Annotated in this window: 106 protein-coding genes, 1 tRNA gene, 1 pseudogene and 1 riboswitch (2 of these 109 running past the window's edge); of the genes and pseudogenes, 50 read left to right on the top strand and 58 right to left on the bottom strand. The window is 69.9% G+C overall.

What is annotated here, in order from left to right:
• The 5 genes from ACFYO2_RS09800 to ACFYO2_RS09780 form a co-directional block, all read left to right on the top strand.
• Window positions 1-862, top strand: the 3' portion of a protein-coding gene (locus ACFYO2_RS09800) for an HD-GYP domain-containing protein (protein ID WP_388347550.1). The gene continues 410 nt to the left of window position 1, outside the view; 862 of the gene's 1,272 nt are visible here — the last part of the coding sequence; its start codon lies off the left edge, out of view; the stop codon is at window positions 860-862.
• A 104-nt stretch (window positions 863-966) separates the two neighbouring features.
• The gene (locus ACFYO2_RS09795) at window positions 967-1,947 is read left to right on the top strand and encodes a tetratricopeptide repeat protein (RefSeq protein WP_388346615.1); all 981 of its coding nucleotides are present in this window, start codon (window positions 967-969) and stop codon (window positions 1,945-1,947) included.
• 75 nt (window positions 1,948-2,022) lie between these two features.
• The gene (gene def, locus ACFYO2_RS09790; RefSeq protein ID WP_388346614.1) at window positions 2,023-2,673 is read left to right on the top strand and encodes a peptide deformylase; all 651 of its coding nucleotides are present in this window, start codon (window positions 2,023-2,025) and stop codon (window positions 2,671-2,673) included.
• A gap of 391 nt (window positions 2,674-3,064) precedes the next feature.
• On the top strand, window positions 3,065-4,156 hold the full coding sequence (gene cyc1 / locus ACFYO2_RS09785; protein ID WP_388346612.1) for an epi-isozizaene synthase: 1,092 nt from the start codon (window positions 3,065-3,067) through the stop codon (window positions 4,154-4,156).
• A complete protein-coding gene (locus tag ACFYO2_RS09780) occupies window positions 4,153-5,523 on the top strand; it encodes a cytochrome P450 (RefSeq protein ID WP_388346609.1) in 1,371 nt (456 codons plus the stop codon). The genes cyc1 and ACFYO2_RS09780 overlap by 4 nt, the downstream gene beginning before the upstream one ends.
• Window positions 5,524-5,527: 4 nt before the next feature.
• Here the strand turns inward: ACFYO2_RS09780 and ACFYO2_RS09775 are convergent, their stop codons facing one another.
• Complete coding sequence (locus ACFYO2_RS09775) at window positions 5,528-6,493, bottom strand: GlxA family transcriptional regulator (RefSeq protein ID WP_388346606.1); 966 nt, start codon at window positions 6,491-6,493, stop codon at window positions 5,528-5,530.
• Window positions 6,494-6,585: 92 nt separating this feature from the next.
• On the opposite strand from ACFYO2_RS09775, the gene ACFYO2_RS09770 reads away from it, so the two are divergent.
• Window positions 6,586-6,828, top strand: coding sequence for a hypothetical protein (locus tag ACFYO2_RS09770; RefSeq protein WP_388346603.1), 243 nt, complete (start codon window positions 6,586-6,588; stop codon window positions 6,826-6,828).
• Here the strand turns inward: ACFYO2_RS09770 and ACFYO2_RS09765 are convergent.
• The 6 genes from ACFYO2_RS09765 to ACFYO2_RS09740 form a co-directional block, all read right to left on the bottom strand.
• Complete coding sequence (locus tag ACFYO2_RS09765) at window positions 6,741-7,754, bottom strand: ribonucleotide-diphosphate reductase subunit beta (protein ID WP_388346600.1); 1,014 nt, start codon at window positions 7,752-7,754, stop codon at window positions 6,741-6,743. The two genes, ACFYO2_RS09770 and ACFYO2_RS09765, sit on opposite strands and share 88 nt — an antisense overlap.
• Window positions 7,754-10,123 carry a ribonucleoside-diphosphate reductase subunit alpha gene (locus ACFYO2_RS09760; RefSeq protein WP_388346597.1) on the bottom strand — a complete coding sequence of 790 codons (2,370 nt, stop codon included), beginning with the start codon at window positions 10,121-10,123 and terminating at the stop codon, window positions 7,754-7,756. The genes ACFYO2_RS09765 and ACFYO2_RS09760 overlap by 1 nt, the downstream gene beginning before the upstream one ends.
• A 146-nt stretch (window positions 10,124-10,269) precedes the next feature.
• Window positions 10,270-10,352, bottom strand: a riboswitch (cobalamin riboswitch).
• Window positions 10,353-10,429: 77 nt separating this feature from the next.
• Window positions 10,430-10,933 (bottom strand): GNAT family N-acetyltransferase, encoded by a 504-nt coding sequence (locus ACFYO2_RS09755; RefSeq protein ID WP_388346594.1) that lies wholly within the window; start codon window positions 10,931-10,933, stop codon window positions 10,430-10,432.
• A 76-nt stretch (window positions 10,934-11,009) separates the two neighbouring features.
• The gene (gene mctP / locus ACFYO2_RS09750) at window positions 11,010-12,638 is read right to left on the bottom strand and encodes a monocarboxylate uptake permease MctP (protein WP_388346591.1); all 1,629 of its coding nucleotides are present in this window, start codon (window positions 12,636-12,638) and stop codon (window positions 11,010-11,012) included.
• Window positions 12,635-12,898 (bottom strand): DUF3311 domain-containing protein, encoded by a 264-nt coding sequence (locus ACFYO2_RS09745; protein ID WP_388346588.1) that lies wholly within the window; start codon window positions 12,896-12,898, stop codon window positions 12,635-12,637. The genes mctP and ACFYO2_RS09745 overlap by 4 nt, the downstream gene beginning before the upstream one ends.
• Window positions 12,899-13,113: 215 nt before the next feature.
• Window positions 13,114-13,878, bottom strand: coding sequence for a GntR family transcriptional regulator (locus tag ACFYO2_RS09740; protein ID WP_388346586.1), 765 nt, complete (start codon window positions 13,876-13,878; stop codon window positions 13,114-13,116).
• 434 nt (window positions 13,879-14,312) lie between these two features.
• Here ACFYO2_RS09740 and ACFYO2_RS09735 point away from each other — a divergent pair, with 434 nt between their 5' ends.
• The 4 genes from ACFYO2_RS09735 (at window position 14,313) to ACFYO2_RS09720 (ending at window position 19,056) form a co-directional block, all read left to right on the top strand.
• Window positions 14,313-15,599 carry an extracellular solute-binding protein gene (locus ACFYO2_RS09735; RefSeq protein ID WP_388346583.1) on the top strand — a complete coding sequence of 429 codons (1,287 nt, stop codon included), beginning with the start codon at window positions 14,313-14,315 and terminating at the stop codon, window positions 15,597-15,599.
• Between the two features lie 108 nt (window positions 15,600-15,707).
• The gene (locus tag ACFYO2_RS09730; protein ID WP_388346581.1) at window positions 15,708-16,694 is read left to right on the top strand and encodes a carbohydrate ABC transporter permease; all 987 of its coding nucleotides are present in this window, start codon (window positions 15,708-15,710) and stop codon (window positions 16,692-16,694) included.
• Window positions 16,691-17,533 (top strand): carbohydrate ABC transporter permease, encoded by an 843-nt coding sequence (locus ACFYO2_RS09725; RefSeq protein ID WP_388346578.1) that lies wholly within the window; start codon window positions 16,691-16,693, stop codon window positions 17,531-17,533. Before ACFYO2_RS09730 ends, ACFYO2_RS09725 begins: the two co-directional genes overlap by 4 nt.
• Before the next feature lie 8 nt (window positions 17,534-17,541).
• Window positions 17,542-19,056: a glycoside hydrolase family 3 protein gene (locus ACFYO2_RS09720; protein ID WP_388346576.1), complete on the top strand. Its 1,515-nt coding sequence runs from the start codon at window positions 17,542-17,544 to the stop codon at window positions 19,054-19,056.
• Window positions 19,057-19,170: 114 nt separating this feature from the next.
• Here ACFYO2_RS09720 and nagB read toward each other — a convergent pair whose 3' ends face one another.
• A complete protein-coding gene (gene nagB / locus ACFYO2_RS09715; RefSeq protein ID WP_388346573.1) occupies window positions 19,171-19,956 on the bottom strand; it encodes a glucosamine-6-phosphate deaminase in 786 nt (261 codons plus the stop codon).
• Window positions 19,957-20,398: 442 nt separating this feature from the next.
• Here nagB and ACFYO2_RS09710 point away from each other — a divergent pair, with 442 nt between their 5' ends.
• Window positions 20,399-21,874 carry a sensor histidine kinase gene (locus ACFYO2_RS09710; protein ID WP_388346570.1) on the top strand — a complete coding sequence of 492 codons (1,476 nt, stop codon included), beginning with the start codon at window positions 20,399-20,401 and terminating at the stop codon, window positions 21,872-21,874.
• Window positions 21,875-22,046: 172 nt separating this feature from the next.
• Here ACFYO2_RS09710 and ACFYO2_RS09705 read toward each other — a convergent pair whose 3' ends face one another.
• Window positions 22,047-22,304: a WhiB family transcriptional regulator gene (locus ACFYO2_RS09705; RefSeq protein ID WP_016639615.1), complete on the bottom strand. Its 258-nt coding sequence runs from the start codon at window positions 22,302-22,304 to the stop codon at window positions 22,047-22,049.
• Between the two features lie 319 nt (window positions 22,305-22,623).
• Window positions 22,624-23,592 (bottom strand): diacylglycerol/lipid kinase family protein, encoded by a 969-nt coding sequence (locus tag ACFYO2_RS09700; RefSeq protein WP_388346567.1) that lies wholly within the window; start codon window positions 23,590-23,592, stop codon window positions 22,624-22,626.
• Window positions 23,593-23,708: 116 nt separating this feature from the next.
• Between ACFYO2_RS09700 and ACFYO2_RS09695 the strand changes: the two genes are divergently transcribed.
• Window positions 23,709-24,167, top strand: coding sequence for a hypothetical protein (locus ACFYO2_RS09695; protein ID WP_388346565.1), 459 nt, complete (start codon window positions 23,709-23,711; stop codon window positions 24,165-24,167).
• Window positions 24,168-24,177: 10 nt separating this feature from the next.
• On the opposite strand, the gene ACFYO2_RS09690 is transcribed toward ACFYO2_RS09695, so the two are convergent.
• The 3 genes from ACFYO2_RS09690 to ACFYO2_RS09680 form a co-directional block, all read right to left on the bottom strand.
• The gene (locus tag ACFYO2_RS09690) at window positions 24,178-25,275 is read right to left on the bottom strand and encodes an RNA polymerase sigma factor SigF (protein WP_388346563.1); all 1,098 of its coding nucleotides are present in this window, start codon (window positions 25,273-25,275) and stop codon (window positions 24,178-24,180) included.
• 17 nt (window positions 25,276-25,292) lie between these two features.
• A complete protein-coding gene (locus ACFYO2_RS09685; protein WP_388346560.1) occupies window positions 25,293-25,706 on the bottom strand; it encodes an anti-sigma regulatory factor in 414 nt (137 codons plus the stop codon).
• A gap of 250 nt (window positions 25,707-25,956) precedes the next feature.
• On the bottom strand, window positions 25,957-26,217 hold the full coding sequence (locus ACFYO2_RS09680; protein WP_388346557.1) for a UBP-type zinc finger domain-containing protein: 261 nt from the start codon (window positions 26,215-26,217) through the stop codon (window positions 25,957-25,959).
• 86 nt (window positions 26,218-26,303) lie between these two features.
• On the opposite strand from ACFYO2_RS09680, the gene ACFYO2_RS09675 reads away from it, so the two are divergent.
• Window positions 26,304-27,899, top strand: a complete 1,596-nt coding sequence (locus ACFYO2_RS09675; RefSeq protein ID WP_388346554.1) for a Na+/H+ antiporter — start codon at window positions 26,304-26,306, stop codon at window positions 27,897-27,899.
• A 92-nt stretch (window positions 27,900-27,991) separates the two neighbouring features.
• On the opposite strand, the gene ACFYO2_RS09670 is transcribed toward ACFYO2_RS09675, so the two are convergent.
• Together ACFYO2_RS09670 and ACFYO2_RS09665 are read right to left on the bottom strand one after the other, a co-directional pair.
• Window positions 27,992-28,903, bottom strand: coding sequence for a 1-aminocyclopropane-1-carboxylate deaminase/D-cysteine desulfhydrase (locus ACFYO2_RS09670; protein WP_388346550.1), 912 nt, complete (start codon window positions 28,901-28,903; stop codon window positions 27,992-27,994).
• 53 nt (window positions 28,904-28,956) lie between these two features.
• Entirely contained in the window at window positions 28,957-29,547 is a 591-nt protein-coding gene (locus ACFYO2_RS09665) for an N-acetylmuramoyl-L-alanine amidase (RefSeq protein ID WP_388346547.1), read from the bottom strand.
• 312 nt (window positions 29,548-29,859) lie between these two features.
• Here ACFYO2_RS09665 and ACFYO2_RS09660 point away from each other — a divergent pair, with 312 nt between their 5' ends.
• From ACFYO2_RS09660 to ACFYO2_RS09650, 3 genes are all read left to right on the top strand, one after another.
• On the top strand, window positions 29,860-31,266 hold the full coding sequence (locus tag ACFYO2_RS09660) for a family 2B encapsulin nanocompartment shell protein (RefSeq protein WP_388346544.1): 1,407 nt from the start codon (window positions 29,860-29,862) through the stop codon (window positions 31,264-31,266).
• 124 nt (window positions 31,267-31,390) lie between these two features.
• Complete coding sequence (locus ACFYO2_RS09655; protein ID WP_388347548.1) at window positions 31,391-32,503, top strand: family 2 encapsulin nanocompartment cargo protein polyprenyl transferase; 1,113 nt, start codon at window positions 31,391-31,393, stop codon at window positions 32,501-32,503.
• A gap of 310 nt (window positions 32,504-32,813) precedes the next feature.
• The gene (locus ACFYO2_RS09650; protein ID WP_388346541.1) at window positions 32,814-33,431 is read left to right on the top strand and encodes a GNAT family N-acetyltransferase; all 618 of its coding nucleotides are present in this window, start codon (window positions 32,814-32,816) and stop codon (window positions 33,429-33,431) included.
• 80 nt (window positions 33,432-33,511) lie between these two features.
• Here ACFYO2_RS09650 and ACFYO2_RS09645 read toward each other — a convergent pair whose 3' ends face one another.
• The gene (locus ACFYO2_RS09645; protein ID WP_388346539.1) at window positions 33,512-34,102 is read right to left on the bottom strand and encodes a TetR/AcrR family transcriptional regulator; all 591 of its coding nucleotides are present in this window, start codon (window positions 34,100-34,102) and stop codon (window positions 33,512-33,514) included.
• 110 nt (window positions 34,103-34,212) lie between these two features.
• On the opposite strand from ACFYO2_RS09645, the gene ACFYO2_RS09640 reads away from it, so the two are divergent.
• From ACFYO2_RS09640 to ACFYO2_RS09620, 5 genes are all read left to right on the top strand, one after another.
• Complete coding sequence (locus ACFYO2_RS09640; protein WP_388346536.1) at window positions 34,213-34,797, top strand: dihydrofolate reductase family protein; 585 nt, start codon at window positions 34,213-34,215, stop codon at window positions 34,795-34,797.
• A 26-nt stretch (window positions 34,798-34,823) separates the two neighbouring features.
• Window positions 34,824-35,033 (top strand): hypothetical protein, encoded by a 210-nt coding sequence (locus tag ACFYO2_RS09635; protein ID WP_388346533.1) that lies wholly within the window; start codon window positions 34,824-34,826, stop codon window positions 35,031-35,033.
• A gap of 124 nt (window positions 35,034-35,157) precedes the next feature.
• A complete protein-coding gene (locus ACFYO2_RS09630; protein WP_388346531.1) occupies window positions 35,158-35,574 on the top strand; it encodes a YciI family protein in 417 nt (138 codons plus the stop codon).
• 7 nt (window positions 35,575-35,581) lie between these two features.
• Entirely contained in the window at window positions 35,582-36,808 is a 1,227-nt protein-coding gene (locus ACFYO2_RS09625; protein WP_388346529.1) for an RNA polymerase sigma factor, read from the top strand.
• A 9-nt stretch (window positions 36,809-36,817) separates the two neighbouring features.
• Window positions 36,818-37,153 (top strand): DUF952 domain-containing protein, encoded by a 336-nt coding sequence (locus ACFYO2_RS09620; RefSeq protein ID WP_388346526.1) that lies wholly within the window; start codon window positions 36,818-36,820, stop codon window positions 37,151-37,153.
• Here ACFYO2_RS09620 and ACFYO2_RS09615 read toward each other — a convergent pair.
• Together ACFYO2_RS09615 and sodN are read right to left on the bottom strand one after the other, a co-directional pair.
• Window positions 37,150-37,887 carry a VOC family protein gene (locus ACFYO2_RS09615; protein WP_388346523.1) on the bottom strand — a complete coding sequence of 246 codons (738 nt, stop codon included), beginning with the start codon at window positions 37,885-37,887 and terminating at the stop codon, window positions 37,150-37,152. The two genes, ACFYO2_RS09620 and ACFYO2_RS09615, sit on opposite strands and share 4 nt — an antisense overlap.
• Before the next feature lie 202 nt (window positions 37,888-38,089).
• Window positions 38,090-38,485 carry a superoxide dismutase, Ni gene (sodN, locus tag ACFYO2_RS09610; RefSeq protein ID WP_020136639.1) on the bottom strand — a complete coding sequence of 132 codons (396 nt, stop codon included), beginning with the start codon at window positions 38,483-38,485 and terminating at the stop codon, window positions 38,090-38,092.
• Window positions 38,486-38,629: 144 nt separating this feature from the next.
• Between sodN and sodX the strand changes: the two genes are divergently transcribed.
• Entirely contained in the window at window positions 38,630-39,064 is a 435-nt protein-coding gene (gene sodX / locus ACFYO2_RS09605; protein WP_388347546.1) for a nickel-type superoxide dismutase maturation protease, read from the top strand.
• Here sodX and ACFYO2_RS09600 read toward each other — a convergent pair.
• Entirely contained in the window at window positions 38,968-39,597 is a 630-nt protein-coding gene (locus ACFYO2_RS09600) for a CGNR zinc finger domain-containing protein (protein ID WP_388346521.1), read from the bottom strand. The genes sodX and ACFYO2_RS09600 overlap by 97 nt on opposite strands.
• Window positions 39,598-39,697: 100 nt before the next feature.
• On the opposite strand from ACFYO2_RS09600, the gene ACFYO2_RS09595 reads away from it, so the two are divergent.
• Window positions 39,698-40,468: a class I SAM-dependent methyltransferase gene (locus tag ACFYO2_RS09595; RefSeq protein ID WP_388346518.1), complete on the top strand. Its 771-nt coding sequence runs from the start codon at window positions 39,698-39,700 to the stop codon at window positions 40,466-40,468.
• A gap of 60 nt (window positions 40,469-40,528) precedes the next feature.
• Here ACFYO2_RS09595 and ACFYO2_RS09590 read toward each other — a convergent pair whose 3' ends face one another.
• From ACFYO2_RS09590 to ACFYO2_RS09580, 3 genes are read right to left on the bottom strand one after another with little or no spacing between them, the layout of a single operon-like run.
• Complete coding sequence (locus ACFYO2_RS09590; protein ID WP_388346515.1) at window positions 40,529-41,329, bottom strand: amino acid ABC transporter ATP-binding protein; 801 nt, start codon at window positions 41,327-41,329, stop codon at window positions 40,529-40,531.
• Window positions 41,326-42,255 carry an amino acid ABC transporter permease gene (locus tag ACFYO2_RS09585; protein ID WP_388346512.1) on the bottom strand — a complete coding sequence of 310 codons (930 nt, stop codon included), beginning with the start codon at window positions 42,253-42,255 and terminating at the stop codon, window positions 41,326-41,328. The genes ACFYO2_RS09590 and ACFYO2_RS09585 overlap by 4 nt, the downstream gene beginning before the upstream one ends.
• A gap of 32 nt (window positions 42,256-42,287) precedes the next feature.
• On the bottom strand, window positions 42,288-43,253 hold the full coding sequence (locus tag ACFYO2_RS09580) for an ABC transporter substrate-binding protein (protein ID WP_388346510.1): 966 nt from the start codon (window positions 43,251-43,253) through the stop codon (window positions 42,288-42,290).
• A gap of 661 nt (window positions 43,254-43,914) precedes the next feature.
• Here ACFYO2_RS09580 and ACFYO2_RS09575 point away from each other — a divergent pair.
• The 4 genes from ACFYO2_RS09575 (at window position 43,915) to ACFYO2_RS09560 (ending at window position 47,438) form a co-directional block, all read left to right on the top strand.
• Window positions 43,915-45,138: an NADP-dependent malic enzyme gene (locus tag ACFYO2_RS09575; RefSeq protein ID WP_388346507.1), complete on the top strand. Its 1,224-nt coding sequence runs from the start codon at window positions 43,915-43,917 to the stop codon at window positions 45,136-45,138.
• A 459-nt stretch (window positions 45,139-45,597) separates the two neighbouring features.
• Complete coding sequence (locus ACFYO2_RS09570) at window positions 45,598-46,563, top strand: zinc-binding dehydrogenase (RefSeq protein ID WP_388346504.1); 966 nt, start codon at window positions 45,598-45,600, stop codon at window positions 46,561-46,563.
• A 102-nt stretch (window positions 46,564-46,665) separates the two neighbouring features.
• Window positions 46,666-46,875, top strand: a complete 210-nt coding sequence (locus ACFYO2_RS09565; protein WP_016437953.1) for a helix-turn-helix domain-containing protein — start codon at window positions 46,666-46,668, stop codon at window positions 46,873-46,875.
• Complete coding sequence (locus tag ACFYO2_RS09560) at window positions 46,875-47,438, top strand: Clp protease N-terminal domain-containing protein (RefSeq protein WP_388346501.1); 564 nt, start codon at window positions 46,875-46,877, stop codon at window positions 47,436-47,438. Before ACFYO2_RS09565 ends, ACFYO2_RS09560 begins: the two co-directional genes overlap by 1 nt.
• Window positions 47,439-47,559: 121 nt before the next feature.
• On the opposite strand, the gene ACFYO2_RS09555 is transcribed toward ACFYO2_RS09560, so the two are convergent.
• Together ACFYO2_RS09555 and ACFYO2_RS09550 are read right to left on the bottom strand one after the other, a co-directional pair.
• Complete coding sequence (locus tag ACFYO2_RS09555) at window positions 47,560-48,624, bottom strand: helix-turn-helix transcriptional regulator (RefSeq protein ID WP_388346499.1); 1,065 nt, start codon at window positions 48,622-48,624, stop codon at window positions 47,560-47,562.
• A gap of 1 nt (window position 48,625) precedes the next feature.
• Entirely contained in the window at window positions 48,626-49,582 is a 957-nt protein-coding gene (locus ACFYO2_RS09550) for a DUF4097 domain-containing protein (RefSeq protein WP_388346497.1), read from the bottom strand.
• A gap of 148 nt (window positions 49,583-49,730) precedes the next feature.
• On the opposite strand from ACFYO2_RS09550, the gene ACFYO2_RS09545 reads away from it, so the two are divergent.
• Window positions 49,731-50,585, top strand: coding sequence for a hypothetical protein (locus ACFYO2_RS09545; protein WP_388346494.1), 855 nt, complete (start codon window positions 49,731-49,733; stop codon window positions 50,583-50,585).
• A gap of 49 nt (window positions 50,586-50,634) precedes the next feature.
• On the opposite strand, the gene ACFYO2_RS09540 is transcribed toward ACFYO2_RS09545, so the two are convergent.
• The 5 genes from ACFYO2_RS09540 to ACFYO2_RS09520 all read right to left on the bottom strand — a co-directional run bounded on the left by ACFYO2_RS09540 (window position 50,635) and on the right by ACFYO2_RS09520 (window position 57,676).
• Window positions 50,635-50,820, bottom strand: a complete 186-nt coding sequence (locus ACFYO2_RS09540) for a DUF6104 family protein (RefSeq protein WP_362086406.1) — start codon at window positions 50,818-50,820, stop codon at window positions 50,635-50,637.
• 85 nt (window positions 50,821-50,905) lie between these two features.
• Entirely contained in the window at window positions 50,906-54,751 is a 3,846-nt protein-coding gene (locus tag ACFYO2_RS09535) for a multifunctional oxoglutarate decarboxylase/oxoglutarate dehydrogenase thiamine pyrophosphate-binding subunit/dihydrolipoyllysine-residue succinyltransferase subunit (protein ID WP_388346491.1), read from the bottom strand.
• Between the two features lie 282 nt (window positions 54,752-55,033).
• Complete coding sequence (locus tag ACFYO2_RS09530) at window positions 55,034-56,140, bottom strand: ATP-binding protein (RefSeq protein WP_388346488.1); 1,107 nt, start codon at window positions 56,138-56,140, stop codon at window positions 55,034-55,036.
• Entirely contained in the window at window positions 56,137-56,874 is a 738-nt protein-coding gene (locus ACFYO2_RS09525; RefSeq protein ID WP_217239405.1) for a response regulator transcription factor, read from the bottom strand. The genes ACFYO2_RS09530 and ACFYO2_RS09525 overlap by 4 nt, the downstream gene beginning before the upstream one ends.
• A 124-nt stretch (window positions 56,875-56,998) precedes the next feature.
• Complete coding sequence (locus ACFYO2_RS09520; RefSeq protein WP_388346485.1) at window positions 56,999-57,676, bottom strand: spermidine synthase; 678 nt, start codon at window positions 57,674-57,676, stop codon at window positions 56,999-57,001.
• Between ACFYO2_RS09520 and ACFYO2_RS09515 the strand changes: the two genes are divergently transcribed.
• The 3 genes from ACFYO2_RS09515 to ACFYO2_RS09505 all read left to right on the top strand — a co-directional run bounded on the left by ACFYO2_RS09515 (window position 57,669) and on the right by ACFYO2_RS09505 (window position 62,077).
• Window positions 57,669-58,595 carry a rhomboid-like protein gene (locus tag ACFYO2_RS09515; protein WP_388347544.1) on the top strand — a complete coding sequence of 309 codons (927 nt, stop codon included), beginning with the start codon at window positions 57,669-57,671 and terminating at the stop codon, window positions 58,593-58,595. The two genes, ACFYO2_RS09520 and ACFYO2_RS09515, sit on opposite strands and share 8 nt — an antisense overlap.
• Window positions 58,596-58,884: 289 nt before the next feature.
• On the top strand, window positions 58,885-61,299 hold the full coding sequence (gene lon / locus ACFYO2_RS09510; protein ID WP_388346482.1) for an endopeptidase La: 2,415 nt from the start codon (window positions 58,885-58,887) through the stop codon (window positions 61,297-61,299).
• 283 nt (window positions 61,300-61,582) lie between these two features.
• Window positions 61,583-62,077 carry a MarR family winged helix-turn-helix transcriptional regulator gene (locus ACFYO2_RS09505; RefSeq protein WP_388346480.1) on the top strand — a complete coding sequence of 165 codons (495 nt, stop codon included), beginning with the start codon at window positions 61,583-61,585 and terminating at the stop codon, window positions 62,075-62,077.
• Between the two features lie 321 nt (window positions 62,078-62,398).
• Here the strand turns inward: ACFYO2_RS09505 and ACFYO2_RS09500 are convergent, their stop codons facing one another.
• The gene (locus ACFYO2_RS09500) at window positions 62,399-63,187 is read right to left on the bottom strand and encodes a protein phosphatase 2C domain-containing protein (RefSeq protein ID WP_388346477.1); all 789 of its coding nucleotides are present in this window, start codon (window positions 63,185-63,187) and stop codon (window positions 62,399-62,401) included.
• 366 nt (window positions 63,188-63,553) lie between these two features.
• On the opposite strand from ACFYO2_RS09500, the gene ACFYO2_RS09495 reads away from it, so the two are divergent.
• The 5 genes from ACFYO2_RS09495 to ACFYO2_RS09475 are packed head-to-tail and all read left to right on the top strand — an operon-like array spanning window position 63,554 to window position 69,137.
• Window positions 63,554-66,298, top strand: a complete 2,745-nt coding sequence (locus ACFYO2_RS09495) for a nitrate- and nitrite sensing domain-containing protein (RefSeq protein ID WP_388346475.1) — start codon at window positions 63,554-63,556, stop codon at window positions 66,296-66,298.
• Window positions 66,295-66,804: a roadblock/LC7 domain-containing protein gene (locus ACFYO2_RS09490; RefSeq protein ID WP_388346472.1), complete on the top strand. Its 510-nt coding sequence runs from the start codon at window positions 66,295-66,297 to the stop codon at window positions 66,802-66,804. Before ACFYO2_RS09495 ends, ACFYO2_RS09490 begins: the two co-directional genes overlap by 4 nt.
• Window positions 66,801-67,220 (top strand): DUF742 domain-containing protein, encoded by a 420-nt coding sequence (locus ACFYO2_RS09485; RefSeq protein ID WP_388346469.1) that lies wholly within the window; start codon window positions 66,801-66,803, stop codon window positions 67,218-67,220. The genes ACFYO2_RS09490 and ACFYO2_RS09485 overlap by 4 nt, the downstream gene beginning before the upstream one ends.
• Window positions 67,201-67,836 (top strand): ATP/GTP-binding protein, encoded by a 636-nt coding sequence (locus ACFYO2_RS09480; RefSeq protein ID WP_388346466.1) that lies wholly within the window; start codon window positions 67,201-67,203, stop codon window positions 67,834-67,836. Before ACFYO2_RS09485 ends, ACFYO2_RS09480 begins: the two co-directional genes overlap by 20 nt.
• A 38-nt stretch (window positions 67,837-67,874) precedes the next feature.
• Window positions 67,875-69,137, top strand: coding sequence for a styrene monooxygenase/indole monooxygenase family protein (locus ACFYO2_RS09475; RefSeq protein WP_388346465.1), 1,263 nt, complete (start codon window positions 67,875-67,877; stop codon window positions 69,135-69,137).
• 64 nt (window positions 69,138-69,201) lie between these two features.
• Here ACFYO2_RS09475 and ACFYO2_RS09470 read toward each other — a convergent pair whose 3' ends face one another.
• The 5 genes from ACFYO2_RS09470 to ACFYO2_RS09450 all read right to left on the bottom strand — a co-directional run bounded on the left by ACFYO2_RS09470 (window position 69,202) and on the right by ACFYO2_RS09450 (window position 73,017).
• Entirely contained in the window at window positions 69,202-70,263 is a 1,062-nt protein-coding gene (locus ACFYO2_RS09470) for an NlpC/P60 family protein (protein WP_388346462.1), read from the bottom strand.
• Between the two features lie 105 nt (window positions 70,264-70,368).
• Window positions 70,369-70,680 carry a hypothetical protein gene (locus ACFYO2_RS09465; protein WP_388346459.1) on the bottom strand — a complete coding sequence of 104 codons (312 nt, stop codon included), beginning with the start codon at window positions 70,678-70,680 and terminating at the stop codon, window positions 70,369-70,371.
• 10 nt (window positions 70,681-70,690) lie between these two features.
• On the bottom strand, window positions 70,691-71,344 hold the full coding sequence (locus tag ACFYO2_RS09460; RefSeq protein ID WP_388346456.1) for a TetR/AcrR family transcriptional regulator: 654 nt from the start codon (window positions 71,342-71,344) through the stop codon (window positions 70,691-70,693).
• Between the two features lie 118 nt (window positions 71,345-71,462).
• A complete protein-coding gene (locus ACFYO2_RS09455) occupies window positions 71,463-72,401 on the bottom strand; it encodes a diiron oxygenase (RefSeq protein ID WP_388346454.1) in 939 nt (312 codons plus the stop codon).
• 112 nt (window positions 72,402-72,513) lie between these two features.
• The gene (locus ACFYO2_RS09450) at window positions 72,514-73,017 is read right to left on the bottom strand and encodes a DUF3291 domain-containing protein (protein WP_388346451.1); all 504 of its coding nucleotides are present in this window, start codon (window positions 73,015-73,017) and stop codon (window positions 72,514-72,516) included.
• Window positions 73,018-73,184: 167 nt separating this feature from the next.
• Here ACFYO2_RS09450 and ACFYO2_RS09445 point away from each other — a divergent pair, with 167 nt between their 5' ends.
• Window positions 73,185-75,251 (top strand): nitrate- and nitrite sensing domain-containing protein, encoded by a 2,067-nt coding sequence (locus ACFYO2_RS09445; RefSeq protein ID WP_388346448.1) that lies wholly within the window; start codon window positions 73,185-73,187, stop codon window positions 75,249-75,251.
• Between the two features lie 12 nt (window positions 75,252-75,263).
• On the opposite strand, the gene ACFYO2_RS09440 is transcribed toward ACFYO2_RS09445, so the two are convergent.
• From ACFYO2_RS09440 to ACFYO2_RS09415, 6 genes are all read right to left on the bottom strand, one after another.
• Window positions 75,264-76,739, bottom strand: a complete 1,476-nt coding sequence (locus tag ACFYO2_RS09440; RefSeq protein ID WP_388346446.1) for a penicillin-binding transpeptidase domain-containing protein — start codon at window positions 76,737-76,739, stop codon at window positions 75,264-75,266.
• Window positions 76,736-78,097 (bottom strand): FtsW/RodA/SpoVE family cell cycle protein, encoded by a 1,362-nt coding sequence (locus tag ACFYO2_RS09435; protein ID WP_388346443.1) that lies wholly within the window; start codon window positions 78,095-78,097, stop codon window positions 76,736-76,738. The genes ACFYO2_RS09440 and ACFYO2_RS09435 overlap by 4 nt, the downstream gene beginning before the upstream one ends.
• A gap of 43 nt (window positions 78,098-78,140) precedes the next feature.
• Window positions 78,141-78,608 carry an SH3 domain-containing protein gene (locus tag ACFYO2_RS09430; RefSeq protein WP_388346440.1) on the bottom strand — a complete coding sequence of 156 codons (468 nt, stop codon included), beginning with the start codon at window positions 78,606-78,608 and terminating at the stop codon, window positions 78,141-78,143.
• Window positions 78,609-78,820: 212 nt separating this feature from the next.
• On the bottom strand, window positions 78,821-80,056 hold the full coding sequence (locus ACFYO2_RS09425) for an ATP-binding protein (RefSeq protein WP_388346437.1): 1,236 nt from the start codon (window positions 80,054-80,056) through the stop codon (window positions 78,821-78,823).
• A complete protein-coding gene (locus tag ACFYO2_RS09420; protein WP_388346436.1) occupies window positions 80,053-80,832 on the bottom strand; it encodes a hypothetical protein in 780 nt (259 codons plus the stop codon). Before ACFYO2_RS09420 ends, ACFYO2_RS09425 begins: the two co-directional genes overlap by 4 nt.
• Window positions 80,833-80,941: 109 nt before the next feature.
• On the bottom strand, window positions 80,942-81,448 hold the full coding sequence (locus ACFYO2_RS09415) for a dual specificity protein phosphatase family protein (protein ID WP_388346433.1): 507 nt from the start codon (window positions 81,446-81,448) through the stop codon (window positions 80,942-80,944).
• A 135-nt stretch (window positions 81,449-81,583) separates the two neighbouring features.
• Between ACFYO2_RS09415 and ACFYO2_RS09410 the strand changes: the two genes are divergently transcribed.
• Window positions 81,584-82,387, top strand: coding sequence for a nuclease-related domain-containing protein (locus ACFYO2_RS09410; RefSeq protein ID WP_388346430.1), 804 nt, complete (start codon window positions 81,584-81,586; stop codon window positions 82,385-82,387).
• 103 nt (window positions 82,388-82,490) lie between these two features.
• On the opposite strand, the gene ligD is transcribed toward ACFYO2_RS09410, so the two are convergent.
• Window positions 82,491-83,372 carry a non-homologous end-joining DNA ligase gene (gene ligD, locus ACFYO2_RS09405; protein ID WP_388346427.1) on the bottom strand — a complete coding sequence of 294 codons (882 nt, stop codon included), beginning with the start codon at window positions 83,370-83,372 and terminating at the stop codon, window positions 82,491-82,493.
• 72 nt (window positions 83,373-83,444) lie between these two features.
• Between ligD and ACFYO2_RS09400 the strand changes: the two genes are divergently transcribed.
• Entirely contained in the window at window positions 83,445-84,488 is a 1,044-nt protein-coding gene (locus tag ACFYO2_RS09400; protein WP_388346424.1) for a Ku protein, read from the top strand.
• A 145-nt stretch (window positions 84,489-84,633) separates the two neighbouring features.
• On the opposite strand, the gene ACFYO2_RS09395 is transcribed toward ACFYO2_RS09400, so the two are convergent.
• Both ACFYO2_RS09395 and ACFYO2_RS09390 read right to left on the bottom strand, forming a co-directional pair.
• Window positions 84,634-86,001: an acyltransferase gene (locus tag ACFYO2_RS09395; protein ID WP_388346421.1), complete on the bottom strand. Its 1,368-nt coding sequence runs from the start codon at window positions 85,999-86,001 to the stop codon at window positions 84,634-84,636.
• Between the two features lie 98 nt (window positions 86,002-86,099).
• Window positions 86,100-86,600 carry a peptidylprolyl isomerase gene (locus ACFYO2_RS09390; RefSeq protein ID WP_388346420.1) on the bottom strand — a complete coding sequence of 167 codons (501 nt, stop codon included), beginning with the start codon at window positions 86,598-86,600 and terminating at the stop codon, window positions 86,100-86,102.
• Between the two features lie 132 nt (window positions 86,601-86,732).
• Between ACFYO2_RS09390 and ACFYO2_RS09385 the strand changes: the two genes are divergently transcribed.
• The gene (locus tag ACFYO2_RS09385; protein WP_388346418.1) at window positions 86,733-86,951 is read left to right on the top strand and encodes a hypothetical protein; all 219 of its coding nucleotides are present in this window, start codon (window positions 86,733-86,735) and stop codon (window positions 86,949-86,951) included.
• 20 nt (window positions 86,952-86,971) lie between these two features.
• Here the strand turns inward: ACFYO2_RS09385 and ACFYO2_RS09380 are convergent, their stop codons facing one another.
• Window positions 86,972-87,565 (bottom strand): hypothetical protein, encoded by a 594-nt coding sequence (locus ACFYO2_RS09380; RefSeq protein WP_388346416.1) that lies wholly within the window; start codon window positions 87,563-87,565, stop codon window positions 86,972-86,974.
• A gap of 341 nt (window positions 87,566-87,906) precedes the next feature.
• Between ACFYO2_RS09380 and ACFYO2_RS09375 the strand changes: the two genes are divergently transcribed.
• The 3 genes from ACFYO2_RS09375 to ACFYO2_RS09365 all read left to right on the top strand — a co-directional run bounded on the left by ACFYO2_RS09375 (window position 87,907) and on the right by ACFYO2_RS09365 (window position 96,281).
• Complete coding sequence (locus ACFYO2_RS09375) at window positions 87,907-88,110, top strand: DUF397 domain-containing protein (RefSeq protein ID WP_388346413.1); 204 nt, start codon at window positions 87,907-87,909, stop codon at window positions 88,108-88,110.
• A gap of 275 nt (window positions 88,111-88,385) precedes the next feature.
• Window positions 88,386-95,696 carry a DNRLRE domain-containing protein gene (locus tag ACFYO2_RS09370; protein ID WP_388346411.1) on the top strand — a complete coding sequence of 2,437 codons (7,311 nt, stop codon included), beginning with the start codon at window positions 88,386-88,388 and terminating at the stop codon, window positions 95,694-95,696.
• A gap of 123 nt (window positions 95,697-95,819) precedes the next feature.
• Entirely contained in the window at window positions 95,820-96,281 is a 462-nt protein-coding gene (locus ACFYO2_RS09365; RefSeq protein ID WP_388346408.1) for a DUF4240 domain-containing protein, read from the top strand.
• A gap of 288 nt (window positions 96,282-96,569) precedes the next feature.
• On the opposite strand, the gene ACFYO2_RS09360 is transcribed toward ACFYO2_RS09365, so the two are convergent.
• Window positions 96,570-97,592, bottom strand: a complete 1,023-nt coding sequence (locus ACFYO2_RS09360) for a DNA-directed RNA polymerase subunit alpha (protein ID WP_388346405.1) — start codon at window positions 97,590-97,592, stop codon at window positions 96,570-96,572.
• Between the two features lie 490 nt (window positions 97,593-98,082).
• Entirely contained in the window at window positions 98,083-98,367 is a 285-nt protein-coding gene (locus ACFYO2_RS09355) for a hypothetical protein (protein ID WP_388346403.1), read from the bottom strand.
• On the opposite strand from ACFYO2_RS09355, the gene ACFYO2_RS09350 reads away from it, so the two are divergent.
• Window positions 98,290-98,778: an NAD(P)-binding domain-containing protein gene (locus tag ACFYO2_RS09350; RefSeq protein ID WP_388346401.1), complete on the top strand. Its 489-nt coding sequence runs from the start codon at window positions 98,290-98,292 to the stop codon at window positions 98,776-98,778. The two genes, ACFYO2_RS09355 and ACFYO2_RS09350, sit on opposite strands and share 78 nt — an antisense overlap.
• Here ACFYO2_RS09350 and ACFYO2_RS09345 read toward each other — a convergent pair.
• Window positions 98,709-99,086 carry a metalloregulator ArsR/SmtB family transcription factor gene (locus tag ACFYO2_RS09345; protein WP_328785320.1) on the bottom strand — a complete coding sequence of 126 codons (378 nt, stop codon included), beginning with the start codon at window positions 99,084-99,086 and terminating at the stop codon, window positions 98,709-98,711. The two genes, ACFYO2_RS09350 and ACFYO2_RS09345, sit on opposite strands and share 70 nt — an antisense overlap.
• Before the next feature lie 4 nt (window positions 99,087-99,090).
• Window positions 99,091-99,501 (bottom strand): hypothetical protein, encoded by a 411-nt coding sequence (locus ACFYO2_RS09340; protein ID WP_388346398.1) that lies wholly within the window; start codon window positions 99,499-99,501, stop codon window positions 99,091-99,093.
• Between the two features lie 10 nt (window positions 99,502-99,511).
• Here ACFYO2_RS09340 and ACFYO2_RS09335 point away from each other — a divergent pair, with 10 nt between their 5' ends.
• From ACFYO2_RS09335 to ACFYO2_RS09315, 5 genes and pseudogenes are all read left to right on the top strand, one after another.
• A complete protein-coding gene (locus tag ACFYO2_RS09335) occupies window positions 99,512-100,039 on the top strand; it encodes a hypothetical protein (RefSeq protein WP_388346395.1) in 528 nt (175 codons plus the stop codon).
• Entirely contained in the window at window positions 100,036-100,254 is a 219-nt protein-coding gene (locus ACFYO2_RS09330) for a hypothetical protein (protein WP_388346392.1), read from the top strand. Before ACFYO2_RS09335 ends, ACFYO2_RS09330 begins: the two co-directional genes overlap by 4 nt.
• A gap of 68 nt (window positions 100,255-100,322) precedes the next feature.
• Window positions 100,323-100,544, top strand: a pseudogene (locus ACFYO2_RS09325) (ATP-binding protein); the annotation flags it as partial.
• 447 nt (window positions 100,545-100,991) lie between these two features.
• Window positions 100,992-103,781, top strand: coding sequence for a response regulator (locus ACFYO2_RS09320; protein WP_388346389.1), 2,790 nt, complete (start codon window positions 100,992-100,994; stop codon window positions 103,779-103,781).
• Between the two features lie 134 nt (window positions 103,782-103,915).
• The gene (locus tag ACFYO2_RS09315) at window positions 103,916-104,371 is read left to right on the top strand and encodes a hypothetical protein (protein WP_388346387.1); all 456 of its coding nucleotides are present in this window, start codon (window positions 103,916-103,918) and stop codon (window positions 104,369-104,371) included.
• 37 nt (window positions 104,372-104,408) lie between these two features.
• Here ACFYO2_RS09315 and ACFYO2_RS09310 read toward each other — a convergent pair whose 3' ends face one another.
• The 9 genes from ACFYO2_RS09310 to ACFYO2_RS09270 form a co-directional block, all read right to left on the bottom strand.
• Window positions 104,409-104,756 (bottom strand): hypothetical protein, encoded by a 348-nt coding sequence (locus tag ACFYO2_RS09310; protein WP_388346384.1) that lies wholly within the window; start codon window positions 104,754-104,756, stop codon window positions 104,409-104,411.
• A 355-nt stretch (window positions 104,757-105,111) separates the two neighbouring features.
• Entirely contained in the window at window positions 105,112-105,522 is a 411-nt protein-coding gene (locus tag ACFYO2_RS09305) for a nucleotidyl transferase AbiEii/AbiGii toxin family protein (RefSeq protein WP_388346381.1), read from the bottom strand.
• Window positions 105,522-105,818 carry a hypothetical protein gene (locus ACFYO2_RS09300; RefSeq protein ID WP_388346378.1) on the bottom strand — a complete coding sequence of 99 codons (297 nt, stop codon included), beginning with the start codon at window positions 105,816-105,818 and terminating at the stop codon, window positions 105,522-105,524. Before ACFYO2_RS09300 ends, ACFYO2_RS09305 begins: the two co-directional genes overlap by 1 nt.
• 494 nt (window positions 105,819-106,312) lie before the next feature.
• A tRNA-Ser gene (locus ACFYO2_RS09295) sits at window positions 106,313-106,371 on the bottom strand.
• A 426-nt stretch (window positions 106,372-106,797) separates the two neighbouring features.
• Window positions 106,798-108,114, bottom strand: coding sequence for a diaminopimelate decarboxylase (locus ACFYO2_RS09290; protein WP_388346375.1), 1,317 nt, complete (start codon window positions 108,112-108,114; stop codon window positions 106,798-106,800).
• Entirely contained in the window at window positions 108,111-108,872 is a 762-nt protein-coding gene (locus ACFYO2_RS09285) for a gamma-glutamyl-gamma-aminobutyrate hydrolase family protein (protein ID WP_388346372.1), read from the bottom strand. Before ACFYO2_RS09285 ends, ACFYO2_RS09290 begins: the two co-directional genes overlap by 4 nt.
• A gap of 72 nt (window positions 108,873-108,944) precedes the next feature.
• Window positions 108,945-109,721: an amino acid ABC transporter ATP-binding protein gene (locus tag ACFYO2_RS09280; RefSeq protein ID WP_388346369.1), complete on the bottom strand. Its 777-nt coding sequence runs from the start codon at window positions 109,719-109,721 to the stop codon at window positions 108,945-108,947.
• Window positions 109,718-110,701: an amino acid ABC transporter permease gene (locus ACFYO2_RS09275; RefSeq protein WP_388346367.1), complete on the bottom strand. Its 984-nt coding sequence runs from the start codon at window positions 110,699-110,701 to the stop codon at window positions 109,718-109,720. The genes ACFYO2_RS09280 and ACFYO2_RS09275 overlap by 4 nt, the downstream gene beginning before the upstream one ends.
• Entirely contained in the window at window positions 110,698-111,615 is a 918-nt protein-coding gene (locus ACFYO2_RS09270; protein WP_388346364.1) for a transporter substrate-binding domain-containing protein, read from the bottom strand. The genes ACFYO2_RS09275 and ACFYO2_RS09270 overlap by 4 nt, the downstream gene beginning before the upstream one ends.
• A 109-nt stretch (window positions 111,616-111,724) precedes the next feature.
• Between ACFYO2_RS09270 and ACFYO2_RS09265 the strand changes: the two genes are divergently transcribed.
• Window positions 111,725-112,777 carry the 5' portion of a PucR family transcriptional regulator gene (locus ACFYO2_RS09265; RefSeq protein ID WP_388346361.1) on the top strand. It continues 546 nt past the right edge of the window, so 1,053 of the gene's 1,599 nt are visible here — the first part of the coding sequence; it begins with the start codon at window positions 111,725-111,727; its stop codon lies beyond the right edge, outside the window.

The raw sequence follows: 112,777 nt of genomic DNA, 5'->3' as shown, positions 1-112,777 counted from the left end.
AGTCTGCTTCCAACCGTTGTACAACCAGGGCATGTCCCGCCGCTGGGACGGGCCCGCCTACGCCCTGCTGCTGCTCACGCTGCTCGCCCTCACCGCGCTCTGCGACGCCGTGCTCGCCGCCGCGCTTGCCCACTCCCGCACCCGGTGGCCCTTCGGCCCGCTGCTGCGGGACGAGCTGCGGGCGCTGCTGGGGATCGGGTCCGCCGTCTGTGCCACGGGGGCGGTGATGGCGCTCGCGGTCGCCGTGGTGGGGCTGTGGGCGCTGCCCGTGTTCTCGCTGCCCCTGCTGCTCACCCAGATGTCGTTCAGGCGGTACGCGGCCGTCCGGGCCACCTACCGGCAGACCATCGCCTCTCTGGCCCGGGCCACCGAGATCGCCGGGTACACCCCGGCCGGGCACGCCCGCCGGGTCGCCGCGCTCGGGCAGGCCGTCGGGCGGGACCTGGGGCTCACCGAGCCGGAGCTGACCGTCCTGGAGTACGCGGCCCTGATGCACGACATCGGGCAGCTCAGCCTCGTCGATCCGGTGCCGGCGGGCGCCACGGCCGGGCTGCCCGCCCAGGAACAGCGCCGGATCGCGCTGCTGGGCGGGGCCGTCGTACGGCAGACCGGGGTGAATCCGCAGGTGGCGATGGTCGTGGAGCGGCAGGCCGACCCCTGGCGGGAGCAGCCGGTCGCCGCGCGGGTGGTACGGGCCGTCAACGCGTACGAGGAGAAGACCCGGGACGCCGGGCCGGGCGGGCCCCTGACGGCGCTGGAGGAGCTGCGGCTGGCGACCGCGGAGGAGTACGCGCCCGAGGTCGTCGAAGCGCTGGCCCGCGTCCTGTCGCGGGACTGTCTGACCCTGCCCCTGGCTGGGTAACCCATGGGTAATGAGCGCCCTTCCAGCCGTACGTGGTTGGATGCGATGGAGAGGGTGTCCGGGGGCACAGCCAGCCCACTGAACGGAACTGGCAGGCGGGAATCGTGAGGATCTTCGGCAAGGGACGGAACCGGCCCTCCGCCTCCTGGCGGCAGGCCACAGATCGTGCGTTCACGCTGATCGGCGACGGCCGGTACGAGGACGCGGGGGCGCTGCTGACGCGCGCCGCCGACCTGGAGCCCTGGCTGTCCGAGTCCTGGTTCAACCTCGCCCTTCTCCACAAGTTCCGGCACGACTGGGAGCAGGCGCGGGCGGCCGGCCTGAGGGCCGTGGCCCTGCTGGACCGGGAGACCGGCGCACCTGACTGGTGGAACGTCGGCATCGCGGCCACCGCCCTGCAGGACTGGCCGCTGGCGCGCCGGTCCTGGCAGGCGTACGGACTGCGGGTGCCGGGCGGTGCCACCGCCTCCGGCGAGCCCGTCGGCATGGACCTCGGCAGTGCGGCCGTACGGCTGTCGCCCGAGGGCGAGGCCGAGGTGGTGTGGGGGCGCCGGCTGGACCCGGCGCGGATCGAGGTGCTGTCCATTCCGCTGCCGTCGTCCGGGCGGCGCTGGGGCGAGGTCGTGCTGCACGACGGCGTGCCTCACGGGGAGCGGACCACCGCCGCCGGGCACTCCTACCCGGTGTTCGACGAGATCGAGCTGTGGGCGCCCTCGCCCGTGCCCACCTGGGTGGTCCTCCTGGAGGCCGCCACCGAGGCCGACCGGGACGCCCTGGAGCAGCTGGCCGCCGACGCCGGCTTCGCCGCGGAGGACTGGTCGTCGTCCGTACGCCTGCTGTGCCGGATGTGCTCCGAGTCCCGGATGCCGTCCGACGAGGGCGACGGGGAGCATCTCGACCCGCACGACCACAGCGAGCCGGGGCATCCTGGGCCGCTCGGCCATGTGACGGACGGGCAGCTGTGGGTGCCGGAGCGGGAGTGCGGGGTGGCCGCGCCGGCCTCGCTGGTTCGGGGGTTGCTGGACGGGTGGGTCGCGGACAGCCCGGATTCCCGGGAGTGGCGGGACCTCGAAGAGGTCTGCTGAGGCTCTGCCGCCTCGGCGACCCCTTTAGGCTGTACTCGCAGATTTCCCAGGCATGCAGGAAGGCGTACGTCGGTCATGGCGCAGCAGGACACCGATCAGCAGCACGCGGGCGTGCTCCCCGTGGACGACGAGGGCTTCGTCATCGACACCGAGGACACCGAGGAGCGCGAGAACGCCTGGCGCGAGCGCGGCACCTCGCGGCCGATCACGGTGGTCGGCAACCCGGTCCTGCACAAGGAGTGCAAGGACGTCACCGAGTTCGGCCCCGAGCTGGACCAGCTGATCGCGGACATGTTCGCCTCGCAGCGCACCGCCGAGGGCGTGGGCCTGGCCGCCAACCAGATCGGCGTCGACCTCAAGGTCTTCGTGTACGACTGCATGGACGACGAGGGCAAGCGGCACGTCGGTGTCCTGTGCAACCCGAAGCTCGTCGACCTGCCCGCCGACAAGCGCCGGCTGGACGACAGCAACGAGGGCTGTCTGTCGGTGCCCACCGCGTACGCGCCGCTCGCCCGCCCGGACTACGCCGAGGTGACCGGGCAGGACGAGAAGGGCAACCCGGTCAAGGCGCGCGGCACCGGCTACTTCGCCCGGTGTTTGCAGCACGAGACCGACCACCTCTACGGCTACCTCTACATCGACCGGCTCTCCAAGCGCGAACGCAAGGACGCGCTGCGGCAGATGGCCGAGAACGAGCCCCGCTACCCCGTGGTCGCCAACGACTGAGTGCCCTGCCGCTTCACCACTCCCGTCCGTACGGCGCCTGATCAGGAGAACGTCCCTGACCAGGCGCCGTTCGCTTGTGCGTCACACCTCGAAAAACCGCCCGATGGGAGCCGGGCCCTCAGCCTGCCCCACGCCCAGAAAAGACCGCACCACACAAACACAGAGTTCCCGTCAGTGAGCTGACGGGAACTCATGAACGATCGAGGCTAGTGATCCAGAACCAGTCACGCAAGGGGAGCATCTCAGCACTGTGGGGTAGTGAATGGAGCAAATCCGTTCCCAGATCGGTCAGTTGTGGTGCTGAATGGGAAGTGCGGGGATACGCAACGGCGCACGCCCGGCACAACGGGAGAGGTGTGTGCGCCAACTGGCGGCTGGAAGGGGTTTGTTCGTGTCTGCTTTCCCACACAGCACCACATCGACATCGACACCGACGGCGATCGCGGTTCCACCATCGCTCTCTCTCCCGGTGATCGAGGCAGCGTTTCCCAGGCAACTCCATCCTTATTGGCCCAAGCTCCAGGACAAGACCCGTACCTGGCTACTGGAAAAACGGCTCATGCCGGCCGACAAGGTGGAGGAATATGCCGACGGCCTGTGCTACACCGACCTCATGGCGGGGTACTACATCGGCGCCCCCGACGAGGTACTCCAGGCGATAGCGGACTACAGCGCGTGGTTCTTCGTCTGGGACGACCGTCACGACCGTGACATCGTGCACGGCCGCCCGGCCGCCTGGCGGCGGCTCAGGTTCCACCTGCACGCGGCCCTCGACTCCCCACGGAACCATCTGCACCACGAGGACTCGCTGGTCGCCGGGTTCGCGGACAGCGTGACGCGGCTGTACTCGTTCCTGGCGCGGACCTGGAACGCCCGGTTCGCCCGGCACTTCCACGAGGTGATCGAGGCGTACGACCGGGAATTCCGCAACCGCACCGAAGGCGTCGTCCCCACCGTCGAGGAATACCTCGCGCTGCGGCGGCGCACCTTCGCGCACTGGATCTGGACCGATCTGCTGGAGTCGGCCGCGGGCTGCGAACTGCCCGACGGCGTAAGGAAACACCCGGCATATCGGCGGGCGGCGCTGCTCAGTCAGGAATTCGCCGCCTGGTACAACGACCTCTGTTCGCTTCCCAAGGAAATAGCGGGCGACGAGGTGCACAATCTCGGAATCAGCCTCATCACACACGAGGGGCTTTCTCTGGAAGCTGCGGTCGCCGAAGTGCGGCGGCGCGTCGAGGAATGCGTATCCGAATTCCTTGTCGCCGAACGCGACGCCTTACGTTTCGCTGACGCCCTCGCCGACGGAACGGTACGCGGAAAGGAACTGAGCGCCGTCGTGCGCGCCTGCGTCTGCAACATGCGGAACTGGTTCAGCACCGTCTACTGGTTCCACCACGAGTCCGGCCGATACATGGTCGACAGCTGGGACGACCGGTCCACGCCCCCGTACGTCAACAACGAAGCGGCAGGTGAGAAATGACCGTCGAATCTGTGAAGCCCGTGGCCCCGGAGGTTCGGGAGCTGCGTGAGCCGCCCCTCGCGGGCGGCGGTGTACCCCTCCTCGGCCACGGCTGGAAGCTGGTGCGCGACCCGCTCAGCTTCATGGCCCGACTGCGCGACCACGGAGACGTCGTACGCCTGAAGCTCGGCCCCAAGACGGTGTACGCCGTGACCGCCCCCGCGCTCACCGGAGCCATGGCGCTGAGCACCGACTACATCATCGCCGGCCCGCTGTGGGAGTCGCTGGAGGGACTGCTCGGCAAGGAGGGCGTGGCCACCGCCAACGGGCCCACGCACCGGCACCAGCGGCGCACCATCCAGCCCGCCTTCCGGCTCGACGCCATCCCCGCCTACGGCCCGATCATGGAGGAGGAGGCGCATGGGCTGACCGAGCGCTGGAAGCCCGGCGAGACGGTCGACTGCACCTCCGAGTCCTTCCGGATCGCGGTGCGCATCGCGGCCCGCTGTCTGCTGCGCGGCGACTTCATGGACGAGCGCGCCGAGCGGCTGTGCGTCGCCCTCGCCACCGTGTTCCGGGGCATGTACCGGAGGATGGTGATACCCGCGGGTCCGCTCTACCGGCTGCCTCTTCCGGCCAATCGTCAATTCAACCGCGCGCTGGCCGATCTGCATCTCCTCGTCAACGAGATCGTCGCCGAGCGGAGGGCATCTGGTCAAAAGCCGGACGATTTGCTGACGGCATTGCTGGAGGCGAAGGACGAGAATGGCGAGCCCATCGGGGAGCAGGAGATCCACGACCAGGTCGTCGCCATCCTCACGCCCGGCAGCGAAACCGTGGCATCCACGATCATGTGGCTGCTCCACGTTCTCGCGGAACATCCGGAACACGCGGACAGGGTGTGCGCGGAAGTCCAATCCGTCACCGGCGGACGCCCGGTGGCATTCGAGGACGTCCGTGCGCTCAGGCACACGAACAATGTCGTCGTCGAAGCCATGCGTTTGCGGCCTGCCGTATGGATATTGACGCGACGGGCGGTGCGGGACACCGAACTCGGTGGGTATCGCATTCCGGCCGGTGCCGACATCGTGTACAGCCCGTACGCGATCCAGCGCGACGGGCGGTCCTATGCGGACAACCTGGCGTTCGACCCCGACCGCTGGCTTCCCGACCGGGCCAAGGACGTGCCGAAATACGCCATGAGCCCGTTCAGCGTGGGCAACCGCAAGTGCCCCAGCGACCACTTCTCGATGGCCCAGCTGACGCTCGTCACGGCGGCACTGTCGACGAAGTACCGCTTCGAGCAGGTGTCTGGTTCGGACGACGCGACCCGGGTGGGGATCACCCTGCGCCCGCAGCGGCTGCTGCTGAAGCCGGTCCCCCGGTGAGAGGTCAGGCGGCTTCGGTGCCCCGGAAGGTGCGCCGGTAGGCGTTCGGTGTGGTCCCCACCGACCGGACGAACTGGTGGCGCAACGCGGCCGCGTTCCCGAACCCTGTTCGACCGGCGATGGCGTCCACCGTCTCGTCCGTCGCCTCCAGCAACCGCTGGGCCAGCAGCACGCGTTGGCGCAGGATCCAGCGGTAGGGAGTCGTACCCGTCTCCTGCTGGAAGCGACGGGCGAAGGTGCGCGGGGACATGTGGGCACGGTCGGCGAGCTGCTCCACGGTGACCTCCTCGTCGAGGTGCTGCTCCATCCACACCAGCACCTCGCCGACGGTGTCGCACTGCGACCGGGGCAGCGGCCGCTCGATGTACTGCGCCTGCCCGCCGTCCCGGTGCGGCGGTACGACCATCCGCCGGGCGATCTTGTTGGCGACCTCGGGCCCCTGCTCCTTGCGCACGATGTGCAGACAGGCGTCGATGCCGGCGGCGGTGCCGGCCGAGGTGATCACCGGATCCTCGTCCACGTACAGCACGTCCGGTTCGACGATCGCCTCCGGGTACCGTCGGGTGAGTTCGTCCACTTGCCGCCAGTGCACACTGCACCGCCGACCGTCCAGCAGCCCGGCGGCACCGAGCAGAAAGACGCCGGAGCAGACGCTGAGCACCCGGGCACCGCGGTCGACGGCCCGGACCAGGGAGTCCAGGAGCTCGGGCGGGTAGTCACGCGTGACGTAGTCGCTCCCGGCCGGTACGGCGATCAGGTCGGCCTCCTCCAGCCGGTCGAGGCCGTACGGCGTGGAGACGGTGAGGCCGCCGACGTGTGTGCCCAGCGAGGGGCCCTCCGCCGAGACGACCGCGAAGTCGTAGGCAGGCAGACCCTCGTCGGTGCGGTCGATGCCGAAGACCTCGCAGACCACGCCGAGTTCGAAGGGGTGCACTCCGTCGAGAAGGACAGCGGCCACGTTTTTGAGCATGCTGCCAGTGTGCCTCGAAGCTGGCAGTAAATCGAGGGTCCACGGCAGTCCTGCCACTGTTGGTAAGGAGTCTCCGGCGCGACAGTGGTGACATGACTACAGCGCAGACAGAAGGACTGATCGCCATGCTCACCGTCCTCGGAATCCTGGTCCTCCTGGTCCTCCCGTCAGTGATCGGGATCGCGCACGACCGGCGCGTCGACCGTCAGATCAGGGAGGCCCAGGAGGCCCGGAAGGCCGCGGAGGATCAGAAGTCCTCGTCCAGGTCCACGGTGCCCTCCACCGCGACCTGGTACGCCGACGGCCGCCGCTCGAAGAAGTTGGTCAGCTCCTGAACACCCTGGAGCTCCATGAAGGAGAAGGGGTTCTCCGAGCCGTACACCGGGGCGAAGCCGAGGCGCGCCAGGCGCTGGTCGGCGACGCACTCCAGGTACTGCCGCATGGAGTCGGTGTTCATGCCCGGGAGGCCGTCACCGCACAGGTCGCGCGCGAACTGCAGCTCGGCCTCGACGGCCTCCTTCAGCATGTCGACGACCTGCTGCCCGAGCGCGTCGTCGAACAGCTCCGGCTCCTCCTTGCGGACGGTGTCGACCACCTCGAAGGCGAAGCTCATGTGCATCGTCTCGTCCCGGAACACCCAGTTGGTGCCGGTGGCCAGACCGTGCAGCAGGCCCCGGCTGCGGAACCAGTAGACGTACGCGAAGGCGCCGTAGAAGAACAGGCCCTCGATGCACGCGGCGAAGCAGATCAGGTTGAGCAGGAAGCGGCGGCGGTCGGCCTTGGTCTCCAGGCGGTCCAGCTTCTCGACCTCGTTGATCCACCGGAAGCAGAACTCGGCCTTCTCGCGGATGGACGGGATGTTCTCCACGGCGTCGAAGGCGGCCGCCCTGTCCTCCGGGTCCGGGAGGTAGGTGTCGAGGAGCGTCAAGTAGAACTGGACGTGGACCGCTTCCTCGAAGAGCTGGCGCGACAGGTACAGGCGCGCCTCCGGGGAGTTGATGTGCTTGTACAGCGTCAGCACGAGGTTGTTCGCCACGATCGAGTCGCCCGTCGCGAAGAACGCGACCAGCCGGCCGATCATGTGCTGCTCACCAGGCGTGAGCTTCGCCAGGTCGGTGACGTCCGAGTGGAGGTCGACCTCCTCGACGGTCCATGTGTTCTTGATGGCGTCCCGGTAGCGCTCGTAGAAGTCCGGGTAGCGCATGGGGCGGAGAGTCAGCTCGAAGCCCGGGTCGAGCAGGTTTTTGGTTTCGCTGGACATTACTGGCAGGCCTCGCAGGACTCGGGGTTCTCCAGGGAGCAGGCGACGGCTTCGGGGTGGACGACCTGCTGTACGGGGACGGTGGCTTGTGCCGCGCGGGCGATCCGCGTCGCCGGGCGCGAGCGCAGGTAGTACGTCGTCTTCAGGCCCTGCTTCCAGGCGTACGCGTACATCGAGGAGAGCTTGCCGATGGTCGGCGTCTCCAGGAACAGGTTCAGGGACTGGGACTGGTCGAGGAACGGGGTGCGGGCCGCCGCCATGTCGATCAGGCCGCGCTGCGGGATCTCCCACGCCGTGCGGTACAGCGCCCGTACGTCCTCGGGGATCCAGGCGAAGCCCTGCACCGAGCCGTTCGCGTCGCGCAGCGCTTCACGGGTGCGGGCGTCCCAGACGCCCAGCGCCTTCAGTTCCTTCACCAGGTACGAGTTGACCTGGAGGAACTCGCCGGACAGCGTCTCCCGCTTGAACAGGTTGGACACCTGCGGCTCGATGCACTCGTACACGCCCGCGATCGACGCGATGGTGGCGGTCGGCGCGATCGCGAGCAGCAGGGAGTTGCGCATGCCGGTCGTGGCGACGCGCGCCCGCAGGGCCGCCCAGCGCTCCGGCCAGGTCAGCTCGGCGTCGTAGTGGTCGGGGTGCAGAACACCCTTGGCCGTACGGGTCTTCTCCCAGGCCGGCAGCGGGCCGCTGCGCTCGGCGAGGTCGGCGGACGCCTCGTACGCGGCGAGCATGATGCGTTCGGCGATGCGCGTGGAGAGCCGGCGGGCTTGCGGCGAGTCGAAGGGCAGCCGCAGCTGGAAGAAGACGTCCTGCAGGCCCATGACGCCGAGGCCGACCGGGCGCCACTTGGCGTTGGAGCGGCCCGCCTGCTCGGTCGGGTAGAAGTTGATGTCGACGACCCGGTCGAGGAAGGTGACGGCGGTGCGGACGGTCTCGTCCAGCCGCTCCCAGTCGATGTCGTCGCCGACCACGAACGCGCCGAGGTTGACCGAACCGAGGTTGCAGACCGCCGTCTCCCCGTCGTCCGTGACCTCCAGGATCTCCGTGCAGAGGTTGGAGGAGTGCACGACGTGGCCCGGCTCGGCCGTCTGGTTGGCGGTGCGGTTGGCCGCGTCCTTGAAGGTCATCCAGCCGTTGCCGGTCTGCGCGAGGGTGCGCATCATGCGGCCGTAGAGGTCACGGGCGGGGAGGGTCCTGCGCGCGAGCCCCTCCGCCTCCGCCCTGCGGTACGCCGCGTCGAACTCCGCGCCCCACAGGTCGACCAACTCGGGCACGTCGGCGGGGGAGAACAGCGACCACTGCGCGTCGGCGTTCACGCGGCGCATGAACTCGTCCGGGACCCAGTGCGCGAGGTTCAGGTTGTGCGTACGGCGGGCGTCCTCGCCGGTGTTGTCGCGCAGTTCCAGGAACTCCTCGATGTCGGAGTGCCAGGTCTCCAGGTAGACCGCGGCCGCGCCCTTGCGCCGACCGCCCTGGTTCACGGCGGCGACCGAGGCGTCGAGGGTCTTCAGGAACGGGACGATGCCGTTGGAGTGCCCGTTCGTGCCGCGGATCAGTGAACCCCGGGAGCGGATGCGGGAGTAGGCGATGCCGATGCCGCCGGCGTGCTTGGAGAGGCGGGCGACCTGGTGGTAGCGGTCGTAGATGGAGTCCAGCTCGTCCTTCGGGGAGTCGAGGAGGTAGCAGGACGACATCTGGGGGTGCCGGGTGCCGGAGTTGAAGAGGGTGGGGGAGGAGGGGAGGTAGTCGAGGCGGCTCATGAGCCGGTAGAGGGCGGCGACTTCGTCCAGTGCGCGGAGGCCCGATTCTGAATTGAGCACAGCGTCCTCGGCCAGGCCGCTCGCGACGCGCAGCATGAAGTGCTGGGGCGTCTCGATGACGCGCCGGGTGATCGGGTGCCGGAGCAGGTAGCGGCCGTGGAGCGTGCGCAGACCGAAGTACTCGAAGCGGTCGTCGGCGTGCGGGTCGAGCAGCGCTTCGAGGCGGTCGGCGTGGACCCGTACGAACTCGGCCGTACGGTCCGCGACGAGGCCCTCGCGGTGGCCCACCGCGACGGACTCCGTGAAGGAGGTGACGCCCTGGGAGGCGGCCTCGGCGCGGATGCTGATGGTCAGCAGGCGGGCGGCGAGCCGCGAGTAGGCGGGGTCCTCGGAGATGAGGCCGGCGGCCGCCTCGGTGGCCAGCTCGCGCAGTTCCGTCCCGTCCGCCCGTGCGGACCGGCCGCGCAGCGCGGCGGCGGCGACCCGGCCGGGGTCGGCGTCGGGGAGGTCGGCGGTCAGCTCGGTCAGGGTCCGCAGCAACGCGGTCCCGGGACCGTCGTCGGCCACCGGGGTCACTGAAGCCGGGTCTGCTGGCGCGATGGTCACGTGGGGCTCTCCCTCGCTCGGCATGGGGGCCTTGCGGAGGGCAGGCGGCAGCACACGAGCGCACGCGGCGTCGCGTCCACCGGCCCACTCCACGAGGCCCGGACGTCATCTCACCCCGGCCTGATGGCCGGGCGCGGCTGTCGACAGGTCCTCGGACTGACTCTCATACGCGCATATGCAGGCATGAGTACACCGTTGCGGGACAGTTCCGGATTCACACCGGATTCCCCTGCGGCGACAGCGAGCATGAGCATACATCTTGTGCCGTGTGAGGACAGCACCCCCATATGTTGTGTCGTACCCGCTTCAGAGCGTCAACTCATAGGTGAGAAGAGTGATGTCGACGTCCGGGATCGGGTTCCAGTCACGCTCCGGGACGCGGACGAAGCCCAGACGCTCGTAGATGCGGTGGGCGGAGTACATGGTGTGCTGGGTCGACAGGACGATGGCCGTGCAGCCGTCGGTGGCCCGGGCACGGTCGACGCACGCGCGTACGAGTGCCTCTCCGGCGCCTCGGCCGCGGGCCGCCCGATCGACGGCGAGCATCCGTATCTCCGCCTCTCCAGGGCGGGCGATGTCGGCCATGGGGCCGCCCGACGGCACGAAGGTGACTCCGCCGAGGGGTTGGTCGCCCCGGGTGGCCACGAGTACGTCCGCGGCGGCCGCCCGCTTGGCCACGTCCTTCAGCTCGCCGAGGTACCAGTCGTCCTCCCCGAAGTCGAGGAGGCCGTCCTGGAGGTAGGCCTGGGCGGTGATGTCGCCGAGGGGTTGGTAGTCGTCAGGTCGTGCCTGCCTGATCACGATGTCCATGCCGGGCAGTGTGCAACAGGGATACGACAACGGGCCGCCGGATTTCTCCGACGGCCCGTGATGATGTACGTACGACTCAGTGCGTGGTGCCCGCGGTCGCCGGCGGCAGCTCCACCTGCACCCCGGGGTCGCCCGCGTCCGCCGTGTAGTCCTCCGGGGACGTCTCGTCGATGCCCTCGGGGGCCTTCAGCGCCTTCAGGGCGAAGGTCAGGACCACCGTCACCACCACGTTCAGGACGAACGCCGTGAGGCCGATGTAGCCGATCTCCCCGATGCCGGGGATCTCCTTGGACGAGCCGCCGAAGTGCTTCTGCGTCGGCGAGGCGACGCCGTACGCGGCGAGGGTGCCGTACAGCATGCCGACCGCCCAGCCGGCGAGCAGGGCCCAGCGGTGGAACCAGCGGGTGAACAGGCCGCCGACCAGCGCGGGGAAGGTCTGCAGGATCCAGATGCCGCCCAGCAGCTGGAAGTTGATGGCGACCGTCTTGTCCATGGTCAGGACGAAGACCAGCGCGCCCACCTTCACCAGCAGGGACACCAGCTTGGAGACCTTGGTCTCCTGGGCGGGTGTCGCGTCCGGCTTGATGAAGTCCTTGTAGATGTTGCGGGTGAAGAGGTTCGCGGCCGCGATCGACATGATCGCCGCGGGGACGAGGGCGCCGATGCCGATGGCCGCGAAGGCCACGCCCGCGAACCAGTCCGGGAACATCGTCTCGAACAGCTGCGGGATCGCCAACTGCCCGTTGGTGACCTTGACTCCGGCCGCGATCGCCATGAAGCCCAGCAGGGCGAGGAGGCCCAGCATCAGCGAGTACAGCGGCAGGATGGTGGTGTTGCGGCGGATCACGTCGCGGCTCTTCGAGGACAGCGTCGCCGTGATCGAGTGCGGGTACATGAAGAGTGCGAGCGCGGAGCCCAACGCCAGCGTGGCGTACGTCCACTGCCCCGCATCGCCCGGCGCCAGCGCACCGCGCGGCGCGCCCGTGGCCGGGTTGGTCTGGCTGAACGCGTCACCCGCCTTGGCGAAGATCTCGTCGAAGCCGCCCAGCTTGATCGGGATGTAGATGATCGCCACCGCGATGACGATGTAGATCAGCGTGTCCTTCACGAACGCGATCAGCGCGGGGGCCCGCAGACCCGACGAGTAGGTGTACGCCGCCAGCACACCGAAGGCGATCAGCAGCGGCAGGTCCTTGACGAACCAGTTGGTGTCCTCGCCGCCGCCGACGCCCATCACGTCCAGCACGGCCTGGATGCCGACCAGTTGGAGCGCGATGTACGGCATGGTCGCGAGGATGCCGGTGACGGCCACCGCCAGCGACAGCCCCTTGGAGCCATGGCGGCCGCGCACGAAGTCCGAGGTCGTCACGTACCCGTGCTTGTGCGAGACCGACCACAGGCGGGGCAGGAACGTGAAGATCAGCGGGTAGACCAGGATGGTGTAGGGCACCGCGAAGAAGCCGGCCGCGCCCGCCGCGTAGATCGCCGCCGGGACCGCCACGAAGGTGTACGCCGTGTACAGGTCGCCGCCGAGCAGGAACCAGGTGATCCAGGTGCCGAACGACCGGCCGCCCAGGCCCCATTCGTCGAGGCTGTGCTCGTTGTCGGCCTTGCGCCAGCGCGCGGCCACGAAGCCCAGGATCGTGACGGCCAGGAAGAAGAAGATGAAGACGGCGAGTGCGACGCCGTTGACTCCGTCGTTCACTTCGACGCGCCCCCGTTCCGCGAAGCGCGGGCGCGCTGGTCACGCTGCCACAGCTTGTACGCGGTCATCGTCAGCGCGGTGGAGATCAGCACCCACGCCATCTGGTACCAGTAGAAGAACGGGATGCCGATGAAGGCGGGGTCCACCTTCGCGTAGGAACCCACCCACAGCATCGCCACGAAGGGCGCGAAGAGGCAGAGGGCGATGACCACGCGGACCGGTGTCAGCACCGGTGGTCTCACTTCAGGCGCATTGGACATACCGCGGCTCCGTCCCCTCGCTGATCACGTGCAACGCGCAGGCAATGTAGGCGACGGTGTCAGGAGAGCGGAAGACCTCGTCCGCATATCGGTATGTGGTGGTTTTGTGTCCGCCTTCAGCCCCGTGCCCGTCTCCTTCTCGGCAGCAGCGGAACCCCTGCCGGGGGTCGGCCTCCTGTCGGTCCGTGCGCATCCGCTCGAAACTCGTCCGGGTGCTAGTCCTGGGGCCTCTTGAGCCGGGCGACGAACTTGTAGCGGTCGCCGCGGTAGACGGACCGCACCCACTCCACCGGTTCCCCCTGCCGGTCCAGCGAGTGGCGGGACAGCATCAGCATCGGCAGGCCGACATCGGTGCCGAGCAGGCCGGCCTCGCGCGGGGTGGCCAGCGAGGTCTCGATGGTCTCCTCGGCCTCGGCGAGGTGGACGTCGTAGACCTCGGCGAGCGCGGTGTAGAGGGACGTGTACTTGACCAGGGACCTCCGCAGCGCCGGGAAGCGCTTCGCGCTCAGGTGGGTCGTCTCGATGGCCATCGGCTCGCCGTTGGCCATGCGCAGGCGCTCGATGCGCAGCACCCGCCCGCCGGCCGTGATGTCGAGCAGGCCGGCGAGGCGGTCGTCGGCGGTGATGTAGCCGATGTCGAGCAGCTGGGAGGTGGGTTCGAGGCCCTGGGCGCGCATGTCCTCGGTGTACGAGGTGAGTTGGAGGGCCTGCGAGACCTTCGGCTTGGCGACGAAGGTGCCCTTGCCCTGGATGCGCTCCAGGCGCCCCTCGACGACCAGTTCCTGAAGGGCCTGGCGCACGGTGGTGCGCGAGGTGTCGAACTCGGCGGCCAGCGTGCGCTCGGGCGGCACGGGAGTGCCGGGCGACTGCGTCTCCGTCATGTCGAGGAGGTGCTTCTTCAGGCGGTAGTACTTGGGCACGCGCGCGGTACGGACGGTAGCCCCACCCTCGTTCTCCGCACTGCTGACGTCGGTGCTCATGCTCTGCCTTCCCGGCTCCGGGTGCCGAAGCGACCGACGTCCCGTCGGCCACGGGTCACATCGTGGCACGGCAGCGTACCGGGATGTCCCCGCACGCTGTGTGATCCCCTCTGTATACCCTCGCGATTCCCGCTGGTCTAGTCCACCCCGCGCCCTCATTGGTGCGGGTGGTCCACGCGAAGTGGTCCGTCCGATCTGTCGCTTGTCTGCCACTTGCGGAATCGGTCGCGGAATGAAAGGTCCCTGCATATCTCGGTACCGCAACGGACGCCTGCGCCTGCTCGAACGCCCTTGACAGCCCTATTGGTCTGGGCCAAGCTCCCCCTACTGGTCTACACCATTGGTCCAGGTCCCGGCCCCATGGGCGGTAGGTGCATTCGACGCCGTTCACCGCAGGGAGCAGGGGGGTTTGTGGCATCCCTGAGGAGGGTGGCGTGAAGCGCAAGCTGATAGTCGCGATCGGTATCGCGGGCATGATGGTCTCCGTCGCGGCGTGCGGGGGCGACAGCGGCAGCGGAGACTCGGACAAGAGCGGCGCGGACGCCAAGGAGCTGACCGTCTGGCTCACCGTCGACGCGCAGAACAACTGGCCGCAGCTGGTGAAGGCGGCGGACGCCGCGGTCACCAAGGCGCACCCGGGTATCAAGATCAACCACGAGTACTACGGCTGGCCGGACAAGAACGCCAAGCTCGACGCGGTCCTCGCCACCGACAAGGCCCCCGACGTCGTCGAGATGGGCAACACGGAGATGCTGAGCTACATGGTCAAGGGCGCCTTCGCTCCCCTCGACCCGGCGAAGTTCGACAGTTCCTCCGCCTGGCTGGACGGCCTCAAGGCATCGGTGACGTACGAGGACAAGACGTACGGCGTCCCCTACTACGCGGGCGGTCGCGTCGCCAACTGGCGCAAGGACCTGTTCGCCTCGGTGGGCGTCAAGTCCGTCCCGAAGACGTACGACGAGCTGACCGCCGCCCTGGACAAGGTCCAGAAGAAGGAGGGCGACAAGTTCAGCGCCTGGTACCAGCCCACCCGTGACTGGTACGCGGCCATGTCCTTCGTCTACGACGCCGGCGGCTCGATCGCCGTCGAGTCGGGCGGCCAGTGGAAGGGCAACCTCTCCTCGCCCGAGTCCATCAAGGGCCTCAAGGAGTTCAAGAACGTCGTCGACAAGTACATGCACGGCGACAAGACCAAGGACGAGTCCGACCGTTACATCGTCTACGGCCAGGGCAAGTCCGGCATGATCTTCGCCCCCGCCTGGGAGGGCGCGACCGCCGCGGCCCCGGAGAACGACAAGACCGGCAAGCTCAAGGGCAACGTCGAGAACTTCGTGATGCCCGGCCCCTCCGGCAAGAACCTCCCCGTCTTCCTGGGCGGCTCCGACCTCGCCGTCCCGGTGAAGTCGGACGCGCAGGCGGTCGCCGCCGAGTGGATCAACGCGTTCACCGGTCCCTCCGGCCAGAAGGGCCTGATGGCCAAGGGCAACCTGCCCAACAACAAGACCGACCTCGCCACGCTGAAGAACGACCCGGCGACCGCGGTCCCGGCCACCGCGGCCGAGTCCAACTGGTTCGTCCCGATGGCACCGGGCTGGGGCCAGGTCGAGAAGGCCCAGGTCCTGCAGACCATGCTGCAGGGCATCGGCACCGGCAAGAAGTCGGTCGAGGACGCCGCCAAGGACGCGGACGCCGCGATCGACAAGGTCATCAACGCCGAGTGACCACGGGCGGGGCCCCGCTGAGACCGGCGGGGCCCCGCTTCTCGTACGACCTGCCTGTGCGGGGCGTCCGCTTTCGTACGACGTGAGGGACCGCTGAGGAGCGCGCGGATGAGTGCCGACACGACCACCCCTGCCAAGGTGCCGCCGCAGCGGCAGGCACCGCCACCACCGGCCGTGGCGAAGAAGCCACCCAGAGGCCGGCCTTCCGGCGGAGCGGGTACCCCCTGGCTCCTGCTCGCCCCCTGTCTGCTGATCCTGGCGCTCGTCCTCGGCTACCCGTTGGTCCGTCTGGTCACCCTCTCCTTCCAGAAGTTCGGGCAGTCCCAGCTGTGGGGCTTCCAGCCGGCCGAGTCGGTCGGGTTCGACAACTTCACCAAGGTGCTGGGCGACAGCGAGTTCTGGGCGGTCGTCGGACGGACCATCGTCTTCGCGGCCGGCTGCGTGATCTTCACCATGGTCATCGGGATGCTGATCGCGCTGCTGCTCCAGCGGGTCTCCGGCTGGGTGAAGACGCTCATCAACATCGCCCTGGTGGCCAGTTGGGGCATGCCGATCATCGTCGCCACCACGGTCTTCAAGTGGCTGTTCGACGCGGACTACGGCATCCTCAACGCGCTGCTCAGCAAGTTGCCGGGCGTGGAGATGATCGGCCACAACTGGTTCGCGAGCGGGCCGCAGGGCCTGGCCGTGATCATGCTGCTGGTGGTCTGGGGGGCGGTGCCCTTCGTGGTGATCACGCTGAGCGCCGGTCTCACCCAGGTCCCGCAGGAACTGGCAGAGGCGGCCCGGCTCGACGGCGCCGGCGCCTGGGGCGTCTTCCGTTACGTCACGCTCCCCATCCTCAAACCGATCATCGTGATGCTCACGACCCTGTCGGTCATCTGGGACATGGGCGTCTTTCCGCAGGTCTTCGTGATGCGCAACGGCCATCCCGAGGCCGAGTTCCAGATCCTCACCACGTACTCGTACGACCGCGCCTTCGTGGTCAACGACTACGCGCAGGGCTCGGCGATCGCCCTGCTCACCGTGGTGTTGCTGCTCGGCGTGGTCGCCGTCTACATGCGCCAGATGCTGAAGATCGGAGAGGTCGAATGAGCACACTGACGACTCCCGCGCACCGGAAGTCGAAGGTCGGCTGGAACGTCCTCGGTCTCCTCGTCTTCGTCACCGCCGGCTTCCCCGTCTACTGGATGCTCAACACGGCGTTCAAACCGGCCAAGGACGCCATCGACCCGGACCCGAGCGTGCTGCCCACGGGCCTCACCCTGTCCAACTTCAGCCGGGCGCTGGACATCGCCGACTTCTGGGGCCCGGTCGGCCGCAGCCTGGTCGTGTCCCTCGCGGTGGTCCTGATCGGCATGGTCGTCGGCATGCTCGCCGCGCTCGCCATCTCCCGGTTCGCCTTCCGCGGCCGGAAGATCGTGATCGTGGGCATCCTCGCGGTCCAGATGGTCCCGCTGGTCGCCATGATCATCCCGGTCTTCCTGCTCCTGAACGACCTCGGCCAGTACGACCGGCTGACCGGCCTGATCATCACGTACCTGACCTTCATCCTCCCCTTCACGGTGTGGACGCTGCGCGGCTTCATCGTCAACATCCCGAAGGAGCTTGAGGAGGCGGCGATGGTCGACGGCTGCTCCCGCACCAGCGCCTTCATCCGGGTCGTGTTCCCGCTGCTGGCCCCCGGCATGGTCGCCACCTCGGTCTACGGCTTCATCCAGGCCTGGAACGAGTACCTGTACGCCCTCATGCTGCTCAGCCAGAAGAACCAGACCGCGACCGTCTGGCTCGGCAACTTCACCACCAAGCACGGCACCGAATACGCCCCGATGATGGCCGGATCCACCATGATGGCCGTGCCGATCGTCGTCCTCTTCCTCCTCGTCCAGCGCAAGATGGCCGCGGGCCTGACCGCGGGCGCCGTGAAGGGATAACGCACCCGATGACGACATTCGCCAGCGGTACAGACACCCTCACGCGCGACGCGCTGACGGTCCTCCAGCCCGGCTTCCCCGGCACCACCGCCCCCGACTGGCTGCTGCGCCGCCTGGGCGAGGGCCTCGCCTCCGTCGGCCTGTTCGGCCGCAACATCGCCTCGCCCGAGCAACTCGCCGCGCTCACCGCCCAGTTGCGCGCCGAACGTGACGACGTACTCGTCGCGATCGACGAGGAGGGCGGAGACGTGACGCGCCTTGAGGTGCGGACGGGCTCCAGCTTCCCCGGCAACAACGCGCTCGGCGCGGTCGACGACGTCTCGCTCACGCAGGAGGTGGCCTTGGAACTCGGCCGCCGCCTCGCGGCCTGCGGGGTGAACCTCAACTGGGCCCCGTCGGCCGACGTGAACTCCAACCCGTCGAACCCGGTGATCGGCGTACGGTCCTTCGGCGCCGACCCCCACCTGGTCGCCCGCCACACGGCGGCCTACGTCACCGGCCTCCAGTCCGCCGGAGTCGCCGCCTGCACCAAGCACTTCCCCGGCCACGGCGACACAGCGGTCGACTCCCACCACGCGCTGCCCCGCATCGACGTGGACGCGCCGGCTCTGCGCGAACGCGAACTGGCCCCGTTCCGCGCGGCGATCGCCGCCGGCACCCGAGCGGTGATGACCGCCCACATCCTGGTCCCGGCCCTGGACCCGGAACGCCCGGCCACCCTGTCCCGCCGGATCCTCACCGACCTGCTCCGCCGCGAACTCGGCTACGACGGCCTCATCGTCACCGACGGCATGGAGATGCGGGCCATCGCCGGCACCTACGGCATCGAACGCGGCAGCGTCCTGGCCCTCGCCGCCGGGGCCGACGCGATCTGCGTGGGCGGCGGCCTGGCCGACGACGCCACGGTGCGCCGCCTGCGCGATGCCCTGATCACCGCCGTACACACCGGCGAACTCCCCGAGGCCCGCCTGGCCGACGCGGCGCAGCGGGTACGGGGACTGGCCGCGTGGACGGCGTCGGCGGCCCGAACGGCACAGAACGCCTCCCCGGGCTTCGTCGGCCATGACGTCGGCCTGCGCGCGGCCCGCCGCGCCCTGCGGCTCACCGGCGGGGAGACCTTCACCCCGCTCACCGAACCCCCGTATGTCGCCGCGTTCACCCCGGTGGCGAACTTCGCCGTGGGCGACGAGACCCCGTGGGGCGTGGCCGCGGAGCTGTCCCGGCTGCTCCCCGGCACTCAGACGGGCACCTTCACCGACGAGGACGCCGCGCACACGGCCCTGCGGGCGGCCGACGGGCGCCGCATCGTGGCCGTCGTCCGCGACGAACACCGCCACCCCTGGACGGCGGCGGCCCTCGACACCCTGCTGGCGGCCCGCCCCGACACGATCGTGGTCGAAATGGGCCTCCCGCAGGCCACCCCTCGAGGTGCCCTGCACATCGCCACCCACGGCGCGGCCCGCGTGTGCGGGCGGGTGGCGGCGGAGATCATCGCGGGCGCCGGGACCGCCGTGGGCGCGTAGCCGCACCACACAGCGCACGCTCCACTCGTACGACGAAGGCGCCGGGCCCCCGATCGGGGGCCCGGCGCCTTTCCACACGGGCCAGGGCCCGCTGAATCCCCGCTCGTCCCCCTGCTAGATCCCCTGCCACTCCGGCTTGTTGGCGTACGTGTACCGGAAGTAGTCCGCCAGCTTCAGCTTGGACGCGGCGGCCTCGTCGACCACGACCGTCGCGTGCGGGTGGAGCTGGAGCGCGGAGGCGGGGCACACCGCGGCGACCGGCCCCTCCACGGTCGCGGCGATCGCGTCCGCCTTGCCCTCGCCCGTCGCCAGCAGCACCAGGTGCCGCGCCTCAAGGATCGTCCCGATGCCCTGCGTGATGACGTGGTGCGGCACCTGCTTGATGTCGCCGTCGAAGAACCGGGCGTTGTCGACGCGGGTCTGCTCGGTGAGCGTCTTGATCCGCGTCCGCGAGGCCAGCGACGAGCAGGGCTCGTTGAATCCGATGTGCCCGTCGGTCCCGATCCCCAGCAACTGAAGGTCCACCCCGCCGGCCTCGGCCAGCGCCCTGTCGTACGCCTCGCACGCCCCCTGCACGTCCGCCGCCGTGCCGTCCGGCCCCATGAACGCGTCCATCCCGATCCCGAGCGGCTCCAGCACCTCGCGCCTGAGCACCGAGCGGTACGACTCCGGGTGCTCGGCAGGCAGCCCCACGTACTCGTCGAGCTGTGCGATCCAGGCCCGGGCGGTGTCCACCGCGCCGGAGCGCACCTTGGACGCCAGTGCCTCGTAGATGGGCAGCGGTGTCGACCCGGTGGCCACCCCGAGCAGGGCGTCAGGCTTGCGTCGGAGCAGCTGCGCCATGGCCTGGGCGATGAGCTCGCCGCCCGACTTGGCGTCCGGAACGATGACAACTTCCACGCTGGGCCTGCCGATCTGAAGAGGGAAACGGCCTATGTGGTGTAGACCAATCTAACAGAGGCCGGTCGCACGGCCCAGGTGCGGATTCCGCGGGCGCCCGCGGAAATTGCCATGGCCATCTGGCCCCGCACATGAACCCACACGGGTTAGGCTGCGTGAAGGATGTCAGGACGTCCTACTAGTGGGGACACCGCGGCGACACCCGCGGGAAAGCCACAAGAACGAACAGTCTCCGTCTTCCCCGCACAGGAAGGCGGTACGAGGAACCGGAGCTCTCTGCCCTGACTGCCCCGGGTCCTCATCCTTCGGCCGACTGGGACCGCACACCCCACGGTCGATATTGCTCCGGGCTGCGGTGCCGGGAGGGTTGAGGGTCCCTCCCAGGCGCCGCGGCCCGCGGGTGTTTTCGGGCCGGTCCAAATGCCCAGGTACGCTCACACACGTGCCCTCCATGAACGAACTCGTACACCAGCACACGGCCCTCGACGACTCCGACCTCGAGTGGCTGCACCTGCTGGTCTCGGAGTGGCAGCTGCTCTCCGACCTCTCCTTCGCCGACCTCGTCCTGTGGGTCCCCACCCGCGACGGCACCCGCTATGTCTCCGTCGCCCAGATGCGGCCCAACACCGGCCCCACCTCGTACCAGGACGACATGGTCGGCCACCTCGTCCCGCGCGGCCGCCGCCCCCTGCTGGACGCCGCCCACGACGAGGGCCGGATCGTGCGCGAGGGCGACCCGGAGTGGCGCGAGGAGGTCCCGGTCCGCGTCGAGTCGATCCCCGTACGACGGGAGGGACGCGTCCTCGGTGTCATCGCCCGCAACACCAACCTCCTGACCGTGCGCACCCCGAGCCGCCTGGAGCTGACGTACCTCCAGAGCGCCTCGGACCTCGCACAGATGATCGCGGCCGGCTCCTTCCCGTTCGCGAACCAGCAGGTCGACATGGACGCCTCGCCCCGCGTCGGCGACGGCCTGATCCGCCTCGACGCGGACGGCGTCGTCCAGTACGCCTCGCCGAACGCGCTGTCCGCCTACCACCGCATGGGCCTCGCCTCCGACCTGGTCGGCCACCACCTCGGCATGACCACCGCCGAACTCGCCCCGACCCACGGGCCGGTGGACGAGGCGCTCGCCAAGGTGGCCAGCGGATGGGCGCCGCGCGAGTTCGAGATCGAGGCCAGCGACGGGGTGATCCAGTTCCGGGCGATCCCGCTCAAGCCCAAGGGCACCCGGATCGGATCGCTGGTCCTGCTCCGCGATGTCACGGAACTGCGGCGCCGCGAGCGTGAGTTGATCACCAAGGACGCGACGATCAGGGAGATCCACCACCGCGTCAAGAACAACCTCCAGACCGTGGCGGCGCTGCTGAGACTCCAGGCCCGGCGCATCGACTCCGACAGCGGCCGCGAGGCGCTCGAGGAGGCGGTACGGCGGGTCGGGTCCATCGCGATCGTGCACGAGACGCTGTCCCAGAACCTCGACGAGCGGGTCGAGTTCGACGAGATCGCCGACCGCGTCCTCGCGATGGTCGCCGAGATCTCGCCGGGCAAGGTCACCGGTCGGCGCTCCGGCCGCTTCGGCATCCTGGACGCGGAGGTCGCCACGCCCCTGTCCATGGTGCTGACCGAGATCCTCCAGAACGCCCTGGAGCACGGCTTCCGCGAGGGCGACACCGGCACCGTCGAGGTCTCCGCGGTCCGCGGCGGCACCACCAAGGAGTCCCGCCTCCTCGTCACCGTCCAGGACGACGGCGTCGGCCTCCCCGAGGGCTTCGCCCCGCACACCGACGGCAACCTCGGTCTGCAGATCGTACGAACCCTCGTGGAGGGCGAGTTGGGCGGCACGTTCGACATGGTCCCGGCACCGGAGCGGGGCACTCAGGTGATCCTGGACATTCCGGTGCGGGCGCACAAGTAGGTGCGGGCGTCCCCGGACAGCAAAGAGCCCCGGACCGTTCAGGGTCCGGGGCTCATCATGCTCGTTGCCAGCATTTGCTGCGCATCGGGGGTACTGCGCGCTGCGGCTCGGGGGCGGGAGATGCGTACTCGCTGTACGCGCCGCCAAGCTCAGGCTGTTTGCGGGGCGGGTGTCAGGCGGAAGCCTGACGGGCCCGGTTGCGGGCGGCGCGGCGCTTCATGGCGCGGCGCTCGTCCTCGCTGAGACCACCCCAGACGCCGGAGTCCTGGCCGGACTCGAGCGCCCACTGCAGGCACTGCTCCATAACCGGGCAGCGACGGCAGACGGCCTTGGCTTCCTCGATCTGCAGCAGCGCAGGACCGGTGTTGCCGATGGGGAAGAAGAGCTCGGGGTCTTCCTCGCGGCAAACGGCGTTGTGACGCCAGTCCATGGCTGCTACCTCTCCTTGGTATTACATGCAAGTTGCTTGTGAATGTGAACGCTTTCACGAATCCCTCAACAAGTGAAGGGCCGACTGCCAGGTTCCCTGGTGTGGTCCTGTGATTTGAAGAGGGGTTCCGGTGATCTGCTGAGGCCGGTGTTGCGGGCCGTCCCGATCGCCACGTAGAGACTCGCAAACCTCAGCGGCGGATACAACCCCTTCTGGAAAGTTTTTTTTGATTCCTCGGTGTCGACTAGGTCACAGCCGTACTTCCATGGGGTGGATCCTGGTCTAAACGTTCGAGTGAAAGGACTTTGGCCCCTTCTGCTCACACAATCACACGCAGTGCACGGCGTACGCCTGTGAACGTCACGCTCGTACGCAGCCCTAGGTGGTCGCCGTCCATCTGGAGGGGCAGCGGGACCTTCGAATGCAAGGTGAACTGGTCCAGGTCGTGCAAGGAGACGGCGTGCTTGCCGTGCGGTCCACGCTCGGGGGACGAAGTGAGCAACTGGGTGCCATACCGGGCAACCGCGGTCGTCGTCATACGGCTGAGACCCAGTACGTCGAGGCCTTTATCGAACGAGGCCTTAGGTGACGCGTACATCGGGTGATTGCCCAGGAAGGTCCACGGAGAGGTGTTCGAGACTATGGAGAGCACCAGATCGGTGACCGGCTCCGCGTCCGGCCGCTCCAGAGTGATCGTTCCGTGCCGGCGGTGGGCCTCGCCGAAGAACTGGCGCATCGCCTGGCGCACGTAGAGCGCGTGGGTGGACCTTCGGCCGCGCTCGCGCTGCTGTTCGACCCGCCCGACGACTCCGGCGTCGAAACCGAGACCCGCGTTGAAGGTGAACCAGCGGGACGGCACAGCCTCGTCGTCCGACCCGGGGGTGCCCGAGGCCAGACCCAGGCCGACCATGCGTTCGCCGCCGTCGCGCAGGGCATCCAGGAGGGCGCCGGTTGCTTCCACGGCGTCGTTGGGGAGGCCCAGGGCGCGGGCGAAGACGTTCGTCGAGCCGCCGGGGACCACGGCGAGGCCTGGCAGGCGCTCCGGGTCGGGGCCGGCGTGCAGCAGGCCGTTGACCACCTCGTTGACCGTGCCGTCGCCGCCGAGGGCCACGACGAGGTCGACGTCCGCGCTCTCCGCCGCCTGCCGGCCCAGGTCGCGCGCGTGGCCGCGGTACTCGGTGGTGACCGCCTCGAGCTTCATCTCGCTCGCGAGCGCGTGGATCAGGACATCGCGCGTACGTGCGCTTGTGGTGGTTGCCGCCGGATTGACCACGAGAAGTGCACGCATGAGTTGCAGCGTACCTACTGGGTGGTACCGGGCACAGGCCGAGGTAGGGATCAAGTAAGACTTCCGGGCGTGAACCTCGCCACGGGGGCGTAACGGCCGAGAGCTACCCTGCTGGTGTGAGCGCTGAGAACCCCACCCCCGAAGCCGCCCGAGAGGCGGGTCCCCGTCCCGGCCGGCTGACCGCGGCGGCGGCGCTGGCCGCACTGGAGGGGCTCGCCCTGGCCGTCGGCGGCGTCTGGATGCTGGTGGAGGGCTTCGCGGGTGACCCGGACGACAGGCGGTCGGCCGTCACCGGGGGCATCACCCTGATCGTGCTCGCACTGCTGCCGCTGCTCGCGGCCCGCGGGCTGCTCGCCCGGCGCAGCTGGAGCCGGGGGCCGGCCGTCATCACACAGATCATGGCGCTGCCGGTGGCCTACAACCTGCTCCAGGCCGACAGTGTGGCGATCCCGGCGGGGATCGCGCTCGCGGTCGTGGCCCTGACCGCGCTGGTTCTGCTCGTCAACGCGGAGACGACCCGGGCCCTCGGGATCCGTGGGCCCGGCAACGCGTCGAAGCAACCGCCTCAGAGGTAAAACCGGGGCGTTACTCCTCCACCAGCAGTTTCTCCCGCAGCTGCGCCAGCGTCCGGGCCAGCAGCCGGGACACGTGCATCTGCGAGATGCCGACTTCCTGCGCGATCTGCGACTGGGTCATGTTGCCGAAGAAGCGCAGCAACAGGATCCGCTTCTCGCGCGGGGGCAGGTCCTCGAGGAGAGGCTTGAGCGATTCCCGGTACTCGACGCCCTCCAGCGCCTCGTCCTCCGCGCCCAGGGTGTCCGCGACCGCCGGGGACTCGTCGTCGGTGTCGGGGACGTCCAGGGACAGCGTGGAGTACGCGTTGGCGGACTCCAGGCCCTCCAGGACCTCCTCCTCCGAGATGGCCAGCTTCTCGGCCAGCTCGTGCACCGTCGGGGAGCGGCCGTGCTGCTGGGACAGCTCGGCCGTGGCCGTGGTCAGCGCCAGCCGCAGCTCCTGCAGCCGGCGCGGCACCCGCACCGCCCAGCCCTTGTCGCGGAAGTGCCGCTTGATCTCCCCGACGACCGTCGGCGTCGCGTACGTCGAGAACTCCACCCCGCGGTCCGGGTCGAAGCGGTCCACCGACTTGATCAGGCCGATGGTGGCGACCTGGGTGAGGTCGTCCAGCGGCTCGCCGCGGTTGCGGAAGCGGCGAGCGAGGTGCTCGACGAGCGGCAGGTGCATGCGGACCAGCCGGTTGCGCAGCTCCGCGTACTCCGGGCTGCCGTCCTTCAGGGTGCGCAGCTCCAGGAACAAGGCACGCGCCCCGCTGCGGTCCTGAGGGTCGTGCCGCGTGGCCTGCACGCGCTGCGCGGCCTTCGCCTCGTTGTCGGAGTTTCGCTCGTGCTCGCTCATCGTCCCGCCCGTAGCCCTTCCCCGAGCCCTCGCCTGCGCTCGGACAGGGGACACCCCGATCCGTCCGTCCAGAGGCGTGCTCTGCACGGCACCTTCCCGATCACCCTGCCCGTCGTCCGGGAAGCCGGTCTCCGAGGAGTCGTCCTCCGGGTGCGGGCGGGCCTGGTCGGGGATGCCGTCGATGCCGTCCGCCATGCGTCGGGATGTGCTCGGGCCGCCCGTGCCTTCGGCGGCCGGCAGCTCCCGTGTGCCGCGCTCTTCGTCCCGCACCGGCCCGTCCCCGTCCCTCACGCCGGCCCGGGTCCCGCGCCGCGCTGTTTGTAGAGGCTGATCGAAACGGTCTTGTCCTTGTCGACGGCCGACGAGACCTTGCCCGCGAGGGCCGAGAGCACGGTCCAGGCGAAGGTGTCGCGTGCCGGGGCGTGACCGTCCGTGGTCGGGGCCGAGACGGTGACCTCCAGCGAGTCGTCGATGAGGCGGAAGACGCAACTGAGTACGGAGCCGGGCACGGCCTGCTGCAGCAGGATCGCGCAGGCCTCGTCCACCGCGATGCGCAGATCCTCGATCTCGTCGAGGGTGAAGTCCAAACGGGCCGCGAGACCGGCCGTGGCCGTACGCAGCACCGACAGGTAGGCACCCGCAGCCGGCAGCCGGACTTCCACGAAGTCCTGGGTCGCGGGCTCGCCTGCGATCTGGGACACCCTCACCTCCAAGGTGGTACAAGCTTCTCGGGGCCGAGGGTCGCCCCCCGGGGTAACGCGATACATGGTTCTGCGGTGACGCTACCGCGCTCTTAACTTTCCTGTCCCCAGGACCCCAACCCCGCGCTGTCACTCATAGTAAACATGCGAACACGCTCCGTGGCTAGGGGGTTCGCGGACCCAATTGGGAAGAGCGCGCGCCGGGTTGACGTACCCAGGCGTCAGACGGTCGAACCGTCCGGATCGGGGGTCATACGAGGACGTGATCGACGAAGCACCACCGCCATGCCTCACCGGGCTCGAAAGTCCGCATGATCGGGTGTCCGGAGTCCTTGTGGTGCTCCGTCGCATGCCGATGCGGAGAGGAGTCGCAGCAGCCGACGTGGCCGCAGGTCAGGCACAGCCGAAGCTGTACCGGGTGTGTGCCGGTCGCCAGACACTCCAGGCAGGTCTCGCTCAGCGGCCCGGGTTCCGGGTGCGGCAGCGCGTCGGCGTGCGTGCACTGTTTCATGATTGCCAGGTTACGACGGGCGTGCGGATGGCCGCGCGCAAAACCGAGGGCGGGGAAACGACGATGAACAAGGGTGGGCGAGGGCCATGGACGTGATGCCCCTGCTGTTGCTGGTGGCGGGCAGCGCGATGATCGCCGCGGCCGCGAGGCGGACCCCGGTTCCGGCGCCGCTGCTGCTGGTCGCCGCCGGGCTCGTGATCTCGTACGTCCCGGGAGTCCCGGAGTACACCCTCGACCCGCACATCGTGCTGCCGCTCGTCCTGCCCCCGCTGCTTTACACGGCCGCCACCGACAGCTCGTACCTCGATCTGCGCGCACAGCTGCGACCCGTGGCACTGCTGTCGGTCGGGTACGTCCTCTTCGCGACCTTCGCCGTGGGCTGGGCCGCCTATCTGATCGTGCCGGACCTGCCGCTGACCGCGGCCCTGGTGCTGGGCGCGGTGGTGGCGCCGCCGGACGCGGTCGCGGCCACGGCGGTCGCCCGCCGGGTCGGGCTGCCCTCCCGGGTCACCACGATCCTCCAGGGCGAGTCCCTGGTGAACGACGCCACCGCGATCACCGCCTACCGGGTGGCCCTGGCCGCGGCGATCGGTGAGGGCGCCACCTGGGCCGGCGGGATCGGCGAGTTCCTGCTCGCCGCGGTCGGTGGCGTCGGCTTCGGGCTGGTGCTGATGGTGCCCATCCACTGGATGCGTACGCACCTCAAGGAGGCGCTGCTGCAGAACACACTGTCGCTGCTGATCCCGTTCGTCGCCTACGCGGCCGCCGAACAGGTCCACGCCTCCGGTGTCCTCGCGGTCGTCACCGTCGCGCTCTATCTCGGCCACCGCGCGTGGGAGGTCGACTTCGCGACCCGTCTCCAGGAGGAGGCCGTCTGGAAGATGGTCGCGTTCGTCCTGGAGTCGGCGGTCTTCGCCCTCATCGGACTGCAACTGCCCGTGATCCTCAGGGGCCTCGGGGAGTACGAGGGCGGACGCGCCGCCTGGTACGCGGTCGCCCTCTTCCTCGTCGTCGTCGCGACCCGCTTCGTGTGGGTGTACCCGGCGACCTTCCTGCCCCGCTACCTGTCGGCCCGCATCCGGGAACGCGAGGAGGACACCACCTGGAAGGGGCCCTTCGTCATCGCGTGGGCCGGCATGAGAGGCGTGGTCTCCCTGGCCATCGCCTTCTCCATCCCGATGACGATGCACGGCGGCGACCCCTTCCCCGAGCGCAACCTCATCCTCTTCCTGACCTTCACCACGGTCATCGGAACCCTGGTCGTCCAGGGCCTCACCCTGCCCACGCTGGTCCGCCTCCTGAAACTCCCCGGACGAGACCCGCAGGTCGAGACGCTCGCGGAGGCGAACGCCCAGGCGCAGGCCTCCCGGGCCGCCGAGCGCCGCCTGGACGAACTCCTCTCCGACGAGCGCAACGCCCTCCCACCGCCCCTCGCCGACCGCCTCCGCAGCGTCCTGGAACGCCGCCGCAACGCCGTCTGGGAACGCCTCGGTCAGGTCAACCCCCTCACCGGCGAAACCGTCGACGACGCCTACCGCCGTCTGTCCCGGGAGATGATCAGCGCCGAGCGCGCGGTCTTCGTCAAGCTGCGCGACGGCCGCTACATCGACGACGAGATGCTGCGGACACTGCTGCGCAGGCTGGACCTGGAGGAGGCGGCCGCCTACCGGGAGACGGCGTGAGCGTTTTCCGTGCCGAGTGCCGAGTGCCGAGTGCCGAGTGCCGAGTGCCGAGTGCCGAGTGCCGGCGCCGGTTCGGCTGCAAGGCCGGCTGGTCACCCTGCGAACGGGGCCCCGGTCACCACCGCGACCACCGCGTCCCCCTCCTCGAACGCCCTTTCCTCCACCAACGCCACAAGCCCATACAGCAACTTGGCGACATAGAGACGCTCGACCGCCACCCCGTGCCGCCCCTCGAAGTCCTCGGCGAAGGCGTCCAGGTCGGCAGTCGTACGGCCGTAACCCCCGAAATGGAACCGGTCCTCGAGGGCCCAGTCGCCGCGCCGCTCGCCGAAGGCCTGCTCCTGGATCCTTGCTATGTCGGCCGACAGGAAACCGCCCTTCAGGACGGGGATTCCCAGCGCGCGTTGCCCCGGCGCCAGCCCCGCGGCCAGCCCGGCCAGCGTGCCGCCCGTGCCGCAGGCCAGCGCGATGACGTCAGCACGTCCCCGCAGCTCCTCGCCGAGTGCCCGACACCCTCGTACGGCGAGCGCGTTGCTGCCGCCCTCCGGGACGACGTACGCACCTTCCGCGCCGGCTGCCCGCAGCAGCTCCGCCAGGATCTCCGCCTCGTCTTTACGTCGATACGTCGTCCTGTCGACGAAGCGCAGCCGCATACCGTCGGCCACGCATCGGGCCAGTGACGGATTCAGCGGCCGGTCGGCCAGTTCCTGGCCCCGCACGATGCCGATCGTGGGCAGGCCCAGGAGGCGGCCCGCCGCGGCCGTGGCGCGCAGGTGGTTGGAGTACGCGCCGCCGAAGGTGACGACCGTGCGGCCGGCCGCGGCGGTGAGGTTGGGGGCGAGTTTGCGCCACTTGTTGCCGACGAGTTCCGGGTGGATCAGGTCGTCGCGCTTGAGGAGCAGACGGACGCCCCGGCGGGTGAAGCGGTCGTCGGCGACCTCCTGCAACGGCGACGGGAGCCGGGGGCGGAGGGCGGCGAGGCCGGAGGCGTCGGGTCTGGTCACGGCACCATTGTCACCACCTGTTGACGCCGTCCGTCACGTCGGGGCAGGTCGGGTCACTTCAGGCGGTCCCGGATCCGCCCCCGCATCGAGGCCATCGTGAAGCCCCGCGGATCGACCTTCCCCGGCTGCCACTCCAGGTGGCCGACGACCGATCGCTCCGTCCAGCCGTGGTGGCGGCAGATCGCGGCGGCCGCTGCCTCGATCGCCTCGAGCTGGGCCCCCGGCCACGGGTCCTGGCCGTCGCCGAGGTTCTCGCACTCGAAGTTGTAGAAGTGGCGGTTGCCGTCGGTGTCGGCCTCGTTGTCGTGGGGGAGCGCCTTCTCGGCGATCACCGCGCGCAGGACGTCGCCGTCGCCGAGGCCGGCGTGGTTGGCGCGGCCGTAGCCGACGAGGTGGACACGGCCGTCCTTGGTGATGACGCCGTGACACAGCGGTCCCGGAAGGCCCCCGTAGCCGTCCCGGCACAGCTTCACCGTCCGCTCGCTGCCCTTGGTCACGGTGTGGTGGATCATCACGCCGTGGACGGGGCCCCACGGGCCCTTGTGGTTGCGGTTGTGGTGCTCCCAGTCGCCGACCTCGACGACGGTGAGCCCCTCTGCCCTCAGTCCGGCCAGGAAACCGCCCGCGGACATGGGTGAGGCCATGGCCGCCTCCTTCGCGCTGCGCGCCGACCGCCGTGCGCGGTCGCCTCGTATCGCTTGCCTGTACCGGAAGCGGAGGGTCCGGACTATCCGTTCGCACCACGTGCGACCCGATCCGGACAACCTCCGTCCGCTCTCCCGACAGTCGAAGCGGAGGCCGCGCTGGACCGGATCCCCGTATGTGCCCAGTCCGATGGTGATCCATTCCCGCTCGTTCGTGTAATAGCACCGGCACGGTCCGTGCTGGAAGGCTTGTGCGTGCAGATCGATGCGCGGCGCAGATCAGCGCCGGGCAGACCGGGAGGGCAATTCCTTATGTCGGTAGGCGAAGAGGTCCGCACCGAGCAGGACAGGCCGCAGCAGAGCCTCGGCACGGCTGCCGCGCGGAACCTGGCCACCACCACCAAGTCCGTACCTCAGATGCAGGAGATCAGCTCCCGCTGGCTGCTGCGCACACTGCCCTGGGTGAATGTGCAGGGCGGCACGTACCGGGTGAACCGGCGGCTGACCTACGCAGTGGGGGACGGCCGGGTGACATTCGTGAAGACCGGTGACCGCGTCGAGGTGATCCCCGCCGAACTGCGCGAACTTCCCGCCCTGCGCTCCTACGAGGACGAGGAGGTCCTCACCGAACTCGCCCGGCGCTGCGAGCAACGGGAGTTCGGCGCCCGGGACGTGATCGCCGAGTTCGGCAGCCGGACCGACGAGGTCTTCCTGCTGGCGCACGGCAGGGTGGAGAAGGTCGGCACCGGCCCGTACGGCGACGACGCGGTCCTCGGAGTCCTCGCCGACGGCGCGTGCTTCGGCGACCAGGGGCTCCTCGACCCGGACACCATCTGGGAGTACACGGCCCGCGCGGTCACCGCCTGCACGGTGCTCGTCCTGCCCCGCACGCATGTCGAGCAGGTCGCGGAGCGCTCCGAGTCCCTCAGCGGGCATCTCCAGGAGCAGCGCGCGATCCCCTCGCAACGCACCAACAAGTTCGGCGAGAAGGAGATCGACCTCGCGGCCGGCCATGACGGCGAGCCGGACATCCCGCACACCTTCGTCGACTACGAGGCCAGGCCCCGCGAGTACGAACTGAGCATCGCCCAGACCGTGCTGCGCATCCACTCCCGTGTGGCCGACCTCTACAACCAGCCGATGAACCAGACCGAGCAGCAGATCCGGCTGACGGTCGAGGCGTTGAAGGAACGCCAGGAGCACGAGCTCGTCAACAACCGCCAGTTCGGGCTGCTGCACAACTGCGAGTACGACCAGCGCCTCCAGCCGCACGACGGCGTGCCCAGCCCCGACGACCTGGACGAGCTGCTCAGCAGGCGGCGCGGCACCAAGTTGCTGCTCGCCCACCCGCGCGCGATCTCCGCGATCGGGCGTGAGCTCAACAAGCGCGGACTGGTCCCGGAGACCATCGAGGTGGCCGGCAACCGGATCCCCACCTGGCGCGGGGTGCCGATCTACCCGTGCAACAAGATCCCGGTCACCGAGGCCCGTACGACCTCGATCATTGCCATGCGTACCGGCGAGGCGGAGCAGGGCGTCATCGGTCTTCAGCAGGCCGGCATCCCGGACGAGATCGAGCCGAGCCTGTCGGTGCGCTTCATGGGCATCAATGAGCAGGCGATCATCAAGTATCTGGTGACGGCCTACTACTCGGCCGCGGTCCTCGTGCCGGACGCGCTCGGCGTCCTGGAGAACGTCGAGATCGGCCGCTGGAGGTGACGTTCCCGCACGTGGAAGCCGTGTCCCCGCCCTTCGGGGCGGGTACACCCCGCTCGTACGCGCCCAGCCACGGCGCCGGCGCCACGGACCGCGGACTCTCCGAGGGGGACCCATGGCCAAGTTCATGACGGAGACGAAGAAGAGCGGCGGCGCACACCCCACAGGACATTCCGCCAGACATTCCGCCGGACACCCCAACGGGACCCATCCGCTCGACGGGCACGAGGCGGGGGTGATCCTGGAGCGGACCCGGACCTCGGTCGACCCCGAACTGCGCTCCGCCCTCGAGTCGCTGCCCGGCTCCATGCGCCGTATCGCGCTCTACCACTTCGGCTGGGAGCACGCGGACGGCGCCCCGGCGGCGGGCAACGCGGGCAAGGCCATCCGTCCCGCGCTCGTCCTCACCGCGGCAGCCGCGCTCGGCGGACCGGGGGCGCGGACGGCGGCTGTACGGGCGGCCGCGGCGGTGGAACTGGTCCACAACTTCACGCTGTTGCACGACGACGTGATGGACCGGGACACCACCCGGCGGCACCGGCCCACCGCGTGGACCGTGTTCGGCGACGCCGACGCGATCCTCGCCGGGGACACCCTCCAGGCGCTCGCCCTGCGGCTGCTCGCGCAGGATCCGCATCCGGCGTCCGCGCGGGCCGCCGCCCGGCTCGCGGACTGTGTCGTCGAGCTGTGCGCCGGCCAGCACGCGGACACGGCCCTGGAGCTGCGCCGCCCTGGCGAGGTCACCCTCGACGAGGCGCTCGCCATGGCCGAGGCCAAGACGGGCGCGCTGCTCGGATGCGCCTGCGCGCTGGGCGCGTTGTACGCGGGGGCACCGGAGGAGGACGTCGAGGCGCTGGACGCGTTCGGCCGTGAGGCGGGGCTCGCCTTCCAGCTCATCGACGACGTGATCGGCATATGGGGCGACCCGGGCAGCACCGGCAAGCCGGCCGGCGCCGACCTCGTCGCCCGCAAGAAGTCGCTGCCGGTGGTCGCCGCGCTCACCTCCGGCACACCGGCGGCCGACGAACTGGCCGAACTGTACGGCGTTCCGTACGAGGAGGGAGACCTGGAGCGGACGGTTCTCGCCGTGGAGCGGGCGGGCGGTCGTGACTGGGCGCAGGTCCAGGCCGCCGACCGTATGGCCCGTGCCATGCAGGAGCTGGCCCGCGCGGTGTCCGACCCGGAGGCGGCGGGCGGGTTGCTGGCGCTGGCGGAGTTCGTGACGCGGCGCAGCAGCTGAGGTCATCGAGACCCCGTCGCCAAGGCCCGGTCGCGACGGCCCGATCATCGGGACCGTCATCAAGACCCCGGAGCCGCCGGGGCCGTGCGGTCCTGACCCCGCGCGGTTGCCGGCGGCTCCGGTCGGGCGGATCCCGCGCATGCCCACGGTGTGCGGGCCTCGCCGGTTCGTCCCCGCCGACGCACGCCCGGTGCACCCTTCCGAAGGGCTCCCGACGGCCCCCTATCGAAGGCGCCCCTCCGGACAGGACCCTCTGGCGATAGGCTCAACGTCCATATGATCACGGTGCGTTGACGTGAAGGGGCGGAGCATGGGCGTGGCGATCCGGACGGCGAGTGCGGGCGACCGTGAGCTGGTCGTCCGACTGCTGGACCAAGCCTTCCTGGACGATCCGGTCAGCCGCTGGGTGTTCCCCGGCGACGAGTACCGCCGTAGGACGCACCACAGGCTGATGGCCGCGTTCACCGACGTCGTGCTCGCCGAGGGCCGTATCGACGTCACCGAGGACGGCACGGCCTGCGCGCTGTGGGTGTCGGTTCCGGCGGCGGACGACCACGGTCAGGGCGCCGACCAGGACACCGGCGAGGACGACGGCCCCGCCCGGGTGCGCGCCGCCGTCGATCCCGAGAACGAGCGCGTCGAACTCATCGGCCGGCTCGCCGCCGAGATCCACCCCTCGGGCCGCGCCCATGCCTACCTGTGGATGATCGGCGTGGCGCCCGAGCACCAGGGCGAGGGCATCGGCACCGCGCTCATCGCCTCGGTCCTCGACCGCTGCGACCGTGAAGGCCTGCCCGCATACCTCGAGGCCAGCAACGCCCGCAGCCGCAAGCTCTACGAGCGCCTCGGCTTCGAACCCACCGACCGCCCCCTCGACCTCCCGGACGGCCCGCAGATGTGGCCGATGTGGCGCGAGCCCCGCAACTGAGCCAGGCCCACCGGCCTGTCCTCCGGTTGACCTGGCCCCGGTTGACCTGGCCCTCCGGCTGACCTGCCCGTCCGGCTGACCTACGCCTCCGGCACCACCGTCGCCACGATCCGCTCCACCAGCCCGTCCGGCACGCTCACCCCGGGCAGTACGCCGTCCAGGACACCCGGCAGGGTCAGGTGCTCCAGGATCAACCCGAGCATCGCGAGGTAGAGCACGGTGACGGTCTCGTCGCCGCCGGGCAGCCCGGCGTCCCGGTGGAACTCCATGCCGTACTCCAGGTCCCCGCGCACCGACTTGGTGTAGGAGGCGAGTAGTCCGGGGCGGCGGGTGGCTTCGAGGCGCATCTCCAGGAGGGCGAGGTAGCCGGTGCGGTCGCCGGTCGCGCGGGTCATCAGGTCGTGCATGAAGGCGGTGACCAGTGACCGGTCTCGCGGCCCCCTCAGCAGTTCGCCCACCACTTCGGGGTCGGGTGCGAGCCGCACGTGCAGCCGGGCGTCGATCTGCCGCAGCAGGTCGTCGCGGCCGGTGAAGTAGTTCGAGGCCGTACCCACCGGCACCCCCGCCTCGGTGTCCACCGCGCGGAACGTCAGCCCGCGCGCCCCCTCGCGCGCGAGCACCTCGACCCCGGCGTCCACGAGCGCGGCACGGCGCTCCGGATTGCTGGCCATACGGAATCCCTTCTGCCACTTGATTCCGCGCCCGGAATCCGCCTGCAACCACTACATATGAAGTACTACAACTGTAGTTGTTCAGGGTCAGCCTACGAAAAGAGACCGGCTTGCGAAAGCTCAGCTACTTCATCGCCTGCTCCATCGACGGGTTCATCGGGGACCCGGCCGGCGACGCGTCGACCATGTACCGCTTCGTCGACGAGGAGTTCTTCGAGTTCCTCAGCATCGAGTATCCGGAGACCGTGGCGACCCCCGGCCGCCGGAACGTCGGCATCGACGACCGGCCGAACAAGAAGTTCGACACGATCATCCAGGGCCGCGCCAGCTACGACATCGCGCTGAAGGAGGGCATCACCAGCCCGTACGCCCACCTGCGCGAGTACGTCGCCTCGCGCACCCTCGAGGAGTCGCCGGACCCGAACGTCGAGATCATCGCCGACGACCTGGTCGGAAAGGTGCGCGCACTCAAGGCCGAGGACAGCGAGTTCGGCATCTACCTCTGCGGCGGCTCGGTGCTCGCGGGCGAACTGCTCGACGAGATCGACGAGCTCGTCATCAAGACGTACCCGATCGTGCTGGGCGCGGGCATGCCGATGTTCGGGTCCGGCTTCGCGGTCACCGACTTCGAGCTCGACTCGGTGCGCACCTTCGGGAACGGGGCGCTCGTGAGGTGGTACAGCAGGAAGCGCTGAGGCCCCGCTCGCCCTACTCTGAAGGCATGGACAGCGACGCACATGTCTGTCCCGCCTGCGGACAGCCCGTCGATACAGTCGTCCGGCGCCACAAGACGCTGGGCGCGTGGGTCCCGGTATGGGTGCCCGGCCCGTGCCGCAATCCGAAGTGCGAGGCGTACGTCGACAAGGCCGCGGAAGAGGCCGGAGCCGACGAGAAGCACCAGCACCGCACCCACGTCACGAAGAAGCCCTGAGCCGAGCGGAAGAATATCCGAGCCGAGTTGTCGAGAATCCCCGACCGGCTCCGACGTCCCCATGAGAGCCGCCCACCACGGGTGGCCCGAGGCGAAGACGCCGAAGACGCGAAGGAGCCAACTCATGAAGTACCTGGTCATGGTGCAGGGCACACAGCTGGACTACGAGGCGATGCGCGGCAAGGCTTCCCCGGGCTCGCCGGCCTGGAGCGAGCAGGAGATCCAGGCGATGTACGCCTACATGGAAGCGATCAACAACGACCTCTCCGAGACCGGCGAGTTCGTCGACGGACAGGGCCTGGCCGAGCCCGCGAAGATCCGCACGGTCACGCTCGGCGACGACGACAAGGCGTTGATCACCGATGGCCCGTACAGCGAGACCAAGGAGCTGATGGCCGGCTACTGGGTGCTGGAGTGCGAGAGCCTGGAACGGGTCACGGAGATCGCCGACCGCATCACCCGCTGCCCCCAGCCCGAGGGCGCCCCCAACTACCCCGTGGTGATCCGGCCCATCCTGGAAGGCGCCGGGGACATCTGCTGACCCGATCGTGAGCACCGGCCGCGAGACCGAGGACCTGCTGCGCCGCCACGCGCCGCAGGTCCTCGGCGCGCTGGTCAGGCGGTACGGCCATTTCGACGCCGCCGAGGACGCCGTACAGGAGGCACTCCTCGCGGCGGCCGGGCAGTGGCCCTCGGCAGGGGTACCGGACAACCCGCGCGGTTGGCTCATCAAGGTGGCCTCGCGGCGGCTGACCGACGCGCTGCGGTCGGAAGAGGCCCGGCGGGCGCGGGAGGAGAAGGCGGCGGCACTCACCCCGCGCGACGCGTTCGTCACCGGGGGAGGCGGCCCGGACCGGGCGCCCCGCGAGGACGACACCCTCTCCCTCCTCTTCCTGTGCTGCCACCCGGATCTGCCCCCGCCCGCGCAGATCGCGCTCACCCTGCGCGCGGTCGGCGGTCTCACGACGGCGGAGATCGCCCGCGCGTACCTGGTCCCCGAGGCGACCATGGCCCAGCGGATCAGCCGCGCCAAGCAGAAGGTGCGCGGCGTGCGCTTCGGGCGGCCGGACAACTGGGCCGAACGCCTGCCGGCCGTCCTGCAGACCCTCTACCTGATCTTCAACGAGGGCCATACGGCGACCTCGGGACCCTCCCTCCAGCGGCGCGACCTCGCCGGTGAGGCGATCCGTCTGACCCGCACGGTCCACCGTCTCCTCCCCGACGACGGCGAGGTGGCCGGCCTGCTGGCCCTGATGCTGCTCACCGACGCCCGCCGCGACGCCCGCAGCGGCCCGCACGGCGAACTGATCCCCCTCGACGAGCAGGACCGCGACCGCTGGGACAAGGCCGCGATCGAGGAGGGTGTCGCCCTGGTCACCCGCGCCCTGAGCAGCGGCCCCGCCGGCCCCTACCAGGTGCGGGCCGCCATCGCCGCGGTGCACGCCGAGGCGCCGACCGCCGAGGCGACCGACTGGCAGGAGATCCTCGGCCTGTACGACGTCCTCGTACAGCTCGTCCCCGGTCCCGTCGAGCGGCTGGGCCGCGCGATCGCCGTTGCCATGGTGCGGGGCCCGCAGGCCGGGCTCGCCGAACTGGACGCCCTGGAGGGCGAGCTGCGTACGGGCCACCGTCTGGACGCGGTCCGAGGGCATCTCCTGGAACGCGCAGGCTCGTACGACGACGCCCGCGCCGCCTACGAATCGGCCGCCGCCAAGACCCTGAGTCTGCCGGAACAGCGCTATCTGCAGGCGCGGGCGGCCCGCCTGAGGCCGTAACTTGATCGCATGACCGTCTCCACGCCCATCCTCCATCTCACCGAACGCTCCCTCTGGGAGGCGGCCCGCGCGCGGGGCACGTACGAGATGTCGACCCGCGGCCGCAACCTCCAGGAGGAGGGCTTCGTCCACTGCTCGACCCGCGCCCAGCTCCCGCGCACGGCGGCGGCCTTCTACGAGGGCGTCGAAGATCTCGTGGTTCTCGTCGTGGACCCCTCCCGCCTGGACGTGCCGGTGAAGTACGAGGCGGCGAAGCGCGGCGGCGAGGAGTTCCCGCATGTGTACGGGCCCATCCCGGTGGCCGCCGTGGTGGACGTGGAGGTGTGGGAACAGGCGTCGGACTAGGCAGGCAGTCCGCCGGTCCCCGGGTCACGGCCCGTCAGGCAGTACGTGCCGCCCGCCGGGTCCCGCATCACCGTCCAGTGGCGGCCGTGGGCGACGAGCTCCGCGCCGAGCCGCCGATGCTCCGCCTCGGTGTGCCCGATGTCCGCGCAGGCCAGGTCCAGGTGGGCGGAGAGGGGCCGTTCCTCGCCGAGCCGCTGGAGGAGGATACGGATCGGCAGCCCGGCCGGCGGCTTGACCACGTGGAACTCGGGGAGCGAACCGGGCAGGGACTGCCAGTCGGGCAACAGCGCACCCCAGAAGGCGGCTTCGGCGTCGTACGCGGACGGCGGAACGTCGACACACACCTGGTCGAGCCGGCTGCCCCGCACCACCGGCGGCCGCACCGACTCCCCGTTCCACGGCCCGGCACAGAACAACTGCCCGGCGGGCGACCGCAGGACAGCCCAGCTCGCATGCTCGGCAGCCATGGACGCCCCGCACTCCACCGCCGACTTCACGAACTCCGCCACGTCCTCCACGGCGAAGTCGAGATGCGCGCCGCCGGAGCCGTCCGCCACGCCCTGGATCTTCACACAGGCGTCGGCCCCCGCCGTCGGCACGAGGGTCGCGAACTCGCCCTGTTCACCCCGGGGATCGGACAGCCGCGTGTCCGTGACGGCCGTCCAGAACTCCCGGGCCCGGGCGAGGCCCTGGGCCGGCCGGTCGATGAAGGCGTACGTCCAGCGGATGCTCATACGGTGATCGTAGGCGGGGACGGCGTCCGGGGCGGCGGCGGGAGGCTCGGCACACACGACGGGACACGTCCACACGTCCTTCAGTCATGGGAGGGCCCACACGGCGAAGGGGCCCGGCCGGAGTGTCCGGTCGAGCCCCTTCGAGGTGCCCGTTGACCTGCGATGGTGCACCGATCGCCGGTCCGGGAGGCCGATTTGGTGGTCAGGCCTTCTTGGTCTCCCAGAAGATCTTGTCGATCTGGGCGATGTAGTCCAGCGCCTTCTGGCCGGTGGCCGGGTCGGTCGACGCCTTGGCGGCCGAGAGGGCCTTCAGCGTGTCGTTCACCAGCTGGTGCAGCTCCGGGTACTTCTCGAAGTGCGGGGGCTTGAAGTAGTCGCTCCACAGCACGGAGACGTGGTGCTTCGCCAGCTCGGCGCGCTGCTCCTTGATGACGGTGGCGCGCGCCTGGAAGTGCGGGTCGTCGTTGGCGGCCATTTTTTCCTGGACAGCCTTGACCGACTCCGCCTCGATGCGGGCCTGGGCCGGGTCGTACACGCCGCAGGGCAGGTCGCAGTGGGCGCTGACCTTGACCTTGGGGGCGAACAGGCGGGAAAGCATGCGCAATCCTTCCTCGTGATCGTCTTCTCAGGTGCGACATTACTCCCCGAGGGAAGGGATTTCGCGAGTGCCCCCTTGGGCTTAGGACAAAAGTCCGGGGTCAGACTGAGACTGGTGGAGGAACGGACCGGGGAGGTGCCGGCGATGCCGGAGCTGTCGCAGGAGACCGAGCGCAGGGGGGCCGTACTGCCTTTCGGGCTGGCCGAAGTGACCGGGCCGTCCATGGTGCCCACGCTCAGTCACGGGGATCAGCTCGTCGTGCAATGGGGGGCCCGGGTCAGGCCCGGTGACGTGGTCGTCCTGCGCCATCCGTTCCAGCAGGACCTGCTCGTCGTCAAGCGGGCCGCGCAGCGGCGCGAGGGCGGCTGGTGGGTGCTCGGAGACAACGCGTACGCCGGCGGCGACAGCACCGACTACGGGACCGTGCCCGACGAACTGGTGCTCGGCAAGGTCCGCTTCCGCTACCGGCCGCGCAGGCCGGATCAGCGCTCGCCGCTCGCCGCGGTGCGCTGGGCACTGTCGGCCGCGAGGCCGGTCTTCTCCGACCGGTCGGCCTCCAGGCGCTTGCGGGCGCGGTAGGCCGCCACGTTGGCGCGGGTGGCGCAGCGGTCGGAGCAGTAGCGCCGGGAGCGGTTCGTGGACGTGTCGAGGTAGGCGTTGCGGCACGGCGCGGCCTCGCACAGGCCGAGGCGGTCGACGCCGTACTCCGTGAGGTGGAAGGCGAGGCCCATCGCCGCTATGGCCGCGTAGCCCGCGGTCGCGTTCGACGGGTGGTCCGCCAGGTGCATGTGCCACAGCGGGTGGCCTTCGTCGTCCCGGTAGTCGTGGCCGGAGATCTGCGGGCTCACCGGGAACTCCAGCAGGAGTGAGTTCAGCAGATCCACGGCCAGGGTCTCGCTGCCGGCGTCCGCCGCCTCGAAGACCGCCCGCAGCCGGGCCCGTACGCCCCGGAAGCGAGTGACGTCCGCGTCCGTGGCGCGCCGGGCCACCCCCTCGTTGCCCCCGAAGAGGTCGTGGATCGCCTCGACCGAGGTGAGCGCGTCCCTGCCCCGGGCCGGTTCCTCGCTGTTGACGAGTCGTACGGCGTAGTCCGAGTAATAGGCCAGTTCCACTTGTAGTCCTTACGGAGGCGTTCTATGGTCGTGTGGCGGACGGGGTAACAGCCGTTCTTGCATCCAGGGTATTACGTCAGGTGTGCGACGGAGGGGCTCGATGACGGACACGAACACCACCACGGCCGGTACCGACTGGCAGGCCTGGCAGCAGAGCTGGGACCGGCAGCAGGAGTGGTACATGCCCGACCGGGAGGAACGCTTCCGGATCATGCTGGACATGGTCGAGGCCCTCGTCGGCACAGCCCCGCGCGTCCTGGACCTCGCGTGCGGCACGGGAAGCATCACGGCCCGGCTCCTCGCTCGCTTCCCCGAGGCGACCAGCATCGGCGTCGACCTCGACCCGGCGCTCCTCGCCATCGCCCGGGGCACCTTCGCGGGCGACGAGCGGGTCACCTTCGTCACCGCCGACCTCAAGGACCCGGACTGGCCGTCGAGGCTGCCGCACGACTCGTACGACGCCGTCCTGACCGCCACGGCCCTGCACTGGCTGCACAGCGACCCCCTCGCGGCCCTCTACGGTCAGATCGCGGAACTCGTCCGCGACGGCGGTGTCTTCATGAACGCGGACCACATGATCGACGACACCACGCCCCGGATCAACGCGGCAGAGCGGGCGCAGCGGCACACGGCCATGGAACACGCCAAGGCCGACGGCGCCCTGGACTGGTCCCAGTGGTGGCAGCTCGCCGCCAAGGACCCGGTCCTCGCCGGTCCGACGGCCCGGCGCTTCGAGATCTACGGCGAGCACGCCGACGGCGACATGCCGTCCGTCGCCTGGCACGCGCGCGTGCTGCGTGAGAAGGGCTTCGGCGAGGCCCGTCCGGTGTGGTGCTCGCCCTCGGACACGCTGCTGCTGGCGCTGAAGTAGTGCCGGAGCATACGGAAAAGGGGCGGTACGGGAGACCCGTACCGCCCCTTCGTCCGGCTGCTACAGCACCTTCGACAGGAACGCCTGTGTCCGTTCGTGCCGGGGGTTGGTCAGCACCTCGCGCGGGTGACCGGACTCGACGACCACGCCGTCATCCATGAAGACCAGCGAATCGCCGACTTCACGCGCGAAGCCCATCTCGTGCGTGACGACGATCATCGTCATGCCGTCCTCCGCGAGGTCACGCATGACGTCCAGGACCTCGCCGACCAGCTCCGGGTCCAGGGCCGAGGTCGGCTCGTCGAAGAGCATCAGCTTCGGCTCCATCGCCAGGGCGCGGGCGATGGCGACGCGCTGCTGCTGACCGCCGGAGAGCCGGGCGGGGTAGTGGTCCTTGTGCTCGGCGAGGCCGACCCGGTCGAGGAGCCGCGCCGCCCGCTCCCGGGCGACGGCCTTGGACTCGCCCTTGACCTGGACGGGCGCCTCCACGATGTTCTCCAGCGCCGTCATGTGCGGGAAGAGGTTGAAGCGCTGGAACACCATGCCGATGTCCCGCCGCTGCGCCGCCACCTCCTTCTCCTTCAGCTCGTAGAGCTTGTCGCCGCTCTGCCGGTAGCCGACCAGCCTGCCGTCGACGGACAGCCGGCCGGCGCTGATCTTCTCCAGGTGGTTGATGCACCGCAGGAAGGTGGACTTGCCGGACCCGGACGGGCCGATCAGGCAGAACACTTCGCGCGGGTTCACCTCCAGGTCAATGCCCTTGAGGATGTGCGCGAGCCCGAAGGACTTGTGCACGCCCTCGGCCTTGACCATGGGATGGCCGCCGGTGCTCGGGACGCTGTCCTTGATGAGATTGCTCATCGGGTCACCTCCGGGCGGCGGAACGAACCGAACAGGCGGAGGTTCTTCCGCAGGCGCTGCAGCGGGGTCAGCGGCAGGGTGCGCATCGAGCCGCGGGCGTAGCGGCGCTCCAGGTAGTACTGGCCGACGCTGAACACGCTGGTCAGGATCAGGTACCAGATCGACGCCACGAAATACATCTCGACGACCGCGAGCGTGGTGCTGGAGACGTCCTGGGCCCGTTTGATGAGCTCGTTGAACTGGACCGCGTAGGCGAGCGACGAGGTCTTCAGCATGTTGATGTACTCGTTGCCGGTCGGCGGCACGATCACGCGCATGGCCTGCGGGAGGACCACGCGTCGCAGCGTCTTGCCCTGGGTCATGCCCAGCGCGTGCGAGGCCTCCGTCTGCCCTTCGTCGACCGACTGGATGCCGGCCCGGACGATCTCGGACATGTACGCGGCCTCGTTCAGGCCGAGACCGAGCAGCGCCGCCAGGAACGGCGTCATCACGTCGTTCATCTCGTCCTTGTAGAACCCCAGGTTGAGCATGGGGAACACGAGCGCGATGTTGTACCAGAGCAGGAGCTGAACCAGCACCGGCGTGCCGCGGAAGAACCAGATGTAGAGCCAGGACACCGTGCTGGTGACCGGGTTCGACGACATCCGCATCACCGCGAGGATCACACCGAGGACGAGTCCGACCACCATGGCGAGCACGGAGATGTACAGCGTGTGCCAGACGCCGGACAGGATCAGGTCGTCCGTGAGGTAGTCCGGGATGATGTCGTAGTTGATCTTCGCGTTGGAGAACGCGATTCCGATCAGCACCAGGACGGCGATGACCGCCGCAGCGGCCACATAGCGGCCGTAGTGGCGCACCGGGATGGCCTTGATCTGCTCCGGCGGCACCGACGGCGTCGGTGCCTTGTCGACAATGTCAGTCACAGTGACTGCCCTTCAGTGGTGCGTCAGGCAGGTCAGGAGCCGCCGTTGATCTTGGCCTCGGTCACGGCGCCGTCCTTGACGTTCCACTTCTCCATGATCTTGGTGTACTCGCCGTTCTTGATGATCGCGTTCATGGCCGCCTGGAGGGCGTCACGCAGCTGGGTGTTCTCCTTGCTGACGCCGATGCCGTACGGGCCGGCCTCGATCTGGTCGCCGACCACCTCGAAGTCGTTGCCGCCGCCCGAGGTCTTCGCGTTGTAGGCCGCGACCGGGAAGTCGTTCAGGTCGGCGACGGACGCGCCCTGCTTGAGGCGGAGCAGCGCCTCGGGGTCGGTGTCGAAGGTCTGCAGCTTGATGGCCTTCTTGCCGTCCTGTGTGCACTTCTTGCTCTGCGCCTTGGCGATGCCCTCGGACGTCGTGCCCTGCTGCAGCGCCACGGTCTGGCCGCAGAGGTCGTCCAGGGACTTGATGCCCTTGGGGTTGCCCTTCTGGACAAGGATCGAGGTGCCGGCAGTGAAGTAGTCGACGAAGTCGATGCCGTTGCCGACCTTCTTGCCGGTGTCCGAGTCGATGCCCTGCTGGCGGTCCTTCGTGTCGTTCATCGCCGACATGATCACGTTGAAGCGGTTGGACTGCAGACCGACGATGAGCTGCGCGAACTTGCCGTTCTGGAACTGGAACTTCACGCCGAGCTGCTTGCCGAGAGCCTCCGCGAGGTCCGGGTCGATACCGACGGCCTTGCCGCTCTCCATGTACTCGACCGGCGGGTAGGCGATGTCGGAGCCGACCTTGACGACGCCCGCGTCACGAATCTCCTTCGGCAGCTTGTCGGCCAGCGGGGCGGCGCTCGCCGAGGTGGTGTCGGTGCTGTCCGAGCCGCTGTCGTCGGTCTGGTCACCGCAGCCGGCGAGCAGCAGCGTGCCTGCGACCGCGATCGCACCGACCGCTGCTAGCCGGTGGTGCGCGGCGGTCGTACGACGGGTGGAGCTTGCGGTCATGGTGGGTTCCTCCGGCGGATGGGTGGAGTTGCCGATGGGGCGGGCAGCTGTCGATGGGTTCGGCAGGTGCCGGTGGACCTCGGCTGGCGCTTGGGTCCTGGGTCGACGAGAGCACACGTCTTCGAGTGTCGCGACCTCGTGTGATGACCGCATCTTGCCATTCGGACTGCGGCAATCAGGGGGGCGGTCATGTCAAAATCGGATAACGGGCGACCCCCGAACCACACCAGGTCGGTACATCCTGACCGCACCATCTGCGGAAATCCGCACTTCCGACCGCAAGATCTTCGGTTGATCTCGGGACGCGGGCTGCGGGTCGGCGCAGGTGGGGGCCTGTTGAGCGCCCTTCGAGCGCCCGTCAAGCCGATCTTGGGAGGTTGTGCCGGAATGTCCCATGATTCATGTCACCGGTAAGGGGATGCTTAGGTTCCGCCGTGTGACCTTGGACGTATTGGGCTCGTCCTCGGTGCGGTCCGTCCGGTAAGAAGGTTCTTTACACCCCTCATCCGGGGCTCAGGGCGCGTGTGCGGCGCGCCCGTCGCGTATGGCTCGTACGTACCCCGTGCGGTTGCAGCACCACCAGGGCTGTACGCGGTGCCCGCCCACTTCTCAACCAGGAGTGGCCACCCTCAAACCATGAAGACCTAAGGGGTAAGACAAAGTGGCAGCGGAGATCGTCAATCCTCGCAGCGACAGCAATACGGACCAGGAAGGCGGGGCCGAGCCCCTCGATTCCTTCGATCCGGCGTTCGCGCTGCATCGCGGCGGCAAGATGGCCGTGCAGGCCACCGTGCCGGTCCGTGACAAGGACGACCTGTCCCTGGCGTACACGCCCGGCGTCGCGAAAGTGTGCAGCGCGATCGCCGAGCAGCCCGACCTCGTCCACGACTACACGTGGAAGTCGTCGGTCGTCGCCGTGGTGACGGACGGTACGGCGGTGCTCGGACTCGGCGACATCGGTCCCGAGGCCTCCCTCCCAGTGATGGAGGGCAAGGCGATCCTGTTCAAGCAGTTCGGCGGCGTGGACGCGGTGCCGATCGCTCTGAACTGCACGGGCGTGGACGAGATCGTCGAGACCGTGGTCCGGCTCTCGCCGTCCTTCGGCGGGATCAACCTGGAGGACATCTCCGCGCCGCGGTGCTTCGAGATCGAGCGCAAGCTCCAGGAGCAGCTGGACATCCCGGTCTTCCACGACGACCAGCACGGTACGGCGGTCGTGACGCTGGCGGCGCTGCGGAACGCGGCGAAGCTGACCGGTCGTGGGATCGGTGAGCTGCGGGCCGTCATCTCGGGTGCCGGCGCGGCTGGTGTCGCCATCGCGAAGATGCTGGTCGAGGCCGGCATCGGGGACGTCGCGGTCGCGGACCGCAAGGGGATCGTGTCGGGTGACCGTGACGACTTGACCTCGGTCAAGCGGGAGCTGGCCTCGTTCACGAACAAGGCGGGCATCACGGGTTCGCTGGAGGCCGCCCTGGAGGGCGCCGACGTCTTCATCGGGGTGTCCGGCGGTACGGTGCCGGAGCCGGCGGTGGCCTCCATGGCCGAGGGCGCCTTCGTCTTCGCCATGGCCAACCCGAATCCCGAGGTCCACCCCGATGTCGCGCACAAGTACGCGGCCGTCGTGGCGACCGGGCGGTCGGACTTCCCGAACCAGATCAACAACGTGCTGGCGTTTCCCGGGATCTTCGCCGGGGCGCTGCAGGTGCGGGCCTCCCGGATCACCGAGGGCATGAAGCTCGCGGCCGCTGAGGCGCTGGCGTCGGTGGTCGGCGATGACCTTGCCGCGGATTACGTGATTCCGTCGCCGTTCGACGAGCGGGTTGCTCCGGCGGTGACTGCGGCGGTGGCTGCGGCCGCGCGGGCGGAGGGTGTCGCTCGGCGCTGAGGTTTGGCGTGCTGTGGCCCCAGTGGCCCCGTCCGGTTGGGCGGGGCCATTTTTTTACCTGGTTGTGCGGCTGTTCGGGTGGTTGGGGCGTGCGTGGTGCGCCTGCGGGTGCGTTGGGGGTCGGGGCCGTGTCGGGGGGTGTCCGTCCTCGGAACGGCGCGGAATCGGTTGCTCACCAACTTGACGGTGTTGACGCGCCAACCCTGCGGGCGGACACCCCCCCGACACGTCCCCTTGCCGCCGTACGCGGGTGCGGGAGCGCCCACCTTGCGGCACCAGTGGCGGCCGAGCGACGGTCACCTCTTGGCCGACCGAGTCGGGTGGTGGTGGGCATAGGTGCGGGGGTCTGGGGGCGGAGCCCCCAGGGGGCCGTAGTGGTGCCGGGCGCCTTGACAAGGGGGTGTGTGTCACAGAGGTCAACGGTTCCGCCTGCGGGCGGTCGCGCCTATCGTCAAGGCCATGTTCGCTGTCTACGCCGCCCGAATCGACCGCGACCAGCCGCTCTCCGGTCTGGAGTTGGGGGAGCGCCCGGCCCCTGAGCCCCGCCCCGGCTGGAGTGTCGTCGATGTCAGGGCCGCCTCCCTCAATCACCACGACCTCTGGTCCCTGCGGGGCGTGGGCCTCGCCGAGGACAAGCTGCCGATGATCCTCGGCTGTGACGCTGCCGGGATCGATCAGGACGGCAACGAGGTCGTCCTGCACTCCGTCATCGGTCAGACCGGGCACGGCGTCGGCCCGAAGGAGCCGCGCTCCATCCTCACCGAGCGCTACCAGGGCACCTTCGCCGAGCAGGTCGCCGTACCGACGTGGAACCTGCTGCCCAAGCCCAAGGAGCTCTCCTTCGAGGAGGCCGCCTGTCTGCCCACGGCGTGGCTGACGGCGTACCGGATGCTGTTCACGAACGCCGGGGTACGTCCCGGCGACTCCGTCCTCGTGCAGGGCGCCGGTGGCGGTGTCGCCACGGCGGCGATCGTGCTGGCGAAGGCCGCGGGGTTGCGGGTCTTTGCGACCAGCCGGGACGAGGCGAAGCGGAAACGGGCCGTCGAGCTGGGGGCCGTGGAGGCGCTGGAGCCGGGTGCGCGGCTGCCGCAGCGGGTCGATGCCGTGATCGAGACCGTCGGCGCGGCCACCTGGTCGCATTCGGTGAAGTCCCTGCGGCCCGGCGGGACGCTCGTGATCTCCGGTGCGACGAGTGGTGACCGTCCCTCACATGCCGAGCTGACCCGGATCTTCTTCCTGGAACTCAAGGTCGTCGGCTCCACGATGGGCACCAAGGACGAACTGGAGGACCTGCTCTCCTTCTGTGCCGCCACCGGCGTACGTCCCGTCATCGACGAGGCGTTCCCGCTCGACAGGGCCCGTGAGGGCTTCGAGCGGCTGGAGTCCGGAGAGCAGTTCGGAAAGGTCGTTCTTACGAACGGCTAGTGGTTCTTCCTGCTTCATGACGGCCGGTCCGGGGCTCCGGGCCGGCCGTCGGTCGTGTCAACCATGGTTGACGAGCGAGGGCTGTCAATGTAGGTTGACGCCATGACCGAAGCAACGGATCTCGCCGAGCGCGCGGGTGACCGGGACCCCCGGGTCGGCCTGCGGGCCGTCGCCGCGCTGCGCAGGCTGCTGGAGCAGTTGGAAGCGGTGCAGGTGCGCAGCGCGCGCAATCAGGGCTGGTCGTGGCAGGAGATCGCCGCGGAACTCGGTGTGAGCAGGCAGGCCGTGCACAAGAAGTACGGGAGGCATTGATGTTCGAGCGGTTCACGAAGGACGCCCGGGACGTGGTGCGCGGAGCGGTCGAGTATGCCGAGGGGGCGGGTGGACAGTCCGTGGAGGCGGAGCACATGCTGCTCGCCCTGCTGGATCGGGAGGCCTCCCGCGCCTCCTTCGGTCTGGCCGCACTCGGTCTCGCCGACCGCAAGGAGTCCGTACGGCAGGCCCTGACCGAGGCGCGGCGGCGCGCGGGTCTCTCCCAGGCCGACGCCGACGCCCTCGCGGGACTGGGCATCGACGTCTCCGAGATCGTCGCCCGGGTGGAGGAGGTGCACGGCGTCGGCGCCATGGCCGGCGACCGCAAGGACAAGGGCTGGTGGTCGGGGCGCCGCTCCTTCGGCCGGGACGCCAAGGAGGTCCTGGAGAGGTCCCTGCGCATCGCCGTCGCCCACCGCGACCGCCAGGTCGGCGACGAACACATCCTGCTGGCCCTGACCGCCCGTCCGGGCGTACCCGCGGAGGTCCTCGCCGACCACGGGGTGACCAACGAGGCGCTGACGCGGGTGCTGTACGGGGACGGGGAGGCGAAGGCGGGCTGAGCCCGGCCGGGGCGGGCGCAGGTGGTTGTGGCCGCCGGCCGGAGACCGGAGTCTCGTCGGCGGCCCGTCATCGTCATTCATCGCGGCCGGTGGGTCGGTTGTGCCGGCCGGGGCGCGTGGCTCAGACCTTCGGTGTGCGCAGCAGTGCGCCGATGTGGGCCGCCGCCGTCGAGAGGTGGCGGCGGGCGTCGCGGAGTTGGTCGGGTGTGACTCCGTGGTCCCGGGCGGTGTCGCGGATGTCGTCCCGGAAGCGGTCGAGCAGGCGGTCCAGGTCGCGGGCCGGGTCACCGGTGGGGTCCTCGTGGGCCCACGTCGGCTCGTACTCGGCCGGGAAGTCCTCCGGGGTGTGCGAGTACTCGGGGACGGGTGTCGCCTTCTCCGCGGTGCCGTTGCCCCGTCCGAAGCCGAAGTCCTTTCCGAACTCCTTGCCGTAGTCCATTCCGAGCTCGCCGAACTCCCTGGCCAGTTCGGTCAGGCCCTCCCGTACGCCCGTCGGCCAGTCGCCCCGCGTGAAGTGGTCCTGCACCTGTTCCTGGACGCGCCGGGCGATGCGCTGCACCTCCTCCTGGGCCTGCGTCCGCGCCCGCTCCTGTGCCTCCTTGGCCTGGCGGCGGGCGCGCTGGGCCTCCTCGCGTGCCCGCCGGCTCTCGTCCTTGGCGCGTCGGGCCTGTTCCTTCCACTCCTGCTTGACGCGGCGCATCTCCTCCTTGGCCGCACGCCACGCCTCCTTGTCGGTGTCCCCGAAGGCACCGCCCTGTTCACCGTCGCCTGCGTTGGTGCCGCCGGGTCCGGTGCCCCGCCGGGCCTCGGAGGCCGCCGCCCGCATCTCGCGTCGCAGGTCCCCCGCCGCGCCACGTACGTCGGCCCGGATCTCGGCGGCGAGTTCCGCGACCGACTCGCGGATCTCCAGTTCCAGGTCGGCCAGTTCACCGCTGCGGTCGGCCAGCTCGGCGCGGCCCGCGTCCGTGATGGCGTACACCTTGCGGCCGCCCTCGGTGGTGTGGGTGACCAGGCCCTCGGCCTCCAGCTTGGACAGGCGGGGGTAGACGGTGCCCGCCGAGGGGGCGTACAGGCCCTGGAAGCGCTCCTCCAGGAGGCGGATCACCTCGTAGCCGTGGCGCGGGGCCTCGTCGAGCAGCTTCAGCAGGTAGAGGCGGAGGCGGCCGTGCGCGAAGACGGGGGGCATGTCAGAGCACCTTCTTGTCGGTCGTACCGTCGGCCGGAGCGCGGGTCGAGCCGCCGCCCGGGCCGGAAACGGAATTGTCCCCCGAGCCGCTGTGCGGTCCGTTCGCCGGGTCGTCGGCGCCGGAATCCATGGCGTCGCCCCACGGCTCGTCCTCCCGGGGTGGCCTGCGCAGGAGGGCGATCGAGCCGGAGATGGTCGTGGCCCGCAGGCTGCCGTTGCCCGGGCCGAGGCGGCCGGTGATCTTGTGGGCGCCCCACTGGCCGTGCACCCGGAGACCCTCGAAGGCGTTGGAGATGGTCCCGCTCGCGGTGTTGGCCTCGACCTCGGTGTCGGCCGGCTGGGGGAGCCGGATGGCGATCTCGCCCGAGACGCTGGTCAGCCGGACGTCGGTGGGGCCGTCCGGATCGAGGTCGACGATCATGGAGCCGCTGACCGAGTCGGCCCGCACGGAGGACCCCGAGCCGTCGACGACGGTGAGGTCGCCGGAGACGGAGTTGAACCGGAGGTCGCCGGTGACGGCCTGGGCCTCCAGGTTCCCGGCGACCGTGTCGGCGCGAACCGGGCCGGAGAGGCCGACGAGTGTCGTGTCGCCGTTGACTCCCTTCACCACGGACGGCCCGCGCATCCCGGAGGCGACGGCCCCGGCGCTGATCACGCCCACCTCGACCTGCGTGTCGGCCGGCACGGCGAGGGAGACGACGGCGCTGCGGCGCCACCCCTTGCGGTCGAGCCACTTGAGGAAGCCCTTCCAGGGCAGGTCGTCGTACGCCACGGTGAGCGTGCCGCCCTGCTGGGTCACGACCAGGGGCGGGCCCTCGATCTCGGACACTTCCAGGCGGGCGGAACCTTCGTCGGTGCCCACCACGTTCACTGTTCCGTCGACGATGCGGACATGGAGGGTGGTGACGGGATCGTCGAAGGTGAGCTTCCTGGGCTCTGTGACGGACCACTCGGACATCGGTGCGGACCTCCCCGTAGCAACGCGCCATATCGCGTCTCCTGCTAGTCACGATATATCGCGGCTCGGGAAAGTCAAGGCACCCGTTCTGGGGATCTTTCGGCTATCGAAAGTGCTCAAATAGGGTGAATCGCCCTAGCGTGTGAGCATGTCGACGGAAGCCTCCCGAACCGGTCCGGCCGGTCCTGCCGGTCGCGCCCCCGGCGCCCTGCTGCTCTGCCGGGCGAAACCCGATTCCGTCGCCCCCGCGGCCCAGCTGCTGCGCGAACGCATGCTGCTCACGCGCGCGGGTGAGGACTGGAGCGTCCTCGTCCCCGAGGGCAGGCCCTGGCTGCACGGCGGCGAACCCGTCGACCGCGTCCTGACCGGCTGGGCCACCGCCCTGGCTGTCGGCGCCTCCTGGCCCGTACTGGCCCTGTGGTGGGACGCGGACCGTGCCGGCTACACCCTCGCGGTCGGCTTCCGCCGCCCCGTCGGCTACGTCTGGCTGGCCAACGGCACCCCTGTGGGCGAGGACGAGGCCATGCGCACCTTCGCCGCCCGCCTCGGCCTGGACCCGGCCGGAAGCGACATGGAGTCCCTCGAGCGGCTCACGAAGCCGGCCACCGCGACCGACGCCCGCGCCCGTCTGCGTGCCCTGCTCGCCGTCCTCACGCGCGCGGGAGTCGCCCTCCCGGCCGGTCTAGCCCCCGGCGAAAGCGTGGACCGCCTCCGCGAGGCCGCCCACGCCCAGCCGGACGCCCACCCGGTCGAGGGGCCCGGCCTGGGCGCCGCGCTCCGCACGGAGACCGACGCAGCGCCCCACCCGGGCCCCGGCCCCCGGCTGCCCTGGCCGGCGGACCCCAGAGCCCGCCTCCTGGCCCTCGCCCAGCTCACGGCAGGCCTCCCGCTCACCGCGTGGGGCGTACGGCGCCGCAGCCCCGGCTGGATCACGGCGGGAGCGCTCCTCCTGGCGCACGGCGCGCTGGGGCTGGCGTCCGACCTGGCACGCCCGCGCGACTGAGGCACGAAAAACGGGGCGCCGCACGGGCGCCCCACCTGAGCAGTCGGTCCTACTCGTCGTCCTCGTCCTCGTCGTCCAGCCGTGCCAGCCACGTCGCCAGCCGTTCCACCGGCACCTCGAAGTCCGGGTTCAGATCGACGAACGTCCGCAGCTGCTCGGCGAGCCACTCGAAGGTGACCTCTTCCTGGCCTCGTCGTTTCTCCAGCTCTTCGATGCCACGGTCGGTGAAGTACATGGCTCAAGGATAAGTGTGCGGAAACAGCCGGGCCGCACCCCCCGGAGAGGGGTGCGGCCCGGTCACGTACGGCCTGCGAGAGCGGTTACGCCTCGAACACCTCACGCACCAGCTGCTCCTGCTCGGCCTGGTGCCGCTTCGCGGACCCGACCGCCGGCGAGGAGCCGTGCGGGCGGGAGATGCGGCGCAGGCGCTCCCCGTGGGGGACGTCCGCGCCGACCGCCAGGTCGAGGTGGTCGATGAGGTTCAGGGCGATGAACGGCCAGGCGCCCTGGTTGGCCGGCTCCTCCTGGGTCCAGAGGTACTTCTCGGCGTTCGGGTACTTGGCGATCTCGGCCTGCACCTCCGCACCCGGGAGGGGGTACAGACGCTCGAGGCGGATGATCGCCGTGTCCTTGACGCCACGCTTCTGGCGCTCGGCTTCGAGGTCGTAGTAGACCTTGCCGGCGCAGAAGACGACCTTCTTGACCGCGGCCGGGTCGACCGACGCGTCGCCGATGACCGGGCGGAACTGGCCCGTCGTGAACTCCTCCGCCTTCGAGGCCGCGGCCTTCAGGCGCAGCATCGACTTCGGGGTGAAGACGACCAGCGGCTTGTGGTGCGGGTTGTGCACCTGCCACCGCAGGAGGTGGAAGTAGTTCGACGGGAGCGTGGGCATCGCGACCGTCATGTTGTTCTGCGCGCACATCTGGAGGAAGCGCTCCGGGCGGGCCGACGAGTGGTCCGGGCCCTGGCCCTCATAGCCGTGCGGCAGCAGCAGGGTGACGCCGGACGTCTGGCCCCACTTCTGCTCCGCCGACGAGATGAACTCGTCCACGACCGTCTGCGCGCCGTTGACGAAGTCGCCGAACTGCGCCTCCCACATGACGAGCGCCTCGGGGCGGGCCAGCGAGTAGCCGTACTCGAAGCCCATCGCCGCGTACTCGCTGAGCAGCGAGTTGTAGACGTTGTACCGCGCCTGGTCCTCGGAGAGGTACATCAGCGGCGTGAACTCGTCGCCCGTCGCACGGTCGATCAGCACCGCGTGGCGCTGGCCGAAGGTGCCTCGCTGCGAGTCCTGGCCGGCCAGCCGGACCGGGACGCCCTCCAGGAGGAGCGAGCCGACCGCGAGTGTCTCGCCCATGCCCCAGTCGATGGTGCCGTCCTCGACCATCGTCGCCCGGCGCTGCAGCTGCGGCAGCAGGCGCGGGTGGACGGTGATGTGGTCGGGGACGTTGAGCTGGGACTCGGCGATCCGCTTGACGAACTCGGTGGAGATCGCGGTGTTCACGGCGACCGGGAACTCCGGCTTCGGGTCCGAGGACTCCGACGACAGCGGCTGCGCGGTGGCCTCACGGACCTCGGTGAAGACCTTCTCCAGCTGGCCCTGGTAGTCCTGCAGGGCCTGCTCGGCCTCTTCCAGGGTGATGTCGCCGCGACCGATCAGGGACTCGGTGTACAGCTTGCGCACCGAGCGCTTCTTGTCGATCAGGTCGTACATCAGCGGCTGGGTGAAGGCCGGGTTGTCCGACTCGTTGTGACCGCGGCGGCGGTAGCAGATGAGGTCGATCACCACGTCCTTGTTGAACGCCTGGCGGAACTCGAAGGCCAGGCGGGCCACGCGGACCACGGCCTCCGGGTCGTCGCCGTTCACGTGGAAGATCGGCGCCTCGATCATGCGGGCCACGTCGGTGGCGTACATGGAGGAGCGGGCCGACTCCGGCGCGGCGGTGAAGCCGACCTGGTTGTTGATGACGATGTGAACCGTGCCGCCGGTGCGGTAACCGCGCAGCTGCGACATGTTCAGGGTCTCCGCGACCACGCCCTGGCCGGCGAAGGCCGCGTCACCGTGCAGGGCGACCGGCAGGACCGTGAAGTCCGTGCCGCCCTTGTTGATGATGTCCTGCTTGGCGCGGGCGATGCCCTCCAGGACCGGGTCGACCGCCTCCAGGTGGGAGGGGTTCGCGGCCAGGGAGACCTTGATCTGCTCGCCGTCGAGACCCGTGAAGGTGCCCTCGGCGCCCAGGTGGTACTTCACGTCGCCGGAGCCGTGCATCGACTTCGGGTCGAGGTTGCCCTCGAACTCGCGGAAGATCTGCGCGTACGACTTGCCGACGATGTTGGCGAGCACGTTCAGGCGGCCGCGGTGGGCCATGCCGATGACGACCTCGTCCAGGCGGGACTCGGCGGCCGAGTCCAGCACCGCGTCGAGCAGCGGGATGACGGACTCGCCGCCCTCCAGGGAGAAGCGCTTCTGGCCGACGTACTTCGTCTGCAGGAAGGTCTCGAAGGCCTCCGCCGCGTTCAGGCGGCGCAGGATGCGCAGCTGCTCCTCGCGCTCCGGCTTGCTGTGCGGGCGCTCGATGCGGTCCTGGATCCACTTGCGCTGCTTGGGGTCCTGGATGTGCATGAACTCGACGCCGGTGGTGCGGCAGTACGAGTCACGCAGCACGCCGAGGATGTCGCGCAGCTTCATCATCGACTTGCCGGAGAAGCCGCCGACCGCGAACTCGCGCTCCAGGTCCCACAGGGTGAGCCCGTGCTCGGTGATGTCCAGGTCGGGGTGCTTGCGCTGGCGGTACTCCAGCGGGTCGGTGTCGGCCATGACGTGACCGCGGACCCGGTAGGAGTGGATCAGCTCGAAGACACGGGCGGCCTTGGTGACGTCGTCGTCGTGGCTGGCGTCGATGTCCTTGAGCCAGCGGACCGGCTCGTAGGGGATGCGCAGCGACTCGAAGATCTCGTCGTAGAAGCCGTTCTCGCCGAGGAGGAGGTTCGCGACGATCCGCAGGAACTCGCCGGACGCGGCGCCCTGGATCACCCGGTGGTCGTAGGTCGACGTGAGCGTCATGACCTTCGAGATGCCGAGCTTGTTCAGGGTGTCCTGGGAGGTGCCCTGGAACTCCGCCGGGTAGTCCATCGAGCCGACGCCCATGATGACCGACTGCCCGGGCATCAGACGCGGGACGGAGTGGACGGTGCCGAGGCCGCCGGGGTTGGTCAGGGAGACCGTGACACCGGTGAAGTCGTCCATCGTCAGCTTGCCGTCGCGGGCGCGACGGACGATGTCCTCGTAGGCCTGCCAGAACTCGAAGAAGTTCAGCGTCTCGGCCTTCTTGATGCCGGCCACGACGAGCTGGCGGTCGCCGTTGGGCTTCACCAGGTCGATGGCCAGGCCGAAGTTGACGTGCGGCGGCTTGACGAGGGTGGGCTTCCCGTCCTTCTCCGCGAAGTGCCAGTTCATCGACGGCATGGCCTTGATGGCCTGCACCATCGCGAAGCCGATCAGGTGCGTGAAGGAGATCTTCCCGCCCCGGGCGCGCTTGAGGTGGTTGTTGATGACGATGCGGTTGTCGAACAGCAGCTTCACCGGGACCGCGCGCACGGACGTGGCCGTGGGCAGCTCCAGCGAGGCGTTCATGTTCTTGGCGACCGCAGCGGCCGGGCCGCGCAGCGTCACGAACTCCGGACCCTCGGGGGAGGCGGCGGCGGGCGTGGCCGCCGGCTTCGCGGCAGCGGCCGGCTTCGCGGCCGGAGCCGGAGCCTTGGCCGGTGCGGCGGCCGGTGCGGCGGCCGGTGCGGCGGCCGGTGCGGGCGCCGGAGCGGCCGCGGCGGGCTTGGGGGCCACGGGAGCCGGGGTGGCGGCGGCCGGAGCCTGTGCGGGCGCCTGGGCCTGCGCAGGCGGGGCGGCAGGCGCGGGCCGGGCCACGGTGGTGGTGTCTGCGGCCCCCGCGGCCGCAGTACCCGCCGGAGCCGGGGCGGCGGCCGCCCCCGGCTTGTAGTCGGCGAAGAAGTCCCACCAGGCTCGGTCTACGGAGTTCGGGTCCTGGAGGTACTGCTGATAGATCTCGTCGACGAGCCACTCGTTCGGACCGAAGGCCGCTGCGGGGTTCTTACCCGCTTGGTCTGAGTCGGTCGAGATGCTCGAGTTACTGGGGGACTGTGGCGACACGGCGGCAACCGCCCTCTTCCGCTTCACAAGGTGATGGACAGCGGGAATAAAGGCTACGCCCCCAAGACCGGGAAGGTCAGGCCGGGCCCGTCCATCGTCGTGTAAGTCACATCGAACAGCGCGTTTCAGGGGTGGAAATGGCGGGAAACAAGCGTGGTTCCGCTTCATCCGGGATGCGCTCAGCGGGCCCCTACGCGACAGCGGCGCGGGCCTGTGCCTGATCACACGTGTCCGTCAGCGCGGAACACTCGTGGATCTTGTGGCTCCGCTTCGAACTTTACGTCAACTTGGCAGAGAAGAAAGTCCCGGCAGGGTGACAAGAATCCGGCAGCCCCGCTCGGATTCGGCCACACCGATCCGGCCGCCGTGCAGATCCACCGCCCAGCGGGCGATCGCCAGACCGAGACCCGTGCCGCCGTCACTGCCGGGACCGTGCGGCCGGTTGACGCTGCCGCGGTTGAACCGCTCGAAGACCCGGTGCCACTCCGACCGGGGAATGCCGGGGCCCTCGTCGAGGACCTCCAGCTCGAGCGACTCGGGAGCGGTCCCGCGCCGCGCCTTGACCGTGACACGGCCGTGCGCCGGACTGTGCTTGACCGCGTTGTCGATGAGATTCGCCACGACCTGGTGGATCCGCTCCGGGTCCGCGTGCGCGGTCAGCTCCGGCGGGGACACGTCGAGGTGCAGATGGACGTCCGTCCGCGTGTGGCTGCCGGATCCGGACGCGATGCCCGCGCGCGCGGAGGCGACCATGTTGGCCTCCTTCAGCACGCCCGACAGGTACGGCCACACCTCGAAACGCCGCCTGCGCAGCGGTACGACCCCGTTGTCCAGCCTGGACAGGTCCAGGAGCGTCTCCACGAGACGCCCCAGCCGCTCCGTCTGCTTCAGCGCCGTCCGCATCGTCTCCGGGTCGGCCTCCGTGAAGCCGTCGACGATGTTCTCCAGGACGGCACGCAGGCCCGCGATCGGCGTGCGCAGCTCGTGCGAGACATTCGCCACGAGCTCCTTGCGCTCTCGCTCCTGCGCCTCCAGGTCGTCCGCCATGCGGTTGATCGTCTGGGCCAGGTCGCCCAGCTCGTCCCGGCGGTTCTCCTGCACCCGGCGGCTGTAGTCGCCGTGCGAGATCGAACGGGCCACCGCGTTCATCTCGTCCAGCGGCGAGGTGAGCGAGTGCGCCACGAACTGCGTAATCAACAGTGTGGCGATCATCGAGAAGACCGTGATGAAGCGAAGCTCCGTCTTGGTCTGCACCGCGATCATCAGCAGACCCGTGGTGATGAGCACCGAGATGACGACCAGCGCGCCCAGCTTGGTCTTGATCGAGAACGGGCGTACGCCGCCCCAGGGTTCCCCGGGGCGTCTTGGTGCGGCCGGCCCGTCGCTCATGGCGTCGGCGTCTCCAGGGCGTAGCCCACGCCGTGCACGGTGCGGATCCGCTCGGCGCCGATCTTCCGCCGCAGGGCCTTGATGTGGCTGTCGACGGTGCGGGTGCCGGAGGCGTCCGCCCAGTCCCACACCTCGGCCAGCAACTGCTCCCGGGAGAGCACCGCGCGCGGGGTGTTCGCCAGGCAGACCAGGAGGTCGAACTCCGTGGGCGTCAGGTGGACGTCCTCGGAGCGCACCCGTACCCGGCGCTGCGCGTGGTCGATCTCCAGCTCGCCGAGCCGCAGGATGCCGCTGCGCGGGGTCGACGCCGCGATCGCGGCCCGCTCCACGCGGCGCAGCAGCACGTGCACGCGGGCGGCCAGCTCCCGCATGGAGAACGGCTTGGTCATGTAGTCGTCGGCGCCGACGCCGAGTCCGACCAGCATGTCGGTCTCGTCGTCCCGCGCGGTGAGCATCATCACCGGCACCGGCCGGGATGCCTGCACCCGACGGCAGACCTCCAGACCGTCGAAGCCGGGCAGCATGATGTCGAGGATCAGCAGATCGGGCTGCCAGGCCTCGGCGGTGTCGACCGCGGACGGACCGTCGCCCGCCGTTTGCACGAGGAATCCCTCGGCGCGCAGGCGGGTCGCGATGGCGTCCACGATCGTCGGATCGTCTTCGACGACAAGCACCCGGCGCTGTGCACCCGGGGTCGTCGCCGTGCCGTTGTGGGAGGTGTGTGTCTGCTCCATCGCCCGCCCCTGAGGTGTGCAATTCCGGAACCAGTGGGGTGATCCCTTGTCTGCGCATGACTGCGCTTGACGCTTGAATGATCGGCGTCAGGGAAGCAGAGTACGGGGAGTCACCGCGGCTTTGCTATCCAGGTCGGACGGCGATGTGCACGACGTCCGGAACGCCCCGGGCAACCGGGATCTCTTCGGTACGCACCCGTTGGAACCCGGCATTCCATAGGGATCCTTCAAATTCCGGAGAGGGCTGGGCGGACCACACCGCCAGTACCCCTCCGGGCCTCAACACCCTTGCACAGCTGGCCAGTCCGGCCGCGGAGTACAGTCCGCCGTTGCCTTCCGTGACCGTCCAGTCGGGGCCGTTGTCGATGTCCAGGCACAGCACGTCGAACGTGTCGCATGTCTCATTGACGAATGCGACAAGATCCGTTTCCACAATGTCGGTGCGTGGGTCGGCGAGAGCCCGCGCCGACAGCGCGGAAAGCGGTCCGGCACGGTGCCAGTCGATGATGGCGCGTTCCCGCTCGACCACCGTGATCCGCCCCCAGCGGGGATCGGCCGCGGCGTGTGCGAGCGAGAAGCCGACACCGAGGCCGCCGATGAGGACGTGCGGTTGGGGGCGGTCGCCGAGTGCCGCGAGCGCCGCGTCCACGAGCCGGCGCTCCGAGCGGCCGTCGGAAGTGTCCATCAGGAAGCAGCCGTTGGCGATGATCTGCAGCAACTCGCCGTGCTGTCGCAGCACGACCTCGCCGTGCGGACCCTCGCGCCGGTCCAGGACCTGGGGAGTGTCGTACGAGGTGGGCATCAGCCCATGCTGTCAGGTGGGGGCGGATGAGCCGACCGGATTTCCACCGACCGAATGTCCAGCGAGCGAAATGCCACCGCCGGGCGAAATGCCTTCAGAGACGCTGAGCCCGTGGGCCGCACGGGAACACCGGGTCCTCCGTGTCGGGGACATCCGGACGGGCTGCCTTCTGCTCCCCACGCCCGCCGGGACACCGTTCACCTTCGGCTACGCCGTCATCCTCGCCGTGACCTCACTCGTCACCGAGTGCGCCGACCCCGTCCTCGTGCACGACCTCCACCAGGCATCCAGCACCGATGTGGCGCACCTCGTGCAGACGCCCGTACTGGTGCTCCTGGCCAGCGCGTTGTGGATCGCCGGCGGGATCCTCTCGCCGTACGCGATGGGTCTTCTGCTCGTGCTCACCGCGCTGGAGCGCCGGATAGGCGGGCTGCGCACGGCCGGTGTCTTCCTGCTCGGGCATGTCCTCGCCACGCTCGGGACCGAGGTCCCGGTGGGGCTCGCGGTACTGGTCGGTCATCTGCCCGACAGCTCGCTGCACCGCCTCGACTACGGCGTCAGCTTCGGCGTCGCCGCCGGGGTGGGCGCCCTGGCCGGACTCCTCACGCGGTGGCTGCGCTGGCCGCTGCTGGCCGTGTTCGGCGGGATGCTGGTGCAGGGCCTGCTCGCGTTCACCGATCCGCTGACCGACTGGGGCCACCTGATGGCGTTCGCGATCGGCATCGGCACCTGGCCGGTGGTGCGGGGCTGGTACCGGGCGCGGACCGCCTCCCGTGACCGGCGCTGCACGGTGGTGCGTTGGTCCAGGTGGGCGGGTGGCGGGTGTCCAGGAGGCCGTGGTTGTGCGTACCGGCCCCGACATGATCGAGGCGCGGGACGGAGCGCACAGCGGGGTGTTGGCGTGTGCGTGCAAAGGTGACGCCTTTTCCGCCGAGCCGGTCGAGGGTCTGGGGCGGCGCCCAGTTCGTCTCCTTCTCCCCTCACCGGTGCGGACGGGGGGGGAGAAGGAGACGGGCGCGCGACCGGCCGCCGGGGCGTACGTGTTCAGCCGGGAAGGTCGAGGACGGGTTGAGCGTTGTAGGACATGACAACCCTGGTCACGGGCCGGTCGGCGGGTGATCGCTCACAGCGAACGCGGGCCCGGGAACATTCCGGGGCTCACGTGCATTGAGTCGGCATAGCTCAACTTGACTGCCGAAGGGGAGATCATGGCTTCGACGTCCACACCGCTCACTCTGCCTGTGCTGCCGCTCGACGACGAGGTCGTGCTGCCCGGAATGGTGGTTCCGCTGGACCTCAACGACGCCGACGTGCGCGCCGCGGTGGAGGCCGCCCAGGCCGCCGCACGCTCGGAGCCCGGCAAGCCCAGGGTCCTGCTGGTGCCACGCATGGACGGGACATACGCGAGCACCGGTGTGCTCGGCACCGTGGAGCAGGTCGGCCGGCTGGCCGACGGCGACCCCGGTGCGCTGATCCGCGGCCGGGAGCGGGTGAAGATCGGTGCGGGGACCACGGGCCCGGGTGCCGCCCTCTGGGTCGAGGGCACCCGCGTCGACGAGAGTGTGCCCGAGCCGCTGCCCGGCCAGATCGCCGAACTCGTCAAGGAATACAAGGCCCTTGCCACCGCCTGGCTGCGCAAGCGCGGCGCCTGGCAGGTCGTGGACCGGGTGCAGGCCATCGACGATGTCTCCGCCCTTGCCGACAACTCCGGTTACTCGCCCTTCCTGAGCACCGATCAGAAGGTGGAGCTCCTGGAGACCGCCGACCCGGTCGCCCGCCTCAAGCTCGCCACCCAGCACCTGCGCGACCACCTCGCCGAGCAGGACGTCGCCGAGACCATCGCCAAGGACGTCCAGGAAGGCGTCGACAAGCAGCAGCGCGAGTTCCTGCTCCGCCGCCAGCTGGAAGCCGTCCGCAAGGAACTGCGCGAGCTCAACGGCGAGGCGGAGGGCGAGGAGTCCGACGACTACCGTGCCCGCGTCGAGGCCGCCGACCTGCCCGAGAAGGTCCGCGAGGCCGCCCTCAAGGAGGTCGACAAGCTGGAGCGGTCCAGCGACCAGTCGCCCGAGGGCTCGTGGATCCGGACCTGGCTCGACACCGTCCTCGAACTCCCGTGGAACGAGCGGACCGAGGACCAGTACGACATCCGGGGCGCCAAGACGATCCTGGACGCCGAGCACGCCGGCCTGGAGGACGTGAAGGAGCGGATCACCGAGTACCTGGCGGTGCGCAAGCGCCGTACCGACCGCGGGCTGGGTGTGATCGGCGGGCGCCGCGGTGGTGCCGTCCTCGCGCTGGTCGGCCCGCCCGGCGTCGGCAAGACCTCGCTCGGCGAGTCCGTCGCGCACGCGATGGGGCGGAAGTTCGTCCGGGTCGCTCTCGGTGGCGTCCGGGACGAGGCCGAGATCCGCGGTCACCGTCGTACGTACGTCGGTGCGCTGCCCGGCCGGATCGTCCGTGCCATCAAGGAGGCCGGGTCGATGAATCCGGTGGTGCTGCTCGACGAGATCGACAAGGTGGGGTCCGACTTCCGGGGCGACCCGGCGGCCGCCCTCCTGGAGGTCCTGGACCCGGCGCAGAACCACACCTTCCGGGACCACTACCTGGAGGTGGAGCTGGACCTGTCGGACGTCGTCTTCCTGGCCACGGCCAACGTGCTGGAGGCCATCCCGGAGGCGCTGCTCGACCGTATGGAGCTGGTCCGCCTCGACGGCTACACCGAGGACGAGAAGATCGTCATCGCGCGTGACCACCTGCTGCCGCGTCAGCTGGAGCGGGCGGGCCTGGAGAAGGCCGAGGTCACTCTCGAGGAGAGCGCGCTGCGCAAGCTCGCCGGCGAGTACACGCGCGAGGCGGGCGTCCGCAACCTGGAGCGGTCCATCGCACGGCTGCTGCGCAAGGTCGCGGCCCAGCAGGAACTGGGCGAGCGGAAGCTGCCGTTCACCGTCCGGGACGAGGATCTGCGCGACCTGATCGGCCGGCCGCACCACGTGCCCGAGTCCGCGCAGGACCCGGCCGAGCGGCGCACGGCGGTGCCGGGCGTGGCGACGGGTCTCGCGGTCACGGGAGCGGGCGGTGACGTCCTGTTCGTCGAGGCGTCGCTGGCCGACCCGGAGACGGGCGCGGCGGGCCTGACCCTGACCGGTCAGCTGGGCGACGTCATGAAGGAGTCGGCACAGATCGCGCTGAGCTTCCTCCGCTCGCACGGCGCCGAGCTCGAACTGCCGGTGGCCGATCTGAAGGACCGGGGCGTGCACATCCACTTCCCGGCGGGCGCGGTCCCGAAGGACGGCCCGAGTGCGGGCGTCACGATGACGACGGCGCTGGCGTCGCTGCTGTCCGGTCGTCTGGTCCGCACGGACGTGGCGATGACCGGCGAGGTCTCGCTGACGGGACGGGTCCTGCCCATCGGCGGCGTGAAGCAGAAGCTGCTGGCCGCGCATCGGGCAGGGGTGACGACCGTGATCATCCCGAAGCGCAACGAGCCCGACCTGGACGACGTCCCGGCCGAGGTCCTGGACAAGCTCGACGTCCACGCCGTCACGGACGTCCGCCAGGTTCTGGAGCTGGCGCTGTCTCCGGCGACGAACGGGGCCGCGCCGGAGGTTCCGGTGGCGGCGTGACGGAGCTCTAAGGGAAGGCCCGGGTTTTCGTGAGGGAGGCCCGGGCCTTCACGGTGTCTGCTTTCGGGGATCAGCCGCCGGTGCGGGCCTACCATCCGGTCGAGCACCCCGTTGAACCTGTCGTGGTCACCGATGCTCGGTCGGTCCACCAGCCGCCTGACGCCGCCGGGAGGAGGGCCCAGCGGCTGCCGTCGGTCCAGCCCTGCGAAATACTGGCGGAGCTGCGGCGATGCGGCGTTGGGCGGAAACTTTCCGTACCGGGAAAACCGAGGCAGGGGCTGACGTGCACGACAACGGAAACGGCGACGGACGCGGAGTCGAATCCGGCGTGTCCGCGAGCGGTGTGGATCAGCCCGCGTTCCTCGCCCTGGAGCGCGAACTGACCGTTCTCCTGCGACGCGCCCGTGCCAACCAGGGCGAGATGGCCCGCGAGGTCCACCCCGACCTGGAGTCGGCGGCGTACGGCCTCCTCATTCGCCTCGACGAGTGCGGCCGCCAGCGGGCCACCGAACTCGCCGCGTACATCGGCATCGGCAAGGCGACGATGTCCCGCCAGCTGCGCGCCCTGGAGGACCTCGGCCTGGTGGCCCGCGAGCCGGACCCGGCGGACGGCCGGGCCTGGCTGGTCGCGCTCACTCAAGAGGGCCACGACCGGGTACGGCGGGTGCGCGAGGCCCGCCGGGCGCGGTACGCCGGGCGGCTCGCGGACTGGGATCCGCGCGAGGTGTCGGAACTGGCGCGATTGCTGCACCAGTTGAACGCCGGCATGGCGAAATAGCAGAAGGGCGTCCCCCTCGGTGATCGGCCGGTCTCCCTGGCGCCCCCTGCGGGGACGGGTGCGATGGCCGGGGCGGTCGGGCGGTGCGGGCGGACGATCGGCGGAGGGCTGTTGCTCGCGGTCGTTGTACTCGCCGCGGTAGCCGCGCACACCGGTGGGTTCGGGCAGTCGATCAGGTGCGCGCGGAGCCGGCGTCCGGTTCGGACACTGCCGCCGCCGAGCAGGACGAGTGGACGGGAAGCACGCCGCGGCAGAGGAGAGGTATCGCGCGAAGGGGCATCCCGAACGGATCGGCGCCGACCCCCGCCGCCCCCCTGACCGTCACAGCTCCACGTACACCACCGTCGCATCGTCATGCGTCTTGCTCCGCCCCAGGAACTCCCGGGCCGCCGCGTCCCCCCGCTCCAGCCCCCGCACGCGTTCCACCAGCGCCCCCGCCCCCTCCTTGCGTACGAACCTGAAGCAGTCCGCCCAGTCCCCTTCCCGGAACTTCTCCACCCACCGAGTCGCCCCGTCCGTCAGCGCGGCCAGTGCACGCACGTCCGAGCGCCGGAGTACCCCCGTCACCGCCCGCCCCGCCACCGAGGGATCCGCGGCGGCCGTGAAGAAGCCGCCCTCCTTGTTGCGGATCTGTGCGTCGATCAGGGCATCCGTGGCCCGGGCGGCGCGGGGCAGGAGGGCGAGGCGGTCGTCCAGGTGGGGGGTCACCGTGCCGTCGGGGGACTCGACCAACAGGGCCGAGTCCGAGAGGACCAGGTACTCGACCGACTCCGGTGACCAGCGGGCCACAACAACCGTTGCCTGTGGGGTGCGTGGGTGAGAAAGGTCACAAGTGGCGTTGTGGGCCTCGGCTGTTCGAAGAATGGCCCGGGCGAGGATCTCCGACAGCGTCAGATCTCGGCAGGAAACGGTCAGATCGGTCAGTGCGCCGCCGAGGCGGGATACGAACCACGGGACCGGATGCAGACAGCCTGTCGCCGTCTTCGGGGGCGTCACTCCGTCCAGGACGACCAGCGCGCCGCCCGCTCCGGAAGCCGGTAGAGCGACGCCGGCGAAGTCCTCGTTGGGGCGGTCCGGATCGCCCGGCTCCGAAACAAGTTCTGTACGCATCCGGCCAGTCTGCACGCGCTCTTCGCAAGGTGCGCGAAACGCTGGCATCGGTCGCTGGATTGACGCGGTCGCGCAGGTCAGGCGCCTGGTTTGGGGTGGAATGGCTCGCTCCGGGAAGGCGTGGAGGCGAATAGTGCCACCGCCCGCGGCCGACGTCCAACCGGCCTGCCGTGTGAGGGCGTCGCACAAGCCGGAGGAACTTGCCCGCCAACTCCCGTCCGATGTTCACTCCTTCGGGTGGCGGGTCCAGTGATGCGCGACCACTGCCCACCGGCACTGGGAGGGTCGGGGACCGTACTGGGTGTACGCAGAGTCGGCACCTGGTGACAGGGTGTAACCCGCCCATGGGTACTCACGAGTTCAGGAATGCGAGCACCGGTGCAGAAGACGCGGCCTCGTCGTACAGGCAAGAAGGCGGCCTCCGAACAAGGCGTGGGCCCCACGCCAGGCACCCCGACCTCCGCCGCCCCCACCTCCGGCGCCCCCCGTACCCCCGTCGGCAAGGGCCGGCCCACCCACGTACGCACCCGGCTCATCCTCGCCGTCACCGTCGTGGCCGCCGCCATCGCCGGGGCCGGAGTGCCCTCCCTGGTCACCGCCTCGGGGGAACTCAGCGACTCGCAGGACCTGGTGACGCTCGCCGAACAGACCCAGGACGCCCTCGCACTCGCCCACTCGCTCGCCGACGAGCGCGACGAGGTGACGCCGTACATCGCCGCCGGACGCCCCAAGTCCAAGGCACCCAGCGAGCAGCGCAGCGTCCGCGTCGACCGGCAGGTGGAGGAGCTGCGCGCCGACACCGACCTGCCCGCCGGACTCCGCGGCGACCTCGACGGCATAGGGGCCGTCCGCCGGGCGGCGCTGAGCGGCAAGAGCAGTGCCCTCGAAGCGCACCAGGCGTACTCCGCCGCCATCACCGACCTGCACCGGCTCGCCGAGGACCTGGCCGAGCAGCTGCCGCCCCGCGCGGGCTCCGGCGGGTACGCCCTCGCCGAGCTGGACTCCGCCGTCCAGCAGGCCGCAGCCACCCGCGGGCTCCTCCTCGCTGCCCTCGCCGTGCCGACGACGACGCAGACCGTCGTGAACCCGATCACCGGCCTGGCGTCCACCGAGACCACCTCCTCGGACGCCGACGCCAAGCAGCGCGACGCCCTCTCCGCCGCCGCCCAGCAGGCCCGCCTGCGCTCCGACGCCGCCCTCGCCGACTTCGCGGACACCGCGCCCCAGACGGCCAAGGCGCGCTACGACTCCACGGTCACCGGCCCCGAGGTCAATTCCGCCGAGAAGTACCTCGCCACCCTCACCGACCAGGCGACCCTGTCCGACGGTGAACTCGCCACCAGCGCCACCAAGGTCGACGCCGCCCTCTCCGCCCGTATCGACGCGATGCGTGGCGCGGAGGCCGCCCTCTACGACCGCCGGGCCAAGGACCTCGCCCAGCTGCGCGACGACGACGTCACCGCGCTGGAGATCCGCATCGCCGTCCTCGGCGCGCTGATGCTGTTGGCCGTCGGCATCGCCACCGCCATGGCCCGTACGCTCACCCGGCCGCTGTCCGTCCTGCGCCGCGGCTCGGCCCGCCTCGCCGGGGCCGAGGATCCGACCGCCGAGGAACCGGTCGCCTTCACCGGCCGCAACGACGAGTTCGCCCAGGTCGTCCGCTCCGTGAACGCCCTGCACGCGCACGCCGCCGCCCTCGCCGAGCGCGTCACCACCCTGGAGGCCGACCGCAAGCACCTGGTCGGCCAGCGGCAGAAGATGGCCGACGCCCGCGAGCAGCTCAAGGCCGAACTCACCGAGTCCGCCGCGCAGCTGGGGCGGCTGCGCACCAGCATCGGCGCCACCTTCGTCAGCCTCGCGCTGCGCACCCTGGGCCTCGTCGAGCGGCAACTCGCCGTCATCGAGGGTCTGGAGGAGCGCGAGCAGGACCCGGACCGGCTCGCCACGCTCTTCAAGCTCGACCACTTCGCCACGGTCATGCGCCGACACAGCGAGAACCTCCTCGTCCTCGCCGGCACCGAACACGTCCAGCAGACCGCCGGCCCGGTCCCGATCGTCGACGTCGTGCGCGCCGCGGTCAGCGAGATCGAGCGCTACGAGCGGGTCCGCATCGCCGCCCTGCCGCCGCACGCCCACATCGCCGGGTTCGCCGCGGACGACCTCTCACACCTGCTGGCCGAACTCATGGAGAACGCCGCCTCGTTCTCCCCGCCCGACCTGCCCGTCGAGGTCTCCGCCTGGCTCCTGGAGAGCGGCGAGGTCATGCTCTCCGTCCAGGACGAGGGCATCGGCATGGCCGGCGACCGCCTCACCAAGCTCAACACCCGCCTCGCCGACTTCGACTCCGGGACGACGTACGACTCCTACGAGCAGGAGGACGAGGAGGGCCTCGGCCTCGGCCTGTACGTCGTCGCCCGCCTCGCCCACCGGCACGGCGTCCGCGTGCAGTTGCGCGAGCAGAAGCAGGGTGGCATCGCGGCCGTCGTCGTCCTGCCGAAGACCATGCTGGCGCCCGCACCGACCGCCGCCGTCCCGTCCGCGTCGTCGCCCATGGCGGGCGCCGGCACGCACACCTTCTCCCTGCCCGGCGCGGACGCCGAGGTCAACTCCAACGTCCTGTACGGTCGTTCGGAGAACGGCGACCCACTGGTCGGGCTCGCGGAGAGGGCCGTACAAAGGTCGGAGGCGGAGGCCCCCGCCGAGACCACGATGGAACTCCTGATCCCCGAACCCGCGCCCGCGCCCGAACCCGGGGCCGCCCCCGAACCAGCGCCCGCGGCCGCGGAGGGGACAGGACCCGTCGAAGGCGAAGCCGAGACGGAACACCAGCGAGTCCCCGACGAGCCCGAGGAACTCGTCACCGACAAGGGCCTCCCCAAGCGCACCCCCAAGATCACCGCGCCCGCACAGACGCCGCGCCAGCGCAGCGGCTCCGTGGACGCCGAAGCACTCCGCCGCCGCCTCGGTGGCTTCCGCCGGGGGGCGGAGGCCGGCTACCGGGACGTAGAGGCGGAGATCGCCGAACAGACGGGCTCGCACAAAGCGCCCGTCAGGGAATCCGCAGCATCCGAAGAAGCCACGGGGGGCACCGTCGAGGAGGCAAGCAGTTGACCGCGCCCAGTACCTTCGGACTGAGCCGTGAGGCCCGCAATCTTCACTTTCTGCTGACCAATCTCGTCGAGGAGGTGCCGGGCATCCGGTCGGTCGCCGTCGTCTCCTCCGACGGTCTGCTCCTGCTCTCCTCCGACGCCGACCGCAACGCACAAGCACGGGAGCCCCGTCAGGACAAGCCGTCCGGCCCGCGCGGCTCCTCCGCCGACCTCGCCACCATCGTCTCCGGCATCGGCAGCCTCACCATCGGCGCCGCCAAGCTGATGGAGTCCGGCCCGGTGAAGCACACCATGATCGCGATGGACGAGGGCAGCGTGTTCGTCATGTCGATCAGCGACGGCTCGTTGCTCGGCGTGCACGGCGCCGCCGACTGCGACATGAGCGTCGTGGCGTACCACATGGCGCTGTTCGTGGGGCGGGCCGGCCACGTGCTGACGCCCGAACTCCGCAGCGAGCTGCGGCAATCCCTGGAGAACGAGTCGACGTCGACGGGGAGCACCCGATGAGCGGTACACCGAAGGGGCTCCCCGTACGCGGTGCCGACCGCAAACCCGCCCGCGTGCGCCCCTACTCGCTCACCGGCGGCCGTACCCGCTTCGGGCACGTCCTCCTCGTGGAGACGTTCGTGGCCACGACCGCGGAAATCGAGGCGGCCGAGGAGCGCAAGGAACTGACGAACGGGTCCCTCAACACCCGCGTCATGCCGGAGATGCGGGCCATCGTCGAGCTGTGCCGCCGTATGCGCACGGTGGCGGAGATCGCCGCGCTGCTGAAGATGCCGCTCGGCGTGGTCCGGGTGCTCCTCAGCGACCTCGCGGACCAGGGAAAGATCCGGGTGTACGGAACAGGAACCGGTCACGGCACGGGTCGGCCGGACCGGGCTCTGCTGGAAAGGGTGCTGAGTGGACTCCGTCGTCTCTGACGCCGTTGGCGTCTCCCCGCTCATCGAGGACGAGGGGCCCGTACAGCCCTGGCAGACGGACCGCACCCGCGCCCCGATCGCCACGAAGATAGTCGTGGCGGGCGGCTTCGGCGTGGGCAAGACCACGCTGGTCACGGCGGTGTCGGAGATCACGCCTCTGCAGACCGAGGCGCTGATGACCGAGGCGAGCGAGGAGCACGACGACCTCACCGCCACCCCCGCCAAGCTGACCACCACCGTGGCCATGGACTTCGGCCGCCTCACGCTCGACGACGACCTGGTGCTCTACCTCTTCGGCACGCCGGGCCAGCAGCGGTTCTGGTTCATGTGGGACGACCTGGTGCGCGGCGCGATCGGCGCGGTCGTGATGGCCGACACCCGCCGGCTGAAGGACTGCTTCCCCGCTCTCGACTACTTCGAGAGCTGCGGGCTGCCGTACGTCGTGGCGGTCAACGAATTCGACGGCAGCGAGCGGTTCGAGCCTGAGGACGTGCGGGAGGCGTTGACGATCCCGGCACGCATACCTGTCATGATCATGGACGCGCGCCGGAGGATATCGGTGATCGAGACCCTCCTGTCCCTCGTCGGCCACGCGCTGGACGTCACCCCCGAGTAGCACCCCGAGCAGAACCCGAGTAGGAGAACACCCCCGGTATGCGGAAGATACTCGTCGTCGGAGCCGGCCAGTCCGGACTCCAGATCGCCCTCGGACTCCAGTCGAACGGGTACGAGGTCACCCTGATGTCCAACCGGACCGCGGACGAGATCCGTTCCGGCCGGGTCATGTCGACGCAGTGCATGTTCCACACGGCACTCCAGCACGAGCGCGATCTCCAGCTGAACTTCTGGGAGTCCCAGGCCCCGAAGATCGAAGGACTCGGCGTCTCGGTAGCCGCCCCGGGCTCCTGGGGCGAGGGACCCGCGGCCCGCGCCATCGACTGGGTGGGCAGGCTCGACGGGTACGCGCAGTCGGTCGACCAGCGGGTGAAGATGGCCGGCTGGATGGAGACGTTCGCGCAGCGCGGCGGCCAGCTGGTCATCCACGGCGCGGCCGTCGGCGACCTCGACTACTTCTCCCGCGCCTACGACCTGGTGCTGGTGTCGGCGGGCAAGGGCGAGCTGGTATCCATGTTCGCCCGGGACCCCGAGCGCTCCCCCTACAGCGAGCCGCAGCGCGCCCTCGCGGTGGCCTACGTCCACGGTCTCGGCCCGCGCCCGGAGCACCCGGACTACGACGCGGTCCGTTGCAACCTGGTCCCCGGCGTCGGCGAACTGTTCGTCATGCCGACGTTCACGATCTCCGGCCGCGCCGACATCCTCTTCTGGGAGGGCATACCCGGCGGCCCGCTCGACGTCTTCAACGGCGTCAAGGACCCGGCGGAGCACCTCTCCCTGACCCTGGAACTCATGGAGCGGTTCACGCCCTGGGAGCACGCGCGGGCCACGAACGTCGAACTGACGGATGCCGGTGGCACCTTGGCCGGGCGCTACGCACCCACCGTCCGCAATCCCATCGGCCGGCTTCCCGGCGGAGGTCTGGTGCTCGGCGTCGGAGACGTCGTCGTCGCCAACGACCCGATCACCGGGCAGGGCTCCAACACGGCGTCCAAGTGCGCGGCGGCGTATCTCGCGTCGATTCTCGAGCGCGGGGACAAGGAGTTCGACGAGGAGTGGATGCGGGCGACGTTCGACCGGTACTGGTCCACGGCCCAGCACGTCACCAAGTGGACGAACGCGATGCTGGCGCCGCCGCCGGAGCATGTGTTGAACCTGATCGGGGCGGCGGGGCAGCTTCAGCCGGCGGCTGATCGTTTCGCCAACGCGTTCAATGACCCCGCCGATTTCGAGAACTTCTTCTATGAGCCCGAGAAGACGGGGGCTTACCTCGCGGAAGTGGCCGGGACCCAGTCGCCGTAGGGGGACTGGCGGCTGCGGGTCCGTTGTGGCTTGTCGCGCCCACGCGGCGGAGCCGCATGTCGTCTCAGCCCCGCGCCCCTGAGGTTGGTTGGTCCGGACGTACGGCTCCCAGGATCGGGTATGTCGCGATCGGGGAGATCTTGATCTCCTCGCCCGGCCTCGGGGCCTCGACCACTTTGCCCTCACCCATGTAGATGGCCACGTGGGTGGCATCCGGGTGGTAGATCACCAGGTCGCCCGGTCTCAGTTCGTCGAGTGGGATTCTCGGCAGCTCGGCCCACTGCTCCTGGCTGGTGCGGGGGATCGGTGTCCCCGCGTGGCTCCAGGCCTGCGACGTCAGGCCCGAGCAGTCGTACGTCTTCGGGCCCTCGGCGCCCCATTCGTACGGCTTCCCCAGCTGCCGTACGGCGTATCGCAGCGCGCGGTCGCCCTTGGAGGTCGGCTCGCGTGTGCTGCTGAGGGCGCCGGAGGTCATGATCTTGTCCTGGGCCTTCGCGATGTCCTTCTCCTCGAACTCGGCCAGGGCGGTGAGCTGTTCGGCGGTGAGGGAGGCGAGGAGTTCCTCGACGTCCTTCAGGCGCTTGTGTACGGCGTCCCGCTCCTTCTTCTGGCGGGCGGCGAGCGTGAGCTGGCCGTCCAGGGCCTTGCGGGCCTCGCGGGCCAGGTCGTCGGCCCGCTTCTCGCTGCCGGTGAGGCGGCCCACCGTTTCGGCGCGCTCGCGTGCCAGCCGGCCGATCACATGGCCCTGGTCGAGGGCGTGCTGGGGATCGCGGGCGAGGAGCAGCCGGACGTACGGGGAGAGGTCGGTGCTGTTCTGGTACTGCTGACGGGCCAGCTGGCCGGCCGCGCCGCGGCTGTCGTGCAGGGAGAGCCGGGCGCGGGAGAGCGCGATGTCCAGGCGCTTGACCTCGGCGCGCTGCTGCTTCAGCTTCTCGTCGGTGGCGTTGTACGTCTCGGTGGCCTGCTCGGCCTCCCGGTACAGCCGCTGAAGGTCCGTCAGCAGGTCGGCGACGGACCGGCTGCCGGGCTCCGGGGGCTCGGGTACGGCCGCGGCGGGCAGGGGCGCGAGGACGGTTCCGGCCGCGATCGCCGCCGTACAGACGAGACGGAGAAGCCTTCCTGACACGTCATCACCTCCGGTGCGCGGGGCAGCCCTTCCGCTCCGCACCGCGAGCATGAGACGTGGGTGCCGGGTCCGCGCGGCGAGTGTGCGCGGTTCGGCGCAACGAGGTCACCCGTCGGTGGCGTCCGGCTTGCCGCCCGGCGTGGCGTCCGGCCTGGCGTCCGGCTTGGACCAGGGCCACTTGCGTCGGCCGGCCTGTCCGGTGGGGTCGTACGTGTACTTCCACCCCTGGTGGAGGCCGAGCCGCTTGCTGTGGCCGCGCGGGACCCTGCGGTAGACGAGCACAATGGGCGGGCCGCCTGCGGAGTCCGGGACGGGGATGCGGTACGTCTTGGGCGGGTGCCCGGTGGCGCCCAGCAGGACGGGCAGGACGCGCCCGTCCATGGGGCCGCCCTCGAAGGGGGTGTCTTCGCTCTTCACGGCACCAGTGTCAGCCATCCACCGCGAGGGCCTCGACCAGCGTGGATGTCTGCGGGTCGCGCCGTGCCGTCACCGTCAGGACCGCCACGAACTGCTCCACGAGCCAGTCCCGCAATTCCGCGGCGGGCGGCTGTTTGTCCTCGTCCAGCCAGATGAGGGAGGCCGCCTCGACGGCCGTGATCCACATGCGGACCGTCATCCGCAGCCGGGGGCCGGGCTCCGTGACCTCCAGATGCCGCATGATGTGCACGGCGGCGGCCCGGCGTACGCCGTCCACGATGGCCGTCGTACGGGACGTCTCGACGACGCTGCCGCCCTGGAGCAGCGCGCTGAAGCCGGCGTCGTGCTTGTCGACGAAGGCGAGGTAGCGGTCCAGGGCGCGGGCGAGGCGGGGGAGGAGAGGGCCCTGGCGGGGTTCGTCGAAGCACGTCTGGAGTTCCTCGGCGGCGGACCGGAGGGCGGCCTCGTACAGCTGCTGCTTGCCGCCCGGAAAGTACCGGTACACGAGCGGCCGTGACACCCCGGCCGCCTCCGCCACGTCGTCGAGCGACACGTCCTCGGGCACCCGGTGCGCGAAGAGGGACAGCGCGGCATCGAGCAGCTGGCCGCGTCGCTCCTCGACGCTGAGGCGGCGGTAGGCGGGGGTGGGGGCGGAGGGGGTCATGCTCCGCAGCGTAATCGCATGCGGCCTGCACAGCTGCGGGCAGTCGTGCCGCTGGGGCGGCTGCCGACCCGAAGGGGCGCGGCACCCGGCCGGCGCCGGCGAGCACCCCCAGCACCCCCTACGCAAGCAACCCGGACGACCGCCACAACCTCCGCCCCGCGCCCCGCAACACCCCGATGTCGTCCAGGAAGTCCGTCAGCCGTTTCGCGCCGGTCTGCATGACCTCCCGGCGGTGTCCGCAGGCCTTCACCTGGGCCATGGCCTCCCGGCGGTCCAGTCCCACGTTCGTGTAGACCTCGGGATTCACGAACGCCACCGAGAACACCCGGGCGAACTCGCCCGACGTGACCCGGGTGAACTCCTGCGACCACTTCGGCGCCGTCACCATCTGGCGCCGCAGCTCCTCCCGGGCGTACCGCACATGACGGGCCTCCTCGACCACGTGGATCCGGGTGACCCCGCGTATCAGGGTCTGCACCCGCTCGTCGGGGAAGGTCAGCCGCTGCATCCAGTCGAGGACCTCCTCGCCGAGCAGGGTGGCGGTGAAGGAACCCGGTGTGGTGGAGATGGTCTTGAACAGCCGTCCGAGGTGCTGGTGGGCCCGGCTCACCGGGTACCAGGGCGTCCCGCCGTGCGAGATCAGCCGGGCGAACATCTTGGAGTGGCGGCACTCGTCCTCGATCTCGGTGAGCGCGTACCGCACGTGGGCGCTCGTCGCCGCCTTGTCGTAGACGTGCCGGACGAGCAGCTGCATCAGGATGAGCTCGAACCAGATGCCGAGCGAGGCGAGCGCGGCGGCCTCGTGCCGGGACAGCAGGATCCGCTGTTCCTCGCTCATCCGCTTCCACATCGGCGTGTCGTACAACGACACCAGCTCCGGCGGCCAGAACCACTTGCCCTCCTCGAAGGGCGCGTCCCAGTCCAGCTCCTTGTCCGGGTCGAAGGAGTGCCTGGCGGACGAGGCGAGCAGCCGCTCGGCCACCTGCTCGCGGTCCTTGAGCAGCCCGAGCGCGTCACGCAGCCCGTCGAGCGCGTCGGCTTCGGTCAGGGTCGTCATGGCTGATCCACCTAAGTCACCCGGGGTCACGTCATCGTCCGAGTCTTATGAGACTGCTTGTCAGCAAGCTCGTCAATCCCCCTTGCGCGACTTGTTGACGGCGCGTCTACGTTCACCGCGCGCCCAGCCCGTCAGGAACCTCCCCGGCCACCGGCTCCGCCGACCCGGCCGGGTACGACGTCCGCAGGGTGAAGGCGTACGGCGTCGGCCCGTTGGCCCGCAGGTGCAGCAGACGGGTCTCCGCCTCGGCGATGGTCGGGCGGTGGCCCGTCGGGACCCACCACAGGGCTGTCATCGCCTCCGCGACGCGCTCGAACCACTCGTTGCGGCGGGACAGCAACTCGCGGTGGTGGCCCTGGTACATGAAGGCCGTCAGCGCGTTCGGGTCCCGCCACACCGTCATGTTGATGATCAGCCAGTCGTCGTCGAAGACCCGGAGTTCCGTCGCGTTGCCCGAGTCGCTCTTCAGGCGCCAGACGTAACCGTCGGCGGCCTCGGCGTCGGCGTTGACGGAGTCGAGGGCGTCGACGAAGTCCTTCAACTGCGGTGAGTCCAGCGGGGCTTTGAGTCGGGAGATGTTCACCTGGGCGAGTTCGTACGCGGCGGTTGTCGTCATGGACCGAACGATAGGTAGGGAGGGTGGGAGCGGCCCAGACCCTGTCTCATCAGATGGGCATTGTCCGTCTTTCACAACCCGCCCACCGCCCGAGTGAGTACCTGTGCACAGTCGGCTTACGGCGCAGAAACCGCCTCCTGACCGGCGCGCCCGTAGCCTCACGGGGCATGACGGGGAACGAATCGACCACCCAGCGTTCGACCACCCAGCGTTGGACCACCCAGCGTTGGACCACCCAGCGTTCGACCACTCAGCGTTCGAGCGGCCGGCCTTCGACCACCGGCCGTGCGACCGCCCGGCGTTCGCAGGGCCTGAGGCCGTCCGCCCTTCCGGGCTGGAACTCCATCCGCGGTCGCATGGCCATCGTCCTGGCCGTCCCGACCTGCCTGCTGCTCACCCTCATCGGAATCGGCGCCGCCGACCGCGCCGCCGACTGGTCCGACGCCCACGCGACCGAGGCACATGTGGGCGTCCTGCTGCGCGTGCAGGACCTGGTGCGCGAGGTGCAGCGTGAACGCGGGCTCTCCAGCGGGCTGTTGGGCGGCGCCGAGGAGTACCGGGACGACGTGGGGAAGCAGCGGCACCGTACGGACGCCTCACGCGAAGAGCTGCGGACGGCGATCGACGACGAACGCGGTGAGCTGCCCGGCGCCACCGTCGCCGCCCTCGACGCCGCCGAGGGCCCCCTCGCCGCACTCGACTCGACCCGCGCCGACGTCGACGACGGCACAGCCGGCCGTACCGCCACCCTGACCGCCTACACCAAGGCCGTCACCGCCCTGATCGACGCGGAGTCGGCCGGCGCGCCCGACGGGGACCGCCGGATCGTCCAGGGCGTGCAGGCACTTCAGTCGCTGGCCCGCGCCACCGAGGCCGTCGCCCTCGAACGCGGCTCCCTCAACGGCGTGTTCGCCGCCGGGCGCTTCCGCTCCGGCGAGTACCTCGACTTCACCGAGATCCGCGCCAGCCGGATCGCCGCGCTGGGCCAGTTCCGTGAGCTCGCCGACAGGGCCCAGGAGTCCGGGCTCGACGATGCCTTCGCGACCGCCGCCGCCCGCCGGGTCACCGGATACGAGCGGCAGGCCGAGCGGGGTGCCGACGGCTCCGCCCTCTCGGTCGCCCCGGCCCGCTGGTGGGCCGACATGACCACCCTCGTGGACGATCTGCACGGCGTGCAGAAGCGGGTCGGCGACGACGTGCGGGCCCGCGCCGAGGACACCGGGGGTGCGGCCACCCGGCAGCTCGTCGGCTACCTCGCCCTCGGCGCGCTGATCCTCGGCGTGGCCACCGTGCTCGCCCTCTTCTCCGCCCGCTCCATCACCCGCCCCCTGGGCGCCCTCGCCGACGAGGCGGACGTCGTCGCCGGGACCGGGCTGCCCGCCGCGGTGCGGCGCATCCAGGAGGCCGACCCCGACGCCCCGCTCCCGCCCGACTTCGAGAAGCCCGAACTCCCCGGCGGGGCACGGGAGATCACCCGCCTGGCGACCGCCCTGCGCAACGTCGAGCGGGCCGCCGTCGACCTCGCCGCCGAACAGGCCCTCCTGCGCCGCAACAGCACCGAGTCCCTGACCAGCCTGGGTCGCCGCAACCAGGCGCTGCTCAACCGCCAGCTCGGCCTGATCACCACCCTGGAGAGCCAGGAACTCGACCCGGAGGCCCTCGCCGAGCTATTCGAACTCGACCACCTGGCCACCCGTATGCGCCGCAACGCCGAGTCCCTGCTCGTGCTGGCCGGCGCGGAGTCCCCGGCCCGCGTCTGGCGGGGCACGGTCGCCGTCCACGAGGTCGTGCAGTCGGCCGTCTCCGAGGTGGAGCAGTACCAGCGCGTCGCCGTCGCCGACGTCCAGCCCTGCCGGGTACGCGGCCACTGTGTCGCCGAACTCTCCCACCTGCTCGCCGAGTTGGTGGAGAACGCCCTGATGTTCAGCCCGCCCGACCAGCCCGTCGAGGTCTACGGCTGGCGGGACGGCACCGAGTACTGCCTCGCCGTCGTCGACCGGGGCATCGGCATGACCGCCGCCCGCATGGCCGAGGCCAACGCCCTGCTGTCCGGCCGCGGCTCCTTCCTCACGGCCCCCACCCGCTTCCTCGGCCACCACGTCGTCGGCACCCTCGCCGCCCGTCTCGGCGCCCACGTGGAACTCCGCCCGACCCAGGGCTCGGGGGTGACGGCGTACGTGGCCCTGCCGAGCACGCTGGTCCAGGAGGTGCCGACGGCGACGGCCACCCGCTGAGTGCCCGAGGTGTCAACCCCTCTCACCACGCCCTTGCTTCAGCACCGCCTCCATCACCGCCCGAGCGATCGGCGCCGCGTCCCCGCCTCCGCTGATCTCCCCCCGGTCCGCCTCGGCGTCCTCCACCACCACCGCGACCGCCACCTTCGCCTCCATGTCACGGTCGCCCTGCGCCCAGGACACGAACCAGGCGTACGGTGTCCCGGAGTTGCCGATGCCGTGCTGGGCGGTGCCGGTCTTGCCGCCGACGGTGGCGCCGGGGATGGCGGCGTTGGTCCCGGTGCCGTCCGTGACCACCTCCGCCATCAGCTCCCGCAGCCGGATGGCGGTCGCCGGGTACATCGCCTGCCGTGCGGGACGCGGACCGGCCGTCGAGACCGTGGAACCGCCCGCCCGGGTGATGCGCTCCACCAGGTACGGCTGCCGCACCTGCCCCCCGTTGGCTACCGCCGCCGAGACCATCGCCATCTGCAAGGGCGTCGCCCGCGTGTTGTACTGCCCGATCGACGACAGCGCCAACTGCGCCCTGTCCACGGACGAGTCGAAGGTGCTCTGCGCCACGGAGAAGGGAATCCTGAGATCCGTGTCGTTGAAGCCGAAGGCCTGCGCGGTCGCCGTCATGTCGCTGACGCCCACCTTCACACCCAGCTTCGCGAACACCGTGTTGCACGACCACTTGAAGGCCTCCCGCAGCGAGAGGTCCTCGCAGCCGTCCGACGCGTTCGTCAGGCTCGTCGTCGTCCCGGGCAGCCTGTAGGGCACCGGCGAGTCGGTCGGCGCGTCCACGTCCGTGACGGCGCCGGCGTCCAGCGCCGCCGCCGCGGTCACCACCTTGAAGGTCGACCCCGGTGGATACGTCTGCCGTACCGCCCGGTTGAGCATCGGCTTGTCCGCGTCGCCGTTCAGCCGCGCCCACGACCGGCCCACCGTCGCGTCGTTCCCGGAGAGCGCCGCCGGGTTGTACGACGGCGTCGACACCAGCGCCAGGATCCGCCCGCTCGACGGCTCGATCGCGGCCACCGCGCCCTTGCGCCCCCGCAGTCCGTCGTACGCCGCCTGCTGCGCGGCCCGGTTGAGAGTGGTCACGACGTCACCGCCCGAGGACCGGGAGCGCGTGAAGTCGTTCCACAGCGGGAACCCCGACAGCATCGGGTCCGTGCCGGACAGAACGTCGTCCTCGGAGTGCTCCAGCAAGGTCGTCCCGTACTCCTGCGAGGCGAAGCCGGTGATGGGCGCGAACAACGGCCCGTCCTCGTACGTCCGTTCGTAGCGGAGCTGCTCGCCGGTGTCCCGGGAGCCGGTCACCGGCGCCCCGCCGACCAGGATGTCGCCGCGCGGCTGGCCGTAACGGGCGATCGCGCCGCGGCGGTTGGCCGGGTTGTCGTCGTAGGACGCGGCCTGGAAGACCTGGACGCGGGTGGCGTTGACGAGGAGCGCCACGAGCAGCAGGGCGCAGAAACAGGCGGCGTGCCGGATGTACCGGGTCACGGGCCCACTTCCCCGTCGTACTGGTTGCGGGCCGAGTCGCTCACCCGGATCAGCAGCGCCACGATCGCCCAGTTGGTCACGACCGAGGAGCCGCCCTGGGCGAGGAAGGGCATCGCCATGCCGGTCAGCGGGATCAGGCCCGTCACCCCGCCCGCGATCACGAACACCTGGAGCGCCACGATCGAGGAGAGCCCGACCGCGAGCAGCCTGCCGAAGGGGTCGCGCAGGGCGAGGCCCGCTCGGTAACCGCGCTCCACGAGAAGGGCGTAGAGGAGGAAGATCGCGGCGAGTCCGGCGAGGCCCAGTTCCTCGCCCGCCGTGGCCAGGATGAAGTCCGACTTGGCGGCGAAGCCGATGAGGACGGAGTGGCCGAGGCCGAGGCCGGTGCCGAGGATGCCGCCGGCCGCGAAGGAGAAGAGCGACTGCGCCAGCTGGTTGGGGCCCTGGCCCGCCTCGATCGACGCGAACGGGTGCAGCCAGTCCTCGACCCTGCTGTGCACGTGCGGCTCCAGCCGGCCCACCGCGACCGCGCCCAGCGAGGCCAGCAGCAGGCCGACGGCGATCCAGCCGGTGCGGCCGGTGGCGACGTACAACAGGACGACGAACAGGCCGAAGAACAGCAGCGAGGTCCCCAGGTCGCGTTCGAGGATCAGCACGCCCACGCTCAGCAGCCAGACGGCGACGATCGGCCCGAGGACGCGCCCGGTGGGGAGCTGGAGCCGCCACACACGGCGTCCGGCGTACGCCAGCGCGTTGCGGTTGGCCGCCAGGTACGCGGCGAAGAACACCGCGAGCAGCACCTTCGCGAACTCGCCCGGCTGGATGGAGAACCCGGCGATCCGGATCCAGATGCGGGCGCCGTTCACGGCCGGGAAGAAGATCGGCAGGATGAGCAGGGCCATCGCGCCGGCGACGCAGACGTACGCGTAGCGCGTCAGGACGCGGTGGTCGCGCAGCAGCAGCACGACCACGATGAAGAGCGAGATCCCGAGCGTCGACCACACGAGTTGGGTGGGCGCCGCCCGGTCGCCAGGCGTCTCCAGGTCGAGCCGGTAGATCAGGACCAGGCCCACGCCGTTGAGCAGGACGCCGATCGGCAGCAGCAGGGGGTCGGCGCAGGGGGCGCGCAAGCGCACCGCGATGTGCGCGACCAACGCGAGCACGCCGAGCCCGGCGCCGTAACCCGCGGCGCCGGGCGGGACGGTCCCGTTCTTGGCGAGGCCGACGCCGCAGTAGCCGTACACGGACAGCAGGACGGCGAGGACGATGAGGGCCAGTTCGATGCCACGGCGCCGGGGGAGGCGTACGGGAGGAGCGGGGGTGTCCGCCTGTACGACGGTGGTTCCGGCGTTGATCATGTCCGGAACCTACCCAGATAGGGCACCTTGTTCCCCTCCGTCATCAGCACCAGCGGGGAGTGGGCCCGATGGTGTCGATGTAGCGGGCTGCACCCCAGGCCCAGATGTCGTCCGCGATCTGGTACCAGAGGGGGTCGCCCTGAATGTTCTCGCCGCGGGTCTTGCAGAAGATCGAGAGGATCTCGCCTCTGCTGGCGTACCGGATGACCTGTGAGCCGCGGTTCGGCGCGCTGCGCAGGGCGAGCGAGCTCGCGGTGACGACGCCCTTGTAGAAGCGCTGGTTGTCGCCGTGGCCCCAGTCGCCGCCCTGGTTCTGCCCGGGGGTGTCGCTCTGGTTCTGCTGCCAGTTGCCGCTCTGGTTCTGTCCCGGGGTGCTGCTCTGGTTCTGCTCCGAGTTGTTGCTCTGGCCCTGACCCCAGTCGTCGTCCGCGACGGCGGGGGCGGCGGTGGCGGCGGTGGTGACGAGAGCGCTGACGGCGATGGCTATGGCGCAGCGGGAACGCAGGGACACGGCGGTACCTCCATGAACGGGGGCGAAGCTGACTAAGCGCCACATTAGGAGCGCTGTCCCACCGTCGCCCGTCACGCTGGTCCATAGGAGCGCGCAGCGCTCCAGGGGCGCGGGGCTGTGACATCATGCGGCTCCGTCGCGCGGGCGCGACAAGCCCCCACAACCCGCGGTCGGCAAAACACCCCAAGGCCCCGAGCTCCACGCCGAGTGCCCTAACCCAGCGTCAGTACGGCGACCGCCCCGCCGTCCTCCGCGTTCGCGAACACCAACCGAGCCCCCAGCACTTCCGCCTGCCCCACCGCGATGGTCAGCCCCAGCCCGTGCCCCTTGGAAACCCCCTCCGTACGGAACCGCTGTGGCCCGTGCTCGAGGAGGTAATCCGGATACCCGTCCCCGTGGTCCCGCACCGTCACCACGGGCCCGTCCACCGTCAGCACCACCGGCCCCCGCCCATGCCGATGCGCGTTCGCGACGAGATTCCCCAGCACCCGCTCCAGCCGCCGCCGGTCCGTCTCCACCGCCACGTCCCGTACGACGACGACCTCCGTGTCGGTCCCCGACGCCCGCACCACCCGCTCGGCCAGCGCGGCCAACGGCTCCCGGTCCGGTTCCACCCGCTCCCGGCCGGTGTCGAGGCGGGAGATCTCCAGTAGGTCCTCGGTGAGCGTGCGCAGGGCCGCGACCCGGTCCCGTACCAGTTCGGTCGGCCGGCTCGCCGGCAGCAGCTCGGCCGCCGCGTGCAGCCCGGTGAGCGGGGTGCGCAGCTCGTGCGCCACGTCCGCGGTGAACCGCTGCTCGGCGAGAAGCTTGCCCTGCAGGGACGCGGCCATGGAGTCCAGCGCGACGGAGACCGCGGCCACTTCGTCCTGGGGGCGCGTCGGATCCTTCGTACGGGGGTCGTCGACGCGGGCGTCCAGGTCGCCCGCGGTGATCCGCCGGGCGACCTGCGCCGTGGTGTGCAGCCGCCGGGTCACCCGGGTCACCGCGAACGCGCCGACGAGCAGCGTCGCCCCGATCGCCAGCGCCGACGACCATACGATCGCCCGGTCGAGGCCGTCGATGGTCCGCTCGCCCTGCGAGTAGTCGACCTCCACGGCCAGCGCCCGCCCGCCGTCGACCGGCCCCGCCGCCCACATCGTGGGGCGTCCGCGGTGCTCGCCGACCATCGTGCCGCGTTCCCCGGCCGCCGCGAGCTCGCGCAGCGGCTCGGGAAGGTCCGGGGGATCGACGTCGACGTCCCGCATCGGCGAGTCCCCGGCCTCGAACGCCGCCGTGGCCTCCTTCAGCCGGTCCAGCGCGAGCTCCCGGGCCTGGCCGACGGTCTGGTTCGTCACCGAGACGTGCACGAGGACGCCGAGCAGGGCGGCCAGCGCGCAGCACATCACGGTGATGAAGACGGCGGCCTTCACGGCGAGCGTGCCGGCCCACCGGGGGAGTGCGAGCCTCATCGGCCGCTCGCGGACGGCGAGGCAGAGGGGGAGGCGGAAGCGGAGGCAGAGGCGGAGGCGGAAGCGGAAGCGGAGGGGGAGGCGGAGGGGCGCGGCGTCTTCGTGTGCGGGCCGGTGCGCAGCATCTCGTCGTGGGTGAGGAGCATCGCCTTCTGCTGCGGGTCCCAGGTCCACTGGAGCCGGTACTCGTATCCCGCCACCTCGGACGGCGAGCGGATGATCACGGACCGTCCGGCCAGTTCGACCCCGCTCACGGCGTCCTCCCAGGCCATGATCTGCACGAGCCGGTGCTTGTCGACCGTGTAGACGCGTACGGCCGTCAGTTTCTCGGGCAGCTGCCGGAAGCCCAGCGTCAGCTCCTCGCGCCCGTCGCCGGTCAGGTCGCGGTAGTACGGCCGCAGGACGGGGCACCGGCCCTTCCCCGCGCCCTCGCCGCAGTCGGCCATCCGGCGGGACGTCTCGTGGTACGGCGAACCGGAGCCGTAGTCGCCCGGACTCGCGGTGATCTCCCTGCGCACGATCGCGACCGGGTCCACCTCGCGGATGTCGTCGCCGGGTACGGCGATGCCCTTGACGACCTCGGTGTTCACCTCGCCGATGACGAAGGCCGGACTCGACACCGGCGGCAGGCTCGGCCACAGGCGTTCCGGGCTGATGGCGGTCGAGGTCGGGCCCGCGCCGTGCAGCCCGCCCGTGTCGCCGCAGCCCGCGAGCGTCGCGGACGTCGCCAGCAGCAGGGCGGCGGTGGCGGCGGTGCGGAGCGGCGAGGGGGGCACGGCGTACACCCTATTCGTCGGGAAGTCCTTTTTGCGGGCCGGTCGGCCCTGGCCGCTCAAGGCCGAGAGGAAGCCTGGACGAAGCCGGGAAGCAGCCGGGAAGAAACGATTACTCGGCGAGCTCCTCCAGGAGCCGTGCCGTCGGCAGCCCCGCTTGCAGGTACTCGACGAACAGCTCGTTGTGCAGGGCCCAGGGCGAGCGGCGGGACCGGATCAGCCGTATCGCCTCCTCGGCGGAGTGCCCCTGGCGGATCAGGGCGTGCGCGACGACCAGGCCCGAGCGGTTGTAGCCGTGGTAACAGCGGACGAGGACCCTGCGGCCCTCGTCCAGCGCGTCGCACGCGGCCTGTGCCAGGCGTATCACGCCCGCGAGTTGCGTGCCGTCCAGCGGTCCGTCGGGAATCGGCCACACATGGTGCTCGACGCCCGGATCCGGCCCGTGCCCCGGCAGCCTCAGCAGGGTCTGCACGAGATCGAACTCGTCCCGTACGACGGCGAACTCCACCTGCCCGGAGCGGCCCCTGAACTCGTGCCCGCCCATCCACAGCCCCGGCACGACCTCGTTCCACGCATCCTCCGGAGCGGGCACGTCGGCCTGCTTCCTGCGCGTCCGCAACGGCGCCTCCCCAAGCCCCGACCAACTCACCCATTGGTACCCGGGTCAACTCCCCTTCAAAGGTAACCGGCAAAGGCAACCGGCTTCTTGCCCCTGGAGCACCCAGCCTGTTCCCATGGTCAGGGGTGATGGTGCATGAGCGGACTGCGCGTCGTACCGACCTGGCGCCACGGTCAGGAGCGGCTGTACGTCTGCCTCACGGACGGCAGGAACATCGCCTGGTACGACCGTGAGGCATCCCGGGTCAACCTGCTGAGCGAGGACCGCAGACAGGAGGTCCTCGACGTCCTCGGCCCCTTCCTGACCGGGCCGGTGGCCGTCGGCCCGCCCCCGGTGCCGACGCCCGCGGAGCTCGCCCGGCTGTCCCTCCACCCGGACGACGACCTGGCGCCCAACCGCCCCGGCGAGGCGCTCCAGATCGCCCTGGACCGGGACCCGGGCCCCGCCCGCCGGCTTCGCCCCGATCCCCGCCGCCGGGCCCTGGCGGCCGAACAGGCGGTGGGGGAGGCCCTGGACCGACTCGACGGCGCCGGCTGGCACACCCTGCACTCGGTCCCGCTGCCCGGCGGCGACCGCATCCACCACCTGGTGATCGGCCCCGGCGGGCTCTTCGCGGTCCACACGCTGTACGCCCGCAAGCAGCGGGTCACGGTCGCCGACCCCATGGTCGCGCTGGGCCGCCGCGAACCCCGCCCGCTGCTGCGCCGCGTCCGCGCCGACGCCGACCGCGCCTCCTATGCCCTGACCGCCGAGGTCCGCCCGGTCCTGGCCCTCGTCGGCCCCGCCGACGTGCAGGTCACCGTGGAGCCGCGCGAGACCCGGATCATGACGGACACGGAGGTCGAGGGCCTGGCCGGGCTCGGCGGCGTCCTCAAGCCGGCGGACGTGGAGGCGCTGCACGCGATGGCACGGGACCGGCAGACGTGGGTGCGGGTCTGAGCCGGTTCGGTCAGGCGGGGTCCCCAGGGCGGGGCGGACCGGCGCGTCACGGCCGATCGCTCAGCCGACTGAACGGGAGGGGAGCACTCCGCGGAAGGGGTGCTCAGGGCAGCGACCCCGCCGCGTCCGCGCCCAGGAGCGGGGCCAGCAGGTCGCCGTAGTCCTGCACGCGGGGTGCGATGTCCGGTGCCTGGAACGCCAGTTGCTCGGGCGCCCCGCACTCCTCGACCTCGCCCCATGTCACCGGTGCCGACACGAACGGCCGCGCCCGGGCCCGCAGGGTGTAGGGCGTGGCGGTGGTCTTGCGAGCGGCGTTCTGGCTCCAGTCGACGAACACCTTGCCGGGCCGCAGGCTCCGCGTCATCCGGTGTACGACCAGCCGGGGCATCGCCTTCTCCGCCTCGACGGCGAGCTGTTTGGCGTACTCGGAGGCGGCGTCGGAGGAGACCGGCCGCAGGGCCGCCAGCAGATGCAGCCCCTTCGATCCGGCGGTCTTCGCGTACGCGTCGATCCCGTCCGCCGCCAGCCGCTCCCGCAGCCAGAGCGCGACCTCGCAGCACTCGACGATGCTCGCCGGCGCCCCGGGATCGAGGTCGAAGACCAGCCGGTCGGCTTCGCCGGGCGCGTCGACGACCCACTGGTGGGTGTGGAACTCGGTGACCAGGTTGGCCGCCCACATCAGGCTAGCCAGGTCCTGCACCAGCACCATCCGGGCCGGCCCCTCCGACCTGGGCACCTCGGCGGTGGTGACCCAGTCGGGCGTACCCGGCGGCACGTTCTTGGTGAAGAAGACCTGCCCGTCGGGTCCGTCCGGATAGCGCAGGAAGGACACCGGCCGATCCCTCAGGTGGGGCAGCAGGACCTCGGCGGTGGTCGCGTAGTAGTGCAGCAGCTCGCCCTTGGTGAACCCGGTCGCGGGATACAGCACCTTCTCGAGATTGCTGAGCGCGAGCCTTCGCCCCTCCACCTCTGTGATCGGCGTCATAGGATGAGAATTCCAGAGAGTCCGTCGCAAATGCCAACAAGTCTCCCGAAAGCGATCGAAAGGTTGCCGCACGTGCGATCCATATGGAACGGAGCCATCTCGTTCGGCCTGGTCAGCATCCCGATCAAGCTGGTGAACGCCACCGAGAGCCACTCGATCTCCTTCCGTCAGATCCACACGGAGGACATGGGGCGCATCCGCTACCGCAAGGTCTGCGAGCTGGAGGACCGCGAGGTCAGCACGGCGGAGATCGGCAAGGGCTACGAGGACGCGGACGGCACGATCATCCCCATCACGGACGACGACCTCGCTCACCTGCCGCTCCCCACTGCCAAGACCATCGAGATCGTCGCCTTCGTCCCGGCCGACCGCATCGACCCGCTCCAGATCGACGCCGCGTACTACCTCGCGGCGGGTGGCGCCCCCGCCGCCAAGCCGTACACCCTGCTGCGCGAGGCCCTCAAGCGCAGCCAGAAGGCCGCCATCGCCAAGTTCGCGCTCCGCGGCCGCGAGCGCCTCGGCATGCTGCGCGTGGTGGGCGACGCCATCGCCCTGCACGGCCTCCTCTGGCCGGACGAGGTCCGCGCCCCCGAGGGCCTCGCCCCCGACACCAAGGTCACCGTCAACGACAAGGAACTCGATCTCGCCGACGCCCTGATGGACACCCTCGGCGAGATCGACCTCGAAGACCTCCGCGACGAGTACCGCGAGGCCCTGGAGGAGGTCGTCGCCGCGAAGGCCGTCGGCGAGGCCCCGCCAGAGGCCCCCGAAACTGCGCGGGGCGGGAGGGTCCTCGACCTGATGGCGGCGCTGGAGAAGAGCGTGAAGGCGGCGAAGGAGTCGCGGGGCGAGGCAGGGGAGCCGGAGGAGGCCGAGGTCAGACCGCTGCCGGCCCGGAAGTCGGCGCGGGCCACGCCCAAGCAGGCGGGCGGCAAGAAGTCGACGTCCACGGCGAAGAAGACGGCCGCGAAGAAGACGACGACGGCGAAGAAGTCCACGGCCAAGTCGGCGCAGGGAACGAGGAAGACGGCGACGGCGAAGAGCACGTCGACGAAGAAGACCGCGGCGAAGAAGTCGGCCGCGAAGAAGACGGCGTCACGCAAGCGCACGGCCTGAACGCGCGGCGAAGGACCGGACCGTCACTGACCCGGCTGCGGCGTCCACACCCACCATCTGGTCCGGTGGGGCCGGACACGGCGTGTGCACACCCGCGGCTGATCACCCAGGCGTTGCCGTCCCGCCCCCTTCGTCCGTGCTGGTGTCAGGCAGCTTCCTCCACGGAGCCCTGGGAGCCCTGGGCGTTTTTCGCGTCGCGGCGTTCGGGCGCCCGCCCCGGCACCGTCACCAGCGCGACGCCCACCGCAAGCCCCAGCGCGGGCAGCACGGGAAACCGCCCCTCGTACGCGAACCCCTGCGCGGCGAACCGGGTCAGCGCGGCCACACTCGCGGCGAGGCCGAGCCAGAGCGTCCAGGGACGTCCTGCCCCGCCCCGCTCGTACAGGACGCCCAGCCCACGCTCCAGCGGCCGAAGCGCCACCACAACCCCGACCAGCACGACACCGAGGACGATCAGCCAGGGCACCCGCAGCGCCCACCACCCCGCGGACCCGTAGTGGGGCTGGGGCGCGAGCCCGGTCAGGTAGAAGCCGCCGGCGATGACGAGCACGGGCAGCATGTGCCAGAGGTAGAGCGTCATGCTGACCCCGCCGAGCGGCCGTACGGCCCGCCACACCCGCTCCCGATTCAGTAGCCGCCGCAGGGCCGGAGCGAGGAGAAGAGCGAGCCCCGCTTGGGCCACGGTCCAGGCCAGCATGGCGGCGGACGGCGGATCGGTGTTGCTGGGCTGCTGCCCGGTGACGAGGATCAGGCTGACCGGAAAGGGCCCGAGGCCGACAAGGCCGGCGAAGGCACCCCCGCCACCCACGACCATGGCGACGGGCACCCACTTCTTCCCGTTCTTGCCGTTTCCGCTTCCGCTTCCGATTCCGCCGACCAGCGCGTCCCGCCAGCAGAAGCCGAGCTGGTAGGCCACGCCCCAGACGAGGACGTAGTTCAGGAGCCCGACGTACGGCAGGTGCACGGTGAGCACCAGAGCGTCGGCGGCGAGCGCGACCAGCCCCATGGCGACGGGGACGAGGAGCCCCCAGCGCACATGCGCCCCGTACAACACGGGGGTCAGGGCACTGAGCAGCAGATAGACGGGCAGGAACCAGAACTGCATGGCCATGGCCCAGCCCACCAGAGCGAGGGTCCCCGGATCCACACCGACGGTGGAGCAGATGCCTACGGCGGCCAGCACCAGCCCGCTGTAGACCCCGGCCGGCAGCAGCAGCCGCACGGCCCGCCGCCTCACCCATTCGGCGGTACCGCCTCCGGCCCGCGCCCAGGAGCCGCCGGCGGCATGCCCGCCGGCCAGGAAGAACAGCGGCATGACCTGGAAGAAAAGGGTCAGCCACTGGGTCCAGGGAACGGTCGCCAGCAGTTCAGGCGCGCTGATCTCCCCGCCGGGCCCGCGAACCAGCCCGGTGATCAGCCAGTGCCCGAACACGACGAGGACGATGGCCCAGGCACGCAGGAAATCGACGTACCGATCCCGGGAAGGCCGTGCGTTCGGGCTGCTGCGACTCATATGACGTCATGCTGCCGCGGGCACGGGCCGGTCACGGCGAAAAGCTCAGGCCGCAACCAATCCGTGCCCGGCACCACACCACCCTGACCCTGACCGGGTCAGTCCAGAACCTTGGCGCCCTCGATGATGACGGGCTGCGTGGGAACGTCTCCGTGCCCGCGGCTGCTGCCGGTCCGAACCGTCTTGATCTTGTCGACGACGTCCTGGCCCTCGGCCACCCGGCCGAAGACGGTGTAACCCCAGCCGTTCGGGGTCTTCGCCGTGTAGTTCAGGAACTCGTTGTCCGAGACGTTCACGAAGAACTGGGCGGTCGCGGAGTGCGGGTCACTGGTCCGCGCCATCGCCACGGTGTAGGCCGTGTTCTTCAGCCCGTTGTCGGCCTCGTTCGGGACCGGCGCCATGGTCGGCTTCTGCACCATGTCCGCGGTGAAGCCACCGCCCTGGACCATGAAGCCGTCGATCACACGGTGGAAGATCGTGCCGTCGTAGTGCCCGTTGCGGACGTACGTCAGGAAGTTCTCGACGGTCTTCGGAGCCTCGGCGTCGTTGAGCTCGAGGACGATACGCCCGAAGTTGGTGGTCAGCTCGACCCTTGACATGGGAATGGTCCTTTTCTGACGGGGCTTGACCGAGGAATGGTGTCACACAGCCCGGACATCCGAGGCCGACGCCCCATGGCGCCCACGGCAGCCCCTGCTGCGCGCCGACCCGGTTCCGGCGATGCTGGAGACATGGACGTACGCCCCCCTGTGGTTGTGCTTCCGCCGGAGTCGGACGGCGGACGGCGGGTCATGATCGACGACGAACGCATGGGCACCGCCTACAGCCTGTTCGACGTCCTCGACTTCATGCACCGCGCGGGCCTCCCCGCCGAGGACCGGGCCGTCGACGACCCCGAGCTGATCGAGTGGCGCGGTGGCGGACCATACGTATGGAGCAACACCCCGTAGCGATTCTCCGCGCCCGTCGATCACCCGGTCTTCCCGCCCCACCGCGTATCGAGCCGCGCCCACTCCGCGGCCCACTGCTCCCTGCGCCACCGGTCCAGCCCCGCCCGAACGGCGCGCCCGCCGCCCGCCACGGCCGCGCCGGTGACCACGCCGCACAGCACCCCCGTGAGGACCGACTGGAGTCGGGCCTCCCCGTCGGTCACGGGCTCCGTCACAACCGCACCGCGCCGGTCCGTCCACACGGTGACCCGGGCCCCGACTCTCGCGTCGTCGCCCGGCCGTACCTTGACCAGACCGGTGTGCCGCGAGCCGTCCGGGCCGGCCCAGCGCGCTTTCACCCACACGTGCCCGTCACCGGCGGCGACCGCGGGCGCCTCCTTGTCCCGCCCGTCCTCGACGAGCACCGCCGTAACGGTCCGCCGCTCCACCCGCTGTCGATCAAGATCCCGTTCCATGGCCCCCTGCGCGACCAGCCCCACGAGAACCCCGCCCACCACGGCCAGAACCCAGGCGGCAAGCAGGACCCAAGCCTCGACGACGTCACTCCCACGCCGAAGCGGACTGCGCCGCCACCGCCACAACCACGCGTTCGTACGCCGCGCCCTCGTCACCACCGGCCGACACCCCCTTGCCCGCGCCGACACTGTCTACTCCAGTGTCCGCCTTGGATCGGTTTGCGGCGCGTTCGTGTATCGCCGAAGTCGGAACGGCCCCGCTCCCGGGATCACACCCCTTGACGGAGCACGATCTCCGCACAGACGGCCTTGCCGGACGTCGGCCAGGGCTCGCTTCCCCAGCGGGTCGCGAGTACCTCGACGAGGAGCAGCCCGCGACCTGCTTCGTCTTCGTGGCTCGGCGCGGTGGCACGAGGCAGGGGCTGACGATCGCCTCTCGGATCGACCACCTCGATACGCGGCGTGTCGGGTGATTCGACGCGGAGGGAACGCACCGCGAGGTGTGGCACTCAGAAGCTGCGGAACCCGCGGCCCTCGCCTGGTTCAAGAGCGGCTACAGCGGCAACGGGGGTGGCGCCTGCCTTGAGGCCGCCGTAGAGCCCAGCACCGTCCGCATCCGCGGCTCCAAGGCCCCCCCCCGAGCCCAACTTGCCTTCCCGCCCTCGGAGTGGGCGGCGTTCGTGGACTTCGCGGCGGCTCTTTGACGCCCGACGCTCAACTCAACTTCCACAAGCCCCACATGACGACGACACAGTTGGATCACAGATCCTCCATACCGTAATGGACGTGTCGTCATTTGCCACATTTGCCTCTTGTTGTGTCTCTGTAAGTTCCAGTCGGTCATTGCGATTGATCACGGCTTGTCAGAAGGGGCATCAAGGGGATGAAGGAATCATCATCTGCGTCATGGGGGCGGCATCCGCTGCCGTCCCGGGCGCGGCTGAGACGGATAGCCCTGGCAGCGGCGATGGTGCTGTCGGTGGGCTTGATCGAGGCGGGTACGGCGGTCGCCGGGCCCACCCGGTCCACCGCGGAGGACTCGGCGCCGAAGACGCTGGGACCGGCGGAGGCTGAGGACGCGGCCTCCGCCTTGTTGATGGCACGGTTGCAGGACCGGCGGATCGAGGTCACGGGAGAGCGGACCGCGTCGACCACGACGTGGGCCAACCCGGACGGGACCACGACGGTGGAGTCGTACACCGGGCCCATCCGCGTCCAGGACGAACGCGGCACCTGGCGACCGGTGGACACCACCCTGGTGGATGCCGGCGGGATGGTGGCGCCGAAGATGGCGGCCGCCGACGTGACGCTGTCGGACGGCGGCAGCGGCGAGACCCTGGTTCAGGTCGAGCGCGGGAAACACGCCCTCGGAGTGGGCTGGGAGGGCAAGCTGCCCAAGCCCGAGCTGGACGGGCCGACAGCCACGTACCGAGGGGCTGTTGAGGGCGGCGACCTGGTCGTCACGGCTCTGAAGGAAGGTTTCACCCACAACGTGGTGCTCCGTGAGCGCCCGGACGGCCCGGTGGAGTACCGGCTTCCGGTCGATGCCACGGGACTGCGCCTGAAGGAGACCTCCGACAAGCGGCTGAGCTGGGAGGACGCCAAGGGCGAGGCGAAGGCCGGCGCCCCGGCCCCGGTGATGTGGGACGCTGCCCAGGACAAGGTGTCCGGGGAGCCCGAGCACCTGGCACCGGTCGACGTCAGCGTCGTCGACGCCGAGGACGGCAAGGGGCAGGTGCTGGTGCTCAGGCCCAGCGCCGAGTTCCTGGCCGATCCGGATGTGACGTATCCGGTGACGATCGACCCGACCGACTCGCTGATGGGTCCGGTGACCGACACCTGGGTCCAGTACAACGACTACCTGACCTCGCAGCAGGGCTCGGCCGAGCTGAAGGCGGGCACGTACGACGGCAGTGAGAAGGCCCGGTCGTACCTGAAGTTCAACGTCTCCAAGTACGCGGGCAAGCACATCCTCGACGCCAAGCTGCGGCTGTACTCGTACTACTCGTCGACGTGCAGCACCTCCGGCTCCGGTGTCGAGGCGCGCAGGATCACCGCCAACTGGGACTCGGCGGCCATCACCTGGTCCACGCAGCCCGCGACGACCACGACGGGCGCGGTGACGATCAAGGACGCCAAGGGCTACAGCACCACCAACTGCCCCGCCGGCTACAACACCTGGGACATCGACGCCATCGCCCAGGCGTGGTCGGACGGACAGGCCAACTACGGTCTGCGGCTGGCCGCGGTCGACGAGGCCGACTCACTCACCTGGCGCCGCTACCGGTCGGCGAACTACGTCAGCGGCTCCCACGACCCGGCGTCCGAGCCCTCGCTGACGGTGCAGTACAACACCAAGCCGGGCGCGGCGACGCCGCTGTCCCCGCTGACGGGTGCGGCGACCAACGACACCACGCCCACGCTGTCGGCCAAGGCGACGGACGCGGACGGCAACACCGTCCAGCTCACGTTCGAGATCTGGAAGTCGGACGGCACGGCCGCCCTCCAGTCGGGCAAGTCGGTGTACGTGGCCTCCGGCGCCGCCGCCACCTGGACTCCAGGCACCGCTCTGGCCCAGGGCTCCTACAAGTGGCGCGCCGCGGTCTACGACGGTACTGACTGGAACGGCACCTGGTCGGCCTGGCAGACCTTCACGGTCGACACCACCAAGCCCGGCGCGCCGTTCGTGTCCTCCACGGACTACCCGCAGGACGGCAAGTGGCACGGCGGCGCGGGCACATCCGGCCAGTTCACCTTCAGCCCCGCCTCCGGCACCAGTGACCTGTCCGGGTACGTGTACTCGTTGGACGGTGCCGCGGCGCAGACCGTATCCGCCACAGGGTCGGCCACGGTGACTCTCACTCCGGCCGCCGACGGTCACCGCACGCTGCGAGTGCAGGCCAAGGACAAGGCGGGCAACGTCTCAACGGCCGTCAGCTACGACTTCCTGGTCGGCCAGGGCGCCATCGTGCAACCCGCCGAGGGGGCGGTCAGCGCTCGGCGGGTCAAGCTGGAGCTGGACGCCCAGCCGAAGTACACGCGCGTCACCTTCCAGTACCGGCGCGGCCCGGGCGCATCCGTCTACGACGTTCCGCTCGCGAACCTCGCGAAGGCCGACAACACCCCGTTCACGGCGCAGAAGACGGTGCTGTCGGACATGGGCACGCACGCCAACTGGTCGGTCCTGGAGACCCTCGGCCAGATCGGCGGCGTCGCCGAGGTACGGGCGCTGCTCTACACGGACAACGACGCCGACGCCGCCTACATCAGCGAGTGGCGGGGCTTCACCGTGGACCCGAACGCCGACGGCGCCGCCTCGGAGGAGGTCGGCCCCGGCTCGGTGAACCTCCTCACCGGCGACTACTCCGTCGACGTCACCGACGCCGACGAGTTCGGCCTGTCCTCCTCCCGCACCGCCTCCTCCCGCGGCACCGACCGCGGCTGGATGCCGCAGGGCGAGCGGCTGACCGCCAACCAGCAGGACCTCTCCACCGACACCACCGGCTTCACCGCCACCACCGCCGCCCTCAGCCGGGTCACCACCCTCGGCCAGGACGGTTCCCCCGACTCGCTCAAGCTCCTGCCGACCTCCAGCACGAGCGGCGACACCTACGCCTCGGTCGGCGGCGACAGTGGAGCGCTGCGCCTGGGAATGAGGCCGGGCAAGACCTACCGGTTCTCCACCTGGGCCTACGTGCCGTCGGCGACCGGTCTGTCCCCGCAGCACGCCAACGGCCTACGCCTGTACGCCGCCTTCGCCACGCCGTCGGGCACGGTGACGAAGACGTCGCGGAAGGTGCCGTACACCGACGCGTGGGCGGAGCTGACGCTGGACTTCACCGTCCCGGCCGACGCCACCTCCGCCTACCTGCGGCTCTACAACGGCTTCGCGGCCGACTCCGGCAAGGCGGTCCACTACGACCACCTGTCGCTGCGCGAACTGGTCGCGCCGTTCGGGCCCGAGTGGGCGGGCGGCGCCACGGGTGGGGTCACCGACAACGAGTACTTCTCGCTGACCTTCCCCGGCAAGGACGTCGCGGTCCTCACGGCCTACGACGACACCATCGTCACCTTCGCCAAGAGCTCCGACGGTTCCTTCAGCCCCGAGCCCGGCGCCGAGGGGCTGCTCCTGAAGGTGTCCGGCAGCAGCTATCTGCTGACCGACGACGACGGCACCATCACCACGTTCAAGAAGCAGACCGGCTCGGACGTGTACGTGGTCGAGTCCGTCTCCGGCACCGACGAGGCGTCCACCGCCCGCTACGTCTACGACACCACCGACGGCCGCGTGCTGGTCAAACGGGTGATCGCCGAGGCCGAGCCGGGCGTGGACGACAGCGCACAGTGCACGGGCAGCTCCCCGGCACGCGGCTGCGAGGTGCTGGAGTACGTCTACGCCACCGCCACCACCGCGACAGCCACCACGCCCGGTGACGTGACCGACCGGGTCAAGGCGGTGCGGATCTGGTCGTGGGACCCGGACGCCGCCGCGGAGAGCGCCGTCGACGTGGCCACCTACCGCTACGACCCGACGGGCCGCCTGGTGGAGGCGTGGGACCCCCGCAAGGCGTCCGCCACCGACACCACCACGTTCAAGACCAAGTACACCTACGACAGCGCCGGCCGCCTCACCTCCATCGACACCACCGGCGAGCTGCCGTGGTATCTCGACTACGGCAAGGCCGGTGCCGACCAGGACCCTGGCCGTCTGCTGAAGGTCCGCCGCCCCGCGCTCATGCCGGGCAGCAAGGACGTCGTCGAGGGTGAGACCGCCTCCAAGGTGGTCTACGAGGTGCCGCTCACCCGCGCCCAGGGCGGCCCGTACGACATGGACGGCGCCACCGCGGCCACCTGGGGCCAGTCGGACGCGCCCACGGACGCGACCGCCGTCTTCGACGTCGAGTCGGACCCGGGCATCCACACCGCCACCGCGACCACGCCGGGCAAGGACGGCTACCAGCAGGCTGCCGTCCACTACCTCAACGCCTCGGCGCAGGAGGTGAACTCGGCCACCTGGTCGCCGACCGGTATCGGTGACATCGACACCACGGAGTACGACCGGTTCGGCAACACCGTCCGCACGCTTGACGCCTCCGGCCGCATGCTGGCCCTGGGCAAGGGTGACGACGCCGACGACAAGGCGGCCGAACTCGGGCTGCCGGACGACCCGGCCGCCCGCGCCGGGCTCCTGGACAGCCGCAGCGTCTACAGCCGTGACGGCCTCGACCTGCTCGAAGAGCTCGGCCCTGGCTACCGGGCCCAGCTGGAGGAGGATGTCCCGGCCCAGTCCGACCCGCCGATGCCGGCGTTGAAGGCGGGGGAGTCGGCGGTGGTCCGGTCCCACACGGTCCACGTCTACGACGAGGGCAAGCCCGACGGGGCGGCCTACCACATGGAGACCACCACCCGTGAGGGCGCCCGCATCGAGGGCTACACGGCGGACGTCGAGGTCCGGGTCACCAAGACCGGCTACGACACACCCATCGGGGGCACCTCCGGCTGGACGCTGCGCGCCGAGACGTCCGTCACCACTGACGCCGTGACCGGCGGGGCGAACCTGACCTCGACGATCAGGTACGACGCGGCCGGCCGAGCGGTCGAGTCGCGCAGGCCGGGCTCCAACGGCGCGGACGCCGGCACGGTGAAGACCGTCTTCTACACGGCGGGCGCCAACCCGGACGACGCGTCCTGCGGCAACCGGCCCGAATGGGCGGGCAACCCGTGCGTCACGCAGCCCGGCGGCAAGGTCACCGGCGCGGACACCGCCCGCATGGCCGACACCCTGCCGGTCAAGCGGATCACCCGCTACTCGCGCTCGGGCGACATCGAGGAGGTCACCGAGACCAACGCGGGCAAGACCCGCAAGACGGTGACCGCCTATGACGCGGCCGACCGGATCCTTTCCACCGAGATCACCTCCGACGTCGGCAAGGCCCTGCCGAAGGTGACCACCGAGTACGACCCGGTCACCGGCAACGCCGTCAAGACCGTGGCCGGCGGCAAGACACTCACCCGCGTCTTCGATCTCCTGGACCGGCTGCTGTCCTACACGGACGCCGACGGCGGCACCACCGTCACCGAGTTCGACAAGTACGGCAAGCCGGTCAAGGTCAGCGACGACACCGGCTCGACCACCTACGCCTACGACCGCACCCAGGAACCCCGCGGCTTCGTCACCTCGGTCACCGACAGCATCGCGGGCACCTTCACCGCGAGGTACGGCCCGGACGGCCAGCCGGTGGAGCAGACCTACCCGGGCGGCTACGTCCGCAAGGACACCTACAACGCCGCCGGTGAGTCCACGGGCCGCACCTACACCCGTAGCTCCGACGGCGAGATCGTCTACGGCCAGCACATCGAGCTGACCACGCAGGGCGCCATCGCCTCCGACACCGCCTCCACCGACAGCAAGGAGTACTCCTACGACCGGCTCGGCCGGCTGACCAAGGCCGTCCAGTCCACCACCGCCCAGGGCTGTGTCACCCGCGACTACCGCTTCGACGAGACCGGGCGCAGCATCGCAGGCCGAATGAACCGCACCTCCAAGACGGTCACCCCGGCCGCCGAGGACGGCTCCTGCGCCAGCACCGGCGGCACGGTCACCACCAGCTCCTACGACAGCGCCGACCGGCTGCTGACCGCGGGCTACACCTACGACGCCTTCGGCCGCACCACGGCCACCGGCACCGGCTCGGCCAACACCTACTGGGCCAACGACCTGGTCGAGAGCCAGACCGCGAGCGACACCCGCCAGTCCTGGACGCTCGACCCCGCCCTGCGCTTCGAGGCCTTCACCACCGAGAAGAAGCAGGCGGACGGCACCTGGGCCAACGCCACCAGCAAACTCAACCACTACGGAGACGACTCCGACGAGCCCCGCTGGATCATCGAGGACACCACCCAGGGAACCCTGACCCGTAACGTTTCCGGCCCCGACGGCGACCTGACCGCCACCACGTCCGCCACCGGCGACGTGGAGCTGCAGTTCGCCAACCTGCACGGCGACGTGTCCATCACCCTCGACACGGCGATGACCACGCCGAAGGTGCTGCTCTACGACGAGTTCGGCGTCCCCACCGACGGCCAGGCACCGCAACGCTACGGCTGGCTCGGCGGCAAGCAGCGCTCCGGCGAGGCGCTGGACGGCGTGATCCTCATGGGCGCCCGCCTCTACAGCCCCGAACTGGGCCGGTTCCTGCAGACCGACCCCGACCCCGGCGGCAACGCCAACGCCTACGACTACTGCAGCGGCGACCCCGTCAACTGCGTCGACCTCGACGGGCACTGGGGCTTCAGCTGGAAGAAGGCGTTCCGAAGGGTCGCCCGGGTCGCGGAGGTCGCCTCCTACATACCCGGCCCGATCGGCAACATCGCCTCCGCCGTCGGTGCCATCTCGTACGCGGCCACCGGCAACTGGCGCAAGGCCGCCGAAATGGGCGTCGGCGTCGCCTTCGGCTCCGCCGGCCGCCTCGCGGTCAAGGGCTTCAAGGCCGCCCGCGCCCTCCGCAAGGCCAGTCGCATGAGGCGTTACGCCTCCAGAGCCCGGTCGGTATTCCGCCGCTCGAGGTGCAACTCCTTCGCGCCGGAGACCATGGTCCTGATGGCCGACGGCACCTACCTGCCCATCGGCGCCATCCAGATCGGCGACTACGTCGCCGCCACCGACCCAGAGACCGGCGAGACCTACGCCGAACCGGTTCTGGAGGTCTTCGACGGCTACGGCACCAAGCACCTGATCGAGATCGACACCGACCTCGATCCGGCGACCCCACCGCTCCAGGCAACGGCGGAGCACCCCCTGTGGGTGGTCGACAAGGGCTGGACGAAGGCCGCCGACGTGCTGACGGGCGACACGCTCACGGACCCGGACGGCACGCGGCGACGAGTCACGGCAACCCGGAATCTGGGCGAAATCCCGGATCAGTTCGTCGTCAACCTGAACGTCGGAAACGTACACACGTTCATCGTGAACAGTGGCGAGGGCGATGTCCTCGCGCACAACTCGTCGTGTGGATATCACGGCAACTCGCTCAACTGCACCTGCAAGACATACGTGTACTCCATCTACAAGAACAAGTCGGTCTGGAAGTACGGAGAAGGAAAGGGGCGCCGCGTTCACAGCCAGGTGGCGAGACTGAAGAGAAAGCATCCTCAGCACTCGTGGTCCTACCGAATCCACGGCAGCTTCAAGGGCAAGAGAGCGGCCCGCTGGATGGAGACATGGCTGATTCGCCGCTATAAGCGGAAGAACGGAGGATCGCGGCCTTACGGCAACCCCGTCGACAGGTAGCGGAACCGAATGCGGGCGTCCCTTCGGGCGCCCGCATTCGGCAGCAGACATTGCCGGAGCAATTACGGGTCGGGTAGTCTGATCCAGCCAGTGCACGGTGTTGACTAGAAAGGGCCACGAGAGATGTTGGCAGAACCTGCCTTCTGGGAGATCGTCCAGGTGAGTGCTCCCACATCGCCGGAAGAGCAATGTGCAATCATCCGGGACAGGCTCTGTCGGCTCCGCCCCCAAGAAATCAAGGACTTCGCGGACCGCCTTGCCGAGATCCTTTTCCGCCTCGACCTCAAGATACTGGCGGATATCCCCGTAGCGGGAGTCGTCTCGGGCTCCGGCAGGCCCGTAAAGCAGTCCGAGGACCGCTTCCTTTACGCCAGATGCGCCGCAGTGCTTTCCGGCCCGGACGCCGTGGCGAGAGTCCTCTCGCGCGCCGAGGAATTCTCACCCTTCACGAGCGACGAGGCAGCCGAGGCCGAAGAGCTCCTGGAAATTGCTCCGACGGCGTTCGAATCGGTCACCGGCGACTCATGGGATCACATCGAGCCGTACGACTACGAAACCGGGAGCAACTCGGAGGGGTGGCGATAACAGCGGTCGGGTCGCAATAGGCCACTTCCTCGAGCCTTACGTAGATCGCTTTCACAGGTTGAGCTTGCGATGACTCGCCAGTAGATCGTCAGACCCTGATGACTGTGACTCGTCGGCCGCACAACGCGCTGAGGTCCTCGGGATCCGAGGTGAGGATCGCAGCCCTGGATGCCTCACGGCTCGTCCCGCCTTCAGTCCTGCGGCGGAGGCGATGGCGCTCTGCCCCCTGAGTGGCGACGCGTTCCTGCCCGTACGCGAAGTGTCTCCATGCCCGACGCCGCGCAGCGTTCAGTATTGCTCCGTCTCTACGAAACCCGCGTCCGCGTCGTTGTTCCCGCCGAAGGCGTCGACGGCAGCGGCCGGGTTGAATCCGGGCGGGCTGTCCTTGAGGCCCAGGCCCATGCCGGCGAGCTTTTCCTTGACCTCGTCGATGGACTTCGCGCCGAAGTTGCGGATGTCGAGGAGGTCGGCCTCGGAACGGGCGACGAGTTCACCCACGGAGTGGACGCCCTCGCGCTTGAGGCAGTTGTACGAACGGACGGTGAGGTCGAGCTCCTCGATGGGCGTGACCAGATCGGCGGCAAGAGCGGCGTCCACCGGAGACGGGCCCATGTCGATGCCCTCGGCGTCGATGTTGAGCTCGCGGGCCAGACCGAACAGCTCGACCAGGGTCTTGCCGGCGGAGGCCATGGCGTCACGGGGACGCATGGCCTGCTTGGTCTCGACGTCGACGATCAGTTTGTCGAAGTCGGTGCGCTGCTCGACACGGGTCGCCTCGACCTTGTACGTGACCTTCAGAACCGGCGAGTAGATCGAGTCGACCGGGATGCGCCCGATCTCCTGGCCCACTTGCTTGTTCTGCACGGCGGAGACGTAACCGCGACCGCGCTCGACGGTCAGCTCCATCTCCAGCTTGCCTTTGCCGTTGAGCATGGCAAGCAGCAGATCCGGGTTGTGGACCTCGACACCGGCCGGGGGCGCGATGTCGGCGGCGGTGACGAGACCCGGGCCCTGCTTGCGCAGGTACATCACGACCGGCTCGTCCTGCTCGCTGCTCACGACGAGCTGCTTGATGTTGAGGATGAGGTCGGTGACGTCCTCCTTGACGCCCGGCACGGTGGTGAACTCGTGCAGCACGCCGTCGATGCGGATGGACGTGACCGCCGCACCCGGAATCGAGGAGAGGAGCGTACGACGCAGGGAGTTGCCGAGGGTGTAGCCGAAGCCCGGCTCCAGCGGCTCGATCACGAACCGGGAGCGGAACTCGTCGACGACCTCTTCGGTCAGGGACGGACGCTGAGCGATCAGCACGTGGTGTTGCCTCCAGTGGTTTGGCGCCCGCTGTGTGACGCCGTAGACACTACGAGGGTACGGGCGATAGGTGCGATACGGCCTCCGCAGAGGCCGAACCGCCCGGCTCCAACCCAGCGAGGAGGCTTGGCCCCCCTTCCGCCGGCAGCCCCACGGCCGTTTCTGCTTTGCCCGCGTCCAGCTCTTGGGCGTGCCGGACGGCCGGGCAGGCATGCGCGGCGTTGGCCGGGTGATGTCGTGATCAGGGCGTTGGCCGGGACCGTCGGCAGGGGTGGGGTGCACGGCTCACGGCTCTGTGCTTGGCCGATACGTCCTGCCACGGCCCGGTCGTCTCAGTCGCTCTGCACGTCGGGCGAAGACGAGTCGTGGGCCGGCCGCCGTACCCATGTCCGCGGTCAGTGCTGGGCCGGGACGTAGAGGGCGGCGGTGTAGCCCGCGGGGCCGGAGCCGATGATGATGATGATGACGTTGCGTATGTCCGCCGCGGTGCTCATGCCTGGGGCTCCGGCGCGATCTCCTTGATCAGACCCTCGACCAGCCCCTTGATCTCGTCCCGGATCGGACGGATCGCCTCGACGCCCAGGCCCGCCGGGTCCTCCAGCTGCCAGTCCAGTCTCTTCTCCCCGGCCGCGTACTCCTCGCTGCCCGGCCGCCTCATGCCGTCGCAGAGTGGCGAGACCTCCCCGACGCGCAGCACGTGGTGGAGTACCTCACCGACTACGAAAAACGCTATGAACTGCCCGTCGAGCGTCCGGTACGCGTCCTGGGCGTCCACCGGGACGGTGGGCTCCTCCGGGTGGAGACCGACTCCGGCACCTGGCACGCCCCCGCGGTGATCAGCGCGACCGGTACCTGGTGGCGGCCCTTCCTCCCCGCCGTCCCCGGCCAAGCAGCCTTCGAAGGTCGCCAGCCGCACACGGTGGAGTACCGCAGCCCCGCCGACTTCGCAGGCCAACGCGTGACCCCTCGCCCCACCTTCGTGTGGCGGCACCCAGCCGAGCACCGCTCCGCGCGCGTCCACGCCAAGCCCGGCCGTCATCGGTACGACGGTTACCGGGATGCGTCAGCCGGGGTCGGGCTGGACACGGCGGCCTTCGCCCCGGCCCTTGATCACGCTCAGGCCACAGCCGACGCGTTGGTCAGCAACTGTCCCATCGCGGCCAGCACACTCGGCTCGACCCGGTAATAGACCCAGGTGCCGCGTCGCTCGGAGGTGAGCAGCCCGGCCTCTTTGAGCTTCTTCAGGTGGTGGGAGACGGTCGGCTGGGAGACGCCGACGTCGGAGATGTCGCAGACGCACGCCTCGCCGCCCTCGTGCGAGGCGACCGCGGAGAACAGCCGCAACCGCACCGGGTCGCCGAGCGCCTTGAACATCCGCGCGGCCACCTCGGCCTCCTCCGCGCTGAACGGTCGCTCGGTCAGCGGCGGGCAGCACGGCGCCACGGCCTGGCTGTCGGCAGGCTCTATCAGCGGCAGCACCTTGGCATTCGACATACGTCTATGTTGACACACATCGAACCAAGCGGGCGAGGCCCGGCGTGATCAGCCCCGGGTGAGGCGGTGCGCCGGCCGCCGTTTGGTCGAGGGCGCCGTCGAGGCCGGTCAGGTAGGGCAGGTCGGGCCGGTAGCCGGTGGCAAGGACGATCGCGTCCACCTCCTCCCGCGTCCCGTCGGGCCAGAGGGCCTTGACGCCGTCGATGCCGGTGAACAGCTCCCGCCGGTCCGGCGCCCCCTGGGTGAGGGCGGCCCCGTAGCGGCTGTCGTCGATGACGAGCTGGGTCGGCGGGGTGCGCAGAAGCCGTCCGAGCGGGGCGATGTCCAGCCCGGTCGGCTTCAGCCAGAAGTGCAGGTCACGTCCTCCGATGTGCTGGCGGGCGAACTTCACCGGCGCGCGGCTGACCAGCGTCACCCGGGCCACCGTGACCGAGGCGCCCACGCGACTTGCCGACCTGGCATCCCAGCGACGGCGGTGGCACCGCGGGCTGACCGAGATCATGCTCAAGCACTGGCGCATGATCGGAAATCCCCGCTACGGCGTCGTTGGCACACTGGCACTGCCCTTCTACCTCTTCTTCGAACTGCTGGCACCGCTGGTGGAACTCTCGGGTCTGGTGCTGGTTCCGCTGAGCGTCCTGATCGGCGCGGTGAACGTGGACTTCCTGTGGAAGTTCCTGCTCGCCGCCTATGCCTATGCGGCGGTGGTCAGCCTCGTGTCGGTCGCGGTGGAGGAGTACGCCTTCCACCGGTTCGCTCGGTGGCGGGACGTATGGGGTGCCTTCGTCGGGGTGGTCGCCGAGAACCTGGGCTACCGCCAGCTCACGGTGTGGTGGCGGTTGCGCGGCATGTGGGACGCGCTGCACCGGACCCCCCAGGTGTGGACGCCGCTGACCCGCACGGGATTCGACTCGTCCGGCGAGGTGAAGGAAGGCGGAGGTGATCGCGTGTGAACGGCATCGCAGGCCGGGTCACCGGCTCCGTGGGGCGCCGGCTCGGGTACACGTTCGGGTTGCTGACCTTTCTGATCCCACTGTGCGGAATCGGCACGTTGGTCGGTGCGCAGCTGGTGCAGAAACAGTACGACCGGATCATCGACCGGATCCATCCCGCCGACGACGACCGCCTGCATGACCAGCGGCCGTTCGTCGCACCGCGTGTCCAGTGAGACCGAGGCGGCCTCGGCGGCCGGCCTGATCGCGTCGACGGCCGAGGTCACCAGCCGGCCCAGGTCGACCACCCGAGAAGGAGCAGGAGAAACTCTTCCAGCGGTTCTTCCGCGCCTCGAACGCCACCGACGCGGCCATCCCGGGAACCGGCCTGGGGCTGACCATCGTGCACACGATCGTGGCGAACCACGGCGGCCGGACGGAGGTGCGCTCCGAAGAGGGCCGGGGCACCACGATCACCGCCTGGCTGCCGCTCACTGGTACGGGCGTTGCGGCGGGCTCCGCCTGAACGGCGCTGCCGCAGGTTGAGGGTCGGAGGTGTCTTGTTCAGAAGGTGTCCTCCGGTGTCCTCGAAGGTCACTCTCCGCGTCCGGTAGTCATCGACGAGGCCCTGCACCTTGGGGGTGCATATGGAACTGAATGGCCGTCAGAGGTCGGCACGGGAAGTGATGGGCATGGCAGTGCCCGGTAACCGGACTATCTCTGGGCTGCCCGAATGCCGCAGCCCGACCGCAACCCCGGGTCGGCGTCCGCTCCTTCGAATTGCGATCTTCAGTGGTTCATTCTTTGCTGGAAATGTCCGACGAGCGGATCGCTTGATCTCCGTCATCGCACGCCGCACTGCCGCTGGCCGCCTTCCGCAACACGGCGAGTCCCGGCCGAAAACCGTCGCGACCGGTCTGTTCGGTGGTCCCGGCCGCGCCTTGTGGTCGTGCCTCACATGTGGAGGCGGACGATGGAACCGGAATCGACAGCCACGCCAGGGCAATATGCGGCCGACGACGAGGAGCGGTTTCGGCTGCTGCTGAAGAACTCTCCGGACATGGTCTTCCGCCGGACGATGGAGGGCGTCTACAGGGAGGTGTCCGCCGCGGGGCAGGCATTGCTGGGCCGCCCGGTCGAGGAGATCGTGGGGACGTCGGTGGAGTCCTGGGTGCATCCGGGCGATGTGGAGGAATTCGAGTGGGCGGAGCGGGATCTGCTCCGCGACGGCCGGGTGGCGGTGTGTCTGCGTCTGCGGCACGCCGACAGGCACTGGATATGGACGGAGACGACGTCCTGGGTGGTGCGGGACCCCGCAGGCGAGCCGCTCGAAGTGCGCGGGTTCATCCGTGAGGCGGAGGGTCAGCGGCGCAGGGAGGAAGCGCTGCGGCTGTTGCAGGATCAGGCACGTTCGGTCATCGAGACCGCCCGGGATGCCTTCGTCTCCATCGACGAGGACGGCCTGGTCATCGACTGGAACCTGGGCGCCGAGAGGCTGTTCGGGTTCAGCCACCGCGAGACGATGGGCCGTCCGCTGACGGAGACGATCATTCCTGAGAGGTACCACGCCGCGCACAAGGCCGGTCTGCAACGGGTGCTGGCCGGCGGGGAGGCTCATGTGCTGGGCCGTCAGATCGAGCTCACTGCCCGTCATCACGACGGCCACGAGATCCCGGTCGAACTGGCGGTGTGGCGGCTGAAGTCGGCGAAGGCGCGCTGCTTCAACGCCTTTGTCCGGGACATCAGCGAGCGCAAGCAGGCCGAAGCCGCTCTGGCGGAGGCCCGCGACCAGGCGATCGCCGCGTCCCAGGCGAAGTCGCAGTTCGTCGCCTCCATCAGCCACGAGATTCGCACTCCCATGAACGGCGTCATCGGGCTGAGCGACCTGCTGCTGGGCACCGAACTGGATGCCGAGCAGCGACGTTACACGGAGGGCATTCAGGCCGCCGGCACGGCACTGCTGTCGCTGATCAACGACATCCTGGACTTCTCCAAGCTGGAGGCGGGCAAGCTCGAACTGGACGAGGTCGCATTCAGCCCGCAGGTGCTGGTGGAGGAAGTCGTCTCGCTGGTGGTGCAGACCGCCCAGGCCCAGGGCCTGGAACTGCTCAGCGACTGCCATCCCGACCTGCCCGCGATGGTGCTCGGGGACTCCGGCCGACTGCGGCAGATACTGCTCAATCTGGCGTCCAACGCGGTGAAGTTCACCGAATCCGGCGAGGTTCTGCTCCGTGCCCGCCCGGCCCCGTCCCAGCCACCCGCGGAGCACGCGCCGTGGCTGCGCTTCGAGGTGGCCGATACAGGCATCGGCATCGCCGAGGCCGACCAGGAGCGGATGTTCGACGCCTTTTCCCAGGCCGATGCATCTACCACCCGCCGCTACGGAGGCACGGGTCTGGGCCTGGCCATCTGCCGCAGGCTCACCGAGGCCATGGGGGGCTCCATCGGTGTCACCAGCCGGCCCGGTCAGGGCAGCACCTTCTTCGTCACCGTCCCTGTGCGCGCACCCGACACCTCCGAACAGCCCCAGGCCCCTCTGCACCCCGACACTTTTCGCGGGCTGCGGGTCCTGGTCGTCGACGACAACGACACCAACCGGCTGATCCTCGACACGCAGCTACGCAGATGGCACATCCAGCCCACCATGGTCGGTGGCGGCCCCCAGGCCCTGGTGGCCCTGCACGAGGCAGCGGCCGCGGGCCGTCCCTTCGCTCTGGCCCTCCTCGACATGTACATGCCTGACATGGACGGCCTGGAACTCGCCCGCCGGATCACCACCGACCAGAACTTCGCCCGCGTACGGCTGTTGCTGCTCACCTCCGGCCCCCCACCGCCCGCTGCCGAGCTTCAGGCGGCCGGGATCGCCCACAGCCTGCCCAAGCCCGTCCACCAGTCCCAGCTCCTGGACGCCCTGGTCGAACTCGCCACCCGGACACCGCCGGTGGCCACGGCGGCTCCGGCAGTGCAGGTTCCCACCACGCCCCAGCCCGCCCAGCGGGGCCGTCTCCTGCTGGTCGAGGACAACGAGATCAACCAGATGGTCGCGCAGCGCATGCTCACCCGGCTCGGCTACAGCACGGACACCGCCGCCGACGGCGTCCAGGCCCTGCGCATGGCCGAGGAACACAGCTATCAGGCGGTGCTCATGGACTGCGAGATGCCCCGGATGGACGGCTACAGCGCCACCCGGGAACTGCGTCGTCGGGAGTGGGACGACGGCCGTCACCTGCCGGTGATCGCCATGACCGCCGGCGTCCTCGCCGAGGACCGGGAACGGTGCCTGGCCGCGGGCATGGATGACTACGTCCCCAAACCGGTCACCGCCGACGAGCTGGAGCAAGCCCTCACCCGCTGGGTCCACCCCACCCACCCACAGGCGGACGACGAGGACCTGCGCGCCTCGATCGAGCAGCGGCTGAACGAACTACGCGGCGCCGGCGCCCCGGCCGAGCACGAACTGGTGGACGGGCTGGTGGACCGCTTCCTCGTCCGGGCCCCCGAGATAACCAGCGCACTCTTCCATGCGCTCGACCGCCACGACACGCAGGAGATCGCAGACCAGGCACACAGCCTCAAAGGCGCCGCCGGCAACATAGGCGCCGAGGGCCTCGCCGCCCGTTGCCAGGAGCTGGAAGAGCACGCGCGGGCCGGAGACCCGGCCTCACTGGCCGAGACCGCTCCCCGCCTTCAGGACGAACTCGACCACACCTGTCGCACCCTCAAGAGGCTCCGCTCCCACCGTCCTGGCCATGAACCTGGCTGAGGAGCCGCCCGTATACCGCCGCCCGAGCGCGTACGGGCCGGAGGAGGGGAGGAGAACCTGGGGGCAAGGTTCACGTCCTGCTGCCCGCCCGCCGTGATACGACGGCCTGGGCGTATGCGGCAGCCGGGACCGCGGTGACCGTCATCTATCTGGTCACCTCCTCCGCAGCGCGTTACATGCTGCCCGTGCTGGTATCCGCCTCGGTCGTCTTCGCGATCGCGGTGCGAGTGACCAGGAACAGGCCGCCATCGGTCCTTCCGTGGTGCCTCTTCGCGCCGGGCATGGCACCGTACGCGGCGGCGGACACGATCTGGGGCCTGTACCAGGTCCGCGACGCCGACGTTCCGTTCCCGGGTGTGGCCGACATGCTCTACCTGGACAGCTACCTGTTGTTCGCCGCGGGCCTGGTGACGTTGGCCCGGCAGCAGTCGGGCCGCCTGCACTGGGCGGACCGCGGCGGCCTGTCCGGCCCGAGCATGTCCCTTTTCGTATGGGCTCCGCAGCAGCGGAACGCGGTCCTTGAGGGTGCCGGAGCGGTACGACTCCGAGGCGCCGGCCGTCCCGGTCCAGCAGCCGCCCCATGTACTTGACCAGCACATCGGACAGCGCCCGGCTGGTCTCCTCCACCTACTGGCCCGGTACGGAGGCGAAGCACACGGCGGACAGCGGCCATCCCGACAGCGGCTGGGCCGGGCCGGGCTGGGCCGGATCGCGGCGCTGGTTCAGCCGTGAGGTGAGCACCGACTGCAGTCTGCGCCGCACCGTGGTGAGGCACGCGTCCGTCGCCGCCGACAGGGCCCGCAGAGACATGCGGCCGTCCATGCTCAGCAGTTCGAGCAGTTGTGCGTCCAGCCGGGCTCGACCGCGAGCCCGGGGCGGCGGGGTGGGGGAAACGCCGCCTCGATAGGGGCGCTCTGGACGGCGTCCCGGCTGCGCAGCCGCCACCGGCAGACCCGCGTCCATGCTGATGGGCATGAGCGGCGCTCACTCAGGCGGCGTTCCGCATCGGAGACTCGGCGACCGGCGTCATCACCCGAGTGCGACTGCTGCGACTGACCCGTCGGCAGCCGCCGAGGTCAGAAAGGTGTCGACCCCACGGAGGTAGCGGAACGCGCCGGCAACAGTGCTCACGCAGGGATGCTGCTTCGGCGCTGGTGAGGCCGTAGGCGGCGAATTGCTTGTCGGTATAACGCTGGATGCGAGCGAGTGAGTCGGCGAACATCCGCGGGTTGAAGCCGTCGTCGTTCTGCCTGGCCAGTTCCATCAGGCGTTCGCGAGTGTATCCGGCCCTGAGGAGGCCGTCGACGTCGATGGCGTCGCGGACCTCGGCTCAGCCGTCGAGGGCGGTGGTCTTGCCGGCGGCGACGTCGTCGGGGTGCAGGACCGGGCCGAGCTCGGAAGGCACGGGTGGGTGGTTGAGGAACTCGGCGACGAGTTCCACTTTGTTCTGGGTGCCGCTGGCGGGTTCGGTGACGTTCAGCCGCGTGTAGGTGTGCTCGGGGTTCTGGTGGGCCAGTTCCACGGCGAAGCCTGCGGCTTCGTAGGCGGCGATGACGCGCTCGGTGGCCGCGGGCATCTCCGTGGTCGCCCGGTTGATCGGAGCAAAGAGGTCGACGTCGTCGCTGACTCGGTTGACGATCTGGTGGGCCTGGACGGCGTACCCGCCTGCCAAGGCGTAGCCGAAGTCGTCGGCAAGTGCGTCGAGCCCGATGCGGATCAGTCGGCGGTGCAGCTCGTCCACTACGCCGCAGCCGCCGCAGGTGCGAGCTCGGGGAAGCGGGCCTGCCACGCCGCACGGGCCGGAGTGGGCAGAAATAGGCCCGTCCAGTGCCTGGGCAAGAGATCGGTGCTCAGGTACGCCGACAGGTCGGCGGTGGACTGGGCCTCGCGGATGACCCGCTCGTACATGAGGAACAGGTCGGCCTCGTCCGCGAGATCGTATTCATAGTGCGGGCCCCAGTCGATGTGACGGGGCAGGGTCACGGTTCCGGAGGTCGTCCCGACCAACTCGTCGAGTGACTCCGGCAACTGGCACATGCTTGGCAGTCACGCCCACGGGCAGGTGGACGACGCAGACAGCACCGACGAGAGGTCTACTTCGGCTCGCTACTCACGGGCATCTCCGTGGAACTGAGCGGCGTATGTCTCGGCGCGGACGGCGTCCAATGCTGCACGGTAGGAAGACTCGGCTTGAGCCAAACCCGCCTCACTGGTGGCCTCTGCCGTGCGCAATGCGGCTTTCATCTGCCATCGGCCTATGAGCACTGTGGCGGGTATCCCGATCAGCGCCACTCCGGCTGCGGAGAGCGCGCCTATCCCGTCAAGATCCATGCCCGTCATGGTGCCGCAACCCAGAGACGCGGCCGACCACGAGACCTAGCCACGCAAGCCGCAGTCGTGTCCCCACACGCCCCTCACACGAGATCAGCGCGCAACAACGACAAAGAGCGGGACCCAGTGAGACTGGGTCCCGCTCTTTCATGTCGGCATCCGCCCTGGTCAGACCATGATTTCCGCTGACTGTAGGCGAGTGCCCCCGGCAGGATTCGAACCTGCGCACACGGCTCCGGAGGCCGTCCTGTTCCTGGGCGGCTTCGCAGGTCAGGGATCTATTTGACGGGCTGTCAGGCTTGTCGTCCCGTGCATGTCCCGCGAAAATGAAATGCCATGTCTGTCCGTATTGTTTTAATTGCTGCCTGGTACTTGTCAGCCACGTCAGTTGCGGAGGTCACGACTTCCTCGGGTAAGCGTAGGGGGGTATATGGTGCCCCTTCAATCGAACAGGGAGACGTTCCGGAGCGCGCGGACAGATGCAGATGAGGAGTGCGCCGGGTGCGTTGGCGCGCTGTCTCCGGACGGGTGCCCCCCTCTTTGGGTGACTGTCGCACCGTCCCTCAGATGCCGGGGCGGTGCTGTGGTCTACGGGCGGAATCGGCGAGGTGCTCGACACGGACGGCGGCGGAGAGCACGTCCGTGGTGCCGGCCCTTCTTGTCGTTCCGGTCGTTCCGGGCGGTGTCAGTGGCCGGTTCGTGCGAGGACGTCGTCGATGGTCTCAGCCTGTCGGAGGGGACTGAAGTGGACGTGGCCGTCGGGGGCGACGCGTACTCCGTGGACGGCGGGGTCGGGCAGGCTGTTGTAGTGGAAGGGGGTGGACGAGTAGTACGCGCCGGTGTCCAGGAGGGCGACGATGTCGCCCGGGGCGAGCAGGGGCAGCGGGCGGGCCTCGGCGAGCAGGTCGCCGGCGAAGCAGCAGGGGCCCGCGATGTCCTGGGGCACGGGTTCGCCTTGCTTGAGGGTCCCGTCGGGGCCGTGGGCGGTGAGGCGCAGGGGCCAGGCAGTCGGCATGAACACGGTCCGGGTGGCGACCTGGGCACCGGCGTGGGTGATCGCGATCGGGCGTCCGCCGGAGATCTTGGTGTATTCCACGCAGGCGGCGGTGAAGCCGTTCTTGGCCAGCAGGGATCGTCCGAACTCGGTGACGATCCGGTATTCGCCGGTGAACAGGGCCGGGGCATGAGTCCGGAGAGTGGCGACGTAGTCGTCGAAGCCGGGGGTCGTCTCGTCGTCGGCGAAGTTGACGGGGAGTCCGCCGCCGATGTCGATGCCGGTCACTTGGCGTCGGCCACAGGTTGAGTTGACCTCGTCGGCGAAGGCCACGGCCTTCGCGATGCCCTGGGCGATCAGTTCGAGCGGGCAGCCCTGTGATCCGACGTGCGCGTGGACCCATGTCAGCCATGGCCGGTCACGGTAGGCGGCAAGGAGCCGCTGCCGATTTCCGTCGTCTTCCAGCGCGATGCCGAACTTCGAGGTCGCGGTGGCCGTGCTCATCTCTGCGATTCCGCCGCCACCGACCTGGGGATTGAGGCGGACGCCGAGCTGAGAGGCAGGGGCGGAGGCGGAGGCGGGGGCCACCGCGAGGATCTCGTCGATGCGGGCGAGTTCCTGGAAATTGTCCGCGTTGACCGCGACGCCCAGTTCAAGGGCCTGGCGAAGGTCGGAGCGGGTCTTCGCGGGGGAGTCGTAGACGATCTGCTCCGGCGCGAAGCCGGCGGCCAGCGCCTGCGCGAGCTCTCCCGGACTGGCCACCTCGCAGCCCATGCCGAGGTTGCGCAACTCCGCCAGTACCGGCACCAGACAGTTCGCCTTCGCCGCGAAGGTGTGCAGGACGTTCACCGAGTCCGGAAACGCCTTGTGCAGCGCCGCGACACTCGCCGCGACCCCGTCGAGGTCGACGAAGGCGGCCAGGGCGGCGCTGTCGGGTTCGACGAGACGATCCCGCACGGCCGCACGCAGGATGCGTTCGCGCCGCTCGCCTGCTGGGGAGTTCGTCATGCGGAAACGGTCCTTTCCTGGTCGCGATCAGCCGCGTACCGGGCGGAGCACGAGATGAAATCCTCGAAGAGTCGGCGGTGGGCAGGCTGGCTGGTCAGCTCCTCCGGGTGGTACTGGACGCCGGTGATCCACCGGTCGGGGTCGGCCGACTCGACGGCTTCCACGACGCCGTCCTCGGCCCTGCCGACCACTCGGAGGGCCGGTGCGGGCCTGGCGATGGCTTGATGGTGCAGGCTGTTGACCCGGAGCAGTCGTGCTCCGGACAGTCTCGCGAGGCGTGAGCCGTCTTCGAGCCGGAGTTCATGCGCTTCCGCGTCCAGGGGAAGGCCCGGCAGGTGGGAGACGTCGCCCGGCTCCAGGTGCTGGATCAGGCTGCCCCCCAGGGCGACGTTGAGGATCTGGCAACCGCGGCAGATGCCGAGTACGGGCATTCCCAGGCGGACTGCACGGTGAATGGCGGCGATCTCCAGCGCGTCGAGGTCCGCGTCGATGACTGTCTCGGGCCGCGGGTCCTCGCCGAATCGGCGGGGGTGGGGGTCGGGCGCGCCGATTCCGCCGGGCAGCAGCAGGCCGTCGACGCGTTCCATCACGTACTGGACGGCGGCGGTGTCGATTCCGGGCACGACGACGATGGGTATGGCGCCCGCAGTGGTCAGCACCCGTACGTAGTTCTCCGTCAGTCTCAGGACGGATGGACGGTCGGGCAGGTCCCGGCCGACCGTCACCGCGATCAGGGGCCGGTGGACAGTGTCAGACACGGAGTCGTTGCCTCTCGTAGGGGCGTAGGGGCGTAGGGGCGTAGGGGCGTAGGGGCGGCACACGTGATCGATCTACAGGACGCTGTCGAGGAATGCCCTCGTGCGCTCGTGCCGCGGATCGTCGATGACACGGGACGGCGCGCCGGACTCGACGACGATGCCGTCGTCCATGAAGACGACCTGGTCCGCCACCTCGCGGGCGAAGCCGATCTCATGGGTGACGACGATCATCGTCATTCCGCTCCTCGCGAGGTCGCGCATCACACTCAGCACGTCACCGACGAGTTCGGGGTCCAGCGCGGAGGTCGGCTCGTCGAAGAGCATCAGCTTCGGTTCCATGGCAAGCGCGCGTGCGATGGCGACCCTTTGCTGCTGGCCTCCTGACAGATGGGCCGGATAGGCGTCGGCGTGGTCGGTGAGGCCGACCCGTCGCAGCAGTTCCATGCCGCGCGACCGGGCGTCCGCGCGGCTGTGGTGGGCCACTCCGATCGGGGCCTCGGTGATGTTTCCCAGGGCCGTGAGGTGGGGGAACAGGTTGAACCGCTGGAAGACCATGCCGATGCTGCGGCGCTGAGCCGCGATCTGCTTCGGCTTCATCTCCCTGGCACGCCCCTTGCGGGAGGCGTGTTCCTCGTAGCCCATCAACTCGCCGTCGACATGGATACGGCCGCCGTCGACCTTCTCCAGGTGGTTGATGCAGCGCAGGAAGGTCGACTTGCCCGAACCCGACGGCCCGAGCAGACACATCACCTCCCCGCGCCGGACTTCGAGGTCGATGCCCTTGAGCACGTGGTGGGCGCCGAAGTGTTTGCGTACGTTCCTGGCCTCGACCAACGGGCTCGGGGTCATGAGTCCGCCTCCGTCCTGGCGTTCCGGGGATTGGTGTGAGCGACCTGTGCGACGCGGGTCCGGATCCGCGTGGCCGTGTGCCGGGCCTGCTGCCAAGGCGTGGTGGGCATGCTGCGGCCCGCGCCGCGGCCGTAACGGCGTTCGAGGTAGTACTGAGGTACGGACAGCACCGAGGTGAGGACCAGGTACCAGGCGCTCGCGACGATCAGCAGCTCGACCTGGCTGAGGTTCTGCGCGGAGATCCAGCTCGCTCGCGTGTAGAGCTCCGGCACCGCGATCAGCTGGAGCAGGGCGGTGTTCTTGAGCATCGAGATCGTCTCGTTGCCCATCGGCGGGATGATCACCCGCATCGCCTGGGGCACGATGATGCGCCGCAGGGTGTACGCGGGTGACATGCCCAGCGAGTGGGCTGCTTCGACCTGACCGTGGTCGACGGAGAGCAGACCCGCGCGGACGATCTCGGAGGCGTAGGCGGCTTCGTTCATCCCGAGCGCCAGCAGGCCGGCGACGAACGGGGTCACGATCGTATTGGTGTTCGCGGAGAAGAAGTGGATCGAGGTGAACGGGACACCGAGGCTGATTTTTTCGTACAGCAGGCCGAGGTAGCCCCAGAAGACGATCTGGACGAGCAGCGGGGTGCCCCTGAAGAACCACGTGTAGCCCCAGGAGACCACGCGCAGCACCGGGTTCGCGGAGAGCCGCATCACGGCGAGCGCGACGGCGAAGGCTGTCGCCAGCAGCATCGAGCAGACGGTGAGGCCCACCGTGAGCAGGACGCCTTGGAGGATCCGCCCGTCGAAGAGGAAGTCGGCGATGGTGGCGTGGTCGATGTTCTGGTTGCTCCACAGGGAGAGCACCCACCCCGCGCACAGGGCGACCAGTGCGGCTGCGGCGATCCAGCGCCCCGGGTGGCTCCGGGGCGCGGCGGCCACGTCGTGTGTCCCGGCGGTGGACTTCACCGTCATGTCCGTAGCGGTCATCCGGCGTTGATCTTCGCAGCGGTGACGCCGTACGACGACAGGCCGTACTTCGTCAGGATCTTGCCGTACGTGCCGTCCTTGATGACCGAGGTCAGCGCCGCATGGAGGGCCAGGGCGAGGTCGTGGTCCTTGCGGAGAACTCCGATGCCGGTGAAGACCGGCGCGTAGCCGGTGGGGTGCGCGGCGTCGTGGACGACCTCGAACTGTTTGCCGTTGCCGGCCGTCCGGGCGGTGTACTCGGCGACCGCCGCGTCGAGGACGTCGGCGGCGCCCTTGCCCGCGCGGACGGCGACCAGGGAGTCACCCTCGGTGGGCAGTTCGACCACGGTGATCGGCTTCTTGCCGGCGGCCTTGCAGCTCGGGGCCTGCGCCCTCATGAGGTCGGCTTGCGTGGTGGCCTTGGCGACTGTGACCGACTTGCCACAGAGGTCCAGCACACTGCGGATCTTCTCGGGGTTGCCCTTCTTGACGATGATGTCCATGCCGGCGTGGAAGTAGTCGACGAAGTACAGGCTCTTCTGCCGTGCCGGGGTGTCGTTCATCCCGTACATGATGATCTGGTGCTTGCCGGACTGGAGCGACGGGATGATGCTGTCGAACGCCTGGTTGGTGAAGGTGAAGGGGACGCCGAGCTTGGCTCCGAGCGCCTGCCCCAGGTCGTAATCGAATCCGGTGAACTTCTGCTGCGAGTCGAGCATTTCCATCGGCGCGTAGACGCCGCTGGCCACGTTGATCCCGTTCTTGAAGCGTGCGGGCAGCAGCTTCGCGACCGCCGCATCGGCGGCGACCGGCGCGGTGGCCGCCTTGCCCCCGTCCGTCGCGGAGCCGTCGGTCGCGCCCCCGCCGCCACAGGCGGTGAGGAGCATTGCCATGGTCGTCGCGGCAACGGCAGTGACGAGATGAGTTCTGGCCATGTGCGTCTCCATTCGGTCGGTCGGACGTGTGGTCCGGTGCGGGGTGTTGCGGCGATTCTGTATTCCGCCCGTGCCGGGGGTCCTAGTCCGAATGGTTTAGGATCTGGCCATGTCGTTGTCCGATCGACCAAGCGGCAGGACCTTTACCGTCCGTCACCTCGTCGACAGCATCGGAGCGCCGATCCTCAACGCGCTGACCGCGCTGACGGCGCAGGGCGCGCTGGAACAGCCGGTGCGGGGCACCGTTCTCCACGACCCCGCCGACCCGCTGCCCCCCGGGCGTGACCAGGTACTGCTGATGCCGGGGCTGCTGGCCGATCAGCCCGCGGCAGCCGAACTCGTACGGGAAGCGGCCCGCCTCGGGTACAGCGCCATGGTCGTCAAGCTGAGGGGGGCGAACGGCACCGGGCTGGTCACCGAGGCGGAGGGCAGCGGCCTCACCCTGCTGGCGGCGGCGGACGAGGTCTCCTGGCGCCACCTCGACGCGTTGCTGCTCTCCGTCCTGGGCTCGCAAGGCGTCGGCGGCGGGTCGGCGGCAGACAGCGGGGACGGTCTTTTCGCTCTGGCGAACGCAGTCAGCGCCGTCATCGGCGGGTCCGTGGCGATCGAGGACCTGGACCGACGGGTGATGGCCTACTCGTCATCTCCCGATCAGCGCATCGACTCCCTGCGCCGCGAAGGAATCCTCAGCCGCCGAGTCCCGGAGATCGACCACAACCTGGAGCGCTACCGCGTCCTGCTCGGCTCCGAAGGCGTGGTCCGCTTCCCCGAGGCCCTTGGCGCCCTGCCGCGAGCGGCCATCACCATCAGGGCCGGCACCCAGCCTCTCGGCACGATCTGGGCGATCGAAAGCCCCGACGGCATCGGCGCCGAGGGAGAACGAGCTCTGATCGACTGCGCACGACTGGCCGCACTGCACATTCTCCGCAACCGCAACGCGAGCGAACTCGAACTCCAAAAGCGCGAGAGCGCGCTCCTGGGCGCGTTGGAGGGCCTGTGGCCCACCCACGAGACCAGCTTCCGTCTGTCCATCCCGTCAGGAGCCGAACTCGGCCTTCTCGGATTCGCGGCCTCCGCCGACGCCAGGGGTCTCCTCGCCCTGACAGCCCACCTGGGGCACGCCCTGACCCGCTACGTCGTGCCCGTCCGCCCCGACGCGAGC

Origin of the sequence: Streptomyces sp. NPDC006602, from assembly GCF_042870385.1 — a bacterium.
In the GTDB taxonomy this organism is placed as follows: Bacteria; Actinomycetota; Actinomycetes; order Streptomycetales; family Streptomycetaceae; genus Streptomyces.
The sequence above is the reverse complement of the archived record's forward strand: the minus strand, read 5'-3'. Positions and strand labels throughout refer to the sequence as shown.

Excerpts from the sequence above, each read along its gene's own strand:
- def (WP_388346614.1), top strand. The coding sequence starts at position 2,023 with ATGGCGCAGCAGGACACCGATCAGCAGCACGCGGGCGTGCTCCCCGTG.
- ACFYO2_RS09780 (WP_388346609.1), top strand. The coding sequence starts at position 4,153 with ATGACCGTCGAATCTGTGAAGCCCGTGGCCCCGGAGGTTCGGGAGCTG.
- ACFYO2_RS09775 (WP_388346606.1), bottom strand. The coding sequence starts at position 6,493 with ATGCTCAAAAACGTGGCCGCTGTCCTTCTCGACGGAGTGCACCCCTTC.
- ACFYO2_RS09770 (WP_388346603.1), top strand. The coding sequence starts at position 6,586 with ATGACTACAGCGCAGACAGAAGGACTGATCGCCATGCTCACCGTCCTC.
- ACFYO2_RS09765 (WP_388346600.1), bottom strand. The coding sequence starts at position 7,754 with ATGTCCAGCGAAACCAAAAACCTGCTCGACCCGGGCTTCGAGCTGACT.
- ACFYO2_RS09755 (WP_388346594.1), bottom strand. The coding sequence starts at position 10,933 with ATGGACATCGTGATCAGGCAGGCACGACCTGACGACTACCAACCCCTC.
- ACFYO2_RS09745 (WP_388346588.1), bottom strand. The coding sequence starts at position 12,898 with ATGTCCAATGCGCCTGAAGTGAGACCACCGGTGCTGACACCGGTCCGC.
- ACFYO2_RS09740 (WP_388346586.1), bottom strand. The coding sequence starts at position 13,878 with ATGAGCACCGACGTCAGCAGTGCGGAGAACGAGGGTGGGGCTACCGTC.
- ACFYO2_RS09730 (WP_388346581.1), top strand. The coding sequence starts at position 15,708 with ATGAGTGCCGACACGACCACCCCTGCCAAGGTGCCGCCGCAGCGGCAG.
- ACFYO2_RS09725 (WP_388346578.1), top strand. The coding sequence starts at position 16,691 with ATGAGCACACTGACGACTCCCGCGCACCGGAAGTCGAAGGTCGGCTGG.
- ACFYO2_RS09720 (WP_388346576.1), top strand. The coding sequence starts at position 17,542 with ATGACGACATTCGCCAGCGGTACAGACACCCTCACGCGCGACGCGCTG.
- ACFYO2_RS09705 (WP_016639615.1), bottom strand. The coding sequence starts at position 22,304 with ATGGACTGGCGTCACAACGCCGTTTGCCGCGAGGAAGACCCCGAGCTC.
- ACFYO2_RS09700 (WP_388346567.1), bottom strand. The coding sequence starts at position 23,592 with ATGCGTGCACTTCTCGTGGTCAATCCGGCGGCAACCACCACAAGCGCA.
- ACFYO2_RS09680 (WP_388346557.1), bottom strand. The coding sequence starts at position 26,217 with ATGAAACAGTGCACGCACGCCGACGCGCTGCCGCACCCGGAACCCGGG.
- ACFYO2_RS09675 (WP_388346554.1), top strand. The coding sequence starts at position 26,304 with ATGGACGTGATGCCCCTGCTGTTGCTGGTGGCGGGCAGCGCGATGATC.
- ACFYO2_RS09665 (WP_388346547.1), bottom strand. The coding sequence starts at position 29,547 with ATGGCCTCACCCATGTCCGCGGGCGGTTTCCTGGCCGGACTGAGGGCA.
- ACFYO2_RS09660 (WP_388346544.1), top strand. The coding sequence starts at position 29,860 with ATGTCGGTAGGCGAAGAGGTCCGCACCGAGCAGGACAGGCCGCAGCAG.
- ACFYO2_RS09655 (WP_388347548.1), top strand. The coding sequence starts at position 31,391 with ATGACGGAGACGAAGAAGAGCGGCGGCGCACACCCCACAGGACATTCC.
- ACFYO2_RS09650 (WP_388346541.1), top strand. The coding sequence starts at position 32,814 with ATGGGCGTGGCGATCCGGACGGCGAGTGCGGGCGACCGTGAGCTGGTC.
- ACFYO2_RS09645 (WP_388346539.1), bottom strand. The coding sequence starts at position 34,102 with ATGGCCAGCAATCCGGAGCGCCGTGCCGCGCTCGTGGACGCCGGGGTC.
- ACFYO2_RS09635 (WP_388346533.1), top strand. The coding sequence starts at position 34,824 with ATGGACAGCGACGCACATGTCTGTCCCGCCTGCGGACAGCCCGTCGAT.
- ACFYO2_RS09630 (WP_388346531.1), top strand. The coding sequence starts at position 35,158 with ATGAAGTACCTGGTCATGGTGCAGGGCACACAGCTGGACTACGAGGCG.
- ACFYO2_RS09620 (WP_388346526.1), top strand. The coding sequence starts at position 36,818 with ATGACCGTCTCCACGCCCATCCTCCATCTCACCGAACGCTCCCTCTGG.
- ACFYO2_RS09615 (WP_388346523.1), bottom strand. The coding sequence starts at position 37,887 with ATGAGCATCCGCTGGACGTACGCCTTCATCGACCGGCCGGCCCAGGGC.
- sodN (WP_020136639.1), bottom strand. The coding sequence starts at position 38,485 with ATGCTTTCCCGCCTGTTCGCCCCCAAGGTCAAGGTCAGCGCCCACTGC.
- sodX (WP_388347546.1), top strand. The coding sequence starts at position 38,630 with ATGCCGGAGCTGTCGCAGGAGACCGAGCGCAGGGGGGCCGTACTGCCT.
- ACFYO2_RS09595 (WP_388346518.1), top strand. The coding sequence starts at position 39,698 with ATGACGGACACGAACACCACCACGGCCGGTACCGACTGGCAGGCCTGG.
- ACFYO2_RS09590 (WP_388346515.1), bottom strand. The coding sequence starts at position 41,329 with ATGAGCAATCTCATCAAGGACAGCGTCCCGAGCACCGGCGGCCATCCC.
- ACFYO2_RS09580 (WP_388346510.1), bottom strand. The coding sequence starts at position 43,253 with ATGACCGCAAGCTCCACCCGTCGTACGACCGCCGCGCACCACCGGCTA.
- ACFYO2_RS09570 (WP_388346504.1), top strand. The coding sequence starts at position 45,598 with ATGTTCGCTGTCTACGCCGCCCGAATCGACCGCGACCAGCCGCTCTCC.
- ACFYO2_RS09565 (WP_016437953.1), top strand. The coding sequence starts at position 46,666 with ATGACCGAAGCAACGGATCTCGCCGAGCGCGCGGGTGACCGGGACCCC.
- ACFYO2_RS09560 (WP_388346501.1), top strand. The coding sequence starts at position 46,875 with ATGTTCGAGCGGTTCACGAAGGACGCCCGGGACGTGGTGCGCGGAGCG.
- ACFYO2_RS09555 (WP_388346499.1), bottom strand. The coding sequence starts at position 48,624 with ATGCCCCCCGTCTTCGCGCACGGCCGCCTCCGCCTCTACCTGCTGAAG.
- ACFYO2_RS09550 (WP_388346497.1), bottom strand. The coding sequence starts at position 49,582 with ATGTCCGAGTGGTCCGTCACAGAGCCCAGGAAGCTCACCTTCGACGAT.
- ACFYO2_RS09545 (WP_388346494.1), top strand. The coding sequence starts at position 49,731 with ATGTCGACGGAAGCCTCCCGAACCGGTCCGGCCGGTCCTGCCGGTCGC.
- ACFYO2_RS09540 (WP_362086406.1), bottom strand. The coding sequence starts at position 50,820 with ATGTACTTCACCGACCGTGGCATCGAAGAGCTGGAGAAACGACGAGGC.
- ACFYO2_RS09530 (WP_388346488.1), bottom strand. The coding sequence starts at position 56,140 with ATGAGCGACGGGCCGGCCGCACCAAGACGCCCCGGGGAACCCTGGGGC.
- ACFYO2_RS09525 (WP_217239405.1), bottom strand. The coding sequence starts at position 56,874 with ATGGAGCAGACACACACCTCCCACAACGGCACGGCGACGACCCCGGGT.
- ACFYO2_RS09520 (WP_388346485.1), bottom strand. The coding sequence starts at position 57,676 with ATGCCCACCTCGTACGACACTCCCCAGGTCCTGGACCGGCGCGAGGGT.
- lon (WP_388346482.1), top strand. The coding sequence starts at position 58,885 with ATGGCTTCGACGTCCACACCGCTCACTCTGCCTGTGCTGCCGCTCGAC.
- ACFYO2_RS09500 (WP_388346477.1), bottom strand. The coding sequence starts at position 63,187 with ATGCGTACAGAACTTGTTTCGGAGCCGGGCGATCCGGACCGCCCCAAC.
- ACFYO2_RS09495 (WP_388346475.1), top strand. The coding sequence starts at position 63,554 with ATGCGAGCACCGGTGCAGAAGACGCGGCCTCGTCGTACAGGCAAGAAG.
- ACFYO2_RS09485 (WP_388346469.1), top strand. The coding sequence starts at position 66,801 with ATGAGCGGTACACCGAAGGGGCTCCCCGTACGCGGTGCCGACCGCAAA.
- ACFYO2_RS09475 (WP_388346465.1), top strand. The coding sequence starts at position 67,875 with ATGCGGAAGATACTCGTCGTCGGAGCCGGCCAGTCCGGACTCCAGATC.
- ACFYO2_RS09460 (WP_388346456.1), bottom strand. The coding sequence starts at position 71,344 with ATGACCCCCTCCGCCCCCACCCCCGCCTACCGCCGCCTCAGCGTCGAG.
- ACFYO2_RS09455 (WP_388346454.1), bottom strand. The coding sequence starts at position 72,401 with ATGACGACCCTGACCGAAGCCGACGCGCTCGACGGGCTGCGTGACGCG.
- ACFYO2_RS09450 (WP_388346451.1), bottom strand. The coding sequence starts at position 73,017 with ATGACGACAACCGCCGCGTACGAACTCGCCCAGGTGAACATCTCCCGA.
- ACFYO2_RS09445 (WP_388346448.1), top strand. The coding sequence starts at position 73,185 with ATGACGGGGAACGAATCGACCACCCAGCGTTCGACCACCCAGCGTTGG.
- ACFYO2_RS09435 (WP_388346443.1), bottom strand. The coding sequence starts at position 78,097 with ATGATCAACGCCGGAACCACCGTCGTACAGGCGGACACCCCCGCTCCT.
- ACFYO2_RS09425 (WP_388346437.1), bottom strand. The coding sequence starts at position 80,056 with ATGAGGCTCGCACTCCCCCGGTGGGCCGGCACGCTCGCCGTGAAGGCC.
- ACFYO2_RS09410 (WP_388346430.1), top strand. The coding sequence starts at position 81,584 with ATGAGCGGACTGCGCGTCGTACCGACCTGGCGCCACGGTCAGGAGCGG.
- ligD (WP_388346427.1), bottom strand. The coding sequence starts at position 83,372 with ATGACGCCGATCACAGAGGTGGAGGGGCGAAGGCTCGCGCTCAGCAAT.
- ACFYO2_RS09395 (WP_388346421.1), bottom strand. The coding sequence starts at position 86,001 with ATGAGTCGCAGCAGCCCGAACGCACGGCCTTCCCGGGATCGGTACGTC.
- ACFYO2_RS09390 (WP_388346420.1), bottom strand. The coding sequence starts at position 86,600 with ATGTCAAGGGTCGAGCTGACCACCAACTTCGGGCGTATCGTCCTCGAG.
- ACFYO2_RS09385 (WP_388346418.1), top strand. The coding sequence starts at position 86,733 with ATGGACGTACGCCCCCCTGTGGTTGTGCTTCCGCCGGAGTCGGACGGC.
- ACFYO2_RS09365 (WP_388346408.1), top strand. The coding sequence starts at position 95,820 with ATGTTGGCAGAACCTGCCTTCTGGGAGATCGTCCAGGTGAGTGCTCCC.
- ACFYO2_RS09345 (WP_328785320.1), bottom strand. The coding sequence starts at position 99,086 with ATGTCGAATGCCAAGGTGCTGCCGCTGATAGAGCCTGCCGACAGCCAG.
- ACFYO2_RS09320 (WP_388346389.1), top strand. The coding sequence starts at position 100,992 with ATGGAACCGGAATCGACAGCCACGCCAGGGCAATATGCGGCCGACGAC.
- ACFYO2_RS09310 (WP_388346384.1), bottom strand. The coding sequence starts at position 104,756 with ATGCCCATCAGCATGGACGCGGGTCTGCCGGTGGCGGCTGCGCAGCCG.
- ACFYO2_RS09300 (WP_388346378.1), bottom strand. The coding sequence starts at position 105,818 with ATGTGCCAGTTGCCGGAGTCACTCGACGAGTTGGTCGGGACGACCTCC.
- ACFYO2_RS09290 (WP_388346375.1), bottom strand. The coding sequence starts at position 108,114 with ATGACGAACTCCCCAGCAGGCGAGCGGCGCGAACGCATCCTGCGTGCG.
- ACFYO2_RS09280 (WP_388346369.1), bottom strand. The coding sequence starts at position 109,721 with ATGACCCCGAGCCCGTTGGTCGAGGCCAGGAACGTACGCAAACACTTC.
- ACFYO2_RS09275 (WP_388346367.1), bottom strand. The coding sequence starts at position 110,701 with ATGACCGCTACGGACATGACGGTGAAGTCCACCGCCGGGACACACGAC.
- ACFYO2_RS09270 (WP_388346364.1), bottom strand. The coding sequence starts at position 111,615 with ATGGCCAGAACTCATCTCGTCACTGCCGTTGCCGCGACGACCATGGCA.